Source organism: Streptomyces sp. 7N604 (assembly GCF_052245475.1).
Classification (GTDB): Bacteria; Actinomycetota; Actinomycetes; order Streptomycetales; family Streptomycetaceae; genus Streptomyces.
Window position 1 is genome coordinate 169,420 of record NZ_JBQQBX010000007.1, and the last position, 112,759, is coordinate 282,178.

99 protein-coding genes, 7 pseudogenes and 2 riboswitches (2 of these 108 running past the window's edge) are annotated in these 112,759 nt (G+C 71.9%); of the genes and pseudogenes, 71 read left to right on the forward strand and 35 right to left on the reverse strand.

Going from position 1 to position 112,759, the window contains the following annotated elements:
- On the reverse strand, window positions 1-573 hold the 5' portion of the coding sequence (locus ACTWP8_RS10080) for a LacI family DNA-binding transcriptional regulator (RefSeq protein WP_443321877.1). 471 nt of this gene lie to the left of the window's left edge; the window shows 573 of its 1,044 coding nt (coding positions 1-573); the start codon lies at window positions 571-573; its stop codon lies off the left edge, out of view.
- Between the two features lie 315 nt (window positions 574-888).
- Between ACTWP8_RS10080 and ACTWP8_RS10085 the strand changes: the two genes are divergently transcribed.
- The 14 genes from ACTWP8_RS10085 to ACTWP8_RS10150 all read left to right on the forward strand — a co-directional run bounded on the left by ACTWP8_RS10085 (window position 889) and on the right by ACTWP8_RS10150 (window position 15,945).
- The gene (locus tag ACTWP8_RS10085) at window positions 889-2,148 is read left to right on the forward strand and encodes an MFS transporter (protein WP_443321793.1); all 1,260 of its coding nucleotides are present in this window, start codon (window positions 889-891) and stop codon (window positions 2,146-2,148) included.
- Window positions 2,149-2,157: 9 nt separating this feature from the next.
- Window positions 2,158-3,519, forward strand: coding sequence for a Pup--protein ligase (gene pafA, locus ACTWP8_RS10090; protein WP_443317471.1), 1,362 nt, complete (start codon window positions 2,158-2,160; stop codon window positions 3,517-3,519).
- 134 nt (window positions 3,520-3,653) lie between these two features.
- Window positions 3,654-4,637, forward strand: a complete 984-nt coding sequence (locus ACTWP8_RS10095; protein ID WP_443321794.1) for an FKBP-type peptidyl-prolyl cis-trans isomerase — start codon at window positions 3,654-3,656, stop codon at window positions 4,635-4,637.
- Window positions 4,638-4,703: 66 nt separating this feature from the next.
- Entirely contained in the window at window positions 4,704-5,075 is a 372-nt protein-coding gene (locus ACTWP8_RS10100; protein WP_443321795.1) for an FKBP-type peptidyl-prolyl cis-trans isomerase, read from the forward strand.
- A 157-nt stretch (window positions 5,076-5,232) separates the two neighbouring features.
- Window positions 5,233-6,210 (forward strand): helix-turn-helix transcriptional regulator, encoded by a 978-nt coding sequence (locus ACTWP8_RS10105; protein ID WP_443321796.1) that lies wholly within the window; start codon window positions 5,233-5,235, stop codon window positions 6,208-6,210.
- A 16-nt stretch (window positions 6,211-6,226) separates the two neighbouring features.
- Entirely contained in the window at window positions 6,227-7,177 is a 951-nt protein-coding gene (locus tag ACTWP8_RS10110) for a helix-turn-helix transcriptional regulator (protein WP_443321797.1), read from the forward strand.
- Window positions 7,178-7,194: 17 nt separating this feature from the next.
- Window positions 7,195-7,419 (forward strand): hypothetical protein, encoded by a 225-nt coding sequence (locus ACTWP8_RS10115; protein WP_443317476.1) that lies wholly within the window; start codon window positions 7,195-7,197, stop codon window positions 7,417-7,419.
- 10 nt (window positions 7,420-7,429) lie between these two features.
- On the forward strand, window positions 7,430-7,642 hold the full coding sequence (locus ACTWP8_RS10120; RefSeq protein WP_443321798.1) for a hypothetical protein: 213 nt from the start codon (window positions 7,430-7,432) through the stop codon (window positions 7,640-7,642).
- Between the two features lie 245 nt (window positions 7,643-7,887).
- Window positions 7,888-8,181: a Sec-independent protein translocase subunit TatA gene (gene tatA / locus ACTWP8_RS10125; protein ID WP_443317478.1), complete on the forward strand. Its 294-nt coding sequence runs from the start codon at window positions 7,888-7,890 to the stop codon at window positions 8,179-8,181.
- A 56-nt stretch (window positions 8,182-8,237) separates the two neighbouring features.
- A complete protein-coding gene (gene tatC / locus ACTWP8_RS10130) occupies window positions 8,238-9,191 on the forward strand; it encodes a twin-arginine translocase subunit TatC (protein ID WP_443321799.1) in 954 nt (317 codons plus the stop codon).
- 88 nt (window positions 9,192-9,279) lie between these two features.
- Window positions 9,280-12,111, forward strand: a complete 2,832-nt coding sequence (locus tag ACTWP8_RS10135; RefSeq protein ID WP_443321800.1) for a DEAD/DEAH box helicase — start codon at window positions 9,280-9,282, stop codon at window positions 12,109-12,111.
- A gap of 150 nt (window positions 12,112-12,261) precedes the next feature.
- Window positions 12,262-13,038: a GntR family transcriptional regulator gene (locus tag ACTWP8_RS10140; RefSeq protein WP_443321801.1), complete on the forward strand. Its 777-nt coding sequence runs from the start codon at window positions 12,262-12,264 to the stop codon at window positions 13,036-13,038.
- A 217-nt stretch (window positions 13,039-13,255) separates the two neighbouring features.
- Window positions 13,256-15,616, forward strand: a complete 2,361-nt coding sequence (locus ACTWP8_RS10145; protein WP_443321802.1) for a collagenase — start codon at window positions 13,256-13,258, stop codon at window positions 15,614-15,616.
- An 83-nt stretch (window positions 15,617-15,699) separates the two neighbouring features.
- Window positions 15,700-15,945, forward strand: coding sequence for a hypothetical protein (locus ACTWP8_RS10150; protein WP_443321803.1), 246 nt, complete (start codon window positions 15,700-15,702; stop codon window positions 15,943-15,945).
- Window positions 15,946-15,960: 15 nt separating this feature from the next.
- Here ACTWP8_RS10150 and ACTWP8_RS10155 read toward each other — a convergent pair whose 3' ends face one another.
- The gene (locus ACTWP8_RS10155) at window positions 15,961-16,743 is read right to left on the reverse strand and encodes a class I SAM-dependent methyltransferase (protein ID WP_443321804.1); all 783 of its coding nucleotides are present in this window, start codon (window positions 16,741-16,743) and stop codon (window positions 15,961-15,963) included.
- 325 nt (window positions 16,744-17,068) lie between these two features.
- Between ACTWP8_RS10155 and ACTWP8_RS10160 the strand changes: the two genes are divergently transcribed.
- The 7 genes from ACTWP8_RS10160 (at window position 17,069) to ACTWP8_RS10190 (ending at window position 23,850) form a co-directional block, all read left to right on the forward strand.
- Window positions 17,069-18,241 (forward strand): sensor histidine kinase, encoded by a 1,173-nt coding sequence (locus ACTWP8_RS10160; protein ID WP_443321878.1) that lies wholly within the window; start codon window positions 17,069-17,071, stop codon window positions 18,239-18,241.
- The gene (locus ACTWP8_RS10165; RefSeq protein ID WP_443321805.1) at window positions 18,238-18,897 is read left to right on the forward strand and encodes a response regulator; all 660 of its coding nucleotides are present in this window, start codon (window positions 18,238-18,240) and stop codon (window positions 18,895-18,897) included. The genes ACTWP8_RS10160 and ACTWP8_RS10165 overlap by 4 nt, the downstream gene beginning before the upstream one ends.
- A gap of 144 nt (window positions 18,898-19,041) precedes the next feature.
- Window positions 19,042-19,947 (forward strand): LysR family transcriptional regulator, encoded by a 906-nt coding sequence (locus ACTWP8_RS10170; protein WP_443321879.1) that lies wholly within the window; start codon window positions 19,042-19,044, stop codon window positions 19,945-19,947.
- A gap of 152 nt (window positions 19,948-20,099) precedes the next feature.
- Window positions 20,100-21,269, forward strand: coding sequence for a CaiB/BaiF CoA transferase family protein (locus ACTWP8_RS10175; protein ID WP_443321880.1), 1,170 nt, complete (start codon window positions 20,100-20,102; stop codon window positions 21,267-21,269).
- A gap of 43 nt (window positions 21,270-21,312) precedes the next feature.
- Window positions 21,313-22,083: a crotonase/enoyl-CoA hydratase family protein gene (locus ACTWP8_RS10180; RefSeq protein ID WP_443321806.1), complete on the forward strand. Its 771-nt coding sequence runs from the start codon at window positions 21,313-21,315 to the stop codon at window positions 22,081-22,083.
- 39 nt (window positions 22,084-22,122) lie between these two features.
- Entirely contained in the window at window positions 22,123-22,860 is a 738-nt protein-coding gene (locus ACTWP8_RS10185) for an acetoacetate decarboxylase (protein WP_443321807.1), read from the forward strand.
- 33 nt (window positions 22,861-22,893) lie between these two features.
- Window positions 22,894-23,850, forward strand: coding sequence for a 3-hydroxyacyl-CoA dehydrogenase NAD-binding domain-containing protein (locus ACTWP8_RS10190; RefSeq protein WP_443321808.1), 957 nt, complete (start codon window positions 22,894-22,896; stop codon window positions 23,848-23,850).
- A 21-nt stretch (window positions 23,851-23,871) separates the two neighbouring features.
- Here ACTWP8_RS10190 and ACTWP8_RS10195 read toward each other — a convergent pair whose 3' ends face one another.
- From ACTWP8_RS10195 to ACTWP8_RS10225, 7 genes are all read right to left on the reverse strand, one after another.
- Entirely contained in the window at window positions 23,872-25,119 is a 1,248-nt protein-coding gene (locus ACTWP8_RS10195; protein WP_443321809.1) for a PucR family transcriptional regulator, read from the reverse strand.
- 26 nt (window positions 25,120-25,145) lie between these two features.
- Window positions 25,146-26,561 (reverse strand): phytoene desaturase family protein, encoded by a 1,416-nt coding sequence (locus ACTWP8_RS10200; protein ID WP_443321810.1) that lies wholly within the window; start codon window positions 26,559-26,561, stop codon window positions 25,146-25,148.
- The gene (locus ACTWP8_RS10205) at window positions 26,554-28,323 is read right to left on the reverse strand and encodes a DUF3556 domain-containing protein (protein WP_443321811.1); all 1,770 of its coding nucleotides are present in this window, start codon (window positions 28,321-28,323) and stop codon (window positions 26,554-26,556) included. Before ACTWP8_RS10205 ends, ACTWP8_RS10200 begins: the two co-directional genes overlap by 8 nt.
- A gap of 46 nt (window positions 28,324-28,369) precedes the next feature.
- Complete coding sequence (locus ACTWP8_RS10210) at window positions 28,370-29,893, reverse strand: class I adenylate-forming enzyme family protein (protein WP_443321812.1); 1,524 nt, start codon at window positions 29,891-29,893, stop codon at window positions 28,370-28,372.
- Window positions 29,894-30,079: 186 nt separating this feature from the next.
- Window positions 30,080-31,015, reverse strand: a complete 936-nt coding sequence (gene tgmB / locus ACTWP8_RS10215; protein ID WP_443321881.1) for an ATP-grasp ribosomal peptide maturase — start codon at window positions 31,013-31,015, stop codon at window positions 30,080-30,082.
- Between the two features lie 7 nt (window positions 31,016-31,022).
- Window positions 31,023-31,214: a putative ATP-grasp-modified RiPP gene (tgmA, locus tag ACTWP8_RS10220; protein ID WP_443321813.1), complete on the reverse strand. Its 192-nt coding sequence runs from the start codon at window positions 31,212-31,214 to the stop codon at window positions 31,023-31,025.
- 401 nt (window positions 31,215-31,615) lie between these two features.
- Entirely contained in the window at window positions 31,616-32,413 is a 798-nt protein-coding gene (locus ACTWP8_RS10225) for a M23 family metallopeptidase (RefSeq protein ID WP_443321814.1), read from the reverse strand.
- 3 nt (window positions 32,414-32,416) lie between these two features.
- A riboswitch (cyclic di-AMP (ydaO/yuaA leader) is annotated at window positions 32,417-32,544 on the reverse strand.
- A gap of 911 nt (window positions 32,545-33,455) precedes the next feature.
- Between ACTWP8_RS10225 and ACTWP8_RS10230 the strand changes: the two genes are divergently transcribed.
- From ACTWP8_RS10230 to ACTWP8_RS10240, 3 genes are all read left to right on the forward strand, one after another.
- Window positions 33,456-33,812, forward strand: a complete 357-nt coding sequence (locus ACTWP8_RS10230; RefSeq protein WP_443321815.1) for a hypothetical protein — start codon at window positions 33,456-33,458, stop codon at window positions 33,810-33,812.
- A complete protein-coding gene (locus ACTWP8_RS10235; RefSeq protein WP_443321816.1) occupies window positions 33,809-35,890 on the forward strand; it encodes a bifunctional polysaccharide deacetylase/glycosyltransferase family 2 protein in 2,082 nt (693 codons plus the stop codon). The genes ACTWP8_RS10230 and ACTWP8_RS10235 overlap by 4 nt, the downstream gene beginning before the upstream one ends.
- A 130-nt stretch (window positions 35,891-36,020) precedes the next feature.
- Entirely contained in the window at window positions 36,021-37,325 is a 1,305-nt protein-coding gene (locus tag ACTWP8_RS10240) for an LCP family protein (RefSeq protein WP_443321817.1), read from the forward strand.
- A gap of 107 nt (window positions 37,326-37,432) precedes the next feature.
- Here the strand turns inward: ACTWP8_RS10240 and ACTWP8_RS10245 are convergent, their stop codons facing one another.
- Window positions 37,433-38,404 (reverse strand): AraC family transcriptional regulator N-terminal domain-containing protein, encoded by a 972-nt coding sequence (locus ACTWP8_RS10245; protein ID WP_443321818.1) that lies wholly within the window; start codon window positions 38,402-38,404, stop codon window positions 37,433-37,435.
- 89 nt (window positions 38,405-38,493) lie between these two features.
- On the opposite strand from ACTWP8_RS10245, the gene ACTWP8_RS10250 reads away from it, so the two are divergent.
- Complete coding sequence (locus ACTWP8_RS10250) at window positions 38,494-39,501, forward strand: aldo/keto reductase (protein WP_443321819.1); 1,008 nt, start codon at window positions 38,494-38,496, stop codon at window positions 39,499-39,501.
- Between the two features lie 142 nt (window positions 39,502-39,643).
- On the opposite strand, the gene ACTWP8_RS10255 is transcribed toward ACTWP8_RS10250, so the two are convergent.
- Entirely contained in the window at window positions 39,644-40,498 is an 855-nt protein-coding gene (locus ACTWP8_RS10255) for a siderophore-interacting protein (RefSeq protein WP_443321820.1), read from the reverse strand.
- Between the two features lie 55 nt (window positions 40,499-40,553).
- On the reverse strand, window positions 40,554-41,483 hold the full coding sequence (locus ACTWP8_RS10260; RefSeq protein WP_443321821.1) for a 5'-3' exonuclease: 930 nt from the start codon (window positions 41,481-41,483) through the stop codon (window positions 40,554-40,556).
- 69 nt (window positions 41,484-41,552) lie between these two features.
- Between ACTWP8_RS10260 and ACTWP8_RS10265 the strand changes: the two genes are divergently transcribed.
- Window positions 41,553-41,714: a hypothetical protein gene (locus ACTWP8_RS10265; protein ID WP_443321822.1), complete on the forward strand. Its 162-nt coding sequence runs from the start codon at window positions 41,553-41,555 to the stop codon at window positions 41,712-41,714.
- Window positions 41,715-41,779: 65 nt separating this feature from the next.
- Here ACTWP8_RS10265 and metE read toward each other — a convergent pair whose 3' ends face one another.
- Window positions 41,780-44,059, reverse strand: coding sequence for a 5-methyltetrahydropteroyltriglutamate--homocysteine S-methyltransferase (gene metE / locus ACTWP8_RS10270; protein WP_443321882.1), 2,280 nt, complete (start codon window positions 44,057-44,059; stop codon window positions 41,780-41,782).
- A gap of 227 nt (window positions 44,060-44,286) precedes the next feature.
- A riboswitch (cobalamin riboswitch) is annotated at window positions 44,287-44,506 on the reverse strand.
- Window positions 44,507-44,592: 86 nt separating this feature from the next.
- On the opposite strand from metE, the gene ACTWP8_RS10275 reads away from it, so the two are divergent.
- Window positions 44,593-45,312 (forward strand): helical backbone metal receptor, encoded by a 720-nt coding sequence (locus ACTWP8_RS10275; RefSeq protein WP_443321823.1) that lies wholly within the window; start codon window positions 44,593-44,595, stop codon window positions 45,310-45,312.
- Here the strand turns inward: ACTWP8_RS10275 and ACTWP8_RS10280 are convergent.
- The 5 genes and pseudogenes from ACTWP8_RS10280 to ACTWP8_RS10300 form a co-directional block, all read right to left on the reverse strand.
- Window positions 45,278-45,646, reverse strand: a pseudogene (locus tag ACTWP8_RS10280) (C4-dicarboxylate ABC transporter); the annotation flags it as partial. The gene ACTWP8_RS10275 and the pseudogene ACTWP8_RS10280 sit on opposite strands and share 35 nt — an antisense overlap.
- A gap of 305 nt (window positions 45,647-45,951) precedes the next feature.
- Window positions 45,952-47,856: a glycoside hydrolase family 5 protein gene (locus ACTWP8_RS10285; protein ID WP_443321824.1), complete on the reverse strand. Its 1,905-nt coding sequence runs from the start codon at window positions 47,854-47,856 to the stop codon at window positions 45,952-45,954.
- Window positions 47,857-48,072: 216 nt separating this feature from the next.
- On the reverse strand, window positions 48,073-48,780 hold the full coding sequence (locus tag ACTWP8_RS10290) for a gamma-glutamyl-gamma-aminobutyrate hydrolase family protein (RefSeq protein WP_443321825.1): 708 nt from the start codon (window positions 48,778-48,780) through the stop codon (window positions 48,073-48,075).
- Between the two features lie 40 nt (window positions 48,781-48,820).
- Window positions 48,821-50,260 carry an amino acid permease gene (locus ACTWP8_RS10295; RefSeq protein WP_443321883.1) on the reverse strand — a complete coding sequence of 480 codons (1,440 nt, stop codon included), beginning with the start codon at window positions 50,258-50,260 and terminating at the stop codon, window positions 48,821-48,823.
- Window positions 50,261-50,523: 263 nt separating this feature from the next.
- Window positions 50,524-51,276 carry a FadR/GntR family transcriptional regulator gene (locus ACTWP8_RS10300; RefSeq protein WP_443321826.1) on the reverse strand — a complete coding sequence of 251 codons (753 nt, stop codon included), beginning with the start codon at window positions 51,274-51,276 and terminating at the stop codon, window positions 50,524-50,526.
- A 73-nt stretch (window positions 51,277-51,349) separates the two neighbouring features.
- On the opposite strand from ACTWP8_RS10300, the gene ACTWP8_RS10305 reads away from it, so the two are divergent.
- The 4 genes from ACTWP8_RS10305 (at window position 51,350) to ACTWP8_RS10320 (ending at window position 56,135) form a co-directional block, all read left to right on the forward strand.
- Window positions 51,350-52,717 (forward strand): glutamine synthetase family protein, encoded by a 1,368-nt coding sequence (locus ACTWP8_RS10305; protein WP_443321827.1) that lies wholly within the window; start codon window positions 51,350-51,352, stop codon window positions 52,715-52,717.
- Window positions 52,718-52,840: 123 nt separating this feature from the next.
- A complete protein-coding gene (locus ACTWP8_RS10310; protein ID WP_443321828.1) occupies window positions 52,841-54,211 on the forward strand; it encodes an aldehyde dehydrogenase family protein in 1,371 nt (456 codons plus the stop codon).
- Window positions 54,208-55,017 carry a 3-oxoacyl-ACP reductase gene (locus ACTWP8_RS10315; RefSeq protein ID WP_443321829.1) on the forward strand — a complete coding sequence of 270 codons (810 nt, stop codon included), beginning with the start codon at window positions 54,208-54,210 and terminating at the stop codon, window positions 55,015-55,017. Before ACTWP8_RS10310 ends, ACTWP8_RS10315 begins: the two co-directional genes overlap by 4 nt.
- A gap of 107 nt (window positions 55,018-55,124) precedes the next feature.
- Window positions 55,125-56,135 carry a DUF2510 domain-containing protein gene (locus ACTWP8_RS10320; protein WP_443321884.1) on the forward strand — a complete coding sequence of 337 codons (1,011 nt, stop codon included), beginning with the start codon at window positions 55,125-55,127 and terminating at the stop codon, window positions 56,133-56,135.
- Window positions 56,136-56,210: 75 nt separating this feature from the next.
- On the opposite strand, the gene ACTWP8_RS10325 is transcribed toward ACTWP8_RS10320, so the two are convergent.
- Window positions 56,211-57,431 carry an amino acid deaminase/aldolase gene (locus ACTWP8_RS10325; protein ID WP_443321830.1) on the reverse strand — a complete coding sequence of 407 codons (1,221 nt, stop codon included), beginning with the start codon at window positions 57,429-57,431 and terminating at the stop codon, window positions 56,211-56,213.
- Between the two features lie 1,277 nt (window positions 57,432-58,708).
- Between ACTWP8_RS10325 and ACTWP8_RS10330 the strand changes: the two genes are divergently transcribed.
- From ACTWP8_RS10330 to ACTWP8_RS10345, 4 genes are all read left to right on the forward strand, one after another.
- The gene (locus ACTWP8_RS10330; RefSeq protein WP_443321831.1) at window positions 58,709-59,629 is read left to right on the forward strand and encodes a hypothetical protein; all 921 of its coding nucleotides are present in this window, start codon (window positions 58,709-58,711) and stop codon (window positions 59,627-59,629) included.
- Window positions 59,626-61,023: a type VII secretion-associated serine protease mycosin gene (mycP, locus tag ACTWP8_RS10335; RefSeq protein WP_443321832.1), complete on the forward strand. Its 1,398-nt coding sequence runs from the start codon at window positions 59,626-59,628 to the stop codon at window positions 61,021-61,023. The genes ACTWP8_RS10330 and mycP overlap by 4 nt, the downstream gene beginning before the upstream one ends.
- 83 nt (window positions 61,024-61,106) lie before the next feature.
- Window positions 61,107-61,853 (forward strand): SseB family protein, encoded by a 747-nt coding sequence (locus tag ACTWP8_RS10340; RefSeq protein WP_443321833.1) that lies wholly within the window; start codon window positions 61,107-61,109, stop codon window positions 61,851-61,853.
- 57 nt (window positions 61,854-61,910) lie between these two features.
- Window positions 61,911-62,723, forward strand: a complete 813-nt coding sequence (locus tag ACTWP8_RS10345) for an MIP family channel protein (protein WP_443321834.1) — start codon at window positions 61,911-61,913, stop codon at window positions 62,721-62,723.
- 88 nt (window positions 62,724-62,811) lie between these two features.
- On the opposite strand, the gene ACTWP8_RS10350 is transcribed toward ACTWP8_RS10345, so the two are convergent.
- On the reverse strand, window positions 62,812-63,195 hold the full coding sequence (locus ACTWP8_RS10350) for a DUF1844 domain-containing protein (protein WP_443319224.1): 384 nt from the start codon (window positions 63,193-63,195) through the stop codon (window positions 62,812-62,814).
- 388 nt (window positions 63,196-63,583) lie between these two features.
- On the opposite strand from ACTWP8_RS10350, the gene infC reads away from it, so the two are divergent.
- The 13 genes from infC to ACTWP8_RS10415 all read left to right on the forward strand — a co-directional run bounded on the left by infC (window position 63,584) and on the right by ACTWP8_RS10415 (window position 78,863).
- The gene (infC, locus tag ACTWP8_RS10355; RefSeq protein WP_443319251.1) at window positions 63,584-64,228 is read left to right on the forward strand and encodes a translation initiation factor IF-3; all 645 of its coding nucleotides are present in this window, start codon (window positions 63,584-63,586) and stop codon (window positions 64,226-64,228) included.
- 120 nt (window positions 64,229-64,348) lie between these two features.
- Window positions 64,349-64,543, forward strand: coding sequence for a 50S ribosomal protein L35 (gene rpmI, locus ACTWP8_RS10360; protein ID WP_443319223.1), 195 nt, complete (start codon window positions 64,349-64,351; stop codon window positions 64,541-64,543).
- 100 nt (window positions 64,544-64,643) lie between these two features.
- Window positions 64,644-65,027, forward strand: a complete 384-nt coding sequence (gene rplT, locus ACTWP8_RS10365) for a 50S ribosomal protein L20 (RefSeq protein ID WP_065002829.1) — start codon at window positions 64,644-64,646, stop codon at window positions 65,025-65,027.
- Window positions 65,028-65,226: 199 nt separating this feature from the next.
- Entirely contained in the window at window positions 65,227-66,081 is an 855-nt protein-coding gene (locus ACTWP8_RS10370; RefSeq protein WP_443321835.1) for a TrmH family RNA methyltransferase, read from the forward strand.
- Between the two features lie 39 nt (window positions 66,082-66,120).
- Window positions 66,121-67,254 (forward strand): sensor histidine kinase, encoded by a 1,134-nt coding sequence (locus ACTWP8_RS10375; protein ID WP_443321836.1) that lies wholly within the window; start codon window positions 66,121-66,123, stop codon window positions 67,252-67,254.
- A 120-nt stretch (window positions 67,255-67,374) separates the two neighbouring features.
- On the forward strand, window positions 67,375-68,520 hold the full coding sequence (gene pheS, locus ACTWP8_RS10380) for a phenylalanine--tRNA ligase subunit alpha (RefSeq protein WP_443321837.1): 1,146 nt from the start codon (window positions 67,375-67,377) through the stop codon (window positions 68,518-68,520).
- Window positions 68,520-71,072, forward strand: coding sequence for a phenylalanine--tRNA ligase subunit beta (locus ACTWP8_RS10385; RefSeq protein ID WP_443321838.1), 2,553 nt, complete (start codon window positions 68,520-68,522; stop codon window positions 71,070-71,072). Before pheS ends, ACTWP8_RS10385 begins: the two co-directional genes overlap by 1 nt.
- A gap of 388 nt (window positions 71,073-71,460) precedes the next feature.
- Window positions 71,461-72,858, forward strand: a complete 1,398-nt coding sequence (locus ACTWP8_RS10390; RefSeq protein WP_443321839.1) for a PP2C family protein-serine/threonine phosphatase — start codon at window positions 71,461-71,463, stop codon at window positions 72,856-72,858.
- 305 nt (window positions 72,859-73,163) lie between these two features.
- Window positions 73,164-75,383, forward strand: a complete 2,220-nt coding sequence (locus ACTWP8_RS10395; RefSeq protein ID WP_443321840.1) for a hypothetical protein — start codon at window positions 73,164-73,166, stop codon at window positions 75,381-75,383.
- Between the two features lie 29 nt (window positions 75,384-75,412).
- Window positions 75,413-75,970: a hypothetical protein gene (locus ACTWP8_RS10400; protein WP_443321841.1), complete on the forward strand. Its 558-nt coding sequence runs from the start codon at window positions 75,413-75,415 to the stop codon at window positions 75,968-75,970.
- A 142-nt stretch (window positions 75,971-76,112) separates the two neighbouring features.
- Window positions 76,113-76,847, forward strand: coding sequence for a hypothetical protein (locus ACTWP8_RS10405; RefSeq protein ID WP_443321842.1), 735 nt, complete (start codon window positions 76,113-76,115; stop codon window positions 76,845-76,847).
- 85 nt (window positions 76,848-76,932) lie between these two features.
- On the forward strand, window positions 76,933-78,270 hold the full coding sequence (locus ACTWP8_RS10410; RefSeq protein ID WP_443321843.1) for a transcriptional regulator: 1,338 nt from the start codon (window positions 76,933-76,935) through the stop codon (window positions 78,268-78,270).
- A 62-nt stretch (window positions 78,271-78,332) separates the two neighbouring features.
- The gene (locus ACTWP8_RS10415; protein WP_443321844.1) at window positions 78,333-78,863 is read left to right on the forward strand and encodes an NUDIX domain-containing protein; all 531 of its coding nucleotides are present in this window, start codon (window positions 78,333-78,335) and stop codon (window positions 78,861-78,863) included.
- Window positions 78,864-79,118: 255 nt separating this feature from the next.
- Here the strand turns inward: ACTWP8_RS10415 and ACTWP8_RS10420 are convergent, their stop codons facing one another.
- Window positions 79,119-79,979: a 3-hydroxybutyryl-CoA dehydrogenase gene (locus ACTWP8_RS10420; protein WP_443319212.1), complete on the reverse strand. Its 861-nt coding sequence runs from the start codon at window positions 79,977-79,979 to the stop codon at window positions 79,119-79,121.
- Window positions 79,980-80,108: 129 nt separating this feature from the next.
- On the opposite strand from ACTWP8_RS10420, the gene ACTWP8_RS10425 reads away from it, so the two are divergent.
- Complete coding sequence (locus ACTWP8_RS10425) at window positions 80,109-81,380, forward strand: glycoside hydrolase family 10 protein (protein ID WP_443321845.1); 1,272 nt, start codon at window positions 80,109-80,111, stop codon at window positions 81,378-81,380.
- A 20-nt stretch (window positions 81,381-81,400) separates the two neighbouring features.
- Here the strand turns inward: ACTWP8_RS10425 and ACTWP8_RS10430 are convergent, their stop codons facing one another.
- Together ACTWP8_RS10430 and ACTWP8_RS10435 are read right to left on the reverse strand one after the other, a co-directional pair.
- On the reverse strand, window positions 81,401-81,607 hold the full coding sequence (locus tag ACTWP8_RS10430; RefSeq protein ID WP_443319210.1) for a DUF1918 domain-containing protein: 207 nt from the start codon (window positions 81,605-81,607) through the stop codon (window positions 81,401-81,403).
- Window positions 81,608-81,809: 202 nt separating this feature from the next.
- Window positions 81,810-82,835 (reverse strand): DMT family transporter, encoded by a 1,026-nt coding sequence (locus ACTWP8_RS10435; RefSeq protein WP_443321846.1) that lies wholly within the window; start codon window positions 82,833-82,835, stop codon window positions 81,810-81,812.
- On the opposite strand from ACTWP8_RS10435, the gene ACTWP8_RS10440 reads away from it, so the two are divergent.
- The gene (locus ACTWP8_RS10440; protein ID WP_443321847.1) at window positions 82,834-84,288 is read left to right on the forward strand and encodes an aminotransferase-like domain-containing protein; all 1,455 of its coding nucleotides are present in this window, start codon (window positions 82,834-82,836) and stop codon (window positions 84,286-84,288) included. The two genes, ACTWP8_RS10435 and ACTWP8_RS10440, sit on opposite strands and share 2 nt — an antisense overlap.
- 72 nt (window positions 84,289-84,360) lie before the next feature.
- Here the strand turns inward: ACTWP8_RS10440 and ACTWP8_RS10445 are convergent, their stop codons facing one another.
- The 3 genes from ACTWP8_RS10445 to ACTWP8_RS10455 all read right to left on the reverse strand — a co-directional run bounded on the left by ACTWP8_RS10445 (window position 84,361) and on the right by ACTWP8_RS10455 (window position 86,633).
- Window positions 84,361-85,260, reverse strand: a complete 900-nt coding sequence (locus ACTWP8_RS10445; RefSeq protein WP_443321848.1) for an SRPBCC family protein — start codon at window positions 85,258-85,260, stop codon at window positions 84,361-84,363.
- On the reverse strand, window positions 85,257-85,601 hold the full coding sequence (locus tag ACTWP8_RS10450) for an ArsR/SmtB family transcription factor (RefSeq protein ID WP_443321849.1): 345 nt from the start codon (window positions 85,599-85,601) through the stop codon (window positions 85,257-85,259). The genes ACTWP8_RS10445 and ACTWP8_RS10450 overlap by 4 nt, the downstream gene beginning before the upstream one ends.
- A gap of 72 nt (window positions 85,602-85,673) precedes the next feature.
- On the reverse strand, window positions 85,674-86,633 hold the full coding sequence (locus ACTWP8_RS10455) for a GlxA family transcriptional regulator (RefSeq protein ID WP_443321850.1): 960 nt from the start codon (window positions 86,631-86,633) through the stop codon (window positions 85,674-85,676).
- A 102-nt stretch (window positions 86,634-86,735) separates the two neighbouring features.
- On the opposite strand from ACTWP8_RS10455, the gene ACTWP8_RS10460 reads away from it, so the two are divergent.
- Both ACTWP8_RS10460 and ACTWP8_RS10465 read left to right on the forward strand, forming a co-directional pair.
- On the forward strand, window positions 86,736-87,035 hold the full coding sequence (locus tag ACTWP8_RS10460; RefSeq protein WP_443321851.1) for a putative quinol monooxygenase: 300 nt from the start codon (window positions 86,736-86,738) through the stop codon (window positions 87,033-87,035).
- Between the two features lie 273 nt (window positions 87,036-87,308).
- A complete protein-coding gene (locus ACTWP8_RS10465) occupies window positions 87,309-87,617 on the forward strand; it encodes a DUF4326 domain-containing protein (protein WP_443321852.1) in 309 nt (102 codons plus the stop codon).
- Window positions 87,618-87,700: 83 nt separating this feature from the next.
- On the opposite strand, the pseudogene ACTWP8_RS10470 reads toward ACTWP8_RS10465, so the two are convergent.
- Window positions 87,701-87,796 (reverse strand): annotated as a pseudogene (locus ACTWP8_RS10470) (carboxymuconolactone decarboxylase family protein); the annotation flags it as partial.
- A gap of 53 nt (window positions 87,797-87,849) precedes the next feature.
- Window positions 87,850-88,023 (reverse strand): annotated as a pseudogene (locus tag ACTWP8_RS10475) (hypothetical protein); the annotation flags it as partial.
- A gap of 48 nt (window positions 88,024-88,071) precedes the next feature.
- Here ACTWP8_RS10475 and argC point away from each other — a divergent pair.
- The 5 genes from argC to ACTWP8_RS10500 are packed head-to-tail and all read left to right on the forward strand — an operon-like array spanning window position 88,072 to window position 92,921.
- Window positions 88,072-89,100 carry an N-acetyl-gamma-glutamyl-phosphate reductase gene (gene argC / locus ACTWP8_RS10480; protein ID WP_443321853.1) on the forward strand — a complete coding sequence of 343 codons (1,029 nt, stop codon included), beginning with the start codon at window positions 88,072-88,074 and terminating at the stop codon, window positions 89,098-89,100.
- Window positions 89,097-90,248 (forward strand): bifunctional glutamate N-acetyltransferase/amino-acid acetyltransferase ArgJ, encoded by a 1,152-nt coding sequence (gene argJ / locus ACTWP8_RS10485; RefSeq protein WP_443321854.1) that lies wholly within the window; start codon window positions 89,097-89,099, stop codon window positions 90,246-90,248. Before argC ends, argJ begins: the two co-directional genes overlap by 4 nt.
- A complete protein-coding gene (gene argB, locus ACTWP8_RS10490; protein ID WP_443321855.1) occupies window positions 90,245-91,159 on the forward strand; it encodes an acetylglutamate kinase in 915 nt (304 codons plus the stop codon). The genes argJ and argB overlap by 4 nt, the downstream gene beginning before the upstream one ends.
- A complete protein-coding gene (locus tag ACTWP8_RS10495; RefSeq protein ID WP_443321856.1) occupies window positions 91,156-92,349 on the forward strand; it encodes an acetylornithine transaminase in 1,194 nt (397 codons plus the stop codon). The genes argB and ACTWP8_RS10495 overlap by 4 nt, the downstream gene beginning before the upstream one ends.
- A 5-nt stretch (window positions 92,350-92,354) precedes the next feature.
- A complete protein-coding gene (locus ACTWP8_RS10500; protein WP_443318150.1) occupies window positions 92,355-92,921 on the forward strand; it encodes an arginine repressor in 567 nt (188 codons plus the stop codon).
- Window positions 92,922-92,978: 57 nt separating this feature from the next.
- Here ACTWP8_RS10500 and ACTWP8_RS10505 read toward each other — a convergent pair whose 3' ends face one another.
- The 4 genes from ACTWP8_RS10505 to ACTWP8_RS10520 all read right to left on the reverse strand — a co-directional run bounded on the left by ACTWP8_RS10505 (window position 92,979) and on the right by ACTWP8_RS10520 (window position 97,434).
- The gene (locus ACTWP8_RS10505; protein ID WP_443321885.1) at window positions 92,979-93,719 is read right to left on the reverse strand and encodes an FAD:protein FMN transferase; all 741 of its coding nucleotides are present in this window, start codon (window positions 93,717-93,719) and stop codon (window positions 92,979-92,981) included.
- A gap of 31 nt (window positions 93,720-93,750) precedes the next feature.
- Window positions 93,751-94,335, reverse strand: coding sequence for an FMN-binding protein (locus ACTWP8_RS10510; protein WP_443321857.1), 585 nt, complete (start codon window positions 94,333-94,335; stop codon window positions 93,751-93,753).
- 4 nt (window positions 94,336-94,339) lie between these two features.
- On the reverse strand, window positions 94,340-95,725 hold the full coding sequence (locus ACTWP8_RS10515) for a ferredoxin reductase family protein (RefSeq protein WP_443321858.1): 1,386 nt from the start codon (window positions 95,723-95,725) through the stop codon (window positions 94,340-94,342).
- A 302-nt stretch (window positions 95,726-96,027) separates the two neighbouring features.
- Window positions 96,028-97,434 carry a hypothetical protein gene (locus ACTWP8_RS10520; RefSeq protein ID WP_443321859.1) on the reverse strand — a complete coding sequence of 469 codons (1,407 nt, stop codon included), beginning with the start codon at window positions 97,432-97,434 and terminating at the stop codon, window positions 96,028-96,030.
- A gap of 158 nt (window positions 97,435-97,592) precedes the next feature.
- Here ACTWP8_RS10520 and ACTWP8_RS10525 point away from each other — a divergent pair, with 158 nt between their 5' ends.
- The 5 genes and pseudogenes from ACTWP8_RS10525 to ACTWP8_RS10545 form a co-directional block, all read left to right on the forward strand.
- On the forward strand, window positions 97,593-98,786 hold the full coding sequence (locus ACTWP8_RS10525) for an argininosuccinate synthase (RefSeq protein WP_443321860.1): 1,194 nt from the start codon (window positions 97,593-97,595) through the stop codon (window positions 98,784-98,786).
- Window positions 98,787-98,909: 123 nt separating this feature from the next.
- Window positions 98,910-100,340, forward strand: a complete 1,431-nt coding sequence (gene argH, locus ACTWP8_RS10530) for an argininosuccinate lyase (RefSeq protein ID WP_443321861.1) — start codon at window positions 98,910-98,912, stop codon at window positions 100,338-100,340.
- 23 nt (window positions 100,341-100,363) lie between these two features.
- Window positions 100,364-101,338 carry an aldo/keto reductase gene (locus tag ACTWP8_RS10535; protein ID WP_443321862.1) on the forward strand — a complete coding sequence of 325 codons (975 nt, stop codon included), beginning with the start codon at window positions 100,364-100,366 and terminating at the stop codon, window positions 101,336-101,338.
- Between the two features lie 11 nt (window positions 101,339-101,349).
- A pseudogene (locus tag ACTWP8_RS10540) lies at window positions 101,350-101,463 on the forward strand (TetR family transcriptional regulator); the annotation flags it as partial.
- Window positions 101,464-101,511: 48 nt separating this feature from the next.
- Window positions 101,512-102,067, forward strand: a pseudogene (locus ACTWP8_RS10545) (hypothetical protein); the annotation flags it as partial.
- Here ACTWP8_RS10545 and ACTWP8_RS10550 read toward each other — a convergent pair.
- Window positions 102,006-102,677, reverse strand: a complete 672-nt coding sequence (locus ACTWP8_RS10550; RefSeq protein ID WP_443318126.1) for a lysophospholipid acyltransferase family protein — start codon at window positions 102,675-102,677, stop codon at window positions 102,006-102,008. The pseudogene ACTWP8_RS10545 and the gene ACTWP8_RS10550 sit on opposite strands and share 62 nt — an antisense overlap.
- Window positions 102,678-102,980: 303 nt before the next feature.
- On the opposite strand from ACTWP8_RS10550, the gene ACTWP8_RS10555 reads away from it, so the two are divergent.
- The 3 genes from ACTWP8_RS10555 (at window position 102,981) to ACTWP8_RS10565 (ending at window position 105,546) form a co-directional block, all read left to right on the forward strand.
- Window positions 102,981-104,126, forward strand: coding sequence for a glycerophosphodiester phosphodiesterase (locus ACTWP8_RS10555; RefSeq protein ID WP_443321863.1), 1,146 nt, complete (start codon window positions 102,981-102,983; stop codon window positions 104,124-104,126).
- Window positions 104,127-104,314: 188 nt separating this feature from the next.
- Window positions 104,315-104,899: a sigma-70 family RNA polymerase sigma factor gene (locus ACTWP8_RS10560; RefSeq protein ID WP_443321864.1), complete on the forward strand. Its 585-nt coding sequence runs from the start codon at window positions 104,315-104,317 to the stop codon at window positions 104,897-104,899.
- A gap of 143 nt (window positions 104,900-105,042) precedes the next feature.
- Window positions 105,043-105,546, forward strand: a complete 504-nt coding sequence (locus ACTWP8_RS10565; protein ID WP_443318124.1) for a GNAT family N-acetyltransferase — start codon at window positions 105,043-105,045, stop codon at window positions 105,544-105,546.
- Between the two features lie 37 nt (window positions 105,547-105,583).
- On the opposite strand, the gene ACTWP8_RS10570 is transcribed toward ACTWP8_RS10565, so the two are convergent.
- Together ACTWP8_RS10570 and ACTWP8_RS10575 are read right to left on the reverse strand one after the other, a co-directional pair.
- On the reverse strand, window positions 105,584-106,024 hold the full coding sequence (locus ACTWP8_RS10570; RefSeq protein ID WP_443321886.1) for a hypothetical protein: 441 nt from the start codon (window positions 106,022-106,024) through the stop codon (window positions 105,584-105,586).
- A 19-nt stretch (window positions 106,025-106,043) separates the two neighbouring features.
- A complete protein-coding gene (locus ACTWP8_RS10575; protein WP_443321865.1) occupies window positions 106,044-106,412 on the reverse strand; it encodes a hypothetical protein in 369 nt (122 codons plus the stop codon).
- Window positions 106,413-106,524: 112 nt separating this feature from the next.
- Between ACTWP8_RS10575 and ACTWP8_RS10580 the strand changes: the two genes are divergently transcribed.
- From ACTWP8_RS10580 to cobT, 6 genes and pseudogenes are all read left to right on the forward strand, one after another.
- Window positions 106,525-107,172, forward strand: coding sequence for an HAD family hydrolase (locus ACTWP8_RS10580; protein WP_443321866.1), 648 nt, complete (start codon window positions 106,525-106,527; stop codon window positions 107,170-107,172).
- A 58-nt stretch (window positions 107,173-107,230) separates the two neighbouring features.
- Window positions 107,231-107,419, forward strand: a pseudogene (locus ACTWP8_RS10585) (ATP-binding cassette domain-containing protein); the annotation flags it as partial.
- A pseudogene (locus tag ACTWP8_RS10590) lies at window positions 107,410-107,550 on the forward strand (MetQ/NlpA family ABC transporter substrate-binding protein); the annotation flags it as partial. The pseudogenes ACTWP8_RS10585 and ACTWP8_RS10590, both read left to right, overlap by 10 nt.
- A gap of 220 nt (window positions 107,551-107,770) precedes the next feature.
- Complete coding sequence (locus ACTWP8_RS10595) at window positions 107,771-108,409, forward strand: GNAT family N-acetyltransferase (protein ID WP_443321867.1); 639 nt, start codon at window positions 107,771-107,773, stop codon at window positions 108,407-108,409.
- Window positions 108,410-108,549: 140 nt separating this feature from the next.
- The gene (cbiE, locus tag ACTWP8_RS10600; protein ID WP_443321868.1) at window positions 108,550-109,809 is read left to right on the forward strand and encodes a precorrin-6y C5,15-methyltransferase (decarboxylating) subunit CbiE; all 1,260 of its coding nucleotides are present in this window, start codon (window positions 108,550-108,552) and stop codon (window positions 109,807-109,809) included.
- A gap of 316 nt (window positions 109,810-110,125) precedes the next feature.
- On the forward strand, window positions 110,126-112,759 hold the 5' portion of the coding sequence (gene cobT / locus ACTWP8_RS10605) for a nicotinate-nucleotide--dimethylbenzimidazole phosphoribosyltransferase (RefSeq protein WP_443321869.1). 1,065 nt of this gene lie beyond the right edge of the window; 2,634 of the gene's 3,699 nt are visible here — the first part of the coding sequence; it begins with the start codon at window positions 110,126-110,128; its stop codon lies off the right edge, out of view.

A 112,759-nucleotide genomic window follows, 5' to 3' on the forward strand; every position in this document is an offset into this window, starting at 1 on the left:
GTGGCCGAGCGCCAGCAGGTGCTCCGCGACCCGGCGCATCCCGCCGGCGATGTCGAGGTTGACGGTGGCCGCGGCCGCCGCGTCGGCGGGGTCGCTGTCCAGCATCACCAGCGGCAGTCCGCCGCCCCGCATGGCGGCGAGCGCGTCCGCGGCCATTGAGGAGGCGATGACGCCGTCCAGCGCGGCGCGGGCCGAGCCGAAGGGGTCCCGCGCGGGGCCGACGCCCTCGGGGGACGGATAGAGGACCACGCCGAAGCCGTTCTCGGCGGCCACTTGGGCGGCGCCCGTGTAGACCCGGGCGAAGAACTCGTTCGTCAGGGCCGGGACCACCAGCAGGGCTGTCCGCGTCCGGCCGAGCCGCAGATTGCGCGCGGCGAGGTTGGGCCGGTACCCGAGCCGGTCCGCGGCCGCCCGTACAGCCCCGGCCGTACGCTCCGACACCCGGCCGCGCCACTTCTCGCCGAGCACGAGGGACACCGTGGCCTGCGACACCCCGGCGGCCCGCGCCACATCCCGGCTCGTCGCCCGCGCGCCCGCCGGACTGGCGGGAGGGGCCTGGCCGGCGGGGGAGATGCGCGGCTGCTCCGCGCCGGCAGCCGGGACGGGCCCGGGCGCCGCGCCGCCCGCGGAGTCCTGCCCGGGCCGTGCGGCCGCGGGGTGCGGAGCCTCTCCTCCCGCTTCCCGGGCGGCTGCCGCGTCCGGTGAGCCGGTGGCCGGCCTTCCCCGGGCCCCGGGGGCCTGGGCGCTCGTCACGTGTGCCTCCGCCGTTGGTGAGCGTGGCCCGCCGCCGTAATGCGGTGGACTCGCAGTGACCGCCATGATACGTATAACGGAGCTCGTTATACGTAAAACCTGGTCCGCCAGGGAATCCGGGGAAAGGGGCAGCCGATGGCCTCCGGCTATGCGGAACTGCTGCGGGCGCGGCATGCGGCGCGGCTGCTGGCCGGGACCCTCGTCGGGCGGCTGCCGAACGCGACCGGCCATATCGCCATCGTGCTCTTCACCCGCGCCGAGGGCGGCAGTTACACGCTGGCCGGCGCGCTGGCGGCCGTCTACGGGCTGGCGACCGCCGTGGGGCAGCCGCTGCTGGGCCGGGCCGTGGACCTCCGCGGCCAGCCGCGCGTCATGCTCCCCGCCGCCCTGCTGTCCGCGTTCGGCATGGCGCTGTTCGCCGCCGTCGGCCTCGACCCGCTGCCCGCCGCGTACGCCGCGGTGCTGGCCGCGGGCTTCTTCACCCCGCCGCTCGAAGGCGGTCTGCGGGCCCTGTGGCCGGGCGTCCTCAAGCGCGAGGACCGCGTGCACACCGCGTACGCGCTCGACGCCGTGGCGCAGGAGGTGATGTTCACGGTCGGGCCGCTGCTCGTCACCCTGCTGGTCGCCGTCTGGTCCGAGGCCGCCGCGCTGCTGGTGATCAACGCGGTGGGCGTCCTGGGCGCGCTGTCCGTGGTCGTCTCGCCGCCGTCCAGGGCCTGGCGCTCCGAGCCGCGCGAGGCCCACTGGCTGGGCGCGCTCCGCTCGCCCGGCCTGCTCGCCCTGCTCGGCGCGTTCTTCTTCGTCGGTCTCGCGCTCGGCTCGATCACCGTCGCCGCGCTCGCGTACTCCGACGACCACGGCAGCGACGCGGTGTACGGCATGCTGATGGCCGCGCTCGGCTTCGGTGCGCTGGCCGGTGGCGTGGTGTACGGGGCGCGGCAGTGGCGCGGTGCTCCCGAGCGGCGGCTGCGGGTGCTCGTCGGTCTGCTCGCCCTCGGCTATCTGCCGCTCTCGCTGACCCCGGGGACCGGCGCCATGACGGCCCTGGCCGCGCTGTCCGGAGTGTTCTTGGCACCCGCCCTCGCCTGCGCGTTCGTCGTCGTCGACCGGCAGGCGCCGCGCGGCACCGTGACCGAGGCGTTCTCCTGGCTGGTGACGACCTTCACGGTCGGAGCCTCCGTCGGAACGGCCGCCGCGGGCCCCGCCGTCGAGCACAGCGGCACCGGCGCGGGCTTCGCCGTCGCGGGCGCCGGAGGGCTCGCCGGGCTGCTCGTCCTGCTCGCCACCCAGCGGGTCCTCGCAGCTCCCAGGCGTACAAGGGATGCTGAAGTGCAGGCAGAAAATGATCGAAACGCTGCTCCCGAACCCGGTTTCAGAGCAGGCCATCAGGCGTAATGTTCAGGCATGGACCGCCGCATTTTCGGGTTGGAGAACGAGTACGGCGTCACGTGCACGTTCAGGGGACAGCGTCGTCTGTCCCCTGACGAAGTGGCCCGCTACCTCTTCCGCCGAGTCGTTTCCTGGGGCCGCAGCAGCAATGTCTTTCTGCGCAACGGCGCCCGCCTCTACCTCGACGTTGGCTCGCACCCGGAATACGCAACGCCAGAGTGCGACAACGTGATCGAGCTGGTCACCCACGACAAGGCGGGTGAGCGCATCCTCGAAGGCCTGCTCGTCGACGCCGAACGCCGCCTGCACGAGGAGGGGATCGCGGGCGACGTCTACCTCTTCAAGAACAACACCGACTCGGCGGGCAATTCGTACGGCTGCCACGAGAACTACCTCGTGGCGCGACACGGCGAGTTCTCCCGGCTCGCGGACATCCTCATCCCGTTCCTGGTCACCCGGCAGCTGCTGTGCGGCGCGGGCAAGGTGCTGCAGACCCCGCGCGGCGCCGTCTACTGCGTCAGCCAGCGCGCCGAGCACATCTGGGAGGGCGTCAGCTCCGCGACCACCCGCTCCCGGCCGATCATCAACACCCGCGACGAGCCGCACGCCGACGCCGAGCGCTACCGCAGGCTCCACGTCATCGTGGGCGACTCCAACATGTCCGAGACGACCATGCTGCTCAAGGTCGGGGCCACCGACCTCGTCCTGCGCATGATCGAGGCGGGCACCGTCATGCGGGACCTCACGCTGGAGAACCCCATCCGGGCGATCCGCGAGGTCAGCCACGACATAACGGGCCAGCGGAAGGTCCGCCTCGCCAGCGGGCGCGAGGCCTCCGCCCTCGAGGTGCAGCAGGAGTACTACGAGAAGGCCGTCGACTTCTGCGAGCGGCGCGGCATCGTCAGCGGCACGGTCGAGCGGGTCCTCGAGCTCTGGGGCCGCACGCTCGACGCCATCCGCACCCAGGAGCTGGACCGGATCGACACCGAGATCGACTGGGTGATGAAGTACAAGCTGCTCGAGCGCTACCGCGCCAAGAACAACATCACCATGTCCCACCCGCGGGTCGCCCAGATAGATCTCGCGTACCACGACATCCACCGCCGCCGCGGCCTGTACTACCTGCTGGAGAAGCGCGGCCAAGCGGCAAGGGTGTGCAACGACTTGAAGATTTTCGAGGGCAAGTCGGTGCCGCCGCAGACCACCCGGGCGCGGCTGCGCGGCGACTTCATCCGGCGTGCCCAGGAGCAGCGCCGCGACTTCACCGTCGACTGGGTGCACCTCAAGCTCAACGACCAGGCACAGCGCACCGTGCTGTGCAAGGACCCGTTCCGGTCGGTGGACGACCGCGTGGAGAAACTGATCGCCGGTATGTGAGGCGCATCACACTTGATGGCTGCGTGCCGGGTCCGCAAGGCCCGGCACGCAGCCATTCGGCTACCCGTGGCCATGCGGCGGCAGGTCGTACAGTGGCGGGACTGCCCGATGATCCCCCTAGCCGAGTTGGACTCATGAAGCACACGAGGAACATCCGCCGCGTTGCTGCGGCGCTGGCCGTACCCGCCCTGCTGTTCACCGCCGCCTGTGGGTCCGACGACGGTGGGTCGTCGGACAGCGCCGGAGTCGTGACGGTGGAAGGAAAGGCGGGGTCCAAGCCCGAGATCTCCGTGCCGAAGGGCGCCAAGGCGCCTGACAAGGTCGTGGTGGAGACCGTCAACGAGGGCTCGGGCGAGGAGGTGAAGAAGGGCGACCTGGTGCGCCTGGACTTCGCCGGCGAGACCATGAAGGGCGGGCAGAACCTCGGCAGCACCTGGGTCAAGCAGCCCGGGGCCGACCCGAAGGCGCCCCGCACGCAGGTGGTCCAGGAGATCGGCCAGCAGAGCCAGTCGCTGCCGGCCTCGGTGCTTAACGCCCTCGTGGGCAAGAAGGCGGGAAGCCGGGTCGAGGTCGAGGGCACCGCGAAGGCCCTCATCGGCCAGCAGCTGAACCCGCAGTCGGGGATCAAGCCCAAGGACGGCCTGGTGTGGGTCGTCGACATCGCGGCCGTCAAGAAGGTGGACAAGAAGGCCGAGGCCGAGGGCGAGCAGGCGGCCACGGAGGCCGGGCTGCCCACGGTGAAGGCCGAGTCGCAGAAGGCCGCCACCATCACCATCCCCAAGGGCCAGAAGGCCCCCAAGGGCCTCGAGCAGCAGGTTCTGATCAAGGGCAAGGGCCCGAAGGTGAAGGCCGGTGACGGCCTGGTCGTCCAGTACACCGGCGTGAAGTGGGAGGACGGCAAGAAGTTCGACTCCTCCTGGGACCACGGCGGCGCCACCGCCTTCCAGATCGGCACCGGCTCGGTCGTCAAGGGCTGGGACCAGGCGCTGGTCGGCAAGAACGTCGGGGACCGGGTGCTGATGGTCATCCCGCCGAAGCTCGGCTACGGCAGCAGCCCGCAGAGCGAGCTCGCGAAGAACACCCTGGTCTTCTCGGTCGACATCGTCGGCACGGTGTGATCGACATGCTCGCCGTCTGCAAGACTGGCACCGATTCCGACAAGTTCCGCCTCTAGGAGCACCGCAGTGAGCATCGACAAGCCCGAGATCGACTTCCCGGGCGGCGAGCCCCCGGCCGACCTCGAGATCAAGGACATCTGGGAGGGCGAAGGGCCGGTCGCCAAGGCCGGGGACACCGTCTCCGTCCACTATGTCGGCGTGGCCTTCAGCTCCGGCGAGGAGTTCGACGCCAGCTGGAACCGCGGTACCCCGCTCCGCTTCCAGCTGGGTATCGGCCAGGTCATCCCCGGCTGGGACCAGGGCGTGCAGGGGATGAAGGTCGGCGGCCGCCGCCAGCTGACCATCCCGCCGCACCTCGCGTACGGCGACCGGGGCGCCGGCGGCCGTATCAAGCCGGGCGAGACGCTGATCTTCGTCTGCGACCTCGTCTCGGTCTGACCCTGCCCGGCGTCCCGAACACACCCGGGCCCCAGGCAACAATTCCGGCCAACTGCACGAGTGCCCATGCCCATCGCTGCATGGGCACTCGGCTTTTGCCGCCGGTCCCGGGACCGGTACGGTCATCGGTGCGGAAGCACAACGAGAAAGGGCGTCGATGGCCATTGCCAAGGCCGAGCGGCTGATGAATCTCGCGCTGTGCCTGCTTGGGACCAGGCGGCCGCTCAGCAAGCGCGAGCTGCGCGGCTCGATCGAGGCCTACGTCGAGGCGTTCGGACCCGCGACCGCTGCGGCCAGGAGCGACGACGCCTTCAACCGCATGTTCGAGCGCGACAAGGACGACCTGCGCGAGCTCGGCCTCGTCATCGAGACCGTCGAGGGCCTCGACGGAGACACCGGCTACCTCGCCCGCCGCGACAGCAACCGCCTCCCGCCCGTCGCCCTCGACGCCGAAGAGGCCGCCGCGCTCGGCCTCGCCGCCAAGGTCTGGCAGCAGGCCAGGCTCGCCGGAGCCGCCAGCGGCGCCCTGCAGAAGCTGCGCGCCGCCGGCATGCCGCTCGCCGAGGACGCGTACGAGGGCCACAGCGCCCTCGAGCCCCGCATCCCGGTCCACGAGAGCTCCTTCGAACCGCTGATGCTCGCCTGCCGCGACCGCCGCCCCGTCACCTTCGCCTACCGCAAGGCCACCGCCGCCCGCCCCGAGACCCGGCACGTGGAGCCGTGGACCCTGGAGTGCTGGCGCGGCCACTGGTACCTGGCGGGCTGGGACCGCGACCGCCTCGCGGAGCGCGTATTCCGGCTCTCCCGGATCACCGGCCGGGTCCGCTCCCGGGCCGCCGCCTTCACCGCCCCGGTGCCCGATCACGTCACGGTCCGCGAGACCGTCGAGAGCTGGGCCGGCGAGACCGCCACCCGTACCGCCCGCATCCGGCTGCGCGCGGGATCCGGCTATCCGCTGCGGGCCAGGGCCCTGTCGACCCGGTCCGCCGGGGACGGCTGGGATGAGCTGGAGATCCCGTACGGGCACGGACTCGACGCCTGGCTGGTGGAGTTCGGGCCCGACGTGGTCGTACTGGAACCCGGCGAGCTGCGGGCCGATGTGGTGGACCGGCTGCGCGCCGTGGCCAAGGGCTGAGAGGATCCGGGATCCCATGGCGACGAACGCGATCGACCAGACCCGCCGGATGCTCTCCCTGGTGACGTACCTGCGCGAGCGCCCCGGCGCGCGCGTCGGCGACGTCGCCCGCGCCTTCGGCATCACCGAGGACGAGCTCATCGCCGACCTCGATGTCCTGCCCATGTGCGGTACGAGCTTCCGCGGCGGCGACCTGCTGGACATCGACACCGACGGCGACCGCATCTGGTGGCACAACCCCGACGACGTCGCCGAGCCGCTCCGGCTCGCCGCCGACGAGGCCACCGCCCTCCTGGTCGCCGCCCGCGCCGTCGCCACCCTCCCCGGGCTCCGCGAGGGCGACCGGCAGGCCCTGCTGCGCGCCACCGCCAAGCTGGAGGCGGCGGCAGGCGAGGCCGCCGGCGCCAGCTCCCGGCTCTCGGTCACCTTTGAATCCGAGGGCGGCGTCTTCGCCGACGTCGACCGGGCCATCTCCGAGCGGCGGCGGCTGTGGCTGCGCTACTACTCGCCCGCGCGCGACGAGCTCACCGAGCGCGAGGTCGACCCGATCCGGCTGTTCGCTGTCGGTCACACCTATATGGAGGCCTGGTGCCGGCTCTCGGAGGCGCGCCGGACCTTCCGGCTCGACCGGGTCGCCGAGATCAAGCTGCTCGACCAGCCCGCCGACCCGCCCCCGATCGAGCTGCGCGACCTGTCCGAGGGGCTGGTCCAGCCGGCCGCGGAGGACCCCGAGGTCGTCGTCGAGACCGGTCCCGCAGGCCGCTGGGTCGCCGAGTACTACCCGCACGACAGCGCCGAGGAACTGCCCGACGGCGGCCTGCGGATCACCCTCCGCACCCCCGACCCCGCCTCGCTGCGCCGCCTCGCGCTGCGGCTCGGCCGGGACGGCCGCATCGTCTCCCCGCGGGACCTCGCGGACAGCGCACGGCAGGCGGCCTGCGACGCCCTCGCGGGCTACGGCGAGTGAAGGGACTGAAGCGACGCATGGTGCCCACCGCGGTAATCTTCAAAGCCGCCTGCCCGGACTGCCGGGGCCGGTTCGAGCTGGCCTCCGACGCCATCCGGCTGGCCATCGGCGCCAGCAGTCGCACCACGTTCTACACCTTCACCTGTCCCGACTGCGGGGCCGCGGTGCGCAAGCCCGCGGGCGACCGGATTGTGGAGCTGCTCACGGACGGCGGCGTCCGTACGCTCCGCCTTCACCACTAGGCTCACCCTCATGCTCTGGCCCATGCTCGCCATCGCCCTCGGCTTCTGCGGAATCGCCGTGCTCGCAAGTCTCGCGATCCGGGTCTTCGTCGAAGTGCGGCGCCTGGCACGGCAGGTGGCGGACAGTTCGCTGCGCATCACGCGTGCCGCCGAGGACCTGGAGCGGGCGGCGGTCCCGCTCGCGTCTGCGGCGTCGAACGCCGGGGAATCCGTCGGGAACTGACGCCTGGCGAGCCGGGCGAATGGGGGGCGGGGCCTGATGCGACCCTCCAGCCGTGCCGATCCGGACGGTACGCTGCGGTGAAGCGGCTCAAGGAGCGAGGCGTGGGCCGCAACCGGTCGTCCGCACGGGGATTGCCCAGCGTTCACCCCTGCGGGTTACGATCGCTGCCAGCACGGGCAGTCGGGCGCAAATCCGGCTGTTCGGGCGGCCCACCCCATGTCGCCTCGGTGAGAAGGTAAACGCTTATGTTCGGAAAGCTCGGCCCCACCGAGATCATTCTCATCCTCGTCGTCATCATCCTGCTCTTCGGCGCCAAGAAGCTTCCGGACATGGCCCGCTCCCTGGGCAAGTCGGCCCGCATCCTCAAGAGCGAGGCCAAGGCGATGAAGTCGGAGGGCAACCAGTCGGCCTCCGCTCCCGCAGACCCCCCGGCGGACCAGACGGCTCCGCCCGCGCCCCGTACGATCCAGGCGGCTCCCGGCGACGTGAGCAGCTCGCGCCCGGTGACCGAGCCCACCGACCGTACGACGCAGCGCTGACCCGAGCCGATCAGGGCGGGCCGGGGCCGGCCCGCCGCACGAGATGAGGACGTGGGTTGCTCAAGTCTGCCCGCAAGAAGGAGAAGGACCCCGAGGGGCGGATGCCTCTCGTGGAGCACCTGCGCGAGCTGCGCAACCGGCTGGTGAAGTCGCTTCTCGCCATCGTCGTGGCCGCTGTCGTCGCCGCGTTCTTCTACGAGGCGATCATCAACTTCATCACCAAACCGGTGCTGGAGTCGGTGGGTTGCGAACTGTCATTCGCCGAGCTGGCCGAAGCGCACAAGGGTACGACCTGCGCCCGCATCGTCATGATGGATCTGCTCGGGCCCTTCACGCTGGCGCTGAAGGTATCGCTCATGGCGGGTGTGATCTTCGCCTCGCCGGTCTGGCTGTACCAGCTGTGGGCCTTCCTCGCGCCCGGCCTGCACCGCCATGAGAAGAAGTACGCGCTGAGCTTCGTCGCGGCGGGCTTCCCGCTCTTCCTCATCGGCGGCTACTTCGCGTACCGGGTGCTGCCGACGACCGCGAAGGTCCTCATCGAGTTCACCCCCGTCGGGGTCGACAACCTGCTTCCCCTGGACAAGTTGCTCGACCTCGTCACGCGCATGGTCATCGTCTTCGGCCTCTCCTTCGAGCTGCCGCTGCTGCTGGTGCTGCTCAACTTCGGCGGGGTCATCACGGGGAAGCGCATGCTCGGCTGGTGGCGCGCCATGGTGATGGGCATCACCGTCTTCTCGGCGGTCATCACGCCCAGCACCGACCCGCTGACGATGATCGCGCTCGCCGCCCCCATCGTCGTCCTCTACTTCGCGGCGGTCGGGATCTCACTCCTCAATGACCTCCGCGCGGCACGCATCGCTGCCGCGGGTCCCGCCGACGACGAGGCCTCCGAGCTGGACCTCACCCCCGAGGAGCTCGGCGAGATCGAGCCCGTGGCGGCGCCGCCCGCGCTGCCCGAGGCGGGCTCGGGGCAGGACGGCCGGCGCGAGGGGCTCGACGACGTCACCTGAGGGGCGGGTCCGCGACCGGCCCGGGTCGGTCAGGGGCTCTTAATGATCGAGACCGCTGTCAGAGGCGGCCGGTAGGCTCGTAAGCACGATGACCGAGGACATGTCCCCAGCTGAGCGCTACGCCGCCGCTCGGATCCGCGCCGCCGAGCAGGACACGGCGCTCGCGCCGTTCCGCGAGATGTACGACTTCGATCTCGACCCCTTCCAGATCGAGGCGTGCCAGGCCCTGGAGGCCGGAAAAGGTGTGCTGGTCGCCGCGCCCACCGGCTCCGGCAAGACGATCGTCGGCGAGTTCGCCGTCCACTTGGCGCTCGCCCAGAACCGCAAGTGCTTCTACACCACGCCGATCAAGGCCCTGTCCAACCAGAAGTACAACGACCTGGTCAAGCGCTACGGGCCGCGCAAGGTCGGCCTGCTGACCGGCGACAACAGCGTCAACTCCGAGGCCCCGGTGATCGTCATGACCACCGAGGTGCTGCGGAACATGCTCTACGCCGGATCCCAGGCCCTGACCGGCCTCGGCTATGTGGTCATGGACGAGGTCCACTACCTCTCCGACCGCTTCCGCGGGGCCGTCTGGGAGGAGGTCATCATCCACCTCCCGGAGTCGGTCACCCTGGTCTCCCTGTCGGCCACGGTCTCCAACGCCGAGGAGTTCGGTGACTGGCTGGACACGGTCCGTGGCGACACCGAGGTGATCGTCTCCGAGCACCGCCCGGTCCCGCTGTGGCAGCACGTGCTCGCCGGCCGCCGGATGTACGACCTGTTCGAGGAGAAGGACGCCAAGGACGGGACCCCGGGCGGCGGCAGGCGCGAGGTCAACCCCGATCTCGTACGGCTCGCGCGGATGGAGAACAGCCGGCCCGCGGGCGGGCGGGACCGCCGCCGCGGCAGGAACAATCTGCGGGAGGCGGACCGCGAGCGCGAGCGCCGCCAGCGCAGCAGGATCTGGACGCCCAGCCGGGTCGAGGTGATCGACCGGCTCGACGCCGAGGGCCTGCTGCCCGCGATCACCTTCATCTTCAGCCGGGCGGGCTGCGAGGCGGCCGTACAGCAGTGCCTGCATGCGGGCCTGCGGCTGAACGGCACCGAGGAGCGGGCGAAGGTCCGGGCCCTGGTCGAGGAGCGCACGGCCGCTATTCCGGACGAAGACCTCCATGTGCTGGGCTACTTCGAGTGGCTCGAGGGCCTGGAGCGGGGCATCGCCGCGCACCACGCCGGCATGCTGCCGACGTTCAAGGAGATCGTCGAGGAGCTGTTCGTCCGGGGCCTGGTCAAGGCCGTCTTCGCCACCGAGACCCTGGCCCTGGGCATCAACATGCCCGCCCGCTCCGTGGTGTTGGAGAAGCTGGTCAAGTGGAACGGCGAGCAGCACGCCGACATCACGCCGGGCGAGTACACCCAGCTCACCGGGCGGGCCGGGCGGCGCGGCATCGACGTCGAGGGCCATGCGGTGGTGCTCTGGCAGCGCGCCATGGACCCGATCGCGCTGGGCGGCCTGGCCGGCACCCGCACGTACCCGCTCCGCTCCTCCTTCAAGCCGTCGTACAACATGGCGGTCAACCTGGTCTCGCAGTTCGGCCGGCACCGCTCCCGCGAGCTCCTGGAGACCTCCTTCGCGCAGTTCCAGGCCGACCGGTCGGTGGTCGGGATCTCCCGGCAGGTGCAGAAGAACGAGGAGGGCATGTCGGGCTACCGCGAGGCCATGACCTGCCACCTCGGGGACTTCGAGGAGTACGCGCGGCTGCGCCGCAAGCTCAAGGACCGCGAGACCGAACTCGCCAAGCAGGGCGCGGCGCAGCGGCGCGCGGCCGCCGCCGTCGCCCTGGAGAAGCTCAAGCCGGGCGATGTCATCCATGTCCCCACGGGCAAGTACGCGGGCCTGGCGCTGGTGCTCGACCCCGGGCTGCCCGCGGGCCGCGCCAACGGCCACCGCGGCTTCGAGTATCACGACGGCCCGCGGCCGCTCGTCCTCACCGCCGAGCGGCAGGTCAAGCGGCTCGCCGCCATCGACTTCCCGGTGCCCGTGGAGCCGCTCGAGCGGATGCGGGTCCCCAGGTCCTTCAATCCGCGCAGCCCGCAGTCCCGCCGCGACCTCGCCTCCGCGCTGCGCACCAAGGCCGGGCACATCGCGCCCGAGCGGCACCGCAAGCAGCGCTCGGCCGCGGCCGACGACCAGGAGATCTCGCGGCTGCGCTCCGAGATACGGGCGCACCCCTGCCACGGGTGCGACGAGCGCGAGGACCACGCCCGCTGGGCCGAGCGCCACCAGCGCCTGCAGCGCGACACCCGGCAGCTGGAACGGCGTATCGAGGGCCGTACGAACACCATCGCCCGCACCTTCGACCGGGTCTACGCGCTGCTCTCCGACCTCGGCTACCTGCACGGCGACGAGGTCACCGAGGACGGGCGGCGGCTGGCCAGGCTCTACGGCGAGCTGGACCTGCTCGCCTCCGAGTGCCTGCGCGAGGGCGTCTGGGACGGGCTGAAGCCGGCCGAGCTGGCGGCGTGCGCGTCCGCGCTGGTCTACGAGGCCAGAGCCGCGGACGACGCGCTGCCGCCGAAGCTGCCGACCGGCAACGCCAAGCAGGCGCTCGGCGAAATGGTGCGGATCTGGGGCCGGTTGGACGCCAAGGAGGAGGAGCACCGCATCAGCGAGTCCGAGGGCGTGGGCCAGCGCGAGCCCGACCTCGGCTTCGCCTGGGCGGCTTACCGCTGGGCGTCCGGGCACGGGCTCGACGCGGTGCTGACCGAGGCCGACATGCCCGCTGGCGATTTCGTGCGCTGGTCCAAGCAGGTCATCGACGTCCTCGGGCAGGTAGCGGAGGCCGCCCCGGAGGGCAGCCCGGTGCGCCGGAACGCGCGGCGGGCGGTCGACGGGCTGCTGCGCGGCGTGGTCGCCTACTCCTCGGTGGGCTGAGGCCGACCCCTTCCGGCCCTCAGCCCACGGATACTTGACGGCAGGTCACGACCTGTCCGGACAGTTCCGTCGTCATCGCACCTCACCGCACCTCACCGCACCCCACCGCCCTGACCGCCCTCACGCCCTCGACGCCCGAGGAGAAGCGCCATGGTCGCCGAGCACGGATCCCACCTGAAGCTGCCCGCTGTGCCGGAGCGGCGCAACATCCGCGATCACGTGGCCCACGCTCTGCGGGCAGCTCTCATCGCGGGTGAACTCCGCCCCGGCGTCGTCTACTCCGCTCCGGCGCTGGCCGGGCAGTTCGGCGTCTCCCCGACCCCCGTCAGGGAGGCCATGCTCGACCTGGCCAAGGAGGGCCTGGTCGAGCCGGTTCGCAACAAGGGCTTCCGGATCACCGCGGTCTCGGAGCGCGACCTCGACGAGTACACCGAGATCCGCCGTCTCATAGAGGTGCCGCTGGTGGGGCGTATCACCCGCACAGCCGACCGCGGGGAGCTGGAGGCGTTACGTGCGATCGCCGCGCGGATCGTGGCCGCTGCCCGCGCGGGGGATCTCATCGGCTATCTGGAGCACGACCGCCGCTTTCACCTCTCGCTGCTGTCCCTGGCAGGGAACCAGCGGCTGGTGGAGGTGGTCGGCGATCTGCGCAAGCGCTCCCGGCTCTACGGCCTGAACAGCCTTGCGGAGAAGGGCGTTCTGGTCGCCTCGGCGGAGGAGCACGAGCAGCTCCTGGACCTGATGCTGGCGGGGGACGCGGAGGGCGCGGAGGACTGCATGCGCGACCATCTCGGTCATGTCCGTACGCTGTGGGCCGACCGGCAGGTCGCCGCCGACGGTGCGAGCGAGGCCTCCGTCGGCCAGGCCGACGAAGCCGGACATGACGGCCATGCCCTCGGTAACTCTGAAGAGACACACGTCGATTGACGCTCCGTCTCGGAGCAGCAGAGGGAAGGCATTTCGGGACTCTGGCCGGATTCTTCCTTTATCCGCGTCAGTACAATGTCACACCCTACCTCTCGACCGGCGGCTACCGCCGCTTCACCTCTCGAGAGGACTCCTCTCCATGTCCAGGCTCGGACGTCCCCACCGTCGAGCAATTCTGGCGGTCGCACCGTTAGTGGCCTTGTTAGTGGCGGCCTTCATGGCCGGCCTCACCGCTGTGCCGGCACCTGCCCAGGCAGCGGAAGGAACGGACCACGGCAACGCCCGCGATGCCGACTCCCGCGACTCCCGCGACTCCCGAAGCTCCCGCGACTCCCGAAGCTCCCGCGACTCCCGAAACTCCCGCGAAGAGCACGTCGATCGGCGTGCCAAGGCACCCGCGGTCTCACCGTCCTCCGCGCCCGTCCCGCGTACATCTCAGGGCGCGCTGCTCACCGCGTCGCCTCAGGGCGTTGCCGCGAGGGTCGCGCAGCATCCCACGCACGCCGGCCCCGCGGAAGGACACCGCGACCCGTCCGCCGCCCAGGTGCCCTGCACCCGCGCCGACGTAGGCAAACTGTCTCCACATCAGCTTGTCGACTTTCTCTCCGCACCCGAGATCACGGTCGAAAGCTGCCTCCGCGAACTGGTGTGGACCTACGACGCCGATCTGGCCCGGGTGCTGACCCCGGAGCACGCACAGGCCGTACTCGCCCGCATCACCGCCGTAGCGCCGGAGAACGACGGCAGCAACTCCGCCCATCTGTACGAGCTGTGGTGGTTCCTGCACGCCGCCGTCTACCACGACTGGTATCAGGACGAGATCGATCTCGGGGGCGCGCCCTTCCATACCGCAGTCAGCCGCGCGGCCGACGCCTTCACGGCCAACCCGCACGCCTTCGACGACTCGGCGCTCGCCGGCGGCACCATGCACGAGTTCCTGGTGGTGCTGGACACGGGCGGCGTCCGCGAACGCCACCTGGCACTGCTCGGGAAGCTGCTGCACACCGTCGACGGCAGCACCGACCAGTGGAAGAGCGAAGTCCATCGCAACAATGCCCTGGACGCGCTCGCCATCAATTTCCGCGGGCTGACCACCAGCGACGGCGGCTTCGAAGCAGCCGTCGTGGCCGACGCCGGCTACCGGGCCGCGCTCCGGGCGTTCTCCGACTTCACCCACCTGGCCGGCGAACACATCTGGCTGATCCGGGACGGCCTCGGCGAGTACGGCCGGCTGAGCACCCTCGAACCGCTGAAGCAGACGGTCGTCAACGATCTGCGACAGCTGTTCCCCGTCGCCGCCGAGCGCTACGGCAGGCTCTCCGCGCCATGGCTCTCCCTGGCCTCATGGCTGGAATTTCACCACCTGTGCGCACCCTTGCGTGCCTGCCGCTCGGACGTCGAGGCCGAGGTCTTCCCGCGACGCTACGGCTACGAGAACGGCGGCATCGAGGTGCGCACCTCGCTCGACAACGCCACCGTGGAGCAGCTGTACTACGCCTCGGCCCAGGTCAGGGCACAGTTCTTCCGCATCCTCGGCACCCGGGAGCCACTGGCCCAGGACCCCAACACCAAGCTGAACATACGGCTCTACGCCTCCCGCGCCGACTACGAGAAGTTCCACCCCTACCTGTACGACATGGGGACGGACAACGGCGGCGTCTACATCGAGGACGGCGCGACCTTCTACACGTACCAGCGTCGCGTCCCGGAGGACTCCCGGCTCAGCCTCGAAGAGCTCTTCCGGCACGAGTACGTCCACTACCTCAACGGCCGCTGGGCGGTGCCCGGTTTCTTCGGCGAAGGACCGTGGTACGAAGGCGACCGCACCACCGCCTTCGACGAGGGGATGGCCGAGTACCTGGCCGGGTCGACCCGTGACGACGGCGTGAGACTGCGCAAGGACCTGATCGGCTCCATCATCCGGGACACGCAGAACGGCGGGCCGAGGATGACCGTCCGCGATCTGCTGCACGCCGCATACGCGAAGGACGGCTTCCGTTTCTACAGCTACGGGGGTTCGTTCTTCGCGATGCTCGGCCGCGACCGGCCAGAGCTGCTCGCCGAGATGTATGGTCACCTGCGCTCGGACGACGTGGCCGGCTTCGACGCCTTCCGCAATCGCCTCGGCGGCGACGCTCAGCTCCAAGTGGCGTACGACCGCTACCTGGACGAGCGGATCGCCGACCATGACGACCTGTTCGTGCCCGACACCGAGTACACCCCGCTGCGGCAGCTGTATGCCTCCCGGCCCAAGGAGGTCGAGAACAGCCTCCAGGACGCGACCGGGATGCAGCCGGCCTGCAAGCAGAGCGCGACCACGGACATCCCCCGCTTCACCTGCACCGGCCGGATCACCGCCCGGCTCGACGACGGCGACTCGCCGGGACAGGTGAGCAAGGCCATGGCCGCCGCGGTCGACCTGTCCATCCTCGAGCGGGCCGAACCGGCCATGAACAACCTCGCCGACATGGTCTGCGACTACGCCAAGCCGACGGTCGGGCCGGACGGGACCGCGGCGACGGCCGACTACACCTGCAGCGGGCCGTTGCGTCCCCAGTCCCCAGTCCCTAGCTCCTAGCCCCTAGTCCTTGGTCCCTACCGCACCGGCAGTGGCTGCTTCTCCCGGGAGAGGCAGCCGCTGTGGTCCGGGCGGCGTGCGGCGTGACGCCTGGTACGCGCGCCAGCCGCCGTACGTTCGGCCTCACGGAGAGCGTGATCCTCATCCGCCGCGCCGCCCCCGACCGTGACCCGTCCGGCCTGGCCGACGCCACCGCCGACGCCGCCCTGCGGCTGGCGGGCACGGCGGAGCGGTCGCTGCCGAAGCTGCGCCGCGAGGGTCAGGGGCTCGTGGCGGCGCGGAGCCAGGCGTTCCTTCCGGATCCGGCTGGGCTCGCGGGTCCGGCCTGATCCGGGGGAGGGGCCCTAGCCGTCCTTGCCGTGCGTGACGCGGATCTTGGACTGGCCGTGCGGCAGTTTCTCCCAGTCGTCCATGAAGCGGGCCGTCAGACCGTATTTCGCGGCCAGCGCGAGAAGGGTCTCGGTGCGGTAGTAGAAGTCCTCCCTCAGGACCTGGTGCTCCTTGCCCTCGGTGCGGTCGAAGGTGAAGTCGAACCAGCCGCCCGGTGCCAGCACGCGGCCGATGTTGGCCAGACACTCCTCGATCACCGGCAGCGGGGAGTGCGAGAAGACGCTGTGCGCGTGTACCACGTCGAAGCGGGACTCCGGCAGGAACCGCAGGGTGAGGTCGCGTACCGGTGTCAGGGCGGGCAGTCGGTCCTGGAGTCCCTGACGCACCAGCGTGTCCTGCGCGGCCGCGAGTATGTCGGGCGAGATGTCGACGCCGTAGTAGTGCCCCGGTTGCAGGTACTCGATGAACCGCCAGCCCGCGCGCAGGTTGCCACAGCCGATCTCCAGCATCCGGTGCTCGGGGCGCAGCCCATGGCCGAGCAGATACTCGAACTGCATCGCCCCCAGCGCCAGCCAGCTCTCGCGGGTGCGGCTGCCGACCGCGGCGTCCGGGTCGGCGCGCGTGTCGGAGCGCATGACCGCGCGGTAGTAGGCGATGTGATCCGGCGAGCGGTAGCGCAGCCACATGTCCCGGGTGGCGCGGCTCAGATAGCCCGGCACGCGCTCGGGGTGGCGCAGCGCATAGGCGACGCGGTGTCCGAGGGAGGCGCGGTTGACTTCGATGTTCCTTGCGGGCATTGCGGGATTTCCTCCGTAGGGCGCGGACGGCCGTCTTCTGGCTCTCCATGCAGCTTCGGTGCCCGACGGGCGTCTTCGTTCGGCCGGGCGGCTACGGTGCGGGGACCCTACGGGCTACGCCCGAAGTCAGCCGATCGGATGATGCGCCGGGCCGGCCGCCCCCTTAGGACTGGTGTGGGAAGGCCGGGCGAGGTGATGGGGAATCAGTGGTGCGGCACGGTATGCGGGTGCGACGGCGGTCGGGCGTCCTGTGACGGCGACCGGAAGCACATCCGCGGCGGACGGCGGGCAGGCGGACCCTGACGCGCGGTGGCTGACCGCGGTCATGGACGCGGCGTTCGTCCTGCTGCTGGGCGGCTCGCTCGTCCGCTTTCTGACCCGTGACGCGGGGGACAACCGCACCGGGTGGATCCTGGCCCTGTTCCTCGTCTTCGGGGTGCTCTACCTGCTCGGACGGTTCTGGGCGCCCGCGCCGCGGCGCGGCGGGCGCCCCACCACGCGGTACCTGCTCTGGCTGGGCGCGGTCCTCGCCGTCTGGGTCGTGCTGCTCGCCCTCGTGCCGAGCGCCACGTGGTGCGCGATGCCGCTGCTGTTCACGGGCCTGCACAACCTGCCGGTGCGTACCGCGGTGCCACTGGCGGCCGGGCTCACCGCTCTCGTGGTCGCCTCCGAAGTGCGAGTGTCCACCGGCGTGTTCAACCCGAACCTGGTGATCGCCCCGGTGGCCATCGGAGCGGTCGCCACGGCCGTCCTGGTCCACAGCCGGCGCCAGACGGCCCGCCAGCGTCTCCTGATCGACGACTTGTTCCGGGCCCGCCGTGAGCTGGCCGCCGCCGAGCGGCAGGCGGGCATCCTGGCGGAGCGCCAACGACTGTCGGCGGAGATCCATGACACCCTGGCGCAGAGCCTGTCCAGCCAGCAGATGCTGCTGCAGGCCGCGGAGCGCCTCTGGCACACCTCGCCGGAAGCCGCCCGCGGGCATGTGCGCGACGCGGCCGAGATCGCGGCACGCGGTCTCGCCGAGGCCCGCCGGTTCGTCCGTGACCTGGCCCCGCCCGACCTCGCCGAAAGCACCCTCGTCCCCGCCCTGCGTGCGCTCGCCGAGCGGGAGGACCGTCCGGGGCTGGCCGTGGCCTTCCGGCTGGACGGCACCCCCGGCGCCCTGCCCGAGCGGGTCGAGACGGCGCTGCTGCGCGTGGCCCAGGGGGCTTTGGCCAATGTACGCGAACACGCCGACGCGACACGGGCCGCACTCACTCTGACCTGCGTGGACGATCGGATCGCCGTGGACATCGCCGACGACGGCCGCGGTTTCGACGTGCGCCGCGCACCTCGCCCCGGACCAGGGCGTACGCGGGGACACGGTCTGCCGGCCATGCGTCTGCGGGCACGGCAGGCGGGCGGAACGCTCACCGTCGAGTCCGCACCGGGCGAGGGCACCACCGTCACGGTGTCCGTCCCCCTCGCCCCGGACAGCGCAGGAAAGGACACGCCGTGAGACCTGCCGAACCCGCCCCCGCCGTCCGGCTGCTGCTCTGCGACGACCACGCCGTGGTGCGCGCCGGACTGCGCGCGCTGCTGTCCAGCACCGACGGAATCGAGGTGGTCGGCGAGGCGGGCAGCGGGGAGGAAGCGCTGGCCATGGCCGCGCGCCTCCGTCCGGACGTGGTGCTGATGGACCTGCAACTCGGCACCGGCATGGACGGGGTCACGGCCACCCGCCACCTGACCGCCACCGGATTCCCACCGGACCTGCCCGCCCCGCGTGTGCTGGTCCTCACCATGTTCGACACCGACGCCGACATCGCTCGCGCCGTCGAGGCGGGCGCCACCGGCTACCTGCTCAAGGCCGAGCGGCCGGCGGAGCTGTTCGCGGCGATCCGGGACGCCGCGGCCGGGCGCACCACGCTCTCGGCATCGGTCGCCGACCACGTGGTGTCGCGGATGCGCAGCCCGGGCCCCTCCCTCTCCGAACGCGAGCGCGACATCCTCGGGCAGCTGGCCCGCGGCATCGGCAACCGGGAGATCGCCCGTGCCCTGTTCATCAGCGAGGCCACCGTCAAGACCCATCTGGGCCGTATCTACCGGAAGTTGGGCGTGGACACCCGGGCGGGCGCCGTGGCGATGGCCACGCGACACCGCATACTGCCGTGACCCAGCAATCCGCACCCGGTTGCGGGCGCTCCTCGCGGCGCGGGGCCCCGCAGGCGACCCGAAGCACTGCCGTACGGCAGACCGGGCGGCAAACCGTACGGCAGACCGGGCGGTAGGTCCGGTAGGTAGGGTGACCGCGTGGAGATGTTGCACCTGCGGTACTTCGTTGCTGTTGCCGAAGAGCTCAACTTCTCGCAGGCGGCGCGCAAGCTCCACATGGCGGCCTCCCCCTTGAGCCAGCGGATCAAGGATCTCGAACGCGAGCTGGGCCACGAGCTGTTCGAGCGGACCACGCACCGCGTAGCGCTGACACCGGCTGGTACGGCGCTGCTGCCGCTGGCGCGCGATGTTCTCGAGCGCGTCAACGCGATCCCCTGGAGGCTGCGCGAGGCCGTCCGGCCCCGGCGCAACACGGAGTTCATCGGCATGCCGGCCGGGGTGCACCCGTATCTGCGGGACCGGGTCCGTCTGCTCGAGAGCGCCGGCCGTGAGGCGTTCGAGCTCAAGCGCTGGCCCGGTACGTCGGCGGACCTGGTCACCGCCGTGCACGACGGAAGGCTGGCGCTCACGCTGGCGCGGCTGCCGGTCTCGGATCCGGCGCTCGAGATCATCGAGGTCATGAGGGAGCGCCTGGGCGCCGCCGTCCCGGCCGACCGGTTCTCCGGCCGGGAGTCGGTCACGCTGGATGATCTGGTCAACCTGTCCTATGTGGCCACACCCAATGACGCCACCCCGGCATATTTCGACGAAATCGATGCCCGGCTGAATTCCGCCGGAGTCAGGAAGAGAATTCGGACCAACACGGCCGACTATTCCGGCGTCTCCGAACTGATCTCCGGTGGCATCGCCTTCTCGATGACGATGCTTTCCCCGGAGAGCCCGATGCACCTCTACCGGTTGGACAACGTCGTCGTCCTGCCCGTCGCGGACTTCCAACCCGCCCTCGTCACCGGCCTGTTGTACCGCAAGGACCGGGCCCGTGGCGGAGCGGACCTCGAAGGTCTCGTCACGCAGGCCCGGGAGATATTCGGCGAAGCGATTTCCGTCTGAATCAGTCCCGTTCGGCACTTCCCCGAATGACAGCAATGGCATGACCGCTGTGGTCATGCCATTGTTCGTTACATGATCATTCCCTGTTCTACTACTCGCGACTAGCTTCAATGATGAACAAACGCAGGAAGAGCCGCGAGAGCAGGGAGAAGATGATGGACCGTACCGCCGAGGCAACCACAGGGCCGTTGGACGGCGTCCGGGTGATCGACCTGTCGACGGTGGTGATGGGCCCCTACGCCGCGCAGATCCTGGGCGACCTCGGCGCGGACGTGATCAAGATCGAGTCGCCGTCGGACACCGTACGGCTGGGCCCCTACCGCAACACCCGTGGAATGACGCCGCTCAACCTCAACGTCAACCGCAACAAGCGCAGCGTGGCCCTGAATCTGAAGGATGAGACCGAGCGCGGGCGGGCACTGGAGCTGATCGACACCGCTGACGCGCTGATCACCAATATGCGTCCCGGCGCGCTGGCCCGCCTCGGACTCGGCTATCCCGAGGTCGCCGCGCGTAACCCCGGTCTGGTCTACGCCCACGCGCAGGGCTTCCGAAGCGACTCCGACCGGGCCGGGAACGCCGCGTACGACGAGACGGTGCAGGCCGCATCCGGCCTGGTGGACGTCGCGAACCGGGCGATCGGCAGGCCGGTCTTCCTGCCGACGATCCTCGGCGACAAGGTCTCCGCGCTGACCATCGTCTACTCGGTTCTCGCCGCGCTGCTGCACCGGGACAGGACGGGCACCGGCCAGCACGTCGAGATCCCGATGACCGACACGCTCATCGCCTTCAACCTCGTCGAGCACCTGTCCGGCCATGTCTTCGAACCCCCCGTGGGGTCCACCGGGTTCCCGCTGTCGATGGCCAAGGGTCACCGAGCCGTGCCCACCAGGGACGGTCTCGCCTGCGTCATCCCCTACGGCCCGCAGAACTTCCGCGACTTCTTCGCCGCCGCGGGCCGCCCCGACCTCGCCGAGGATCCGCGCGTCAACGGCGAGGCGATCGCCGACGCCGACGTCGACGGGCTCATGGATCTCGTCGAGGAGTGCTCGCCGTCCCTGACCACCGAGGAGTGGGAGCGGGTCTGCGCCGAGCACAGCATCCCGATGGCGTCGGTGCTGGAACTGGACCGGGCCGGCGAGGACCCGTACGTCCGGGAAGGGCACTTGCTCGACGTGGTCGAGCACCCGACGGAGGGCGCGATCCATACGGTCGGCATCCCGCTGCGCTTCTCCGCCACCCCCGGCTCGATACGGCGGCTCGCCCCGCTGCCCGGCCAGCACACCGAAGAGGTCTTCGACGAACTCGCCACCCAGCGCTGATCCAAGAACCGACCGCAGAACGACGGAAGAGCGAAGGACCCTCATGAACCACGCCGCGGAGGTGCGGACCGAGACGTTCGGTACGTCCCTGCTCATCACCATCGACCGGCCCGCAGCGCGCAACGCGGTCAACGCGGCCGTCGCCACCGGCCTGGCCGCCGCCCTGGACGAGTTGGAGACGGACCCGGCCCTGCGTGCCGGTGTCCTGACCGGCGCCCAGGGCACCTTCAGCGCCGGAATGGACCTCAAGGCCGCACTGGCCGGGGAATCGCCGGAGATCCCGGGACGCGGGTTCGGCGGGCTGGCCCAGGCCGAGACCACCAAGCCGCTGGTCGCCGCGGTCGAGGGCTGGGCGATGGGAGGCGGCTTCGAACTGGCCCTGAGCTGCGACCTCATCGTGGCCGCGGAGAACGCCGCGTTCGGCCTGCCGGAGGCCAAGCGCGGTCTGATCGCGGCCGGCGGCGGGGTGATCCGGCTGCCCAAACGGATCCCGCACCACCTCGCCATGGAGCTGCTGCTGACCGGCGAGCCGATCTCCGGTGAGCGTGCCGGGCGGCTCGGCATCGCCAACCGGGTCGTGCCCGCAGGCGAAGCCACCGCGGCGGCACTGCAGTTGGCCGAGCAGCTCGCGGCGAACGCCCCCCTCGCGCTCGCCGCCGTCAAGAAGATCGTCCGCGTCGCGGACGGAGCACCCGAGTCCCAGGCGTTCGCCGCGCAGGCGCGCGAGATGGCCGCGCTGACGGCCTCCGCCGACGTGCGGGAGGGCATGACCGCCTTCGCCGAGCGCCGTACCCCGGTCTGGCAGGGCAAGTAGGCCCCAGGAAGGCCCAGGTGGGCCAAGGAAGAAGAGATCATGAAGCTACGAGACGTGCCCCGGCACTTCGCGACCCCGCTGGTGAACCCGGCGTACCCGCCTGTCGTGCCGCAGTTCACCAACCGTGAGTACCTCAACATCGTCTACCGCACCGACGCCGACGCCCTGCGGACGGTGGTGCCCGAGCCGCTGGAGATCGACGAACCGCTGGTGCGCTTCGAGGTCATGCGGATGGGCGACGTCACCGGATACGGGCCCTATACCGAGGCCGGCCAGGCGATCGAGGTCCGCTACGAGGGCGAGCGGGGCGAGTACCTCCACGCCATGTATCTGGACAACTTCCCGGCCACCGCCTCCGGCCGCGAAGCCAGTGCGTACCCCAAGACCGTCGGTTCACCCGCCCTGTACGCGGACCACGGCGCGCTCGTCGGCGTCCTCGACTACGGCAGCCTTCGCGTGGCGACCGCGACGATGGGCTACAAGCACTACGCCATGGACGCCGAAGAGGCGGCGGCGCAGATCGCAGTGCCGACGTACATGCTCAAGCTGGTCCCCGGGTTCGACGGCGCGCCGCAGGTGGCGCAGCTGGTGCGGAGCGAGATCACCGATGTCGTGGTCAAGGAGGCCTGGACCGGCCCGGCGCGGCTCCAGCTGTTCGCGCACGTGCTCGCCCCCATGGCCGACCTGCCGGTGCGCGAGGTCGTCTCCGCGAGCCATGTCCTCACCGACCTCACGCTGTCCCCGGTCAAGCCCGTGCACGACTACCTCACGCGCTGAAGCCACACACAAGACGCAGAAAGAAGTCCTCTCATGAGTGAGTCGTTCACCACCGCGGCCGTGGTCGGCGCCGGGACCATCGGGCTGTCATGGACCGCGCTCTTCGCCGCGCACGGTATGGACGTCCGGGTCACCGACCCGCGCCCGGACCTCGCCGAGGCGGTCGGCACGGCACTGGCCGAGTCGGCACCGCAGCTGGCGTGGCAGGGCCTGGATGTCCGGGACATGGCCGACCGGGTGCACCTGGCCTCCGACGTCACCGAGGCCGTACGAAACGCCGACATCGTCCAGGAGAACGGTCCGGAGAACCTCGGATTCAAACGGGAGCTGTTCGCCACGCTGGTGCGCGAGGCCCCTGCCCACGCACTTCTGCTGAGTTCGTCCTCGGCGATCCCCGCCACGGCGTTCACCACTGAACTCCAGTACGCCGGCCGCATCCTGATCGGCCACCCGTTCAACCCGCCGCACCTGGTGCCGCTGGTGGAAGTGGTGCCCGGCGAGCGCACGGACGAGGAATCCGTGGCCCGGGCCGTGGACTTCTACCGCTCCGTCGGCCGGATCCCGGTCGTGGAACGCAAGGAGATTCCCGGCTTCGTCGGCAACCGCCTGCAGAACGCGCTGAGCCGCGAGGCCATCTACCTGGTCGAGCAGGGCGTGGTCTCCCCGGCCGAGCTGGACACCGTCGTGGTGAACTCGCTCGGGCTGCGCTGGTCGACGGTGGGACCGTTCCTCGGCGCCCATCTGGGCGGAGGCCCCGGCGGCTACCGGCACATGGCCGAGCACATCGGCGCGTCGATGAAGGGCATGTGGGACTCGCTCGGGCAGCCCGAGCAGGGCCCCGAGCAGACCGAACGGCTGATCGCAGCCGTGGAGAGCGCGTACGGGTCCCGCTCCTACGCCGAACTCACCCAGGAGCGCGACCGCAAGCAGCTCGCCGTGCTGTCCGCTGTGGACCACACGTCCAAGGACGGCGAGGAGCCCCCGTCGTAACCGGCGCCTTTCGTCGAAGGCTCACCCGGGAGCCCGGCGCAGGACCGTGGCGCCGTGCCAGCGGCAGACGGACAGGGCGAGTTGGAGCTCGAAGGCGTTGTCCTCCACAAGGACCCCGTATTTCTCGACGGCCTGCTGGACGCGGTAGTGGACCGTGTTGCGATGCACCGTGAGCTGTTCGGCCGTCGCCGTATAGCTGCGGTTGGTGGCGAGGAAGACCCGCAGAGTCTCGCGCAGGGACTGCCGCCAGGGATCGTCCACCGCCAGGCCACCGAGGGTGTCGGCGACGAAGTCGGCCAGCTCGGCGGGCTCGTCGGCCAGCAGGGCGACGGGCGCCACCTGAGCGAAGGAGACCGCCCGGGGTGCGGCGTCGCCCGCTGCCAGCGCGAGGGCCTTCGCCCGCGAAGCGCCGCGGATGCTGCGGCGGAAGCCGTCAAGTCCGGGGCGGGCGTTACCGATGGCGACCCGCACCGGCAGCTTCGCGCGGTTCACTTCCGCCGCCACCCCGTCGGGGTCCGCTGTCGTGCCGGCCTTCACCGGGAACCAGATGCGCACGTCCGTCTCGTCGGTGGGTACGAGCAGAGGCACGCCCTGCGCGTGGAAAGTCCGGTGCAGCAGGGAGCTCAGGCGCTCGAGGATCCCCATGGCCTCGACGGCGCCGACCGACCGGTTGGCCCATCCCTCCACGGCGAGGTGGGTCCCGGCCATGCGGTAGCCCAGGGCGGTCTCGGCCTGGGCAACGTTGGGGGAGGGGCCGTGCAGAAGCTGGGTGACCCAGTGCTGGCGCAGCGCGCCGCGGCTGCTCACCCAGCGCTCGCGTTCCTCCTCATAGGCGCGGGCGACCTGTTCGGAGACCTGGTCGACGTACGCCGCGGAGAGGCCGATCAGCGCGATGACCGTGTCCGTGGCGTCCCGGCCCAGCAGCCGCCTGGTCTCGTCGAGGGCCATCTCCATGAACTGCGCCTGGCCCAGACGGTAGGCGCGCAGCAGAGCCGACAGGGGGACGTCGCGCTGCGCGAGGCGGCGGGCGTAGGAGATGGCGGACGGCGGCGCGTCCACGCTGCGCGGGTCGATGCCGTTGCTCAGAATGTGCAGGCCCGTGACCATGTTCTCGGTGATGCTCGCGTGGAGCAGGCTGTGCAGCCGCTCGTCGTGGTGGAGTACCGCGATCTCCTTCTCGGTGTCCACGACGAGCTTCGCGACGAACTCGTCGCGGTGGGGCAGGAGGGTCTGCGCCACCCGGGCTATCGGGTCCTGGGGAGTGCTCACCTCTGCGCTCCTCTCCTGCACGAGTCTCACCGGCTGAGAGACCGTAGCGCGGACCGCGCGGCGTTGTAACCGCACAGCCCGTGGGCTCCGGGACCGGGCGGGGTGGCCGCCGAGCACAGGTAGACGCCGGGGATGCCGGTGCTGTATGGGTCGAGGGCCGGCCGTGGGGGCAGCGCCGCCTGGAGCGCCGTCTTGGCTCCCGTGACGATGTCGCCTCCGACGTAGTTCGGGTTGTACCGGGGGAACGCCGTGGTCGAGCGGATGAACCGGCCGACGATCCTGTCCCGGAAGCCCGGCGCGAACCGTTCGATCTGGTCGAGCACGGCGTCCGTGGCGTCCCCGCGGTAGCCGTGTGGGACATGGGCGTACGCGTAGACCGGGTGGACGTCACCGGCCGAGCGCCCGGGGTCGGCCAGGTACTGCTGGCAGACCAGGACGAACGGGCGCTCCGGCATCCGGCCCCGGCTGATCTGCGCCTCCGTGTCGACGACCTCCTCCAGGGTGCCGCCGAGGTGCACGGTGCCGGCCAGGCGGCAGGCGTCGTTGGTCCACGGCACCCCGCCCTCGACGGCCAGATCCACCTTGTACGCCCCGGGGCCGTGCCGCCAGCGCGCGTAGGCCCGCCGGACGCGCCCGGGCAGCCGGTCCCCGGCGATGGAGACGACGGCACCCGGGGCGAGGTCGAGCATGACGATCCGGGCCGGGGGCAGTTCGTCGAGGGAGCGCACCCGCACCCCCGTCTCAACGCTGCCGCCGAGCTCCTTGAGCTTCGCGGCCAGCGCGTCGGTGATCGCCCGGGAGCCGCCGCGGGCCACCGCCCAGCCGTACCGGTGCCCGGCCGCGACGAGCATGAGCCCGATGGCCGGGCTCATGGGGCGGGTCAGCGGATGGAAGGCGTGCGCCGCCACCCCCGCGAACAGCGCGCGGGCCTCGTCGGTCCGCCAGCGGCGGGCGACCAGGGTGGCCGGCGGGATCGACCGCAGGCCGAACCGGGCGAGCCGGAACGGGTGGCGGGGCACGTGCGCCAGGGGCCGCATGACGTCCTCGGCCAGCGCGTCGTAGCCGGAGGCCAGCGGGCCGAACAGGCGGCGCCAGGCCGGGCCGTCCGAACCGAGCCGGGCCTCGGTCTCCTCGATCGAGCGGACCATCACGCCGGCGGCGCCGGAGTCCAGCGGATGCGCCAGGTCGACCTCGGGGAACAGCCACTCCAGGCCGTACCTGTCCAGGCCCAGGGAGTCCAGGAACGGCGATCCGACCGCCATGGGGTGCACTGCAGAGCAGTGGTCGTGCAGCACCCCGGGCACGGTCAACTCGCTGGTCCTGGTGCCGCCGCCGATCTCCTCGGCCGCTTCCAGGACGGTGACCGCCACCCCCTGCTCGGCCAGGGCGACGGCGGAGGCCAGCCCGTTGGGACCGGCCCCCACCACGATCGCGTCACTCATGCGCTGCCGCCACCTGCGCGCCCGCGGGCCGTGGGTCGCCGTCGACGGCACGGACGGGGATCGTCGCATCGCCGTCGGCCAGCCAGGGCTGCCGGGCGACCATCTCCTTGACGTCCACAAGTCCCTCCTCGATCAGGCCGGTTGCGGCATCCATGATGCGGTAGTGCTGGTGCCGGCGCTGAATGGGCTGCGATTCCAGGACGATGACGCGCAGCTCGCCCTCCTGGAAACCGCAGCGTTCCTGGACGGCCTCCAGCAGCTGCTCGTTGTGGAGGTGGCCCTCGCCGAAGTTCCAGCCCAGCACTCCGCCCGCCACATACTCGCCGTCGCGCAGGTCGTACGCCTCCGTGTCGTCCAGGGCGCGGGGGAGCAGGCCGTTGAGCGCCCGGCCGTGGGTGTGCATCGAACGCCAGGCCATGCCCTTGTGCAGCATCAGATCGGCGAGGTCCTCGCCGTAGAGCGTGACGAGCTGGTCCTTGGCCATGCCGGCGGCCTTGGTGATGTGCGCGTTGAGCTTCTGCTCGGTCCCCTTGCGGAAGCACCAGGTGCTGGTCGGCCAGTTCCCGGCGTAGTAGCGCATCGACGGCAGGAACGACACCAGGTGCGGCTTGACGTTGCCCAGTGCCGGAATGGCGACGGCGCACACCAGCAACAGGGCGGCCAGGAGCGGGGACTCCAGCGAGGACACCCCGACTTCGGCGTAGTGGCCGAAGAGGAACACCGCCGAGAAGACGAAGAAGACATTCCACTCCAGCGGGACGCCCATGGGGAAGGTCGACAGGATGTGGAGATGGAAGACGACCATGATCGTCAGCGCGGCGGTCGTGGTGATGCCGCCGTGGGAGAACAGGAGCACCAGGGGCACCGTGTACTCGATGACCGTGCCCGTGTGGGCGGCGAAGGCCGACAGCTTGGAGGGGCGCAGGTCGTCCGGGAAGTCGCGGTAGAGCTTGCGCTTGATCCACTTGGCCCGCTGCAGAGGGCTGTTGCTGATCATGATGGCCACGACGAAGGGGAAGTGGCGGTTGAGCTTGGAGGTCGCCGCGCCCCACCACAGGGCCAGCATCACCAGCTTGAGCCCGACGATCATGTCGATGAACGGGAAGAAGAACACCAGCAGCGTCAGCCCGTAGTGCTCACCTCGGGCGGCGAGGAAGACGGTCTTGTCACGCAGCCCGAGCAGCGCCAGGGAGACGACCAGCGGAACCAGACGGACCGGTTCGATCAGACCCACGGCGTTCTCCCGGGGCACGGGCCCTGCGGTCCCCGGGGAGCAGAGCAGCCACACGGCCGAGGCGATGACGGCCGCGTACAGCGCCACGTCGACCGCCGTACGGCGCGTGCCCCGGGTGAGAGGCACCCTGCCGGGCCACGGGGGGAGCCGGACGGTGCCGGGCCGCAGCCAGTGCAGAAAGGCGCAGACCGGCGGCACGAAGCGCAGGGTCAGTGGTCCGGATCCGCAGCCGAGGCCGAGCACCTCGTACAGCAGTGTCCAGATCACGACCTTCTGGTAGACGATCGGTTCGGTCCACCAGGACGCGACGTCACCGACCGATCCGAGCCCTGGTGTCGCCGCGGTGACGGCCAGGCCGCCCAGCACATAACCCAGGATCTTGAGGACGTAGAGGACGTACACCGCCCCCGGAGTGCCGAAGCCGTTCTCGGCCCAGTGCTGGGCCAGCGGGCGGATCCGCTGCAGATACGGCCGCGAGCGCCATTCCTTGAGGTCGAAGTCGGCCAGATGAGGCGTGATGAATCCCATGACGAACCTTCATTTCTCGCCCGAGGGCTGGAAGAAGAGGAGCGGCTCAGGCGGCCGGGGACGCGGACGAGGTCAGCACCGCCCGGAGAGCGGGCTTGTCGATCTTTCCCACGGGGTTCTTGGGCAGGGTCTCTCGTACGATGACGCGGTCGGGGAGCTTGAAGCGCGACAGCGAGCCGCGGCAGTGCCCGAGGAGGTCCTCCGTGGTGACGGCCGCATCCGGACGCAGTGCGACGAAGGCCACGGGCACCTCTCCGAGCACCTCGTGCGCGTCCCCGACCACCGCGGCCTCGAACACCCCCGGGTGGCCGTAGAGCACCGACTCGATCTCCTTGGGGTAGATGTTCTCCCCACCGCGGATGATCAGGTCCTTGATGCGGTCGACGAGCACCAGATAGCCGTCCTCGTCGAATCGGCCGACGTCGCCGGTGTGGAGCCAGCCGTCGACGACCGTACGGGCGGTCTCCTCGGGCTTGTTGAGGTAGCCGCGCATCACGTTGGGGCCGCGGAGAACGACTTCACCGATGGACCCCTGGGGCAGCAGCCGGCCCGAGGAATCCATGATGGCGACCTCCTGGCCCGGCATGGGCAGACCCACCGTTCCGGGTTTGCGCGGGCCGTCGATGGGATTCGCCGTTGACGCGCAGGTGGCCTCCGACAGGCCGTAGCCCTCCACGACCGGGATCCCGTAGCGGCTCTCGAACCGTTCGATGAGCTCGGCCGGCATCGGCGCGGCCCCGCACGCCGCGGAACGGACGGAAGAGGTGTCGGGCCGCTCCGACTCGGGAAGCGCTGCCAGCATCGCGTAGATCGCGGGTACGGCCGAGAAGCGGGTCGGCCGTACCGCCTCGATGGTCCGGAAGAACGTATCGGCCTTGAAGCGGCCGGAGATGGTGACCCTGCCGCCCGCGAGCAGCGGCGACAGCACGCTGACGACGATGCCGTTGACGTGGAAGAGGGGGAGGACGAGCAGACTGTGGTCGTCTTCGCCCAGTTGCGACACCTCGATCATCATCCTCGACATCGCCGAGAGATTGGCGTGGGAGAGCATGACGCCCTTGGGCTTTCCGGTCGTGCCGCTCGTGTAGATCAGCAGGGCCAGCGCCTCGCGTTCGTAGGCTGCCGCATCCGGCCGGGCGTCGGCCTCGTCGGCCTCGCCCGCCTCGGCCGCGGGATGGAGGGGGCCTCCGGCTTCTGCGGCCCTGCGAAGATCGGCCGCATCGACCGTATCCGCGGTCAGAGCCGGGCAGCCGTCCTGGACGATGACGAGCTTGGCGGCGGCGTCGGCGAGCTGATACTCGGCCTCGGCGGCGGTCAGCGCTGGATTCACCGGGGTCACCGCCGCCCCCAGCCGCCACGCCGCGAAGAGCGTCACCACCAATTCGACGCGATTGGACAGCATCACCGCCACGACATCGCCGCTCCCGATCCCGCGCTCCCGCAAACACGCCGCGGTCGACTTGACCCACGCCAGGAAGCCGGCATTGCTCAGGCGCACCGAATCGTCGGCGACGCTCGGGGCATCGGGGCTCTGCCCTGCACGTACATCGGGCAGCTCCGCAAAGTGCATGTCATCCTCCACCACAGTCCGTTTGCCGCGCTGTGATGAGAGACGGTACGAACGCGCGGCGTCGCGGGCCCATGGGCGCGGGCGACGACTCCGGCGACACCGGTTGTGCGCGGAGCACAGCCGCGGCGCGCGACCGCAGCGGCGAAGCGAGCGTCGGCGGTGATGCTGGGAAGCGTCCCCATGGCGTCACCCCGCTGTGCGCAGGGCCAGCCAGGCCGCGACGGCTCCGGCGATGGGCTGGCCCGTCTCCAGTTGGACGAAGCCGAACTGCCCGCCCTGGTTGCACTCGAGGAACCACCAGGTGCCGTCGCCGTCCTCGGCGAAATCGAAGGCACCGTAGGCGAGCTGAGCCAGAGACATGTAGGCCCGGACGGCCTGCGCGATGCGGGACGGTACCTCGGCGGGGGCCCAGGAACCGCCCTTGTCGGTGAAACGCCCGTCCACCTGGTCGGGGTCGGATGCCTTTCGGGCGGCGAACAGCTCGTCCCCGACACAGGTCAGCCGGATGTCCGCACGCTTGGGTACGCGCTGCTGAAGGAGAGTGGGGCCGGCCCCGACTTCCGCGAAGTCCGCATCCGGCTCGATACGGGTGGTGGGCAGGGCCATCGGCGGGTCGCTGGGGTGCGCTCCCGAAACCGACTTCACCACGAGGTCCCGGTGCTCCATGGCGAACTCGCGTGCCACCTGCGGAAAGGTGGTGATCAATGTGGGGGGTACGGCGAAGCCGCTGCGGTGGGCGACGCGCAGCTGCCACGGTTTGCAGCGGGCCTGCACGGCCGCGACGGGGTGGTTCATCCAGCGCACGCCCGTGCAGTACAGCGTTCCGTACAGGGCCTGTGTGGACTCGGCCGTGAGCCATGCGGACTGCTCGAGGGCGTGAGCTCCGGGCTCGCCGGGTCTTCGTATCCATATCGAGCGCAGTCCGCTCATGCTGACCACACGGCCACCATCGGCCGAAAGGTATCCGTGGAAGTCGCCCTTGACGTATTCGGCGGACAGGGCGGCCTGGCCGGGGAGGTCGGCGGGGTCCAGGCGTACGACCGGGACGCCCGCGTCGTGCAGGGCGGACACCACCATGTCCGCGGTCACGTCCTCCGCGCAGGTGAGTACGAGCACCGTCATGGTCCCGTCAGTCATCGAAGTGCGTTTTGGAACCGGCGGTGGAGGCGGTGGTGCCGGTCGCCAGCAGCAGGGCGCGGTCGCTGATGGCCGGGCGTCCGTCGGGCAGGACGTTCAACTGCCGTGTGGATTCATAGGTATAAGGAGTCGTGACGGGTGGGTGGACGGCCGGGCGGGCGTAGTTCAGCGCGAAAGGTCTCATCGTGTCTCCTCGGGCTTGCCGGGAGGGGGGTGGCGGGTTCTGGATTTGCCCATCGGGCGCAGGTATCCAGCAGGTTGGGGCAGGTGGGAATGCAGCCCGGTCGGTACCAGGCCATTCGGAACATCGGCAACGATCGGTGGGGTGCCGAGCGCGCAGCACCGACAACGTCTCTCCGATTGCAACGCCGACCGCGCTGAAATCCGGTCGGCCTCGCCCGGCACGCCGCCGGGGAGGTATGGCCCGCCACCGGCTCCGTGCTCGTACGTATGACGGGGTGACCCTGTCTACGGCTGAGATCGCACAGGTCCGGGCTGCATTCCTTCACCATCTGCGCACAGAGAACGGGCGTAGCCGACCATCGCACCGAGCCTGTGGCGGAATCTTCGATCCGGGGTGAGGTGTCAGGTCTCCACGCCGCGGTCCCGCAGCCAGTCCAGAGGGTCGACGGCGGATCCGTAATCGGGGGTAGTGCGCACCTCGAAGTGCAGGTGGGGCCCGGTGACATTGCCGGTGGCCCCGGAAAGTGCGATGCGGTCGCCCGTGCCTACCGTGGCGCCTGGTGACACATCGATCTGTGACAGATGCGCGTACTGCGTGTACTCGCCGTCGTCGTGCTTGATGACGACCTCGTAGCCGAAGGCGTTGTCCCAGCCCGCCGAGACCACGGTGCCGCCGGTGGCGGCTCTCACGGTGGTGCCGGTCGGCACGGCGAAGTCCTGGCCGGTGTGGCCGTTGGACCAGATGTCGCCGCTGTCCTGGAAGCCGGCGGTCAGGATGCCGCCGCTGACCGGGAGGACGGCGCTCGGGGCCGTCTCCTCCGTGCTCGAGCTGTACGAGGCTTGGGTGCCCGTCGTGGTGCCGGTGCTGTTGTCGCCGGTGCTCGTGCCGGTATCGCCTGCGCCGTCGAGCGACAGTTTCTGCCCGATCGAGAGCAGGTCCGGGTCGTCGCCTATGACGGACCTGTTGTCCTCGTAGAGCTTCTGCCAGCCGCCCTCGATGCCCTGTTCCTCCGCGATCGTTGACAGGGTGTCGCCGGAGGAGACGGTGTAGGTGTCGCTGTCACCGTCCAGAGCGCTGGCGGTGCCGGCTCCGATGACCGGAAGAGCGAGGGTCGCACCGGTGGCGCTGACGCGGCTGACGAGGCGGCGAGTGGTGTGACGGGGGCGTGGGGCGCGGTGTCGTCCAACTGCAGACGTCAAGGTGGCTCCGTACTCCGAACGCCTGCGAGGTGAGCTGTCGGGTTCGGGCTGGAGAATTGCCCGGCCGTGTGCTGCTACGGCTTCACCCCTAGCCGCCCGGCACGCAAGGCCCGATACGGCGAAAGTGGGTCCCCCACTCCTGCCCTGCGGTGTAGTGACGTGCTGCCGCGCGGCCAGGGGCAGGACTCGGCGGTCCGGCCACGCGGTGTTCGTTGTCGAACGCCGAGCACGCTAGAGGAACCATGTGTTCGAACACAAGGCCTTCACAAGCGGATCCGAGTCAACTGACTTTCTTTACCTGGGAGTTCGGGATGGGTAATCACGATATCCGCGCAAAGGAGGATGCCGGTGCACGCGCTTGCGAGCCAGGACACCACGACGTGGCGGGCGGTCCCTAAGCCGACACAGGGGACATGAGTGGCCGGTTTGGGTCCATCGCCTTCTTGGGTGATCAGCCCAACACTTCGGGACGAACTGCTCCACGATGCTCCTGTGCCCAGGAATCCACCCCATAACTGCGCGGCGTCGCGGCGGAACGGCTTGCTCGCGCGCGGCCGGTCAACTTTCTGCTGTCTGTGCAGGTGGCCCTTAAGCCGCGTATCAGAAGTGCTGGAGGTCATAGCCATTGGGTAACTCTGCATGTCCCGTGGCGGCTATTGGGCGTGGTGGCCGGGAGCGCCCGGAGAGTGGTGATCACCGCAAGGGAGGCCGCTGGAATCCCACGCGATCGTCAGCTGATCACCCGTCAAATACGTTTCTGCATCCGCCAGGAGAGGCTCCGCGGGCGGACGAAGAGCGCCCGGTGCGCTTCGAGCGGTTCGGATGGGTATATCGCCTTGTACCCCATGAAGGGTGGAGGGCGGAAAAGCGGGGGCATAGGCGGGCGCTTAAGATCTTTCCGACACGCGCCCGTTCGGAGAACTGGCTACACTCGCGCCGCATGAGTAAGGCAAGCAGAAGCCGCATACGGCGGGATAATCGAAATCGCCAGATATTCGTCGACGCTTCCAGTCGGCGCAGGAACGTCCTGTGGTACGCGGCCATGGCTGTCGGAGCCGCTTGCACCGGCTATCTGCTGCTGCTGGTCGCCGCGCTCTCCGGGGTGCTGCAACAGCACGTAGAGAAGAAGCCGCCCAGGACCGTCGAGCCGTCCACCACGGACAGCGACCGTCCTGGGTCCGAGCCCTCGGCAGACCTCACGGCCCCTGCCCGCGTCGTGGCCACAGTCTCCTCCGTCCCGACCTCCACTGCACGCCCGGCGGCCGAGCCGGCCGACGCCTCGCCGCCCCCCACAGCCACCACGGCGGCTCCGGCAACAACCAGTCTCCCCGGCCATGGAAGGACCAGGGCAGCCCTGGTCAGAGCCAACCCGTCCCCGCGTGGAGGCACTGTCAGGTGAGTCCTCGGCACGCGCAGCACCGTGACCCGCGTGGGCACTGGCTCCTGCTGATCCTGGTCCTCTCCGCGGTCGCCGCCGCCCTGCTCTTCGAAGGCTGGACCACCCACGCGGTCGCCGAAGCGCAGACGAAGCGCGACTGCACCGAACCCGTACCGAAGGCCGCGGACACCGGCGACCCGGTGGTGCGCATCACCGGGGACAAGGTGGAGACGGCAGCCATGCCCGCACGTACCGTTGCCCTCACCTACGACAGCGGACCCGACCCCGTGTGGACCCCGCGCCTGCTCGACCTGCTGCGCAAGCACCATGCCCACGCCACCTTCTTCCTCTCCGGCGCCCAGGCCGCCCGGGAACCGGACCTGGTGCGGCGGATCCGCGCCGAGGGCCACGAGATCGGCTCGTTCACCTACAACAAGACCGACTTGGGCTCGGTATCGGCCTTCCGTAACCGGCTGGAGCTGTCGCTCACGCAGACGGCGCTGGCGGGCAGCGCAGGAGTCAGCACCTCGCTGCTGCGGCTGCCGAACACCACCCAGGCGGACACGATGTGCGGCGGCGAGTGGAGGGCGGCGCGGCGCGCCGCCGCAGACGGCTACCTGCTGGTCGCCGCCGACGGTCCGTACCGGAAGCCGTCGCAGGGCCTGATCCGGCAGTACACCCAGACCGACGCCGCGTACAGAGAGACGAAAAAGCTGCTGGGCGACCGGAACGTCAAGGAGTTCACCACCGTGACGGCCGGGCTCGGAATGCCCTCGGCCAACGCGCCGGTGTCCGCCATCGACCGCGGGCAGGGCAGAGGCCTGATCTGGGTCCAGACCCTCGGGCACGCCTTCGTGAGCGCCATGACCTGGGTGCTCGGGATAACGGGCGGGCTGGCGCTCCTGCGGCTGGTGATGCTCGTCGTCCTCGCCCGTACCCATGTCCGTCGTCTCCAACGCTTCCGCCCCGGCTCGCCCTGGCTGCGGGAGGTCAACGAGCCGGTGACGGTCCTCGTACCCGCGTACAACGAAGAGGCGGGGATCGAGGGCACCGTCCGTTCGCTCCTCGCCTCCACACACCCGTATCTGCAGATCATCGTGATCGACGACGGGTCGACGGACCGGACGGCGGACATCGCCACATGGATCAACGATCCCCGCGTCCAGGTGATCCGTCAGCCCAACGCGGGCAAGGCCGCCGCGCTCAACACCGGCCTGGCCTATGCGAGATACGACATCGTGGTCATGGTCGACGCCGACACCGTCTTCGAGCCGGACGCCATGTACCGGCTCATCCAGCCGCTCGCTCACCCGGCCATCGGCGCGGTCAGCGGCAATACCAAGGTCGCCAACCGGCGCCGCATGCTGGGCAGATGGCAGCACCTGGAATACGTCTTCGGGTTCAATCTCGACCGCCGGATGTTCGAGGTGCTGGAGTGCATGCCGACGGTCCCCGGTGCCATCGGCGCGTTCCGCCGGGACGCGTTGCTCGGCGTCGGCGGTGTCAGCGAGGACACCCTCGCCGAGGACACCGACCTCACGATGGCCCTGTGGCGGGCGGGCTGGCGGGTGGTCTACGAGGAGTCCGCCATCGCCTGGACCGAGGTTCCCACAAAGCTGGGTCAGCTGTGGCGGCAGCGCTACCGCTGGTGCTACGGCACGCTCCAGTCCATGTGGAAGCACCGCCGTGCCCTTGGCGAGGTGGGCCCGGCCGGGCGCTTCGCCCGCCGCGGGCTGACGTATCTCACTCTCTTCCAGGTCCTGCTGCCGCTGCTCGCGCCGGTCGTCGATGTCTTCGCGCTGTACGGGGCGCTCTTCCTCGACCCCGTGCAATCGGTCGGGGTGTGGCTCGTCTTCCTCGTCGTCCAGATGGCCGGCGCGGGATACGCGCTGCGGCTGGACCGCGAGCGGTTGAGAACGCTGTGGGCGATGCCGTTCCAACTCCTCGTCTACCGGCAGCTGATGTATCTGGTGATCATCCAGTCCGTGGTCAGCGCCCTGCTCGGCACCCGGCTGAAGTGGCACCGCATGCAGCGCTCCGGCTCGGCCGCCGAGCTGATCCGCGGACCGGTCGCGTACAAGAGCCTGTCGTCGAAGTGAGCAAGGGGCGCGGTCCGTTGCGACCCGCCCAAGGAGCCTGACACCGTGCCAGGCCCACAACTCAGGACTTTCGGACCAGATCTCCGGATCCTTGGGGTGGACCGCCGGTAACCATGCAGACTCCTCCCCTATGAGAGATTGGCCGGACGGTTTGACCGACAGAAACCGGCGCGGCGGTGATGCGGAGCCGACGCGCGCCATGGGGTACGACCTGCGGCAGGGCGCACACCTGCCACGGCAGCGCTCGGCACCGCCGCCGCTGCTGACACCCGAGTCGTCCCCGGGGTGGCCGGCCGCGGGCCATGCGCCGAGCGGCCAGGTCCACCCCGGCATCCCGCACCAGGTCGGCACCGGCGGTCCGTGGGGCAACGACGACGCCTACGACTCCTACGACTCCTACGGCCCGGGGGCCGAAGGCCCGGAGGCGGAGGACGACCACGGCGGCCGCAGACGGGGCCGCCGGATCATGCGGACGCTGATCGTCCTGGTCCTGGTGATCCTCGTCACGTCCATCGGCACGTACGTCTGGGCCGACTTCAAGCTCGACCGCGAGGTCGACCTCGCCAAGGTCGGGGACCGTAGCCCGAGTGGCGAGGGCACCAACTACCTCATCGTGGGCTCCGACAGTCGCGAGGGCCTCTCCAACCAGGACAAGAACGACCTGCACACCGGCTCGGCCGAGGGCCGCCGCACCGACTCGATGATCGTGCTGCACACCGGCGACAACGGCACCACAATGATGAGCCTGCCGCGCGACTCGTGGGTGACCATCCCGGCGTTCACCCGCCCCGAGACCGGCAAGCACTACGCCGCGGCCAAGAACAAGCTGAACGCGGCGTTCTCGATGGGCGGACCCGAGCTCCTCGTGCGGACCGTCGAAGCCAACACCGGCCTGAAGATCAACCACTATGCGGAGATCGGCTTCGCGGGCTTCGTGAACATCGTCGACTCGGTCGGCGGTGTCGACCTATGCCTCGACAAGGACATCAAGGACGAGAAATCGGGCGCCGATCTGAGGAAGGGCTGCCAGACTCTCAGCGGCGCCGACGCGCTCGCGTTCGTCCGCCAGCGCCACCAGGAGGCCGAGGGCGATCTGGGCCGGACCAGGAACCAGCAGAAGTTCCTGTCCGCGCTCGCCGACCAGGCCGCCACCCCGGGCACCGTCCTCAACCCGTCCAAGCTCTACCCGGCCATGGGCGCGGGGCTGGAGACGCTCATCGTGGACAGGGACATGAGCCTGTCGAAACTCACGTCGATGCTCCAGGCGATGAAGGCCGTCACGGGCGGCGACGGCAAGCAGATCAACGTCCCCGTGGCCGACCAGGGCTTCCAGACGTCCAAGGGCAGTGCCGTGAGGTGGGACACGACGCAGGCGAAGAAGCTCTTCGACGAGCTGAAGAACGACCAGCCGGTGAGCCTCGGGGAGAAGAAGTGACCAGCCGCCTGTAACGGACGGACAGAACGAGGCCGTCCCCTCCGCTACGGAGGGGACGGCCAGGCCGTGTCTGGCTGCATCGCCACCTCGTCCCCCTGTGGCGTCCCCTATGGCCGAGGGGAGATCTGCCCTACTGGCCCCCGTTGTTCCCCCATCGCCAGGCCGATGTGGGACGCCCTCGGACGTCCGGCCGAGTTCACTGCTCCCCGGGCGTTCGCCAGCCGGCCGCGCAGGCGGGCCGCGTCCTGGGCGGGCGGCAGGCCGTAGGCGCGCCGGTACTCGCGGTTGAACTGTGTCGCGCTCGCGTATCCGACGGCTTCCGCGACCAGCGCCGCCGTGGTGTTTCCTGCGACCAACCGCCGCCGTGCCTCCTGCAGCCGCAGGTGTTTCTGGAACCGCAGCGGGCTCATGCCGGTGGCGGCCTTGAAGTGCCGGTGCAGGGTGGCGGTGCTCATATGCGCCACGGCTGCGATCTCCTCGATGGTGAGGGGTTCGGTGTAGTGCTCGCTGATCCACGCGGCTGCCTGGCGTACCCGGGCCGCGCCGGAGTCGGCCAGTGCGAAGTGACGCAGGTGCGGCCCGAGGGGGCTGCCGAGCAGCCGGTAGAGGATTTCGCTTTCGGTGCGGGCGGCCAGTGGGCGGATGTCGTCCGGGGCGTCGAGCAGCCGCACCCACCGGGTGACCGCGTCGACGAGTTCCGGCGTCATCGACGCTGTGATCTGCCCGCCTGGACCAGGGGGCGTACGCGGGTCGGTTCCGTCCAGTTCCAGCAGCAGGTCGGCGAGCGCCCGGCCGCGGAGTCGCAGCACCGCCGAGCGGTACGGCACCCGCTCGAACACGGCGGTGACCGGCAGCACGAGTGAGTTGAGGAACATGTCGCCGCGCCCGGTCACCCAGCTTTGGTCGCCCGCGATGGTGCGTTTGGCGCCGTCGGCGATGAAGCAGATCATCGGCTCGTACAGCAGGTCGAGGGGGGCGACCGGCTCGTCGAGCGCTACCAGCGTGAGGCGTGGGACCGCGCTGTCGGACCACAGGCCGTCGCTGTGCCGGGCGACGGCGGCCGCGAGCTGGTCCAGCATGGAGGAGCTCCCTTGCTGAGAGGATTAGGCAATCCTATGCGATCTCCGCCCCATGACCTCCCGGCAGGCGCACTTCTAGCGTTGACGGCATGACACAGCACAACAAGAACGCGCAGAAGCGCAAGCTCGGTACGCAGGGCCTGGAGGTCGGAGCGATCGGCCTCGGCACGATGGGCATGACCATGGCGTACGGCGCCGCCGACGAAGCCGGCGGCATCGCCACCATCCGCCGGGCCTACGAACTGGGCGTGACCCTCTTCGACACCGCCGAGATGTACGGCATGGGCACCGGCAGCAATGAGCAACTGCTCGGCCGCGCCGTGAAGGACTTCCGCGACGAGATCGTGATCGCCACCAAGTTCGGCTTCGACCTGAGCGATCCGCAGAACGTCGGGGTCGCGCTGGACAGCCGGCCGGAGCACATCCGCGAAGTCACCGAGAACAGCCTGCGCCACCTCGGCACCGACCACATCGACGTCCTGTACCAGCACCGCGTCGACCCGGACGTGCCGATCGAGGACGTGGCCGGCACGGTCGGCGAGCTGATCGCCGAGGGCAAGGTGCGCTACTTCGGGCTCAGCGAGGCCGGCCCCGACATCATCCGGCGCGCCCACGCCGTCCATCCGGTGTCCGTGCTGCAGACCGAGTACTCGGTGTTCGAGCGCGCCGTGGAGGCCGAGGTGCTGCCGCTGGTGCGTGGGCTGGGCATCGGTTTCGTGCCGTACTCGCCGCTGGGCCGCGGATTCCTCACCAGTACGGTGAAACCCGCCGCCGAATACCCTGCGGACGACATGCGCAGCTGGGACGACCGCTGGCAGCCCGGCAACTACGAAAGGAACCTGGCCGCCATCCGCGAGCTGACCGCGCTCGCCGACGCCAGGGGCATCACGGTCACGCAGCTGGCGCTGGCCTGGCTGCTGGCCCAGGGCGACGACATCGTGCCGATCCCGGGAACCCGTAACCCGCAGCGCCTCGCCGAGAACGTCGCGGCGGCGGACATCACGCTCACGCCGGAGAACCTCGCCCGCGTGCAGGAGATCCTGCCGCACGGCGCGGCCGGATCCCGCTACCCCGACGCAATGATGCCGTCCTGGTGACGCCGCTCCCCTCGGGGCGAACGTGAGCGCGTCCGCTGACCAGTCGCTTCCAGGGGAGTTGCACCCGGCTCCTGGCCCGGAGCCGGGTGCCCTCGTCGCCCTCGCACTCCGCTGCTCTCCAGGGCACCCCGGACCCCGGCCCTCAGGATGCGGAGGCGGGGGTTCCCTCCTGTTCCGCCTCCACCTGCTGGTTCCACTCGCGCTTGGATGCCTGCCAGCCGTCCTCGTCGTGCCCCCGCCGCCAGTAGCCGGAGATCGACAGCCGCTCGCGCGGCACTTCCCGCTCGACCCGCAGCAGGCGGCGGATCTCCTTCACGAACCCGGCCTCGCCGTGCACGAACGCCTGCACCTCGCCCTTCGGGAAGTCCAGCGCCCGTACGGCCGCCACCAGCGCCTCGCCCACCGGCGCGCCGCCCCGGAACAGCCAGACGACCTCCGCGCCCGGCGGAACGGCCAGCTCCTGCTGCTCCTCCGGCCCGGCCACCTCCACGAAGGCGCGGACCTGCGAGCCCGCGGGAATGCGCTCCAGCGCGGCGGCGATGGCGGGCAGGGCGCTCTCGTCGCCCGCGAGGAGGTGCCAGTCGGCGGCCGGGTCCGGCGCGTAGCCCCCGCCGGGGCCCGAGAAGAAGATCTCCTCGCCGGGCTTCACGCTCGCCGCCCACGGTCCCGCCACGCCCTCGTCGCCGTGGACCACGAAGTCAAGGGCCAGCTCGCGCGCCTCCGGGTCCCAGCTGCGCACCGTGTACGTCCGCATCCGGGGCCACTGGTCGCGCGGCAGGTCGCGGCGGACCGCCTCGATGTCGAACGGCTCGGGGTACGCCACGCTCTCGATCGGGAAGAGCAGCTTGACGTAGTGGTCGGTGTACTCGCCCGCGCCGAATCCGGTCAGGCCCTCGCCGCCCAGCACCACGCGCACCATGTGTGGCGTGAGCTGCTGCGTACGCACCACACGGGCGCGGTTGAGCTTCGGTGCCTTACGTGCCGGACGATCTGCCACGGTGGCCTCCCCTGCCTCACACCATCGTTGGTTAGGTAGACCTAACCTAACAGGATCAATGCTGGAGCGCGGTGAGAAGCCGCTGCAGTGAGCCGCCGAGCCCCCAGCGCTCGGCCAGCGCCAGCACGGCGTCGGGGTCGCGCGGCGTGCGCGGCAGCGCGGGGTCGAAGTCCGGAAGCGGTACGTCCGAGGCGACCCGCACGACCTTGGGCGCGACCGCGATGTAGTCCCGCGCCTCGTCAAGGCGCTTGCGCTGCGCCGGGCTGATCTTGGCCATCGGGTTGCCGAGCGCGGCCATGATCCCCGCCAGATCGCCGAACTCGGCGAGGAGCTTGGCGGCGGTCTTCTCGCCGATGCCCGGGACGCCGGGCAGTCCGTCGCTCGGGTCGCCGCGCAGCAGCGCCAGGTCCGCATACCCCGGCCCGTCCACGCCGTACTTCGCGCGCAGCCACGCCTCGTCGACGGGCTGGAGCGTCCCGACGCCCTTCACCGGGTAGAGCACGCGCACCCCGCGCGCGTCGTCCACCAGCTGGAAGAGGTCACGGTCCCCGGTGACGATGTCGACGGGTCCGGTGGCATGGCCGGTCAGCGTGCCGATCACGTCGTCCGCCTCGTACGCGGGCACGCCCACGCGCGTGATGCCCACCGCGTCCAGCACCGCCTCGATCACCGGCACCTGCGGGGAGAGCGTGTCGGGGACCTCCTCGATGTCGGAGCCCTCCGGCACCTCCTCCGCGACCCGGTGCGCCTTGTAGCTGGGGATCAGCTCGACGCGCCAGTGCGGGCGCCAGTCGGCGTCCATGCAGGCCACGAGGTCGTCGGGGCGGTGGTCCTGGACGAGCCGGGCGATGAAGTCCAGCAGTCCGCGCACCGCGTTGACCGGCGAGCCGTCCGGTGCCCTGACCGAGTCCGGCACGCCGAAGTACGCGCGGAAGTAGAGGGAGGCGGAGTCGAGGAGCATCAGGCGTCGGGTCACACTCCGCATGATGCCGTACCGGACTGACATGGCCCGTGGAGTGAACCTTCCATTTGTGAAGTGGATCAACTTCGGTTTGTGCTCCCAGGTCACGGGAGCGGTCCGCCGGCGGGGAGGCGGGCCCCCTGGCTGGGGGTCGCGATCCAGAACGCCGGCCAGGGCAACGAGAAGGAGTCCGCGCGTCGCTGGATGGACGCCCACCCGGACGTGGTGGCCCGGATGGCGCCCGTCACCGGCTGAGTCCGCCTTGACGCCTGGGGGCCCGGGAACGACGACGTCGTTCCCGGGCCCCCAGACATGTGAGGTCAGATGGCAGCCCGAACCTCGCGGGCCGCGGCCGTCATGTTCTCCAGCGCCGCGTCCGCCTCCTCGGGGAAGCGGGTCTTCAGCCCGCAGTCAGGGTTGACCCACAACCGCTCGGGTCGCACCGCCCGGAGCGCCTGCCGCAGCAGATCCGCGATCTCCCCTGCGGACGGGACGCGCGGCGAGTGGATGTCGTACACACCCGGGCCCACCTCGCGCGGGTAGCCCGCCTCCGCCAGCTCGCCCGCGATGCCCATCCGGGACCTCGCCGCCTCCAGGCTGATCACGTCCGCGTCCAGGGCCTCGATGGCGGGCAGGATCTCGCCGAACTCCGCGTAGCACATATGCGTGTGCACCTGCGTGTCGGCCCGGACCCCGCCCGTGGTGAGCCGGAACGCCTCGGTGGCCCACGCCAGATACCCGGCCCGCGCGGCCCGCCGCAGCGGCAGCAGCTCGCGCAGCGCGGGCTCGTCGACCTGCACCACCGCCGTGCCCGCCGCCTCCAGATCGGCGACCTCGTCGCGCAGGGCGAGGGCCACCTGCCGGGCGGTCTCGGCGAGCGGCTGGTCATCGCGTACGAAGGACCAGGCGAGCATGGTGACAGGACCTGTGAGCATGCCCTTGACCGGACGCTCCGTCAGGGACTGGGCGAAGCGCGTCCACTCCAGGGACATGGGCGCGGGCCGCGACACGTCCCCGGCGAGGATCGGCGGCCTGACATAGCGGGTGCCGTACGACTGGACCCAGCCGTGCCGGGTCGCCAGGAAGCCGTTCAGCTGCTCGGCGAAGAACTGCACCATGTCGTTGCGCTCGGGCTCGCCGTGCACCAGCACGTCCAGACCCGCCTTCTCCTGGAAGGCGATCACGTCCCGGATCTCCCGCTCGATCCGCTCCCGGTACTCGTCCTCGGTGAGGCGGCCGGTCCGCAGGCCCGCGCGGGCGGCCCGGAGTTCGGCGGTCTGCGGGAAGGAGCCGATCGTGGTCGTCGGCAGCGGCGGCAGGCCGAGTCGGGCGCGCTGGGCGGCGGCCCGTACCTCGTACGGCTGCGGGCGCCGGGTGTCGGCAGCCGTCACCGCCGCGCAGCGCTCCCGTACGGCCGCGTCGCGGGTGAGGGCGGAACCGGCACGCGAGGCGCGCGCGGCACGGGCAGCGGCGAGCTGCGGGGCCACCGCGTCCCGGCCGTCGTTCAGGGCGCGGGCGAGGACCGCGACCTCAGCCGTCTTCTGCCGCGCGAAGGACAGCCAGCGGGCGACCTGAGGGTCCAACTCCCGCTCGGCTGCCGCGTCCAGCGGCACATGCAGCAGCGAGCAGGAAGGCGCGGGGTCCACCCGCCCGGCCAGGCCCAGCAGGGTCGCGAGGGTGCCGAGCGCCTGCTCCAGATCGGCGGCCCAGACGTTGCGGCCGTCGACCACGCCCGCGATCAGGCGGCGGTCCTGCAGACCTCCTATGGCGGCGAGCGCGTCCACATTCGCCGCGGCCGGTCCGGTGAAGTCCAGGGCGAACCCCTCGACCGGGGAGTCCGCGAGCACCGGCAGCGCCTCGCCGAGCCCGTCGAAATACGAGGCGACGAGCAGCTTCGGCCGCGCGGGCACGGCGCCCAGGTCGCGGTAGGCCCGCGCGGTCGCGCTCAGCACCGCGCCCGGCTGGTCCTGGACGAGGACGGGCTCGTCCAGCTGCACCCACTCGGCCCCGGCCTCCCGCAGATCCGCGAGCAGCGACGCGTACACCGGCAGGAGCCGGTCCAGCAGCGTCAGCGGCTGGAAGCCGGGTGCGGCATCCGGGGCGGGCTTGGAGAGCAGCAGGAAGCTGACCGGCCCGAGGAGCACTGGGCGGGCGGTGAACCCCGCGTCACGGCCTTCGGCGAATTCCCCGACCTGCTTGCGTGAGTCCGGGGCGAAGACGCTGTCCTGGCTCAACTCCGGTACAAGGTAGTGGTAGTTGGTGTCGAACCATTTGGTCATCTCCAGCGGCTGCACATCCGCCGTGCCACGGGCCATGGCGAAGTAGGTGTCCAGCTCGCCGAGTCCGGCCGCGCGGTGCCGGGCCGGGACGGCGCCGACGGCCCATGCGGCGTCGAGGACGTGGTCGTAGAGCGAGAAGTCGCCGGTGGGGATCTCGTCGATGCCCGCGTCGCGCAGCTCGCGCCGGACACCGGCGCGCAACGCGGCCGCCGTGCGCAGCAGTTCCTCCTGGGTGATGCGTCCTGCCCAGTAGCCTTCGACGGCCTTCTTGAGCTCCCGGTCGGGGCCCTGCCGGGGGTAGCCGTGCAGAGTCGCCCGCACGCGTGCGGTGTGCGGGGCCTGCGCGGTCCGCGGCGATGTCGCGGTCTGCGCTGTCTGTGCCGTCTGCGCGGTCTGTGAGTCGGTCACGGAACTCTCCTTCGCGAGTTCGTCAGCGACCTCGGGAAGGCGGAGCACGTCGAAGACGGGGACGCTCGTACGTACGCCGTACGCCGTACGCCCCTGCCGCCGCCGACCCGCCCTCGAGGTCCCGGTTGGCCGCACCCCACGGCGGGGCACGGGCAGTGGCAGGTCTTCGGACTCGCGGGCGCGCCTGATGACCTTGCCAGGCACCTACTGGCCGTCGCTTCCCGGACGCCGGGCGTCCAGTGCGTAAGACGGCGGTCGTTCCCGCTCACCGCTGCGGGGCAGTTCCGGATTCCCACCGGATTCCCTCTTGCGACGCTCCCGCCTGGGAGGCGGGGCGAACCAGCTGCACGGCCAGCCTAACGCCTGTGCGCAGATGATCAATGTGCCTGTGGACAACAGGACTCCGCGCCCCCAAGGATTCCGCGCCCCGTGCGTAGGGTGATCGCATGCGCGTCGTATCGCTCGTTCCCTCCCTCACCGAGGCCGTGGCCGTCACCGCGCCCGGGCTGCTGGTCGGCGCCACCGCGTGGTGCAGCCACCCGGCGGGCCTCGACGTCGTACGGGTCAAGGGCACCAAGAACCCCGACGTGCCCGCGATCATCGGGCTCGCTCCCGACCTGGTGATCGCGAACGAGGAGGAGAACCGCGAGCCCGACCTGGCCGCGCTGCGCGACGCGGGGCTCGAGGTCCTCGTCACCGAAGTGCGCACGCTGGAGCAGGCGTTCGCCGAGCTGGTGCGGGTGCTGGTGCGCGGCTGCGGGCTGGCCCGGCCGCGATGGCTGGACGAGGCGGAGGCCGCCTGGCAGGACGTGCGGCCGCCCGGGGACCGGCTGACGGCCGTCGTGCCGGTCTGGCGGCGGCCGTGGATGGTCCTCGGCCGCGACACCTTCGCGGGCGACCTGCTCGCGCGACTCGGCGTCGACAACATCTACGCCGGGCACGCCGACCGCTATCCGAAGATCCGGCTCGACGAACTCAACGCGGCGGGCGCAGACCTCGCCGTGCTGCCCGACGAGCCGTACGCCTTCGGGACCGGCGACGGCCCCGAGGCTTTCCCCGGCCTGCCGTACGCGCTCGTCAGCGGCCGCCATCTCACCTGGTACGGGCCGTCGTTGGCACAGGCCCCGGCCGTCATCGGCGCGGCGCTGCGAGCAGCCGGCCGCTGAGCGTGGCACGCAACGTGCGGAATCCGGCGACGGCCCAGGCCGCCACGAGCAGCGCGAAGAGCGCCGCGGCCGACCAGCCGTACGCGTCGAGGCCTGTGTGCCGGGCCAGGGCCTCGGCGCCCGTGACACAGGTGCCGACCGGGAACGTGAACGCCCACCACGTCATCGAGAACGGCATCCCGCGCCGCACTGCCCGTACGGTCAGCGCGGTGGCGAAGACGAGCCAGAGGAGGGCGAACCCCAGCACCGGCACGCCGTAGAGCACCGCGAACGCGCCCAGCGCCTCGGCGTAGGGCGCCCGGACCGCGCCGCCGCGCGCCGCGTCCGCGAGCTGACCGGGGCGGGGCGGGCAGGCCGGGGGAGCCGGGTGAACCGACCCGCAGACCGGCTCCGGCAGTGGCCACGATAGCGGTGCCCATGACGGTCGCGTACCAGTTGGGCCCGAGTTCGCGCACCGAGACCCGCGCCCGGCGCTCGGGGGCGGGTGCCGGCCCAGCGCCGGACAGGGGACGGGGGCGGGACTGCGCGAGGGTGGCCATGCGAGTACCCTCGCGGGCGCCCGGCCCGCGACCTGCTGTCCCTCACGCGCCGGGCGCGCTGACGGCCGTACGGCTCCCCCGGTCCCCCCTACCCCGCCGCTCACTCAAGCTTTCTGCAGAGCAGCGCATCCGGTGTCTTCGACGACCCCACGCGCCCGGTGTACGCGACCCCGGCCGCGTACTCGTCGTCCGCGCACTGGCCCTTATGGCGGCCGTACGCGAAGTCGCCGCCCTTGGCTGCCGCCGGCCGGTCGTCGCCCCGGTCGAACCACACCGTCCGGCCGTTCGTGCCCAGCGCCGTGCCCGCCTCCGCGCACAGGGCGGCGGAGACGGCGGCTCCGCGCACGCTGTAGCCGATGAGGAAGTGGCGGGCCGGGCACTGGAGTTTGGTGTACCCCGAGGCCCAGTCGCCGCCGCCCGGTTCGACGTACCGTTCGTCGCGGACGACCTCGTGTCCGCCGCCCGCGGGCCAGAGGCCGCGGGCGCCTGCGTCCGTGCACAGCCCCCGGTTTCCGGTGTGGCTGAGCCCGGCGAGCCGCTGCCCGTCCGGGCACGCCGCCTTGCGCGCCCCGGAGTCCCAGTCCGGCAGCGCGCGCATCCGCAGCGACTGGACGAAGTCCCCGTGGTCGGGGCTCAGCATGGACCAGCGGTCGACCGGTTCGACCTCGCCGGTCTTTCCCCGGGAGTTGATCAGCCGGAGCCAGGCGGGGGCGCGCCAGTCGTCACCGTCGAACAGGCCCATGCGCTCACCCGCCGCGTTCCAGTGCAGCAGGGCCCAGCCGTTGCCCTTGCGGTTCTCGTGCCAGCCGACGAGCGGCCAGTACGCGAAGTCGGCGTCGGTCTCGACGAGATAGTCGACGAAGTTGCGGAACCAGGCCCGCTGCTTCTCGCCGGTCTCCTCCCGCCCGCCGGCCCCGAACTCGCTGATCCACACGGGGGCGGTGAAGTGCCGGTCCCGCACGGACGTGACGTAGAAGGCCTGCCGGTGCAGCACGTCGTACAGCTCGGCGCGGCTGAAGTCCCGGTAGCGGGGGTCGGAGGTCTCTCCGGCGCCGGTGGCGCCGCTGTGGTTCGGTCCCGTGTAGTCGTAGAAGTGGGCCGAATACACGAGCTTGCCGGATGTGACCAGGGTGTGCGAGAGCCGCTGGACGGGCTCGAGGGTGGGGCGTCCGTGGGCGAGTCCGTCGACGGGGATGCCGGTCCAGTTGATGCCTTCGACGATGACGAGGAGGTCGGGGTTGCCCTCCTGGAGGATGCGGTCGCCGAGCCGCTGGGAGGCGGCGAACCAGTCGTGCCGGTCGCCCAGGCCCCAGTTGGGGTCGTCCCCTACGGAGCGGCGCACCTCGTTGTAGAGGTCGGCGCCGGCCACGCGCGCGTTGTGCCGGTAGCGGCGCACCATGAACAGCCAGTCGCTCTCCCAGGTCGCGTCGCTCTGGCTCGAGTTCCAGCGCTCGTTGCCGTCCACGCCGCAGCACCAGCGCGAGGTGTTGGTGTGGTTGTTCAGGATCACCGCGAGGCCCGCGTCCGTCAGCGCCTTGACTGCGGCGTCGTAGACCTGGAGGGGGGTCTTGCCCCGGAGCTCGGGGTTGGCCGCCACCGCGGCGTCGGGGACCGGCCGCCGGTCGTGCACCATCTCGTTGGAGAAGGGCAGCCGGACGCTGTTCAGTCCCAGCTCGCGGAATCCGGCCACGATCTCACCGACCCGGGCCCGGTCCAGGCCGAGCGGCATACGGTCGGACTTCTCGCCCGCGTGGTTGTGGGCCGGGTCGTCGGGGCTGCCGGAGCCGGTCCACGTGCCGCTCGCGCCGTGCCAGTTCCCGGACTTGAGCTTGAACCGGTGGCCGTCGGCGTCGACGATGTAGCGCCCTCTGGTGCTCAGCGGGGGCGTCCAGGCCTCAGCGGGCCGTACGGCGAGGAACCTCCGGAGGGACTGTCGGAGGGAGTGGCGGAGGAGCTTCCGGAGGGCCGGGCGGCGTGCGCGGCAGGCGGCTCGGCCCCGGCGCACGGAACGGCCGCAGCCCCCACCAGAAGGCCCAGTACGGCGGCGGCCAGCGCCGGCCTGATGACGGACTTTGTCACGGCCACCCGTTTCCCTCGCACCGGGGAGGGTCAGGGCCCCGGTGAGTTGGCATGTCTGCGCCTGGCATGTCTGCGCCATGATGGGGTGCCCGGGCGAGGATGAACAGGGGCAACCGGACGGGGGTTTGACCTCAACCGGAACTCACAGCGACTGAGCCGCCGCCACCAGCGCCTCCATCAGCCGCAGGTCCTCGCCCGCCTCCGGATGCCACTGCACGGCCAGGACGAAGCCGCTTCCGTCGCTGAGTTCCACCGCCTCCAGCGTGCCGTCCTCCGCGTGCGCGGAGGCCAGCAGCCCGCGCCCGAGCCGCTCGACCGCCTGGTGGTGGTACGTCGGCACGGTCATCGCCTCCGGCAGCACCTCGCTGAGCCGCGTCCCGGGCACCGGCTTGACCTCGTGGTGCTCGAACACCCCGGGCGGTCCGCAGTGCCCGTCGTGCCCGACCGACTCCGGCAGGTGCTGCATGAGCGTTCCGCCAAGGACGACGTTGAGCAACTGCATCCCGCGGCAGATCCCGAGCAGCGGCGTGCCGGTCGCGAGCGCCGCCTCGATCAGGGCGAGTTCCCAGGCGTCCCGCTCCCGGTAGGCAGGCCCGGTCTGCGGGTGCGGCTCGGCCCCGTACCGTACGGGCTCCACGTCCGGGCCGCCCGAGATGACAAGCCCGTCGACCAGCGCCACCGCCGCCCTGGCCTGCTCCGGGTCGTCCGGTGGCAGCAGCGTGGCCAGGCCGCCCGCGTGCTGTACGAGGCGGTGGTACCCGGCGGGCAGCACAGCCGCCGGCAGATCCCAGACCCCCCAGCGCACCGAGGGCTCCAGGTACGTACTCAGGCCGATCACGGGTTTGGCCACGCTGCTTCCCCTGTCCAACGGTCGTCCGTCCGGTCGCCCCTCAGAATTCCAGTTCGTGCTCGATGGCGGCCAGTTCTTCGGGTGTGCCCTGGACTTTCGGGCCGGTGAACCACTTGCGGGCCGACACCAGCCACCAGGTGCCGGCGAAGCCGAGGACGATGACGACGGCGAGCGGGGTGTAGTTGAAGGTGGCCGCCGTGACCGGGCTGGTCGTCGGCAGCATGAAGAGCACGGAGATGACCACCGTCCACGCGACGGCGATGACGCCGACGGGCCTGCTCCAGCGGCCGAGGTGCCACGGGCCGCGCTGGAACCGCTCGCCCTGCAGCAGGCGGAGGAACGTGGGCAGGACGTAAGCGATGTACAGGCCGATCACGGCGATCGAGGTGACGGCCGCGTACGCCGTGGCGTTCCACAGGTACGGCAGGCCCAGCAGGAAGGCGCCCCCGGCGGCCAGCCAGACCGCGTTGGTCGGGGTCTTGGTCCGCTTGTTGATGCGGTGCCACACCCGCGAGCCCGGCAGGGCGCCGTCCCGGGAGAAGGCGTAGATCATCCGTGAGTTGGCCGTGACCGACGACATGCCGCAGAAGAACTGGGCGCCGATCGCGATGAGCAGGAGCAGCTTGCCGCCGGTGACGCCGAGCGCGTCGATGAAGATCTGCGCCGGCGGGACGCCGGTCGCGCTGCTCAGCGCGCCGTCGTAGTCCTGGATGGCGAAGGTGATGCCGACCAGCAGGATCCAGCCGGCGACCAGGGAGACGAGGATCGACATCACGATGCCCCGCGGGCCGGCCTTGGCCGCGTCGTGCGTCTCCTCGGTCATGTGCGCCGAGGCGTCGTAGCCCGTGAAGGTGTACTGCGCGAGCAGCAGGCCCAGCAGCCCGACGTAGAGGCCGGAGTGCCAGCCGGTGTTGTTGACGAAGTGCGTGAAGACGAAGGAGGCGGACTGGTGCTCCGACGGCACGACGACCAGTGTGCCCACGATGACCAGCACGCCCACGACGTGCCACCACACGCTGACGTTGCCGAGGAGGGAGATCAGCTTCACGCCGAAGGTGTTCAGCAGGCCGTGCGCCACCAGCACCAGACCGAACAGCATGATCGTGTGCTCCGGGGTGGCGGCGAAGCCGAACTGCAGATCCAGCAGCGCGTTCATGAAGAACGCCGCCCCGAAGTCGATGCCCGCGGTCACCGCCACCTGACCGAGGAAGTTGAACCAGCCGGTGAACCACGACCACGCCGGGCCGTGTCTGGGGGCCAGCTTCGCCGCCCAGTAGTACAGGCCGCCCGCTGTCGGGTAGCTGGAGCAGACCTCGGCCATGGCCAGGCCCACGAACAGCGTCATGACGCCGACCAGCGGCCAGCCCCAGGTGATCAGGGCCGGCCCTCCGGTGTTCATCCCGAAGCCGTACAGCGTCAGGCAGCCGGAGAGGACCGAGATGATGGTGAACGAGATGGCGAAGTTGGAGAACGCCGACATCGAACGGGCGAGTTCCTGGGCGTACCCGAGCTCGTGCAGACGTTGTTCGTCGCCTGACGGCCGATGTTCCTGCTCCGGCTCCGTCACGTGTTTGTCGAGGGACACAGACGCCTCCTCAGGCTGGGGCCTGCCTGGAATTAAAGGTTTGAGGCGATACCATTGCCCCGGGGCGGGGCCGTACGCAAGGGGCATGCGTTAAACACCGGTTACGAAACGGCCTCGGCCGCCGGGGCGGTTGCTCGGGAACGGACCCGTCCGCACGCTCACGTCAGGAAGCCGCGCAGCAGCGCCGCCGTACCCGCGCAGTGCTCCCGCATCACCTCGCGCGCCGCGTCCGCGTCCCCCTCGAGCACCGCCCCGACCAGCGCGGTGTGCTGCTGCTGCGAGTGCTCCAGATTGCGCACCAGCAGCGGTATGCAGTTCAGCAGGTCGTTGACGGTGGCGCGGACGGCCGCGTACTGGGCGGCGAGCGAGGGCGATCCCGACAGCTCGGCCAGGGTGAGGTGGAGCAGCGTGTCCAGCCGCCGGTAGTCGGCGAGCGGTGCCTCGTGCGTCGCGTCCAGCGCGGCCCGCAGCCGGTCCGCCTGCTCCTCCGGCAGCCCGTGCGCCGCGCACAGACCGGCCGCGCCCACCTCCAGGACCTCCCGGAACCGCAGGGTGTCCTCGAGGTCGACTTTCTCGATCCGCCGCCGCAGCTCGTCCTCGGCCCCGCCGCCCCTGGTCTCGCCGCCCGGCCGCTGGAGGACGAATGTCCCCCCGTACCGGCCGCGCCTGCTCTCCACCAGGCCCTCGTCCTGGAGCACCCGCAGCACCTCGCGCAGCGTCACCCGGCTCACCCCCAGCCGTTCCGCCAGTTCGCGCTCCGCCGGCAGCCGCTCGCCGTACGGGACCAGGCCGAGCCGCAGCACCTGGAGTATCTGCTCCAGCGCCTCCTCGAACCCGTTGCCCGCACGCACCGGCCGCAGCACCGGCGCCAGCCGGTCCGCCGCGGAGCGCACCTCCTGCATGTCGCCCATCGAAGCCCTTCCCAATCAATGGTCTACAGGACTACCTTATGGCCTCCCGGCTGCACCGACAGGAGGCATTCCCGTGGCAGACCGCACACCCCCGCTCTCCGTCGACGAGCTCCGGCGACTCGTCGGCGCCGGGGAGATCGACACCGTCGTCCTCGCCTTCACCGACATGCAGGGAAGGCTCCAGGGCAAGCGGTTCGCCGCCCGCTTCTTCCTGGACGACGTCCTGGACCATGGCACCGAAGGCTGCAACTACCTCCTCGCCGTGGACGCCGACATGAACACCGTCGACGGCTACGCCATGTCCTCCTGGGAGCGCGGCTACGGCGACTTCGCCATGCATGGCGACACCGCCACCCTGCGCCGCACCCCCTGGAACCCCGGTACCGCCCTCCTCACCGCCGACCTGGCCTGGCACGACGGCGCCCCGGTCGCCGCTTCGCCCCGCCAGGTCCTGCGCCGCCAGCTCGACCGCCTTGCCGAGCACGGCTGGACCGCGTACGCGGGCACGGAGCTGGAGTTCATGGTCTTCAAGGACACCTACGAGGACGCCTGGGCGCGCGGCTACCGCGGCATGAACCCGGCCAACCTCTACAACGTCGACTACTCCGTCCTCGGCACCGGCCGCGTCGAGCCCCTGCTGCGCCGCATCCGCAACGAGATGGGCGCCGCGGGCATGATCGTGGAATCCGCGAAGGGGGAGTGCAACCTCGGCCAGCATGAGATCGCCTTCCGCTACGCCGATGCCCTCACCACCTGCGACCAGCACTCCGTCTACAAGACCGGCGCCAAGGAGATCGCCGCCCAGGAGGGCATGGCGCTCACCTTCATGGCCAAGTACGACGAGCGCGAGGGCAACTCCTGCCATATCCACCTCTCGCTGCGCGACGAGTTCGGCGAGCCCGTGCTCGCCGACGACCAGGGCCCGTACGGCATGTCGAAGATCATGCGGCACTTCCTCGCCGGACAGCTCGCCGCCATGCGCGACTTCACCCTCCTCTACGCGCCGAACATCAACTCCTACAAGCGGTTCCGGCCCGGCTCCTTCGCCCCGACCGCCGTCGCGTGGGGACCCGACAACCGCACCTGCGCTCTGCGCGTCATCGGCCACGGGCACTCCCACCGCCTGGAGAACCGCCTCCCGGGCGGCGATGTCAACCCGTATCTGGCGGTGGCGGCCATGGTCGCGGCGGGTCTGTACGGCATCGAGCAGGAGCTGGAGCTCCCTGAGGCGTGTACCGGCAACGCCTACAAGGGCGACGCCGAGCACGTGCCCGCGACGCTCCGCGAGGCCGCCGAGCTGTGGGCCGCGAGCCCGATCGCCCGGGTCACCTTCGGCGACGAGGTGGTGGAGCACTACCTCAACATGGCCCGCATCGAGCAGGAGGCGTACGACACCGCCGTCACGGACTGGGAGCGCTTCCGCTCCTTCGAGCGGATGTAGCCGGTTGTGTGCATTCGTTCCGCGGGCGGAACGGGTGGGCACAACCGGCCACCGGCGTGCAGCCGCGTACGAAACGGGAACCCCAGGGTGCCGTGGGCGGCGGAGCGAACCACAGGAGAGACCTTGCACGAGCTTCACGTCATCGACCCGGCGACCGAGGAGCCGGTCGCCACCATCCCGGCCGCGACCCCGCGGGACGTCGACGCCGCAGTCACCCGCGCCGCGCAGGCCCAGCGCGGCTGGGCGGCCCTGCCCCCCGGCGACCGGGCCCGCCAGCTGCGCCGGTTCGCGTACGCCGTCGACGACCACCTCGAGGAGCTGGCCCGGCTGGAGGTCCGCGAGGCGGGCCACCCCATCGGCAACGCCCGCTGGGAAGCGGGCAACGCCCGCGACCTGCTCGACTACGCGGCCGGGGGAGTCGAGCGCCTGAATGGCAGTCAGATCCCGGTGGCGGGCGGCCTGAACGTCACCTTCCACGAACCCCTCGGCGTCGTCGCCGTCATCGCCCCGTGGAACTTCCCCATGCCGATCGCCGCATGGGGCACGGCCCCGGCCCTCGCCGCCGGAAACGCGGTGATCCTCAAGCCAGCCGAGACCACCCCGCTCACCGCCCTGCGGCTGGCCGAACTCGCCCTGGAGGCCGGGATTCCCGAGGGCCTGTTCCAGGTCCTCCCCGGCGAGGGCCCCGTCGCGGGCAACGCTCTCGTCGAGCACCCGGGCGTCGCCAAGGTCGTCTTCACCGGCTCCACCGCCGTCGGTAAGCAGATCATGGCCAAGTGCGCGGCGAGCGTGAAGCGGGTGACCCTCGAACTCGGCGGCAAGAGCCCCAACATCGTCTTCGCGGACGCCGACGTCGAGCAGGCCGCGGCCGCCGCCCCCGGTTCCTTCCTCGACAACACGGGACAGGACTGCTGCGCCCGCACCCGCATCCTCGTCCAGCGCAGTGTCCACGACCGGTTCATGGAGCTGCTGGAACCCGCGGTGAAGGCCTTCACGGTCGGCGATCCGGCCGACCCCGCCACGCAGATGGGCCCGCTCATCTCCGCGGCTCAGCTGGAGCGCGTACGGTCCTACGTCCCCGAGAGCGCCCCTGCCGCGATCCGCGGCGAAGCCCCGGCGGGCAAGGGCTTCTGGTACCCGGCCACCGTCCTCGCCCCCGACTCGCCCGACGCCCCCGTGGCCGTCGAGGAGATCTTCGGCCCGGTCGCGGTGGTCCTCCCCTTCGAGGACGAGGCCGACGCCGTACGACTCGCCAACGCCACCCCGTACGGCCTGTCCGGCTCCCTCTGGACCCGCGACGTGGGCCGGGCCATCCGCGTATCGCGGGCCGTGGCCGCCGGCAACCTGTCGGTCAACTCGCACAGCAGCGTGCGCTACTGGACCCCCTTCGGTGGATTCGGCGAGTCCGGGCTCGGCCGTGAGCTGGGCCCCGGGGCGCTCACCGCCTTCACCGAGACCAAGAACGTGTTCATCAGCACCGAGGAGAGCAAGTGACCGAGCAGACCCGTCCCTTGCCAGCAGGGGGAACCCCAGTGTGCCGCCGCCTGGTCGGCCGCACCGCCGTGATCACCGGCGCGGGCAGCGGCATCGGCCTGGCCACCGCCCGTCGCTTCGCCTCCGAGGGCGCGAGCGTCGTATGCGCCGACATCGACGAGACCGCGGGCAAGGCGGCCGCCACCGAGACCGGCGGGCTCTTCGTCCCAGTCGACGTCACCGACTCCGAGCAGGTCGAGGCGCTGTTCAAGACCGCGTACGACACGTACGGCTCGGTCGACATCGCCTTCAACAACGCCGGCATCTCACCGCCCGACGACGACTCGATCCTCGAGACGGGACTGGACGCGTGGAAGCGGGTGCAGGAGGTCAACCTCACCTCCGTCTACCTGTGCTGCAAGCACGTCATCCCCTACATGCAGCGCCAGGGCAAGGGCTCCATCGTCAACACCGCCTCCTTCGTGGCGAGGATGGGCGCCGCGACCTCCCAGATCAGCTACACCGCATCCAAGGGCGGGGTGCTGGCCATGTCGCGCGAGCTGGGCGTGCAGTTCGCCCGCGAGGGCATCCGGGTCAACGCCCTTTGCCCTGGCCCGGTCAACACCCCGCTCCTCAAGGAGCTGTTCGCGAAGGACCCGGAGCGGGCGGCGCGCCGCCTGGTGCACGTGCCCACGGGCCGGTTCGCCGAGCCCGAGGAGATCGCCGCGGCGGTGGCCTTCCTCGCCAGCGACGACTCGTCCTTCGTCAACGCGGCCGAGTTCCTCGTGGACGGCGGCATCGCGGGCGCGTACGTGACCCCGCTCTAGGCCCCCGGAGAGCCGAGGTGTCCGCGTCCCGGTGTGGAAGGGGCGCGTCCGCATTGCCGGACCCGGTGTACGGAGTAGAGGGCTCCCCTTAAGGTGACCGCGTGAGCATGACGACCCCGCCCGGCTGGTACACAGACCCCGGGCATACAGGCCAGGGCCCCACCCTGGAGCGGTGGTGGGACGGTTCCACGTGGACCGACTACACCCGCGAACCACAAGGTGCGGTGGCATCCCAGATACCGCCGCAGCACGAGGGCTTCGGCCCGCCGCAGCCGGCCGGCCCCCTGCTGTCGCCCGACCCCGCCCTGCGGGGATACACCCCGTTCCCACCCGTGGGCGGTTCGCGCGGCAAGCCGTACGTGATCGGAGGCGCTGCCGCGGTCCTCGTCGCCGCACTCGTCGGCGGCATCGTCCTGCTGAGCGGTGACGGTGACGGCGACGGCGGCGGCGCGGACCAGGCCGGGGCGAATCCGACCGCAAGTGCCCGGACCCCGGGCCCCGGCGACGGCGGCGTGAACGGCGGCGGGGGAGGGAACTCCGTCCCCGACCCGGGCCCCAGCGGGGCTACGGATGCCGCGCCCGACGTCGTCAACGGCATCTCGCTGCCCGTTCTCGACGGCTGGGAGGCGGGCCGCGTCGGATCGGGCGGCGCGGCCATCACCATCGGCCCGTACCCGTGCCCCGGCCTGCCGGACACGACGTGCGTGCGCGGCGGCGTCTTCAGCAGACCGGCCGCGGGCTACGACGCGAAGTCCGCCGAAGGCGTCGCCAAAGAGGACATCTCCAAGAACGCCCAGGCCTCCTATGGCAAGGACCCGAAGACCGGCAAGGAGATGTACGGCGGGGTCACGTCGAGCAGGGAGATGAAGTCCGTGGCCGTCACCGTCGCGGGCCGGAAGGGCTACCTGGTCCGCTGGAAGGTCGTCACGAAGAAGGGCGACGATGGCTACGTCCAGTCCCTCGTCTTCCCCTCGCCGAACGACGAACAGCGGCTCGTCCTGGTCCGCTTCGGCTTCGACGCGACCAAGGAAGCTCCGCCGCTCACCGACATGGACAGGATCACGCAGGGCATCAAGGCGCTGGCGCCGGGCAGCGGCGGCACGGGCGGCGCGGCCTGAGGCTTGAGACTCGAGCGAGCCGGCTCGGAGCAGCAGGACGCCACTCGTTCCCGCGGGCCGGCAGGGCCGAAGCGCTCAGAGGAAGGTGTGGCCCTCGCCCCGGTACGTCGGCGCCGTGCCGACGATCCGGTCGCCCCCGACGAGCTGCAACTCGTCGAAGCGCTCGCACAGCTCACCCGCCTTCGCGTGCCGGAACCACACCTTGTCGCCGATGAGCAGGTCGTCCGCGGCCGTGCCCAGCAGCGGCGTCTGCACCTCGCCCGCGCCCTCCTGCGGGTCGTAGCGCAGCCCCTCCGGGAGGTACGGCTGCGGGAGCCGGTCCGCACCGGCGGCGCCCGACGCCGGATAGCCGCCGCCCAGCACCGTGACCACCCCGACGCCCGGCCGCCGGACCACGGGCTGGGCGAACAGCGCGGCCGGGCGGCCCCTGAACGACGTGTAGTTGTCGAAGAGCCGCGGCACGAACAGCCCGGACCCCGCGGCGATCTCGGTCACCGCGTCCTCCGCCGCGGTGTGCTGCACGCTGCCGGTGCCGCCGCCGTTGACGAACTCCAGGTCCGGCACCACGGCCCGTACGGCACGCACCGCCTCCGCGCGCCGCGCCGCGAGCTCCTTCTTCGCCGCCGCCTGTATCAGCCGGATCGTGCGGGAGCGCAGCGGCCGCCCGGCGACCGCGTCGCCGACGCCCGCCACATGCCCCTCGTACGCCATGATGCCGACCACCCGGAAACCCGGGCGGCGCGCGATCGACCGGGCGAGATCGGCGAGTTGGGCGGGCGTGCGCAGCGGGGAGCGGCGCGCGCCGATGCGCACCCGGCCGCCCAGCAGCTGCAGCGAGGTGTCCAGCTCCAGGCAGACCCGGACCTCCTCGGCGCCTCCGTTGGCGCGACGCGCGGCGTCGATGAGGTCCAGCTGCGCCGCGTCGTCCACGACGACGGAGACCGCGCCCGCCAGCTTCGGATCACCGGTCAGCTCGGCGAACCGCTCGCGGTCCGCGGACGGGTACGCCAGCAGCACGTCGCCGAACCCCGAGCGGGCCAGCCACAGCGACTCCGCCAGCGTGAACGACATGATCCCCGCGAAGCCGTCGCGCTCCAGGACCCGCTCGAGCAGCGCACGGCAGCGCACCGACTTGCTCGCGACCCGGACCGGCTTGCCCCGCGCGCGCCGTACGAGATCGTCGGCGTTGGCGTCGAACGCGGCCAGGTCGACGAGGGCGAGCGGCGCGTCGAGGTGTGCGGTCGCCCGGTCGTAGCGGGCGCGGTCGGCCGCGGGGCCTGCAGCGGGGGCTGGCATGAGCACACCTTGCCAGAATGCTGTTACCGCTGGGTAGAGGCCGGGTCGGGGCAAACCAGCCATGTGTCCGAGCGGGTTGCCGCCCGGCCCTCACCAGCCCGTAGAGTGACGCGAACGCCACGACTCGCCCGGGTCGTCGGCGGGATTGTCCACATACCAACCGGCCTGCCCCGAAAGGCGATCGGCGGCACGGCGAGCACAGGCGAGGGGGGCGGATGAGCGCCGAATCGCCGCGCGCGGCCTCGCCCCGCTCCTCCGACCTGCCTCCGGGCCCGGGCAACGCGCCGGCGCCGCCGGGCGCGGCAGGAGGCTCCGCGCCGGGCGCGGCGCCTGGATCTGTGCCGGGCGCGGCGCCGACGTCCGAACCGTGGGGCGCGGGCCCCGGTTCGGTGGAGGCGGCGCCTGCGTCCACGTCGTCCGCGGCCGCGTCCGCTCCATCAGGCGCCGCGCCAACGGCCGCTCGGGCGGGCTCAGCGCATGTATCCGTGCCGCCGCCTCCGGCGCACCCCCCGATGCCCCGGCAGCAGCCGGCGGCCGTGGGCCGCCCCACCCCGCCCCGACCCGCTACGGCGCCCGGCGCCGATGGCGGTACGCAGACCCGGGCGTGGTACCAGGCGGCCCCTCCCGCGTCGCCGCCCCCGGCCCGCGCCCCCGGGCGACCTGACGGGATGCCACCCCAACCCGCTGCCGCACCCGCCGTGCCGGACGCCCCCGCCGGACCTCCGCCGGGCGCCTCCGACATCCCGGGCGCCCGCCGTGGCCAGGCCAATCCGCCGGATTCGCCGGGCCCTTCACCGGCGCCGGGCGCTTCGCCCGCGCCGGAACGATCGCCCGCGACCTCCCGCCCCGGCAGCCCGCCGCAGCCCCGGCGCCCCTGGGGACCGAGCGAGGCCCCCGCTCCGGCCGATTCGTCGGCGCCGCCGCGGCCCGTCCGCCAGGAGGGCTCCGACGTCCCGGGCTCGGACGCGGGCGCTCACGCGGGCCCTGACGCCGGCCCTGACGCGGTCGACAGCGCCGACGTTGCCCCCAGCCCGCCGGTACGCACCCCGGCCGCGGAGCCCGACCGCGCGGATCAGGCTCAGCCGGCCCCGTCCTCACCGAACTCGCCGTCCTCCTCGACGGGCTCGACCTCTGCGACTGCGGGCTCGGCGGGCCGTCCGGAGACCGCACCGCAGGACCGGCTCGCCTGGGGTCCGCCCGCGGCTCCTGCCGCGGGCCCCGAGGCGACAGCGCGTCCGGCTCACTCCGAGGGCCCGGGCGTCTGGGGCACGGGCGAGGTGCCGACCGCCTCAGGCGCTGCCTCCGAAGCCCCCGCCCGGGGCCAGGGCGGCGCGCCCTGGTACGGGGGCACAACCGGTCAACTGCCCCCGCCCTGGGGCGTCCCGCAGGCGGGCCCGCAGCTGTGGGGGCACCCGTACCCCGCGAATCCGGCCGCGCGCCTGCGTCCTCCGGTCCGCGCGGCCGCCATCGCGGCGTGCCTCGTGCTCGGGCTCGGGCTCCTCGGCGGGGCGGCCGCCGGGAGCTGGCTCGCCGGGGGCGGAGAGGGCCAACCCGCAGCGGGCGAGGCGTTCCACGAGGCCGGGGACCTGTGGCACAGCCTTCCCGTGGATCGGATCTTCCCGCGCACCGTGCGCGGCGAGGGCGCGGGCCCCGGCGGCGCCGACCGCATCTGGACGCGTGTCGCGGTCGCCCCGGACAGCACCTGCAAGGGCGCCTTCGACCCGCTGCTCGCCAAGGCGCTGTCGCCCGCGGGCTGCAAGAGGCTGCTGCGCGCCACGTACGTCGATGCGACCTCGAGCAGCGTGACCACCGTCGGGCTCGTGATCACCAAGGCGGACGCCGGGAGGATGCGCGCGCTGCGCCACCGCTTCACCTCCGAGGACCTCGGCGAACGCAGAGACCTGATGCCCAGGCCGTACGCGGCGAAGGGCACCGCAGCGGCCGGCTTCGGCGACGCGCAGCGTGCGAGTTGGGTGGTGCGCGTGCTGACGGACGTCCCGGCCGTCGTCTACGCCGTCACCGGCTTTGCCGATGCCCGCAGGGTTCCCGATCCGCAGCCCGCGCAGGCGGCGGCGGCCGCCGCCGCGACCTCGGCCCCGGGCCAGGCGGGCCTGGGCCACGATGCCCGCGGACTCGCGGACCGCATCGAGCGCGGCTTCCGCAAGGCCGCCGCCGCGGCAACGGAGGCCCCCTCATGACCCCGCCCGAGCCCACCGTGCCCGAGCCCACCGTGCCCGAGCCCCGCACTCCGGACGCACCCGCTCGGCTCCGTAGCCCTTCGGCCCCCCACGACGCCGCCCCACCCGAGGATGTGCCCGCCACCCCCGCCATCCCCGGTGGGACCCCCGCCATCCCCGGCACCCCCGCCATCCCCGGCACCCCGGAACCCCCCGCGGGCCGCCCGCGCCGCGCCGCCCGCGCCGGAGCGAAGTCCACCGCCGTCGCCGCCGCGGCCGCGCTGCTCGCGCTGGGGCCCGCCGCGCCCGCGCAGGGCGATGTCATACGGGCCCAGGAGTGGGCGCTCGAGGCGCTCCGCGCCCAGGACGCCTGGCAGACGACGAAGGGCGACGGTGTGACCGTCGCCGTGCTGGACACCGGGGTCGACGACCGGCACCCGGACCTCGAGGGCCACGTGCTCGCCACCAAGGACCTGGTCGGGTTCGGGGCGAGCCGCGGCGACCGCTCGTGGGCCCGGCACGGCACGGCCATGGCCGGGATCATCGCGGGCCACGGGCACGGCCCGGGCCGCGAGGACGGCGTACTCGGCGTCGCCCCCGAAGCCAGGATCCTGCCGGTCCGGGTGATCCTCGAGGACAGCGACCCGGCCCGGAAGAAGGCCCGCGGTTCCCGCGCCGGGGCGCTCGCCCAGGGGATCCGCTGGGCCGCCGACCACGGCGCCGACGTGATCAACCTCTCGCTCGGCGACGACAGCAAGTCGGCACACCCCGAGGCCCAGGAAGACGCGGCCGTCCAGTACGCCCTGCGCAAGGGCGCCGTCGTGGTCGCCTCCGCGGGCAACGGGGGCGAGGACGGCGACCGCGTCTCGTACCCGGCCGCCTATCCCGGCGTGATCGCCGTGACCGCCGTCGACCGCTACGGCTCGCGCGCGCCCTTCTCCACGCGCCGCTGGTACGCCACCGTCTGCGCCCCCGGCGTCGACGTGGTGATCGCCGACCCCGACCGCCGCTACTACGAGGGGTGGGGCACCAGCGCGGCCGCCGCCTTCGTCTCGGGCGCCGTCGCGCTCGTCCGCTCGGCCCACCCCGAACTGAGCCCCGCCCAGGTCAAGGAGCTGCTCGCCGACACCGCGCGGAACTCCCCGGAGGGCGGGCGCAGCGACGACCGCGGCGCGGGCCTGGTGGACCCGGCGGCGGCGATCAAGGCCGGAGCGAAGCTGAAGCCGCGCGCGCAGCAGCCGGTCCCGGCGCAGTACGGGCAGCGCTACTTCGGGCCCGGACCCGACCGGACGCGTCAGGAGGAAGACGGCGTCGGCTGGCCGGCCGCCGTGGCCGGGACGGCTGGGGCGGCACTTCTGGTCGCGGCTTTCGCGCTCTGGCATGCCGCCAGGCGTCCGCAACCCCCGGTCCTCTGACGGCAGGCGGCGCGCAGCCCGGGCCGCCCGGTGGCCGCCCGGCCGGGCGAATCCGCTCGCAGCCCGGCGGATACCCTCGACGCGTGGCGCTCAAGAACATCCCGGACCCCGGGTTCTCCGACGACGACGGCTCCGCCGACCCCCGCCTGGCCGCAGCGCTCGCCGCGTACGCCGATGACCGCGCCGCCGAGCCGCAGGTGCTGTCGGCTCTGCCCGGCGCCCGGCTTCTCGTGCCGGTGGTTGCCGTCCTCGGAGAGGCGGAGACCGGTTCGGACGGCCTGCGCCGCGAGAAGACGAGCGACATGGCCGTTCCGACGCTGAAGGGCCCGGGGGGCCGCCGGGCGCTGCCCGCCTTCACCTCCACCGAGACGCTGGCCCGCTGGGATCCGGAGGCCCGGCCCGTGGCCGTACCGCTGCACCAGGCGCTGCAGGCGGCCGCCCATGAGCGGGCCGACACGGTCGTCCTCGACCTCGCGGGCCCCGTGCCCTACCAGCTGACAGGCCCCGCCCTGCTCGCCGTCGCCGAGGGCCGGCAGTCCACGGATCCGCTGGCCGACCCGGCCGTCGCAGAGGCGGTACGGACTGTGGTGGCGCACGAGTCCGCCGTGCTGCGGGCCCACCTCACGCCGGGCGGTGAGGCCGACGGCACCCTGGCCCTGGCGCTCGCGCCCGGCGCCCCGGCTCGGGAGGTGGCGCAGCGGGTGGCCACGGCGCTGGCCGCCGACGAGGTGCTGCGGGCACGGCTGGTGCGCGGCCTCGACATGGCGCTGGTGCCCCCGGAGACCGCGATCCGCGGCGAACCGCTCTTCGTCCGAGCCCAGCGGGCGTGATGTCCGCATTCGCCCCACAATGCAAAGAAACTGAGTGATCTTTGCGAGGTGGGCGAGATGGAGACGACGGCACCCACGGTGGGCCTCCCGGGCGGGGTCGATACGCGCACGGTCGTATCCGAGTTCCTCGGGACCCTGCTGCTCGTGTTCTTCGGGGTCGGCTCCGCCGTCCTGGGTGCCGAGTACATCGGCACCGTCGGCATCGGACTGGCCTTCGGTTTCGCGCTGCTCGCCCTCGCCTACGCCCTCGGCCCCATCTCGGGCTGCCACCTCAACCCCGCGGTCACGCTGGGCATGCTGATGGCCAAGCGCCTCAGCGTCCGCAGGGCGGTGGAGTACTGGATCGCGCAGCTGCTCGGCGCCATCGTGGGCGCCGCCCTGCTGCTGATGGTGGCCAAGCAGGTGCCGGGGCTCGAGGTCACCGGCGCCTTCGGCACCAACGGCTACGGCTACCGCTCCGCCCTGGGGATCAACATCTTCGGCGCGTTCGTCGCCGAGATCCTGCTGACCTTCCTGCTCGTCTACGTCTATCTGGCGGTGACGCGCAACCTCGTGCTCATCGGCTTCGCCGCCCTGCCGGTCGGTCTGACGCTCGGTCTGGTGCAGCTGGTCGGCATTCCGCTCACGGGTACTTCGGTCAACCCGGTCCGCAGCCTGGGCCCCGCGATCTTCGCGGGCTCGGCGCCCATGGCGCAGGTGTGGCTGTTCCTGATCGCACCGCTGGTCGGCGGAGTGCTCGCCGCGCTCGTACACGCCGTCACGCACGGCGGTGAGACGCTCGGCATCACCCGGCCGGCCGCGGGCGCCCCGCCGGAGGAGGACGCGGAGGCCGGGGCAGCGCCCCCGCCCCCGGAGGCGGGCCGCCCGTAGCGACCAACCAGATCAACCGGATCAACCGGATCACCCAGATCAACCGGAACGACCGGCAAGACCGAGCGACCGGAAACGACCGGGATGGTCAGCCGTACACCGGCCCCGTGAACTTCTCGCCCGGGCCCTCTCCCGGCTCGTCCGGCACCGCGGACGCCTCGCGGAAGGCCAGCTGCAGCGACTTCAGCCCGTCCCGCAGCGGCGACGCGTGATACGAACCGACCTCCGTCGCGCTCGCCGTGACCAGACCGGCCAGCGCTGTGATCAGCTTCCGCGCCTCGTCCAGGTCCTTGTGCTGCTCGCCCTCCTCGGCGAGCCCCAGGTTGACCGCGGCGGCACTCATCAGGTGTACGGCCACGGTCGTGATCACCTCGACCGCGGGCACGTCCGCGATGTCGCGGGTCATCGTGTCGAAGTCGGGGGCCTGCCCCTCGGGCTGGGGAGTCGGCTGCTGCGGGGTGGCGTCGCTCATGCTCAGGACTTCTTTCACTGGACGGCAGCCCCCACCCTATGGCCCCGCGCCCCCAGCGCACGTGGGTGGTGGGGCCTCCGGACGCTGGTATGCTTGACAAACGACCGGCCGGACACGCCAGTGCCCGGCCCGCAAGTGGAGGCTCCGATCTCCCACCTGGCCGGCCCTCGGGCCGGCGGGTCACCGGTCAGGCGGTGCCCATCGTCCCGTAAGGGCGATGGAAGCCGCTCGACGCGCCCCGCGGAACAGCGCGGCGGTGCTCCCGGTTGTGAGGAGCTCCGCCTGTGACCGTTCGGGGCGTTTTTCGCGTCCTGCGGGCGGGGTCGACGACAGACAACGTAACGCGGCTGTCCGCCAGGCATTCGCGTGGTGCAACCGAGGAGGCCCCATCAGCGCCGAGCCCCGCATCAACGACCGGATCCGAGTCCCCGAGGTGCGACTTGTCGGTCCCAGTGGCGAGCAGGTCGGCATCGTGCCGCTTGCCAAGGCACTGGAGCTTGCGCAGGAGTACGACCTCGACCTGGTCGAGGTCGCGGCGAACGCCCGTCCGCCCGTGTGCAAGCTCATGGACTACGGGAAGTTCAAGTACGAGTCGGCCATGAAGGCCCGTGAGGCGCGCAAGAACCAGGCGCACACGGTCATCAAGGAGATGAAGCTCCGGCCGAAGATCGACCCGCACGACTACGACACCAAGAAGGGTCACGTAGTCCGGTTCCTCAAGCAGGGCGACAAGGTCAAGATCACCATCATGTTCCGCGGCCGCGAGCAGAGCCGTCCCGAGCTGGGATACCGGCTGCTGCAGAGGCTCGCGGAGGACGTCCAGGAGCTCGGCTTCGTGGAGTCGAACCCGAAGCAGGACGGCCGAAACATGATCATGGTTCTCGGTCCGCACAAGAAGAAGACCGAGGCGATGGCCGAAGCCCGCGAGGCGGCCGCCGCCCGCAAGGCGGAGCGCCAGGGCGTTGCCCACATGGACCAGTCTCCGGGGCACCACTCCACGGAGCAGCCCGCCGAGGAGCCTTCCGAGGCGTGATCCTGGGTTCTCCGGGATCGCCGGGGTCACCGCCCCGGATACCAACCGAAACAACTGACGCTCCCGTATGCCGGTTTCCCCGGCGCGCGGGAGCGCCACCGACGAGGAGAGAACGGCGCTATGCCGAAGAACAAGACGCACAGCGGTGCCAGGAAGCGCTTCAAGGTCACCGGCTCCGGCAAGGTCCTGCGCGAGCGCGCCGGCAAGCGCCACCTGCTCGAGCGCAAGTCGTCCCGTCTGACGCGTCGCCTCACCGGCAACGCCGAGATGGCCCCGGCCGACGCCAAGAAGATCAAGAAGCTTCTCGGCAAGTGACGTCGAGCGCCCCGGCCCACCCCGGGGCGGCCGTCTGAGACCGGGACCCATTCGATCCGGGCCGTGTGAGGCACCGCGGCCCCGTACAAGGAGTTAACAAGTGGCACGCGTCAAGCGGGCAGTCAACGCCCACAAGAAGCGCCGGGCGATCCTCGAGCAGGCCAGCGGCTACCGCGGGCAGCGCTCTCGCCTGTACCGCAAGGCGAAGGAACAGGTCACCCACTCCCTCGTCTACAACTACAACGACCGCAAGAAGCGCAAGGGCGACTTCCGTCAGCTGTGGATCCAGCGGATCAACGCCGCTGCCCGCGCCAACGGCATCACCTACAACCGCTTCATCCAGGGTCTGAAGGCCGCCAACGTCGAGGTGGACCGCAAGATCCTGGCCGAGCTCGCGGTCAACGACGCGACCGCGTTCGCGGCGCTGGTCGAGGTGGCGCAGAAGGCGCTGCCGAGCGACGTCAACGCGCCGAAGGCCGCCTGAGCGCAGCCGAGAGCGTGACCGGACCCGCAGGCCCCCTCCCGGGCCTGCGGGTCCGGTCGTGTCAGCGGCCCGGCCGCTGACAGCAGCCGCTGACGCGACCGGAGGGCCGGACCGCTCCTGGCGGCGGTCAGCCCGCCCGTGACACCGGCCGCATGATGGCCGTAATCCTCGAACCGACCCCGGAAGTGAGTGCACCAGCATGGCGGCCCCCGAGCTCATCTCCCCGCGGTCCCAGCGCGTGGCCGCGGCCCGGCGGCTGGCCCGGCGCAACTTCCGCGGCAAGGAACGCCGGTTCCTCGCCGAGGGGCCGCAGGCGGTGCGGGAGGCGGTCGGGCACCGCAGCGGCGGTGAGCCCACCCTGATCGAGCTCTTCGCCACCGTCGAGGCCGCCGAGCGGTACGAGGGCATCGTCGCCGAGGCCCGTGCCGAGGGCGCCCGGGTGCACCTCGCGGCCGACTCCGTGATCGACGAGCTCTCGCAGACCGTCACCCCTCAGGGCCTGGTCGGCGTCTGCCGCTTCCTCGACCGGCCCTTCGACGAGATCCTCCAGGCCCGGCCGAAGCTGGTCGCCGTCCTCGCCCATGTCCGCGACCCCGGCAACGCCGGGACCGTGCTGCGCTGCGCGGACGCCGCGGGCGCCGACGCCATCGTCCTCACCGACGCCTCCGTCGACGTCTACAACCCCAAGTCCGTACGGGCCTCCGTAGGCAGCCTCTTCCACCTCCCGGTCGCCGTCGGCGTACCTGTCGAGCAGGTGGTGGCGGGCCTGAAGGGCGCGGGTGTACGGATCGTGGCCGCCGACGGCTCCGGCCTGCGCGATCTGGACACCGAGCTCGACGAGGGCGTCCTCGGCCGCCCCACCGCCTGGATCTTCGGCAACGAGGCGTGGGGCCTGCCGGAGGAGACCCGCGCCCTCGCCGACGAGGTGGTGCGTGTTCCTCTTCACGGAAAGGCCGAGAGCCTGAACCTCGCGACGGCCGCGGCCGTATGCCTCTACGCGTCGGCTCGCGCGCAGCGTGCTTCCGGAGGGTGCCGTTCCGTCACCCAGAGCTAGTAATGTTGCCGCCCGGGGCCCTAGCGGGGGGTGGGGGGTATGGACGTGGGAACTTCGGACCAGTGCACGGAGGATGGCAGTGCGCTGGACACCCGCGCCGTCCCGGAGCGGGGCCTCGCCGGTCACGGCCTGCATCCGGACGAGCTGCCCGACGGCCTCGTCGTCGCGGACGAGACCGGCCGGGTCGTCTGCTTCAACGCCGCGGCCGCCCGGATCACCGCCCGCCGCGCCGAGGAGATGATCGGCCTGTCCGTGGAGCGGGCACTGCCGCTCGAGGATCTCGAAGGCCGCCGCTGGTGGACCGTCACCGACCCGTACGGCGGCCTCGCCATCCGCGCCGGGCAGCCGGAGCGCAATCTGCTGCTGCCAGGGGGCCGCGAGGTGCTGGTCTCCGCCCGCTATGTGCGCAGGCGGCCCACCGGACCCCTGCACCGGCTGGTGGTCTCGCTGCGCGGCACCGAGGCGCGCCGCCGCACCGAGCGCAGCCACGCCGAGCTGATCGCCACCGTCGCCCACGAGCTGCGCTCCCCGCTCACCTCCGTCAAGGGCTTCACCGCGACCCTGCTCGCCAAGTGGGAGCGGTTCACGGACGACCAGAAGAAGCTGATGCTGGAGACCGTCGACGCCGACGCCAACCGCGTCACCCGGCTCATCGCCGAGCTGCTCGACATCTCCCGGATCGACTCCGGCCGCCTGGAGATCCGCCGCCAGCCCGTCGACATGGTGGCGGCCGTGAGGCGCCATGTGACGGGGCTGACCAGCACGGGCCACAACCCCGAGCGCTTCTTCATCCACGTGCCGGACCCGCTGCCCGATCTGTGGGCCGACCCCGACAAGATCGACCAGGTGCTCGGGAACCTGCTGGAAAACGCGGTGCGCCACGGCGAGGGAAAGGTCACCATTGAGGTGACACCCACGCCCACCCGTACGGACACGGAAGGAACGGCCGTCACCGTGAGAGACGAGGGCCCCGGCATCCCCGAGGAGTCGATGGACCGCGTCTTCACCCGCTTCTGGCGGGGCAGCAAGCGCGGCGGCACCGGCCTGGGGCTGTACATCGTCAAGGGCATCGTGGAGGCGCACGGCGGCACGATCGAGGTCGGCCGGGCCCCCGGTGGCGGCGCCCAGTTCCGATTTACGTTGCCCGTGGGCGCCCCGGCCTTCCTGGCCTGAGCGCCCGCGGGCTCAGGAGGCCCCTCGCGCCCCGTAGACTCGACCTTTGGCACCTTTGGCAGCCTCGGCCGCCCTGCCACCGAGCGCGGGCCGCGCCAGCTATCGGAAACACGGGAAGAGATGTCGGCACCCAATAAGTCGTACGACCCTGTCGAGGTCGAGGCACTGAAACCGGAAGAGATCGCCCGCATGCGGGACGAGGCGCTCGCCGCCATCGCCGCAGCCCGCGACCTCGAAGCCCTGCGCGAGGTGAAGGTCGCCCACGCCGGCGACCGCTCGCCGCTCGCCCTCGCCAACCGCGAGATCGGCGCGCTGCCCCCGCACGCCAAGGCCGACGCGGGCAAGCGCGTCGGCGGCGCCCGCGCGGAGGTCGGCCGCGCCCTCAAGGCGCGTCAGGAGGAGCTGGAGGAAGAGCGCGACGCGCGCGTGCTGGTCGAGGAGGCGGTGGACGTCACGCTGCCGTACGACCGCACGCCGGCCGGCGCCCGGCACCCGCTGACGACGCTGATGGAGCGCATCGAGGACGTCTTCGTCGCGATGGGCTACGAGGTCGCCGAGGGGCCCGAGGCCGAGGCCGAGTGGTTCAACTTCGACGCGCTGAACTTCCCGCCGGACCACCCGGCTCGCGCCATGCAGGACACCTTCTTCGTCCAGGGCCCTACTGGTGCCGATAGCGGCTCCGCCGCGGGTGACGCCGGCTCGGGCGTCGTGCTGCGCACCCACACCTCCCCGGTGCAGATCCGCGCGATGCTCGACCGCGAGCCGCCCGTCTACGTGATCTGCCCCGGGCGGGTGTTCCGTACGGACGAGCTGGACGCCACCCACACGCCGGTCTTCCACCAGGTCGAGCTGCTCGCCGTCGACGAGGGCCTGACCATGGCCGACCTCAAGGGCACGCTCGACCACATGGTCCAGGCGCTCTTCGGCGAGGGCATGAGCACCCGGCTGCGGCCGAACTACTTCCCCTTCACCGAGCCGTCCGCCGAGATGGACATGCAGTGCTACGTCTGCCGCGGCGCCTCGGTCGGCGACCCGGACCGCCCCTGCCGCACGTGCAGCAGCGAGGGCTGGATCGAGCTGGGCGGCTGCGGCATGGTCAACCCGCGCGTGCTGATCGCCTGCGGCGTCGACCCGGAGAAGTACAGCGGATTCGCCTTCGGGTTCGGCATCGAGCGGATGCTGATGTTCCGCCACAACGTCGAGGACATGCGAGACATGGTCGAGGGTGACGTGCGCTTCACCCGGCCTTTCGGGATGGAGATCTGATGCGGGTCCCGCTTTCCTGGCTGCGGGAGTACGTCGACCTGCCGGCCGGTGAGACCGGTCGTGACGTACAGGCCAAGCTCATTGCCGCAGGGCTCGAGGTCGAGACGGTCGAGCAGCTCGGCGCCGGCCTCAAAGGCCCCCTGGTGGTCGGCAAGGTCCTCGCCATCGAGGAGCTGACGGAGTTCAAGAAGCCGATCCGCTGGTGCCAGGTGGACGTCGGCACCGCCAACGGGACCGGCGAGCCGCAGAACCTCATCTGCGGCGCCCGGAACTTCGCGGTCGGCGACAAGGTCGTCGTCGTCCTCCCCGGCGCCGTGCTGCCCGGTGACTTCCACATCACGGCGCGCAAGACGTACGGCAAGACCTCCGAGGGCATGATCTGCTCCGAGCGCGAGCTCGGCATGGGCGACGACCACGACGGCATCATCGTGCTCCCGCCCGAGCACGAGGTCGGCACCGACGCCATCGAGCTGCTGGAGCTGAACGACGAGGTCCTCGACATCGCCGTCACCCCCGACCGCGGCTACTGCCTGTCCATGCGCGGGGTCGCGCGCGAGGCCGCCATCGCGTACGGGCTGCCGCTGCGCGACCCGGCGCTGCTGGACGTGCCCGCGCCCAACTCGTACGGCTACCGCGTCAAGGTCGAGGACCCGCAGGGCTGCGACCGCTTCATCGCCCGTACGGTCACGGGGCTCGACCCCGAGGCGCGCTCCCCGATCTGGCTGCAGCGGCGGCTGCAGAAGGCCGGGATGCGGCCGGTCTCGCTCGCCGTCGACATCACCAACTACGTGATGCTCGAGCTCGGGCAGCCGCTGCACGCGTACGACCGGTCCCGGATCGACGGGCCGATCGGCGTGCGCCGCGCTATCCAGGGCGAGAAGTTCACCACCCTCGACGGCGCCCACCGGGCCCTCGACTCAGAGGACCTGGTGATCACCGACAACTCCGGCCCCATCGGGCTCGCGGGCGTCATGGGCGGCGCGAACACCGAGATCGCGGAGCCGGTGACCGGCCCCGGGACCGGCGCGGTGACATCGGCCGCTGACGCGGCGGGCAAGGGAACCACCGAGGTGGTCATCGAGGCCGCGCACTTCGACCCGGTCGCGATCGCCCGCACCTCCCGCCGCCACAAGCTCTCCTCCGAGGCGTCCAGGCGTTTCGAGCGCGGCGTCGACCCGGAGGCCGCGTCCGCGGCGGCGCAGCGGACCGTGGACCTGCTGGTGCTGCTCGCGGGCGGCACCGCCGAGGCCGGGGTCACCGAGGTCGTCACCCCGGCCGGGCCGCGCACGGTCGGTATCCGTGCCGACCACCCGGACCGCGTCGCGGGCGTTGCGTACGGCCGCGAGACCGTCGTCCGCCGCCTCCAGCAGGTCGGCTGCGACGTCTACGGGCAGGACGAGCTGATCGTCACGGTGCCCAGCTGGCGGCCCGACCTCCGCGACCCCAACGACCTCGCCGAGGAGGTCATCCGGCTCGAGGGCTACGAGAACCTGCCGTCGACCCTGCCCCGGCCGCCCGCCGGCCGCGGCCTGACCGAGCGCCAGCGGCTGCACCGCAGGGCCGGGCGCGCGCTGGCCGGAGCCGGCTACGTCGAGGCGCTGAACTACCCGTTCATCAGCGAGGGGGTCTTCGACCAGCTCGGCCTCGACCCGGAGGACACCTGCCGCCGCGTGGTCAAGCTCGTCAACCCGCTGTCGGACGAGGAGCCCGCGCTGCGCACCGCGCTGCTGCCCGGCCTGCTCGGCGCGCTGCGCCGCAATCACGGGCGCGGCACGCACGACCTCGCGCTCTTCGAGACCGGGATCGTCTTCCTCGCCGGTGAGGAACCGGGGAGGGCGGCGATCCTGCCGGTCGACCGGCGCCCCACGGACGAGCGGATCGCCGAGCTGGACGCGGCGCTGCCCGCCCAGCCGCGGCACGTGGCCGTCGTCCTCGCGGGCGCCCGCGAGCAGGCGGGCTGGTGGGGCGGGGGCCGCCCGGCCGATTGGGCTGACGCGGTCGAGGCGGCCCGTACGGTCGCCCGCGAGGCCGGCGCGGAACTGATCGTGCGCCAGGGCCAGTACGGGCCCTGGCACCCGGGCCGATGCGCCGGGCTCCACGTGGTCATCGACGGCGAGGAGGAGCTCCTCGGCTTCGCCGGGGAGCTGCACCCGCGCGTGGTCAAGACGCTGGGCCTGCCGGAGCGCACGTGCGCGATGGAGCTCGACCTGGACCGCCTGGAGCGGGCCGTCACCGGTCCTGTGGAGGCGCCGCGCGTCTCCACCTTCCCGGTGGCCACCCAGGACGTCGCGCTCGTCGTGGACGCCTCCGTGCCGACTGCCGACGTGGAGGCCGCGCTGTGCGCGGGTGCGGGCGAACTGCTCGAGTCGCTGCGGCTGTTCGACGTCTTCACCGGCGAGCAGATCGGCGAGGGCAAGAAGTCGCTGGCCTACGCGCTGCGCTTCCGGGCGCCCGACCGCACGCTCACGGCGGAGGAGGCCTCCGCGGCGCGCGACGCGGCGGTGGCGGCGGCCGCGGAGCGAGCGGGCGCCACCCTCCGCGGGTCGTCGTAACGGCCCACACACCGCGCCGAGGATTTGAAGGGGCGCCCCCGGTTGCCGGGGGCGCCCCTTCGAGGCTTCCGGCCGCCGGCCGCCGGGCCGCGCCCCGCGCCCCGCGCCCGTGCGCCGCGGGCGCGCCGGGCGCGCGGCCCGTGCGGATGCGGGGACCGCTCCGCACGGGCCGGCGACGGGCGACACGTCCGCCCTCGGTGGATGGTGGTACAGGTTCGGGCCTGCGCGCCCTTTGGGTCGGGATCACACGATCGTGTGAGATCTCGACGGACGGTGGTCATCCGGGTGCTGACGGTCGCCAGAATCGATCCGGCCGCAAGGCCGCCGCGCGTCGTGACCGTGGACCCCGCCGACCCGGCTGGGCGCCTGACAGGGGGAGGCCGTCGGCATGATCCGTACCAGGGCGTGCCGAGGCGCGCGTTCCGGCCTATCGCGTGCCGGTCGGTGGTTCGTGTTCGCTCTCCCCGGCCTCTGGGTGCTGGCCGTCGTCGCCTGGGAGCTGGCCCACCCCGCCGGTACCCAGCTCGTCCAGCTCCTCGCCGCGGCGCCCGCCATCGCCTGTGCGGGCAGCGGCCGCCGCCAGTGCGTGCTCTTCGGCGGGGTCTGCGCCCTCTTCGCGCTCCTACCGCTCAGCGCCGTCGAGGTGCAACAGGACCTCGTCACCCGCCTCGGCACCTGCTGTGCGATCGTCGCCGTCGTCGGGGCCGGATATCTCACGACCGGCCGGAGGCTGCGCCTGCTCCGCGAGCTGGAGCGGGCCCGGGAGGTCGCGGCCGCGACGCAGCGGGTGCTGCTCCGCCCGCTGCCGCAGAAGCTCGACGGCCTGGCCCTCGCCGCCGGGCACCTCTCCGCGACCCGCGGAGCCTCGGTGGGCGGCGACCTCTACGAGGCGCTGGCCACCCGGTACGGCGTACGGGTCGTGATCGGGGACGTGCGCGGTCACGGCCTCGCCGCGATCGGCGCCGTTGCCGCGCTCCTCGGCAGCTTCCGTGAGGCGGCGCACGACGAGCCGGAACTCGCCGGCGTACTGCGCCGGTTGGAGCGGGCCATGCACCGCCATCTGCGGGAGCGCTCGGACGAGGAGTACCCGGCGGCGGGCGGCGCGGGTTCGCCACCGGCGGAGCCCGGCGCAGAGCCGGACAGCCCGCTGGCGGAGGAGTTCGCGACGGTGCTCGTGCTCGAGGTACGCGAGTGCGGGAACACGGTCGCCCTCAACTGCGGTCATCCGTGGCCGTATCTGCTGACCGGCGAAGCGGCGGGCGGAGTGCGGGCCGTGCAGGTCGCGGACGCCGAGCCGCTGCCGCCGCTCGGGCCCTTCCCGCTGCCCGCGGACCTCCGCGTGGTGGACTGCGCACCCCTGAGACCCGGTCAGGCCTTCTGTCTGCACACGGACGGGGTCGAGGAGGCGCGCGACGCCGTGGGGGAGTTCTTCCCGCTGCCGCGCGAACTGGCGGCGGCCGCGCAGGCGGGCGACAGCTCCTGCGACGGCTCGGGCGCGGGCACCGACAGCACCGGTAGCGGGTGCTGCACCGGCAGCAGTGACACCGTCAGCACCGGGAGCAGCGCTGTCGGCCCCTGCCCCGGCCCCGTCCCGGGCACCGGCCCCGGCATCGTGCCCCGGACGGTGGTCGAGGGGGTGCACGCCGCGCTGCTGCGGCACACCGGCGGACGGCTCGAGGACGACACGGCGCTGGTCGTGCTGCGCAACGACCGGCACCGGGTGCCCGTACCGCCGGCCGCCGCGCCCGCCTGCCGCGCCCGGACCCTCCACTCCGCCGCCGACTGACCGCCCCCGCCGCGCCGCCGTCGTCCGGGGGCACGGGATGGGAACCGCCACGCCTGCCGTACAGGCCACCCGGACAGGCGTACGTGGCGTGAAGGTCCCGCCTCGCTGTGTTGGGCTGAGGACGCCGGCCGGCGGGTCAGCCCGCGCGCTTCTCAGCTCCCTCGGTTCACACCCCACGACGGCGGTGAGCGCGGCCATCACCATGCGCGGCCTGCCAGATCCCGGACCACTGGTTCCTGTGACGTACCGCGCCCCTGTGACGGGCCGTGGGTCCAAGGAGCCCGAGCATAAGGAGCAAGAACCGCATGGCAGTCATCACGGACCCCACGGCGCTCGACGGACAGGCCCAACCGTCCCAGGTGTTCGAACTCGAGGATCTGCTCGAGCGGAAGGAGATGGAGGAGCTCGAGGAGGCCGCATCCGCCGAGCCGGAAGGCGGTGAACAGGCCGTCCAGCTCCAGACGAGAGTGGCGCAGCTGGAGGCGCACGCCGCGCTCAGGGCCGCGGCGCAACCCTTGCGGCGCCTGGTGCGCGGCCGCTACCGCAGCGCCGGCGCCGGGATCCAGCTGGAGCTCCGGGTCGACGTGGACGGCTTCCGGCCGACCATGCGGGTGAGCGGCGACTTCTTCCAGAGCAGCGGAGCCACCGCCAGCTATGCCGGGTCCTTCGTCGTCGAGGCCCCGACGATCTCCTCCGCGCTCGGAGTGGTGAAGGTGGAAGGGCAGGGGAGGTTCAGCTTCCCGGTCGGCTCGCGGCACGTACGGGTGACCATTCCCCGCGGGACCGGCTTCCCGCCCCGGCCGGGTGTCGCCACCGTGCAGTTCTCGGCGGGGGGCGCGGCGCCCAGCGCGACGTATCTCTGTTCCTTCGTCTCACCGCACTTCCGCAGCGTCCAGCTCGAGCAGGACTCCGTAGCCGGGGCCGTCCCGTTCATCTCCTACGACACCGGCTCCCTGCCCCAGCCGCCGTCGAGCCCCGTGCGCACGCTCACCGTGCCGAAGGCCTATGAGGAGGCGGGCATCGAGATGCAGGTGGCGGGGGCTCCCAACGTCATTTCCGCGGGTGCCGCAGGGCCCGACGCCAAGTGGGACGACTCCGAGCTGCACAACGCGATGGTCAACCACTTCAGCCTCTGGAGGGACGCGCCGCTGTGGCAGGTGTGGCTGCTGGTGGCCAGCTCCTATGTGCAGGAGGGCGTCCGGGGGATCATGTTCGACGCGGGCGGAGCCTTCCAGCGGCAGGGCTGTGCGGTCTTCCATGACGCGATCAAGGGCATGGACCCGGCCAGTCAGCGGGCACAGCTGCGCACCTATGTCCATGAGCTCGGCCACGCCTTCAACCTGCTGCACTCCTGGCAGAAGAACTTCGCCGATCCCCCTCAACCCCTGGGCTCCAACGGGGGTTTCGGCGACCTGTCGTGGATGAACTACGCGTGGCGGTTCCAGCCGCCGCCCCCGGCGCCGGGCGGAGAGCCCGCCTACTGGGCCGCCTTCCCGTTCCAGTTCACCGACAGCGAGCTGGTCCACCTCAGGCACGGCTTCTACCGCGATGTGGCCATGGGAGGAAACCCCTTCGGGGTCGGTGCGGCCGAGATCGACGCCGACCTCTTCGGCGATCCCGTCGTGAACAACTCCGGCCTGGCCCTGGAGCTGCGCTCGCCGGGTGCCTTCCGGTTCGGGGAGCCCGTCGTCGTCGAACTCAAGCTGTCCACCACCGATCTGAACGGACGGGACACGCACGGGCGGCTCGACCCGAAGGACGGCTTCGTCACCATCGCCATCTGCGCCCCCTCGGGCGAGATCAAGACCTACCGGCCGCCGTTGACCCGCTGCGTCGACGACGGCGCACAGGTCCGGCTCGACAGTGAGCGCCCGGCGATCTACGAGAGCTCGTACATCGGCTACGGCAAGGACGGCCTGTACTTCCAGCAGCCCGGCCGCTACCAGCTGCGAGCCCAGTACGTCGCATCGGACGGCTCCAGGGTGCTCTCCCAGGTCCACCACATCACCGTCCGCTCGCCCCATACCGAAGAGGACGAGCAGGTGGCCGAGCTGATGATGGGCGACGACCAGGGCATGCTCTTCTCCCTCCTCGGCTCGCACAGCGAGAAGCTGGCATCGGGGGACCAGGCGCTGAACGAAGTGCTCGACCGGTACGCGGGCCACCCCCTCGCCGTCTACCCGCGTCTGGTCAGGGGCGCCAACGCCTCCCGGGACTTCAAGTACCTGGGCAGGGACAAGACCCTGGGCATGAAGCCCGCCGATCCCCGCGAGAGCATCCAGCAGCTGAACGCGGTCGTGGACGCCTCGCTGCAGGACCGGGGCGTCGACAACATCACCCTGGGCTGGGTGATGAAGCGCCGCGCCCGTATGGAGGCCAAGGCGGGCGACACCGAGCGGGCCCGGCAGACGGCGGACGACATGGTCTCCATCTTCCGGCGCAGGACACAGAACCCCTCGGTCCTGCGGAACATTGAGGCCCAGGCGCAGCAGATCAAGGAGACGGTGGCCCGTGAGAGCCGGTAGCGGCCCGGCCACGGCCCGGCAGTAGTCGCATGCCGGCCCGTCCTGCTGTCGGGAGCGGCGGCCCCGCGGCCGCCGCTCTCGACCTCGTACTGCGCGCACCCGAGGGGCCGCATGCCCTGGGTACCGCCCTCCCCGTCGAGGTGGAGCTGCGCAACGTCGGCGACAGGGAGGTGTGGGTCGTCGGCGTGCTCGACGGTTCGGAGGAAGGCGTGCGCTTCCCCTACTACCGCCCGACGATCACGCGCGGCGGCATCGTGGTGCAGCCGCGCCTGCAGAAGGAGGACCCTCACGTCGGCCCGCTGCGCCCGGAGGACTTCCGGCGGCTCGCCCCGGGCGAGGGCTTCGACCCGACCGTGCCCGCGGGCGGGGCCCACTACCTGCCCCTGGCCACCTTCGCCTCCTTCCGCCCCACCCAGCCGGGCCGTTATCGGTACGGGCTCACGCTCGCCACCGGCAGCGAGAGTCCCCAGCAGTGGCTCGGAGGCTTCGGGCAGAGGGAGAGCGAGCGGGAGAGGCTTCTGGATCTGGTGGGCCGGGTCCCCCGGGGAACCGTGACGGCACGGCCCGTCGAGATCGAGTTCGCCTGAGCCCGGAACACCGGCTCCGGCTGCGCTCCTGCTCGGCTGCGCCCCCAACGCCGCCATGCCCCCCCGCCGCGCCCAGCATCGCCGTGCCGCCACGCGTTTCCGGAGTGCCGCACACCCGATGTCCCTCCCGATTGATAGACCTATGAGTGATTTCGACCGGATCGAGGAGAGGGCAGGCATGGTCAAAGCGACGACCGGACACGGCAGTTCCCTCACCGCCGACGGCTTCCGGCAGGCGGTTCCCGGAGCCGAGCTGCTCGCCGTCATCGGGCCGGCAGGACCCGCCCGTACGGCCCTGCTGACGGCCCTCGCGCGGCGCCCGTGGCTGCGCGGCGGGGGCACCCATCGCCCGCGCGCCCGGATCGCCGTCGTACGCGACCACGGGCCGGGAGCCCCGGATCCGCACGCCCGTGTCGAGGACCTCCTGGCGGCGGCCCGCGGTGTGCGCCGGCCCGGGAGCCACGGGCAGGAGCCGCCCCAGGACGACGGCCGCCGGGACGCGGTCGGCGGGGCGCTGGCCGCGGCGGGCCTGGCGCTGGCCGAGGGAGCAGGACGCGGCCGTGCGCCCGGCGTGCTGCAGCGGCGCGCCCGCTACGAAGACCTCTCCCGCGCCGACCAGTTGCTGTTCGCCCTCGCGCTCGCCCTGGCCGACGAGCCCGCCTCCGTGCTCGTCGACGCGGCCGACGACGGGCTCGACGCCACCGCCCGGCACCGTGTCTGGTCCCGGCTGCGGCGGATCGCCGAGTCCGGGACCACCGTCGTCGCCGCCTGCGATTCGGCCGAGGCGGCCGGAATCCAGGCGCATCGCACGGTGCTTCTGCCGTCCGGCAGTGGCGCGGGGGGCGCGGTCGGCGCGGACCAGCCCATGCGCGGCTGAAAACCCGTACAGGGGTGTGAAGTTCACACCCCGTGTGCGTTCCGCTCCACTACCCTGACCCCACCGAGCGCACCGGGAGGGCAGCATGGAGCCCAACACCTTGCTCGACGCCGTACTTGACGAAGCAGGCATCTCCCATGCGGGGCTGGCCGCCCACATCAACGAGGCGGGCCGCGCCCGGGGCATGAAGCTGCGCTACGAGCACACCGCCGTCGCCCGCTGGCTGAAGGGGCAGCGGCCCCGCGGCAGGGTGCCCGACCTGATATGCGAGGTCCTCGGTGAGCGGCTGCACCGGGCGCTGACCCTCGACGACATCGGCCTCGGCACCCCCGGCACCGGCCCCATGCCGACCACGCCGCTGTCCGGCTTCGTCGAGCGGGCCACCGCCCTGTGGCGGTCCGACGAGCAGCAGCGCCCGCACATCGTGGCGGCGCCCGCGCTCACCGGCACCCCGGCCGTCATCCCCGTGTGGGAGTGGGAGAACCCGCCCGAGGACTCCGACGTCTCCCGGGACGGCCAGACCCGCGTCAGCATGGCGGACATCGAGATGCTGCGGGCCGCTCGCGCCCATTACGAGCAGATGTACCGGAAGGCGGGCGGCATCGCGACCCGGGCCCGCATCGTCCGCTTCCTCAACTCCGAGACGGCGCCGCTGCTCCGCGGCAGCTACCCCGACGCCACGGGCCGCCAGCTGCACCGGGCGACCGGCGGTCTGGTGGCCGTCGCGGGCATCTGTGCGTACGACTCGGACGCACACGGCCTGGCGCAGCGCTACTTTCACCAGGCACTGCGGCTGGCCAAGGCGAGCGGCGACCGCGGGCTCGGCGCGTATGTGATCGCGCTGCTCGTCAACCAGTCCCTGTTCATGCGCGAATACCGCCAGGCGGTGGCCTTCGCCGAGTCGGCGCTGCGCGCAGCGGGGCCGCACATCACCCCGGCCCTGGCCGCCGACCTGTACGCGATGCAGGCCAAGGCGTACGCCCGGCTCGGCGACGGGACGAGCGCGCTGTCCTGCATCCGGCGCGCCGAGGCGGCGGCCGAGCGCATCCGCCGCGGCCAGGAGCCCGCGGAGACGGGCTATGTGCAGCCGGGTCTGGTCAACGTCCAGGTGGCGGAGGCGCTGCTGAGCCTCGGCGACCTGGGGGCGGCCCGCGAACACGCGGCGGCGGCCGTCGGCTCCCCGGCGCACGACCGGGGCCGGGTGCACCGGCTGGCCATGCTCACCCATGTCGAACTGCGCCAGGGCGACGCGGACCGGGCCGTGGCCACCGCGGTGGAGATGACGGAAACGGCCCGCGGCATGGAGTCCCAGCGGCTCAGGGACCGCCTGCGCGCCGTGCGGGAACATCTCGTCGCGAGCAAGTGCGCGGCAACTGCCGAAGCCGCCGAACTGATCGACGGGGCGCTGCGCGTCCCGCTGTGACCCTTTTCCCTGTTCCAGGACGTAGCGATGTCGCCATCTACCCGGCGGAGGGTGGCCTGCGCGTGCGATGGAAGAACCTCAGGGAGCAGACCGTGTACGAGAACCGCTGGTTCCGGGTCAACCTCGCGGATGTCGAACTCCCCGACGGCCGGCACCTCGACCACTTCGTGATCCGGCTCCGGCCCGTCGCCGTGGCCACCGCGGTCAACGACGCCAACGAGGTGCTCCTGCTCTGGCGGCACCGCTTCATCACCGACACCTGGGGCTGGGAGCTCGCGGCCGGCGTCGTCGAGGACGGCGAGGACGTGGCGGCCGCCGCGGCGCGCGAGATGGAGGAGGAGACCGGATGGCGCCCCGGCGCGCTGCGGCATCTGCTGTCCGTCGAGCCATCCAACGGGCTGACCGACGCCCGGCACCACATCTACTGGGCGGACGAGGCCTCGTACGTCGGCCATCCCGAGGACGACTTCGAGTCGGACCGGCGGCAGTGGGTGCCGCTGAAGCTGGTGCCCGACATGATCGCGCGCGGCGAGGTCCCGGCCGCGAACATGGCGGCGGCGCTGCTGCTCCTGCACCACATCCGGCTCGGCTAGCAGGGGCCACCGTGGTCGTCCGCGGCGGACGCCGGCCGCGCACCCCGTGTGAACGCCGCACCCCAACTCCCTTGGCGCACACGCTGCCAGGCCGCGCCGCTGAGCGGTTGAATCACCACCGCGAGTGAGAAGGGAGCCCTCTCGGGAACAGGGGTCCCGGGCCCTCTTCCCCCGGGCCCGGAGCCCACCGCCCCGTTCGCCCGGTCATGGCGAGCGGGGCGGCTGTCGGCTCCCGGCCCGCCGCAGGCGCCGCGGCTACTCGTACGGGTAGAAGCCCGAGCCGGTCTTGCGGCCCAGACGCCCCGCGTCGACCATCCGCAGCAGCAGCGGCGGAGCGGCGTACAGCGGCTCCTTGAACTCCTCGTACATCGACTGGGCCACCGAAGCCACCGTGTCCAGGCCGATCAGGTCGGAGAGCTTCAGCGGGCCCATCGGGTGGGCGCAGCCCAGCTCCATGCCGTTGTCGATGTCCTCGCGGCTCGCGATGCCCGACTCGAACATCCGGATCGCGGAGAGCAGATACGGGATGAGGAGCGCGTTGACGACGAACCCCGAGCGGTCCTGGGCGCGGATCGCGTGCTTGCCGAGGACGTCGGTGACGAGCTTCTCGGCCCGCATGATCGTCTCGTCGGCGGTGGTCAGCGCCGGGATCAGCTCGACCAGCCGCTGCACGGGCGCAGGGTTGAAGAAGTGGATGCCGATGACCTGGTCGGGCCGGGAGGTGGCCACGGCCAGCTTGACCAGCGGGATGGAGGAGGTGTTGGAGGCCAGTATGGCGTCCTGCCGGGTGACGACCTGGTCGAGGATCTGGAAGATCTCGGTCTTGACCTGCTCGTTCTCGACGACGGCCTCGATGACCACGTCCCGGTCGGCGAACTCGCCCAGGTCGGTGGTGAAGCTCAGCCGCGCCAGCGTCGCGTCCCGCTCCTCCTCGGTGATCTTGCCGCGCTCCGCGGCCTTGCCGAGGGAGTTCGTCAGGCGGGTGCGGCCGATCTCCAGGGCCTCGCCGGTGGTCTCGGCGACCATGACCTCCAGGCCGGAGCGGGCGCAGACCTCCGCGATGCCCGCGCCCATCTGGCCGCAGCCCACCACTCCGACGCGTTCGATGTCGGTCACATCGTGCCTTTCGCTGATCTTCGTCTTCTTCAGACCAGACGTTACTCCGCGCGGTTCTGTCCCGAAGCCGCCGGGGCGGGCATGCTGAGGCCGTAGGGCGGGACCTACCCGGTACCGAGGGGGCGAGTCATGAGGCGTATCTCACGAAGAGGGTTCGCCGTGGGAGCGGCAGCGTCGGCCGGGGCGCTGTCCGGGCTGCCGGCGGCGGGCGACGCGAACACGTACGCCCCGGCGCAGGCCACGGACGAGGTGCTGGGCGTCATCCGCCGCCCGGAGCGGCAGTTCCGCGGTATGTGGCTGGCGACCGTCGCCAACCGCGACTGGCCCTCGCGGGCCGGGCTCCCCGCGGACCGGCAGCAGGCCGAGCTGATCGGATTCCTCGACACGGCCGTGCAGCGGCGGCTGAACGCCGTGATCTTCCAGGTACGGCCGACGGCGGACGCGCTGTGGCCCTCGCCGTACGAGCCCTGGTCGCAGTACCTCACGGGCGAGCAGGGCAAGGACCCGGGCTGGGACCCGCTCGGCTTCGCGGTGCGCGAGGCCCACCGGCGCGGCCTGGAACTGCACGCCTGGTTCAACCCGTACAGGATCGCGAACCACACCGACCCCTCGCGGCTGGTCCCCGCGCACCCCGCGCGCGAGCACCCGGAGTGGGTGGTCCCGTACGGCGGCAAGCTGTACTACAACCCCGGGCTGCCCGAGGTCCGGCACTTCGTCCAGGACGCGATGCTGGACGCGGTGCGGCGGTACGCCATCGACGCGGTGCACTGGGACGACTACTTCTACCCGTATCCGGTCGCCGGCCAGGTCTTCGACGACGACGCGGCCTGGGAGCGGTACGGCTCCTGCTTCGCCGACCGGGCCGCGTGGCGCCGCGACAACACCGACCGCCTCGTGTGCGAGACCGCGGCCCGGATCAAGAAGATCAAGCCGCGGATGCGCTTCGGCATAAGCCCCTTCGGCGTCTGGCGCAACCGCGCCACCGACCCGGAGGGGTCCGACACCCAGGCCGGGGTGCAGACCTACGACGACCTGTACGCCGACACCCGCGGCTGGGTCCGCCAGCGCTGGATCGACTACGTCGTGCCGCAGGTGTACTGGAACATCGGCTTCGCCGTCGCCGACTACGCGAAGCTCGTGCCCTGGTGGTCCCAGGTCGTCGACGGCACCGGAGTGGATCTCTTCATCGGCGAGGCGCTCTACAAGGCGGGCGACCCGGCGCAGCCCGCCGCCTGGCAGGACCCGGCCGAGCTGTCCCGCCATCTGACCTTCGACAAGAACTGGCCGCAGGTGCGCGGCAACGCCTTCTTCTCGGCAAAGGAAGTGGCCGCCGACCGCATCGGGGCGATGGCCCGTGTGGTCGCCGACCACTATCCGACGCCGGTGCGCCCGCCGCGCTGAGCGCGCGGGGGCGTCACCGGTCAGTGACCGGGGCTGGTCTGACCCGGGTGCCGTACGACCGCGTCGGGGCCCGGGGAGACCACGCACTCCTTGCCGTCGTCCTCGAAGCGGACCCGGTACGGCGGTTCGCCGTGGTCCCCCATGACTTCGACGATCTTGGCTTTCCTGTCGTGGTGCCCGACGGTCCTGCCGTGCACGAGCAGCGTGTCGCCTTCTTTGGCTTCCATCTGCGGTGACCTCCCGCTCGGGGGTGCTGCGCCTCTTATCCCAGAGTGCCCGTGTTCGTAAGTCTATTGCGAGAGCCCTTACGTGCACCCCGTCGCGGAGCCGTTCAGGTGCCAAGCGGCCCTGAGGAAGCAGGCGCAACGCCCCACGCCGCCTGGCACGGCACCTCGCTCAGTTGCCGGAGTCGTCCGAGTAGGCCCTCCCCTAGCCTTCGGCAGGGGGGACCCCAGAGGACGATCCGCCGCCTTGCGATGTACCGCACCAGACGACGCGGGACGTCACGCCTGCTTCCTCAGGGCCGCTTGCCCGCTGTGTGACGGCGATGCAGACGAGGACGGCGAGAGCGGTGAGCGGGGCCGCGGGGGTGAGGTGTTCGCCGAGCAGCAGCACGGACCAGACGAGGGTCAGCAGGGGCTGGGCGAGCTGGAGCTGGCTGGCCCGGGCGACGCCGATGGCGGCCATGCCGCGGTACCAGACCAGCAGTCCCAGGAACTGGGAGCCCGCGGCGAGCCAGAGCAGCCCGGCGACCGCGTGGCCGGTCAGCCGTACGGGCTCGGCGAGGAGCGCGAGCGCGGCGCCGGGGACGGCGAGCGGCAGGCAGGCGATGAGCGCCCAGCCGATGACCTGCCAACCGGGCAGGTGCCGGGCCAGCCGCCCGCCCTCGGTGTAGCCGGCCGCGCAGATCAGCAGGGCGGCGAAGAGGTAGAGGTCACCGGCCGTCGGTGCGCCGCCGCTCTGCAGCAGGGCGAAGGCGATGACGGCCGCGGCGCCGGCGAGGGCCGCGAGCCAGAAGGTCCCGGACGGCCGGGCGCCCGTGCGTACGGCCGAGAACGCGGCTGTGGTCAGCGGGAGCAGGCCCACGACCACGGCGGCGTGGGAGGTCGAGGAGGTCTGCAGGGCCAGGGTGGTCAGCAGGGGGAAGCCGACGACGACTCCGGCGGCGACGACGATCAGGCCTGCCCAGTGGCGGCGGTGGGGGACCGGGACGCGTAGGGCGAGCAGGCAGCTTCCCGCGATGAGGGCGGCGAGCACCATACGGACGGTGGTCACGGTCCACGGGCCGAGCCCCTCCAGGGCCCATGCGGTCGCCGGGAAGGTGAGGGAGAAGGCGGCCACGCCGAGGGCCGCGAGGACGGATCCGCCGGGTCCGTCCGATGCCCTGGCCGGGCGGCCGGTTCCGCTTGCGACCGCTATCGTCGCCGGGGCAGTAGCGCTATCCTGTGCTCTCATGCAAGAGCGTAGCAGTGTGGCTGAGCTGGCGGAACGCCTGCGGAAGGACCTGAACCGCTACTCGACAGGCGAGAAGCTGCCGTCGAGCCGGGCGCTGGTGGAGCGCTACCGGGTGAGTCCGGTGACGGTGACGCGGGCACTGGCCGTACTTGCGGGGGAGGGGCTTGTCGTGACCCGGCCGGGTGCCGGTGCCTTCCGCGCCCAGCCGCGCAGCCGGGTGCCCGAACCGGGCGACACCTCCTGGCAGGAGCTGTCGCTGAGCGCCGAATCGGCAGCGGCGTCCGGCGAACCGATCCCGCGCACCGTCGACGCCTCCGGGGTGCTCGCGACGCTCGCCGCGCCGCCGCCCGGCGTCATCGAGTTCAACGGCGGCTATCTGCACCCCGCGCTCCAGCCCGAACGTGCGCTGGCCGCGGCCCTGGCCCGCGCCGGGCGCCGTCCAGGCGCGTGGGGCCGCCCGCCGATGGAGGGCCTGGCGGAGCTGCGCGCGTGGTTCGCGCGGGAGATCGGCGGGCCAGGCGGTCCGGTGGGAGCCTCCGAGGTGCTGATCACCGCGGGCGGCCAGAGCGCCCTCACCACGGCCCTTCGCGCGCTCGCCCCGCCCGGCGCCGCCGTCCTCGTCGAGTCGCCCACCTACCCGGGGATGCTCGCGGTCGCACGCGCGTCGGGGCTGCGCCCGGTGCCGGTCCCGGTGGACGCCGAGGGCGTACGGACCGAGCTGCTGGCCGCCGCCTTCAGGGCCACCGGAGCCCGGGTGTTCGTATGCCAGCCGCTGTTCCAGAACCCGACCGGGGCCGTGCTGGTGCCGCGGCGCCGGAGCGAGGTCCTGCGGGTGGCGCGCGAGGCCGGTGCGTTCGTGGTGGAGGACGACTTCGCGCGCGGACTCGTGCACGAGGGCGCGGGGGAGCTGCCGCCGCCGCTCGCCGCGGAGGACCCCGACGGCGTCGTCGTCCACGTACGGTCGCTGACCAAGGTCACCTCGCCCAGCCTGCGGGTCGGCGCGCTGGCCGCCCGCGGTCCGGTGCTCAGCAGGCTGCGGGCGATCCAGGTCGTCGACAGCTTCTTCGTCCCGCGCCCGCTCCAGGAGGCGGCCCTCGAACTCGTCGGCGCGCCCGCCTGGCCCCGCCACCTGCGCACCGTCGCGGCCGAACTGCGCGCCCGCCGCGAGGCGATGGCGAGCGCGCTGGGCCGGGAACTGCCGGAACTGGGGCTCGGCCACGTCCCGTCGGGCGGCTACCACCTGTGGCTGCGGCTGCCGGAGGGCACACAGGAGGACGCGGTGGTCACCGCCGCCCTCCGCGCGGGCGTCGCGGTCGCCCCCGGCAGCCCGTACTTCGCGGCCGAACCGCCCGCGCCCCACCTGCGGTTGAGCTTCGCCGGTGTGGCGGGAGCGGGCGAGATCGCGGAGGGCGTACGGCGCCTGCGGACCGCCTGCGGCGAGGCCATGGCGTAACACCGGTGCCCCGGGCACGCTCGGCACCGCCCCGCCCGGCGGCCACCTGCCTTCGGCTCGCAGCGCTACGGATCAGGCCCGCGGCAGCGCGCGCAGCTGCTCGGCGAGCTGGGCGATGCGGGACTTCCACGCCTTCAGGGCGGTATGGCGTTCCGCCGTCAGGTCGTTGGGGCCGGTCTGGGTCAGGACGAGCCGGGCGCCGTGGCCCGTTCCGGTGCTCAGCTCCCAGCGGACGCGGCCGCCGGTACGGCCGCCGGACTCCCACTCGTATTCGAGCAGCGCCGGTGCCTTGACCGACGTGACCGCTCCGGGGTGCACCTTCTTACTGGTGAAGGCCTGCGGCACGGCGTCGCCGGCCTCGGGCTCCGCGGCGCCCTCGCCGGTCAGCTGCGCCCACACCTGCTCGGCGGGCTGGGTCAGCTGGCGCTCGAAGCGGACGAGCCAGCCGTCGGCCGTGTCCGAGAAGGTTCCGCTGTCCAGGCCGAACTTCTCGACGTACGAGTCGTGCAGCTCGGCTGCCGGATAGCCGGGCTCGAAGGGCCGCTCGGCGACCACCGCCTCCAGGGCGTCGAGGCAGACCTGCCAGCCACTGGCGTAACTGGCCGCGCCGTACCGGTCGTCGAAGATGTGGGTGAAGACGAGCAGAGTGCCCGCCGCGCCCTCGGGCCGCAGCTCGAAGCGCACCAGATCGTCGCTCTCCCGGGTCATCCCGGGGGGAGCGTGCTGGCTGAAGGCGAAGAGGCGGGGCGGGTCGAGCTCGGTGACGATCGCGTCCATGGTCGTGCCCGCGCCGTCGTCGAAGTGGATCTTCCCGCCGATGCGCAGCTCCAGCTCGGTGGCCCGGAACGGGTACCACTGGCTGAGGTGCTCGGGCTCGGTGATGGCCCGCCAGACCTTCTCCGGCGGGTGGGCCAGCCGCCGCTCGATGCGCAGGACGGGGCGGCCGTCCACGGTAGTCAGCGTCTCGTTCATGACTGATCCTTCGGGTCGCGGTCGGTACCGGGGTCCTCCGGCATGGCGTCGAGGTGTCGTTCGAGTACGTCGAGCCGCTCCTCCCAGAGTCGCCGGTACGGCGCGAGCCACGCGTCGACCTCGGCCAGGGGATCGGGGCGCAGCTCGTACCACCGCCGCTGGGCGTCCCGGCGGACTCGCACGAGTCCGGCCTCGCGCAGCACGCGCAGATGCTTGGAGGTGCCGGGCTGGCTCAGGCCGAGGCGGTCGGTGAGTTCACCGACCAGGCGGGGGCGCTCCAGCAGCAGATCCAGGATCTGCCGGCGGGTCGGCTCTGCCAGCACGTCGAAAGGTATGGACACACCTCGAACATACTGAGAGAGCTATATAACTTCAAGGGAATGTAGCGCAGCCTGCGGCACAGGGCCCGAGTGTCAGCGTCTGCGCAGGGCGCCAGCGGTCGCACCGGTGCGTTCGCGGAGCAGGATCCGGAGGGTGTTGGCGTGCTCGTAGCCGACCTTGCGGGCGATGACCTCCAGCGGCAGGTCCGTGGTCCGCAGCAGATGTGAGGCCCGCTCGACCCGGAGGTCCTGGACGAAGCGGACGGGCGAGGTGCCGAGCGTGCGGCGCACGGCGCGCTGGAGGGTGCGCTCGCTGACGCCGAGGGCGCGCGCCGCGTCCGTCATGGCGATCGGCTCGTCCAGGTGCAGCCGCGCCCAGCGCTCGAAGGCGGCGACGGTCGGATCGCTCTGCGCGAGGGCGGCGGAGATGGTGTACGACGCCTGGGAGGGGCGTTCGTCGATCACCAGGTACCTGGCGACGAGATCGGCGAGTGCCGGGCTGGTCATCCGGACGACCGCGAGGGCGAGGTCGACGTGCCCGAAGGCGGCGCCCGCCGTCGTCACGCCGTCGGACGGGACCACCATGCGGGTCTCGTCCACCGTCACCGCCGGGTAGCGCTTGCGGAAGACCGGGGCCAGCCACCAACTCGTCGTGGCCCGGCGCCCGTCGAGCACTCCCGACTCGGCGAGCAGGAAGGTCCCCGTACAGGCCGAGGCGACCGGCGTGCGGCGTGCGCGCGTCTCGGCGACGAGGCGGCGGGCGGCCGCGGAGCCGGGCCCCGAGACATGCGCGATCAGCGCGTCCGGCCGCCGCTCGGCCAGCGCCGGAACGAGCAGCAGGTCCGCCCCCTCGGCCTCGGCGACGGGCGCGGTCGTGACCACGTGCCCGGCGCCCGTACGGACGCGGCGGCGGAAGCCGACTGTCGTGACCCGCCAGGCGGGTGGCGGCTGCGGGAGTTCGCCGCGCATGGCGTTCGCCCCATCCAGCACGTCGAGGAGCGCGGCGAGTCCCGAGTCGAAGACACCGTCGTACGCGAGCACGGCTATATCCATGACGGAAACGATATCGGATGAGTCGTTTACGACACTGGGTGCCCGGTGCCCTGCCCCTTAGATTCCCTGGTGTTCACCGAAAACCACCCTGTGGAGTGCCCCATGACGAATCTCGGTCTGCTCGCCCGGATCGAAGCCAAGCCCGAGTACGCCGACAAGGTCGAGACCCTGCTGCGCGATGCGCTGCAGCTCGCCAGGGAGGAGGACCACACCGTCACCTGGTTCGCGTTCCGGGAGAACGCCACCACCTTCGGTGTCTTCGACACCTTCGAGGACGAGCAGGGCCGCTCCGGCCACCTGCGGGGCAGGATCGCCGCCGCGCTGATGGAGGCGGCGGAGACCATGCTCGGCTCGGCACCGGACATCCGCCCCGTGGAGCTCCTGGCGGTCAAGCTTCCCTGATCCGGTCCGCCCGCGGACGCGGGCGCGTCCGGCGTGACGGGAACGCTATGAGAGCTGTCGCTAGCGACGCTCCCCGAGATCGCCGGACGCGCCCGGGTTCGCTGTATCGGCAAGCACAGGCAACCGCTCGGGACGCGGAGTCGGCTCCCGACCGCGCCGATCTGCGGCGGCGAGGGTGGTCGGGGCGGCCGACGGGAAGCTGTACGCGCACGGGACCACCACCTGCGCCCCTTCTCCCTGCCGGGCGCGGCCTGAAAGGCGAGGATGGGGAGCATGGGCCGGACGACCGTCGTCAATCTCAAGGGCCACCGGGACGATCCGGACTACGCGGACGTGGTCTATGTGGGCCGTCCGATGCACCGCGGCGGATGGGATCTCAAGGGCTCACCGCTCGCCAGCCCCTTCCGCCCCGGGCCTGACGGCACGAGGGAGGAGGTCGTCGAGAAGTACCGCGCGTACCTCCTCGGCCGCCCCGACCTCCTCGCGCTGCTGCCGGAGCTGCGCGGCCACAGGCTCGGCTGCTGGTGCGTCCCCGAGCCGTGCCACGCCCAGGTCATCGCGGAACTCGCCGACGCCGGCTGACCACGGTGCGGGCGCACGCGCCGGCGACGCGGGCGGCGTCTGAGGGCGCGCGCTGCCGCGATGTCCGCGGACGGCCGGGGCTGTTACTGCGCCCCGAGGGGGAGGCCGCGCTCGCCGAAGACCTTCTTGGCGACGAAGGTCGCGTTGAGCGCCTTGGGCACGCCGCAGTAGACGGCGGAGTCCGGCAACCAGCGCCGCTACCGGGCGGCTGGCCGACCCCCTCGATCAGTCCCGCCTTCTCGTAGTAACGCAGAGTGTCGGGTGACGGCCCCGTGTGTTCGGAGACCTGGGCGATGGTGAGCGTGTCCGCCACGGGCTGCGGGAGGGAGTTCCCGTGCGTCATGAAATGACCGTAAAAACTTGGAGCGCGCTCCAAGTCAAGCGCCGACCGGGGTCTGCATTGCATAAAGCTGCTGCATTCCGTATAGTCATGCCATCGATGAGGAGGATTTCGATGGCAGTGCGAGCGGCAGTGGCGGGAGCGAGCGGATACGCGGGCGGGGAACTGCTCCGTCTGCTGCTCGCGCACCCCGAGGTCGAAGTCGGTGCCCTGACGGGGAACTCGAACGCGGGTCAGCGGCTCGGCGCCCTCCAGCCGCACCTGCTGCCGCTCGCCGACCGCGTGCTCCAGCCGACCACCCCCGCGGCCCTCGCCGGCCACGACGTGGTCTTCCTCGCCCTGCCGCACGGGCAGTCCGCCGCCGTCGCTGACGAGCTCGGCGAGGACGTCCTGATCGTCGACTGCGGCGCCGACTTCCGGCTCCGGTCCGCGGCGGCCTGGGAGAAGTTCTACGGCTCCGCGCACGCGGGCACCTGGCCCTACGGCCTGCCCGAGCTGCCCGGGGCCCGCGACGCGCTGCAGGGGTCCAAGCGCATCGCGGTCCCCGGCTGCTACCCGACCGCCGTCTCCCTCGCGCTCTTCCCGGCGTACGCGGCCGGGCTCGCCGAGCCGGAGGCCGTGATCGTCGCCGCCTCCGGCACCTCGGGCGCGGGCAAGTCGCCCAAGCCGCACCTGCTGGGCAGCGAGGTCATGGGCTCCATGAGCCCGTACGGCGTCGGCGGCGGCCACCGCCACACCCCCGAGATGGTCCAGAACCTTTCGGCCGCGGCGGGCGAAGAGGTCACCGTCTCCTTCACCCCCACCCTCGCGCCCATGCCCCGCGGCATCCTCGCCACCTGCCATGTGAAGGCCAGGCCGAGGACGACTCCGCTCCAGGTCCGGGAGGCGTACGAGAAGGCGCTCGCCACCGAGCCGTTCACCCACCTGCTGCCGGAGGGCCAGTGGCCGTCCACCGCGGCCGTGTACGGATCGAACGCCGCACTGATCCAGGTCGCCTACGACGAGGCCGCCGGCCGCATCGTCGCGATCAGCGCCATCGACAACCTGACCAAGGGCACCGCGGGCGGCGCGGTGCAGAGCATGAACGTCGCCCTCGGACTGCCCGAGGAGACGGGACTTTCCACGATCGGAGTCGCGCCTTGAGCGTCACGGCAGCAAAGGGATTCACGGCGGCGGGCATCGCCGCCGGGATCAAAGAGAACGGCAACCCCGACCTGGCGCTCGTCGTCAACACCGGGCCGCGCCGCGCCGCCGCGGGCGTCTTCACCTCCAACCGCGTCAAGGCCGCCCCCGTCCTCTGGTCCGAGCAGGTCCTCAAGGGCGGCCGGGTCTCCGCCGTGATCCTCAACTCCGGTGGCGCCAACGCCTGTACGGGACCGCTCGGCTTCCAGGACACCCACGCGACCGCCGAGAAGGTCGCGGGCGTGCTCGGTGAGAGCGCGGCCGAGGTCGCCGTCGCCTCCACCGGCCTGATCGGCATCCGGCTGCCCATGGACAAGCTGCTGCCCGGCGTGGAGAAGGCCGCGGCCGAACTCTCCGCACACGGCGGCGAGAAGGCCGCCATCGCCATCAAGACCACGGACTCCGTCCACAAGACGGCCGTCGCCGAGGGCGAAGGCTGGACCGTCGGCGGCATGACCAAGGGCGCGGGCATGCTCGCCCCCGGTCTGGCCACCATGCTCGTCGTCCTCACCACCGACGCCGACCTCGAGGCGCCGGAGCTGGACAAGGCGCTGCGCGCCGCGACCCGTACGACCTTCGACCGGGTCGACTCCGACGGCTGCATGTCCACCAACGACACCGTGCTGCTGCTCGCCTCCGGGGCCTCCGGAGTCACGCCCGGCTACGACGCGTTCGCCGGCGCGGTCACCCAGGTCTGCGAAGACCTGGCCCGTCAGCTCATCGGCGACGCCGAGGGAGCCTCCAAGGACATCCGCATCGAGGTCGTGGGCGCGGCGAGCGAGGACGACGCCGTCGAGGTGGGCCGCTCCATCGCCCGCAACAACCTCCTCAAGTGCGCCATCCACGGAGAGGACCCCAACTGGGGCCGGGTGCTGTCCGCGATCGGCACCACTTCAGCCGCCTTCGAACCGGACAGGCTGAACGTCGCCATCAACGACGTCTGGGTCTGCAGGAACGGGTCGTTCGGCGAGGACCGCGATCTGGTCGACATGCGCTACCGCGAGGTCCGTATCACCGCCGACCTGGCCGCGGGCTCCGACTCCGCGGTCATCTGGACCAACGACCTCACCGCCGACTACGTCCACGAGAACAGCGCCTACTCCTCATGAGCACTCGTAAGCACACCGCCCTGCCCAAGGCGCAGACCCTCATCGAGGCACTGCCCTGGCTGACCCGCCACCACGGCAAGACCGTCGTCATCAAGTTCGGTGGCAACGCCATGGTCGACGAGGAGCTGAAGGCCGCCTTCGCCCAGGACGTGGTCTTTCTGCGGCACGCCGGACTCAAGCCGGTCGTCGTGCACGGCGGCGGCCCGCAGATCAGCGCGCACCTCGACAAGCTGGGCCTGGTCTCGGAGTTCAAGGCCGGCCTTCGCGTGACCACGCCCGAGGCGATGGACGTCGTACGGATGGTGCTCGCCGGGCAGGTGCAGCGCGAGCTCGTCGGGCTGCTCAACCAGCACGGCCCGCTCGCGGTCGGCATGACCGGCGAGGACGCGCACACCATGACCGCGACCAAGCGCTACGCCCGGATCGACGGCGAGACCGTGGACATCGGCCGGGTCGGCGAGATCACCGAGATCGACGCGGGCGCCATTCAGGCGCTGCTGGACGACGGCCGGATCCCCGTCGTCTCCTCCATCGCCCGCAGCGCCGACGACGGCCACGTCTACAACATCAACGCGGACACGGCCGCTGCCGCGCTCGCCGCCGCGCTGGGCGCTGAGACGCTGATGGTCCTCACCGACGTCGAGGGCCTGTACGAGGACTGGCCGAACAGCGACGACGTGATCAGCAGACTCACCGCGAGCGAGCTGGAGAAGCTGCTGCCCGACCTCGCCAGCGGCATGGTCCCCAAGATGGAGGGCTGCCTGTACGCCGTACGCAACGGCGTACACACCGCGCGCGTCATCGACGGCCGGGTCCAGCACTCGATCCTGCTGGAGATCTTCACCGACGAGGGCATCGGCACGATGGTCGTGCCCGACGCGCCCGATACGTCCGAGGAGGGGCACGCATGACCAACCAGGAGCTGACCCAGCGCTGGCAGGGCGCCCTGATGGACAACTACGGCACGCCGCGGCTGCCCCTCGTCCGCGGCGAGGGCGCCAAGGTCTGGGACGCCGAGGGCACCGAGTACACCGACTTCGTCAGCGGCATCGCCGTCAACTCCCTCGGCCACGCCCACCCGGCCGTCGTCCAGGCCGTGTCCGACCAGATCGCGACGCTCGGGCACGTCTCCAACCTCTTCGTCGCCGAACCGCCCGTCGCCCTCGCCGAGCGGCTGCTCCAGCTCCTCGGCCGCCCGGGGAGGGTCTACTTCTCCAACTCGGGTGCGGAGGCGGTCGAAGCGGCCTTCAAGATCGGGCGGCGCACCGGCCGTACCCACATCGTCGCCGCCCTCGGCGGCTTCCACGGCCGCACCATGGGCGCCCTCGCCCTCACCGGACAGCCCGCGAAGCAGGACCCCTTCCTGCCGCTGCCCGGCGAGGTCACCCATGTGCCGTACGGGGACGCGGACGCGCTCCGGGCGGCCGTCACCACGGACACCGCCCTCGTCATCCTCGAACCCGTCCAGGGCGAGAACGGCGTCGTAGTCCCGCCCAAGGGCTACTTGGCCGCCGCCCGCGAGATCACCCGCGCCACGGGCACGCTGCTCGTCCTCGACGAGGTCCAGACCGGCATCGGCCGTACGGGCCACTGGTTCGAGCACCAGGCCCAGGGCGTCGAGCCCGATGTGGTCACCCTGGCCAAGGGCCTCGGCGGCGGCCTGCCGATCGGCGCCACCATCGCCTTCGGGGCGGCCGCCGACCTCCTGACGCCGGGTCAGCACGGCTCCACGTTCGGCGGGAACCCGGTCGCGTGCGCCGCCGCGCTCGCTGTCCTCGACACCATCCAGACCGAGGGAATCCTCGACCAGGTCAAGCGCATCGGCGAGCGGCTGCGCTCCGGAATCGAGGCGCTCGGGCACCCGCTCGTCGGCCATGTCCGCGGCGCGGGCCTCCTGCTGGGTATGGTGCTCACCGAGTCCGTTGCGCCCGGGGTGCAGCGGGCGGCGCAGGACGCCGGTCTCCTGGTGAACGCTCTTCAGCCCGACGTGGTGCGGCTCGCCCCGCCCCTGATCGTCGGTGACGACGAGGTGGACGCGTTCCTCGGGGCGCTCCCGGCCGTTCTCGACGCCGCGTACGGGGACCGACGATCCGGAGAATGACGACGATGACCGAGGCGCAGGACAGCGAGCGCGGCAGAGCCGACAACGGAGGGCCCGAGCACGGCGGGCAGGCCGTACCGCAGACCCGTACCGCGCGCCACCGCCGGATCGTCGACATCCTCAACCGGCAGCCGGTGCGGTCGCAGAGCCAGCTCGCCAAGCTGCTCGCCGACGACGGGCTCTCCGTCACCCAGGCCACCCTCTCCCGCGACCTGGACGAGCTCGGCGCAGTGAAGATCCGTAACACCGGCGGCGAGCTGATCTACGCGGTGCCGAGCGAGGGCGGCGACCGTACGCCGAAGGCCCCGCTCGGCGAGTCGGCCAAGGAGGAGCGGATGCGCCGCCTCTCCGGCGAACTCCTCATCTCCGCCGAGGCCTCGGCCAACCTGGTGGTGCTGCGCACCCCGCCCGGCGCGGCCCAGTTCCTCGCCTCGGCCATCGACCAGGCGGAGCTGCACGACATCCTCGGCACCATCGCGGGGGACGACACGCTGCTCCTCATCAGCCGCGCCTCGGACGGGGGCCAGGCGCTGGCGGACCATCTGCTGCGACTGGCGCAGAAGGCGCGCTGAACTGCCCGGTACGCCCCGGGCGTACGGCGGCCCGTACGCGGCCCGCGCAGCCGCGAGTCACCCCACCTCGGCGAACTGCAGGAAGCCCGCCGTGCACCAGGTGCTGCCGTCGAGGCCGACCGCGACCGCCTCCACGCCGGGGAGCTCCTCCAGCCAGTCGCGCGCGGCCGAGCCCCGGGCGAAGGCCGCCGTGGCCCAGGCGTCCGCAGCGGTCAGGCCGCGGGCCAGCACGGTGACGGAGGCGAGCGGGTGCCGGGGCGGGGCGCCGGTCCGCGGGTCCAGCACGTGGCAGCCGCGCTCCGCGGTGCCCGAGGTGGCCACGGCCAGCTCCCCGGCCCCTTCGACCACGGCCACGAGCTCGCCCGGCTGCAGCGGATCGCTGATGCCGATGCGCCACGGCCGGCCTTCCTCCCGGTGGCCGCTCAGCTGGATGTCCCCGCCGCCGTTGATGCAGCTGTCGCCGACACCGCGGACGGCCAGCAGCCGCGAAGCGCGCTCCACCGCCCACCCCTTGACCAGCCCGGTGGGGTCGAGCCCACCCGCGTACCGGGTGCTGAACCAGCCGTCGCTGCGCGCCTGCGCGGCCTCGCACAGGGCCAGCACCTCCGAGACCAGCGGATCGCACTCCGCCGCGGTCAGCTCGCCGCGGGCCAGCCGGCTCAGCTCGCTCTCCGGCTTGTAGAGCGAGAACAGCCGGTCCACCTCGTGCAGCCAGTGCACGGCCTCGTCCACTGCCGCGGCCGTGCTCGCCCGCGCGGCCGCCTCGCCGCGGATGTCGAACGAGAACACCGTGCCCATCGCGTGTTCGACGCGGCGCAGCCGCCGCCGCTCAGACACCGGCCTTGTCCAGTGCGCTCTGCAGGGAGCTGATATAGCCCTCACTGGTGTACGAAGCTCCGGACACCGCGTCGATCGCGCTGCTCTGGGCCGCCACCGCCGCCTTGTTGAGCTGGGGGACCGCGGAGGACGTGATCTCCTTGGAGCGCGGCGCCGACGACGGGGCCTGGACCGCGGAGGCCTCCGTGATCCGGTCTCCGGAGAGGGTGATCCGGACCTGCACAGGGCCGTAGTCGGTCTCCGCGGTGTCACCGGTGACGGTGCGGGACGCGGCGGCCTCAGGCGGATTGGCGGGCTGCTCCGGCGCCTCCGGCTGCCCGGATTTCTGCGGTGGCTCGGCCGGTGGCTGGGGCTCCTGCTGCCCGCCGGGGTTCCCGCCGCCCAGTTGCTCCGACTGCCCCTGGCCGCCGGCCGGGGGAGCGGAGGCCGGCGGCGCCGCGGGCAGCCCGCCCACCGGAGCCCCGGCCTGTGTCGAACTGCCGGGCAGCCCCGGCGCCTTGAGCGCCAGCAGCAGCACGACGCCGGAGACCGTGGCGGCGGTGCTCAGCAGCACGCGCCGCATCGGATGCTTCTTCATGGGCTCACCATTCGAAGGACTCGTGGTGGATACGGGGGGCCGGGACGCCCGCCTCCCGCAGGGCGGCGAAGGACTCCTCGGCAAGACCCGGCGGTCCGCACAGGTACGCGTCGTGCTTGGCGATGTCGGGGAGGACCCGGAGCAGGTTCTCCGCGCTGATCTCGGGACGGCCGCCGTCCGGTCCGTTCACCGCGTACAGCAGCTTGGCGCCGCGGGCGTCCGCGATGGCCTTCAACTCGTCCCACAGCGCCAGGTCCTCGTGCCGCCGCGCCCGGTAGAGCAGGGTCAGGTCCCCGGGCCGGGCGGGGATCGTCTCGAAGAGCGCACGCAGCGGGGTGATCCCGGCCCCGCCCGCGATGAGCAGCACCTTGGTACCGCGGCCGCGCTGCCTGCGGGCGGCGGTGAGCGCGCCGTACGGGCCCTCCGCCCAGACCCGGGTGCCGGGCTCCAGCCTGGCCAGTGCCGTGCTGTGGTCGCCCGCGGCCTTCACGGTGATCCGGAGCCGGTCGTCGCGGGGTGTGGCGGAGAGCGAGTACGGATTGGCCGTCCAGCGCAGCTTCTTGGCGAGGAACCGCCAGCGGAAGAACTGCCCGGCCTCCGCGCCCAGCTTGTCGAGCCGCCGCCCGGTCATGATCACGGAGACGACGCCGGGCGCCTCGTCGACCGTCGACTCCACGCGCAGGCGGTGCCGGAGGTTGAGGCGTACGGGCGTGAGCACCCGGTACCAGATCACCAGCCCGGTCGCCGTGCCGTACAGCGCGTACCAGACGGTGCGGGCGGCCGGGTCGGTGGCGAACTCGGCGCCGGTGGAGAGCTGGTGCCAGAAGGCGAGGAAGACCGCCGCGTAGGTCAGCAGATGCAGGTAATACCAAGTCTCGTAGCGGATCCGGCGGCGTACGAGGCCGGCCGAGATACCGGCGACGAGCAGCAGCAGGCCCGTGCCGATGGCCGCCTCGATCATGTCGGGATAGTCGAGGACGACGCTGAAGGCCTGCTCGACGAAGGCGGTGCCCGCCTGTGTCGCGTAGCCGCCCACGATCAGCCCGATGTGGGCGAGCACGAGACAGACGGTGTAGCGGCCCGCCATCGCGTGCCAGCGCGTCACCCGGTCGGAACCCACCCGGCGTTCGAGGGCGGGGACCCGGGCCATCAGCGCGACCACGACGGCGGTGGAGTAGCCGGACAGCAGGCCGGTGATCCGGCCCGCGCCGGTGAGCCAGTCGGCGGTGGCCGAGACCGCCGTGGTGTTCTGCCACCACAGCCCGAGCACCGCGACCGCACCGCCCCACAGGCATGCGAGCAGGGGTTTCTCGGGGGAGCGGCGCGGCCGCATGCGACGCTCGGCCTGACGCTTGGCGGCCCTGCCTTGGTACGGAATGGTCGTCGTCAACGGTCTCGCCTCCCATGGCGCCCTGCGCGACCTGTGTTGACGAGTGATACGGAGAGGGCGGGGCGGCGACTCAATGGCCGGGAGGATTCGCCGCGAGGTTCACGACGATCGCCCCCGCGCCCGGCCCGTTGGCCTCGCCGAAGTGGCTCCGGGTTCCGGCCGTTCTCGCGGAGATGGGCGGTCGTCTCGGAGCCGCTTGCCGCAGAAGTCCAGGCAGGCGACGGTCAGTTCGCCGTGTACGGTCGGCGTGCCGGAGCGGCAGTGGATGTTCGGCTCCGCTGCGCCGTAAGAGCGAGGGTGTTTCAGCGGCCGATCCGCAGCAGCCAGCGGAGCAGCGCCGCTGTTCCGGCGCCGACGTCCGGCTCGTGATGATCGATCAGCGCCACCAACTCTGCGCGTTCCCCGGCCGGGATCGTGCTGGTCGGACCGGGTGCCCAACGCGAGGCGGCCGTACGGGCCCTGGCCCGCAGCCGCGGGTCCTCGTCCGCCGACATGCGCACGGCCGCCCGCAGCCCTGCGGCGCCGCCGTGGGCGCACAGGACGCGGAATGCCGCGGCCCGGACGTGCCGGGGGCGGTCCGTGCTGAGCCGTTCGCCGAGCCACTCCTCCGGCACCAGCCGCGCGGACGGTACGAGCGCGGCGGCGGCCTCCCGGGCCACGGCCGGCGCGGTGTCCTCCAGCAGCGGCCGCAGCCGTCCGGCGCCCGCCGCGTCCAGCGTGCACAGCGCGGCCAGACCCGCCGCGGCACGCGCGCGTACCGCAGGACGCGAATGAGCGAGGAGCGGCCACAGCAGCCCGGCGTCCGCGCGCGTGCCGCACTCGGCCAGACCCGCGGCGGCGCCCGGCCGGAGCTCGACCGCTCCCGGGTCCGCGCACAGGGCGCGGTAGAGCGGGACCGGATCGGTGCCGTGCTGCCGCAGCACCCAGCGCGCGCAGGCCCGTACGAGCGCGGAGCGGTCGGCGAGGAACAACTCCGCCTCGGCGGCTCGCCCGGCCCGCCTGAGCGCGGTGACGCCCGCGGACCGCACACGCGGCTGACGCCCACCGAGCAGCAGGCCCAGCACCTCGTCGCACGCACCGTCGGCCGCCCCCGCGAGCGCCGCCTCCGCGCAAAGGTCCTGAACGACCACATCGGTGTCGGTCGCGGCAGTGCGGGCCAGCCTGGCGGGGGAGAGCAGCCGCTGCCCGACGGCGATGCGGTAGGCCAGCCGGCGCACGCTCCGGTCCCCGCTGCCGAGCAGTATCTTGAGCGTCTCGTACGGGCCGCTCCTGAGGGTCTCCTCGAGCAGCTCGCGGGCGAAGCCGCCCCGGCTGCGGCGCGCCACGCGCAGCACCACCGCGGCGAGCAGCGGCATCGCCTGCGGCTCGGCGGCGGGCAGCAGGTCGCGGAGGAGGGCGCGGGCGCGGTCGCGGACCGGGGCGGCCCAGTCGGAGCAGCGGATCACGACCAGGGGCAGCAGGTCGGGCGCGTCGGCGGCCCACCGCAGGGCGGCCTCGCGTATCCGACCGTCGGGGTGGCAGAGGGCTACAGCGAGTTCCGTGTCGCTCGGGGGCTTGAAGCGCCCGTACCGCCCGTATCCCGCGAGGTCGCGCACACCGATGTCGAGGGCCGTCCACGCCCGGGCGTCCGCCGTGCCGAGCGCCGCCGCCAGCATCCCGTGCACCAGTCCGGTGGCCTCCTCCCCGGCGCCCCCGACCTCCCAGCCCATCCGTGCCGCCCCCGTCCTGTCCTCGACGGGCCTGATCGTACCTGTGCGGCCGCGGCCGGCTCCCGGCAATTTTCCGGGCTCCGAGCAGGCGCGTTGACGAAACATACGGAGGAGTGCATACTTATTCCATTCAGTGAATGCACCGTAAGGAGAGACCCGTGACCGAGCGCGTCGTACTCGCCTACTCAGGCGGCCTGGACACCTCCGTCGCCATCGGCTGGATCGCCGAGGAGACGGGCGCCGAGGTCATCGCCGTTGCCGTGGACGTCGGCCAGGGCGGCGAGGACCTGGACGTCATCCGCAAGCGCGCGCTCGCCTGCGGTGCGGTCGAGGCGGAGGTCGCGGACGCCAAGGACGAGTTCGCCGATGAGTACTGCCTCCCGGCGATCAAGGCGAACGCGCTGTACATGGACCGCTACCCGCTGGTCTCGGCGCTCTCCCGGCCCACCATCGTCAAGCACCTCGTCGCCGCCGCCAAGAAGCACGGCGCGACCACCGTCGCCCACGGCTGCACCGGCAAGGGCAACGACCAGGTGCGGTTCGAGGCGGGCATCTCCTCCCTCGCCCCCGGCCTGAAGTGCATCGCCCCGGTCCGGGACTACGCGATGACCCGGGACAAGGCGATCGCCTTCTGCGAGGAGAAGGGCCTGCCGATCGCGACGACCAAGAAGTCCCCGTACTCCATCGACCAGAACGTCTTCGGGCGGGCCGTCGAGACCGGCTTCCTCGAGGACATCTGGAACGGACCCGTAGAGGACGTCTACGAGTACACGGAGAACCCGGCGACCCCGCGCGAGGCCGACGAGGTGATCATCACCTTCAAGCAGGGCGTCCCGGTCGCCATCGACGGCAAGCCCGTCACCGTGCTCCAGGCGATCCAGCAGCTCAACGAGCGGGCCGGCGCCCAGGGCATCGGCCGGATCGACATGGTCGAGGACCGGCTGGTCGGCATCAAGTCCCGGGAGATCTACGAGGCGCCCGGCGCGATCGCGCTGATCACCGCGCACCAGGAGCTGGAGAACGTCACCGTCGAGCGCGAGCTGGCCCGCTACAAGCGGCAGGTCGAGCAGCGGTGGAGCGAGCTCGTCTACGACGGCCTGTGGTTCTCCCCGCTCAAGCGGGCCCTCGACGGCTTCGTCAACGAGGCCAGCGAGCACGTCTCGGGCGACATCCGGATGACGCTGCACGGCGGCCGGGCGGTCGTCACGGGCCGGCGGTCGCAGGAGTCGCTGTACGACTTCAACCTGGCGACGTACGACACGGGTGACACCTTCGACCAGTCGCTGTCGAAGGGCTTCATCGAGATCTTCGGCATGTCGTCGAAGATCGCGGCCAAGCGGGATCTGGCCTGATTCGATAGGCACAGGCACAGGCACAACAGCCGCCTCCTCGCCGTGACAAGGCGGGGAGGCGGTCGGCTGGGGGCCTGGGGGCGTCCCCCAGAAACGCGGCACCACCCTTGAGGAGCGTAAGCAGTGAGCAACGGCAACAGTGGCGATGTCCGGCTGTGGGGCGGCCGGTTCGCCGACGGACCGGCCGAGGCCCTGGCCAAGCTGTCGGCGTCCGTCCACTTCGACTGGCGGCTCGCGCCGTACGACATCGCCGGTTCCCGTGCCCACGCGCGCGTGCTCCACAAGGCCGGGCTGCTGACCGCCGACGAGCTGGAGCGGATGCTCACCGGTCTCGACCGGCTCGAAGCCGACGTCGCCAACGGCAGCTTCACCGGCACGATCGCCGACGAGGACGTGCACACCGCCCTGGAGCGCGGGCTGCTGGAACGGCTCGGCCCCGACCTCGGAGGCAAGCTGCGGGCCGGCCGGTCCCGCAACGACCAGATCGCGACGCTCTTCCGGATGTACCTGCGGGACCACGCCCGCATCATCGGCGGCCTGATCGCCGACCTCCAGGGGGCGCTCATCGGCCTCGCCGAGGCGCACCCGGACGTCGCCATGCCGGGCCGTACGCACCTCCAGCACGCCCAGCCCGTCCTCTTCGCCCACCACGTCCTCGCCCACGTACAGGCGCTGTCGCGGGACGCGGAGCGGCTGCGCCAGTGGGACGAGCGCACGGCGGTCTCGCCATACGGCTCGGGCGCGCTCGCGGGCTCCTCGCTCGGCCTCGACCCGGAGGCGGTCGCCGCCGACCTCGGCTTCGAGCGCGGCTCCTCGGGCAACTCCATCGACGGCACGGCCTCCCGTGACTTCGTCGCCGAATTCGCCTTCATCACCGCGATGATCGGAATCGACGTCTCCCGGATCGCCGAGGAGGTCATCATCTGGAACACGAAGGAGTTCTCCTTCGTGACCCTCCACGATGCGTTCTCGACCGGCTCTTCGATCATGCCGCAGAAGAAGAACCCGGACATCGCGGAGCTGGCGCGCGGCAAGTCCGGGCGCCTGATCGGCAATCTGACGGGCCTGCTGGCGACGCTGAAGGCGCTCCCGCTCGCGTACAACCGCGACCTGCAGGAGGACAAGGAGCCGGTCTTCGACTCCTGCGACACGCTGGAAGTGCTCCTGCCCGCGTTCACCGGGATGATGGCGACCCTCACGGTCAACCGCGAGCGCATGGAGGAGCTGGCCCCGGCCGGGTTCTCGCTGGCGACCGACATCGCGGAGTGGCTGGTCAGGCAGGGTGTGCCGTTCCGCGTGGCGCACGAGGTCGCGGGCGAGTGCGTCAAGGAGTGCGAGGCGCACGGCATCGAGCTGGATCAGCTGACGGACGATCAGTTCGTCAAGATCTCGCCGCATCTGACGCCGGAGGTCCGTACGGTCCTGAACGTGCCGGGCGCGCTCGCCTCGCGCAGCGGACGCGGCGGCACTGCACCGTCCGCGGTGGCCGTCCAGCTCGCCGAGGTCAAGGCCGACCTGGCGGAGCAGAAGGCCTGGGCGACGGCCAAGGGCTGAGGAAAGCTGAGGGGTTTGGGATCATGGCCTTCGCCCGGCTCGCGGAAGCCGCCACGCCGACCGCCCGCATCGGGCTCGGCCTGGCCGCCGTCGGCCGGCCCGGGTACATCAACCTCGGCCGGGGCCGTGATCTGCCCGCCGACCGCACGGTCGACGCGATGCGCGAGCGCGCGCACGAGCTGCTGGATTCGGCGTACGAGCGCGGAGTGCGGTACGTCGACGTGGCGCGCTCGTACGGGCGGTCGGAGGAGTTTCTCGCGGACTGGCTGCGGCGGCGCCCGGACGCGCGGGACGTCGTGGTGGGCAGCAAGTGGGGCTACACGTACACCGCGGACTGGCGCACCGACGCCGAGGTGCACGAGGTCAAGGACCACGGTGTGGCGACCTACGACCGGCAGCTCGCCGAGACCCGGCTGCTGCTGGGGAAGCGGCTCGACCTGTACCAGATCCACTCCGTCACGCCGGACAGCCCCGCCCTCACCGACCGGGCGCTCCACGACCGCCTGGCCCGGCTCGCCGGCGAGGGCGTGACGATCGGGCTGTCGACGAGCGGGCCAGGGCAGGGGGATGCCATCCGCGCGGCGCTCGACGTCACGGTGGGCGGTGAGCCGCTGTTCAGGACCGTTCAGGCCACGTACAACGTGCTGGAGACCTCGGCCGGGCAGGCGTTGGCCGAGGCCCGTCAGGCGGGCCTCGCGGTGATCGTCAAGGAGGCCGTGGCCAACGGCCGTCTGGCGACAGCCGCGGAGGCTCCTCCGGAGGTGACCGCGATCGCCGAGGAGACGGGTACGGCGTGCGACACGGTCGCCCTCGCCGCCGTGCTCCACGAGCCGTGGGCCACGGTAGTCCTTTCCGGCGCGGCCACGGTCGGCCAGCTCGCGTCCAACATCGCGGCCGCGGACGTGGAACTGGACGAGCGGCAGCTCGCGCGTCTCGCCGGACTTGCGGAGGCCCCCGGCGCCTACTGGCGCCACCGCTCGTCCCTGCCATGGGCTTGAGCCGCCCACTCGTCGCCAAGGCCGCCGGGATCAGCCGGGCCACTCTGCACCGGCGCTTCCCCGGTCGGGACGCGCTCGTGCGCGCCCTCGGCGTGCTCGGCACCCAGCAGGTCGAGGAGGGCCTCCCCTTGTTCACCCGGCGCCAACTCACGCTCTGAGCGCCCCTGCTGGACATGTCGCAGTTCCTGCAACTCGTGCAGGGGCGCGAGCCGCTGGAGGCCGGGCTCGCCGAGCTGCCCGCCGCCGTCGGCGCCGTGGCGACCGGGCTCGTGGCCGGAATCGGCGCCAGGCGCTACTCCGTACGGGCGGTGGTCGCGGGCGGTCTTGCGGCCGCCGGCCTCGCGCTCGCCGCGCTGACCCCGCTGCACGCGGGCACCGGCTACCCGCTGCTCGGTGCGGTGCTGCTGGTCGTCGGCGCCGGCGCGGGCTTCTCGTTCACGTGGGCGCGGCGCTGGGCATCGCGCTCCTCGGCGCGGCCGTCACCGCCGTCTACCGCGGCTTCACGGCCCGGCGGATCGCCTCCGGCGTGGAGCGGTTGTGCTGCTCGTCACGGCCGCGGCAGCGTGGTTCCTGCTGCGCGGTCAGAAGCTGGAGGACACACGGGGAGCCAGGAGATTCGTTCCGCCGCGGCGGCCGGCGACGACGCGGCCGCCGCGGCGGAACGCATCTACGCCGCCTTCGCCTTGGTGGCGTACATGTCCACGTACTCCTGGCCCGACAGCCGCATGACCTCGCTCATCACCTCGTCGGTCACCGCCCGCAGCACGTACCGGTCGCGGTCCATGCCCTCGTACCGGGAGAAGTCCAGCGGCTTGCCGAAGCGGATGGTGACGGGGTGGATGTGCGGGCGGCCGCGGCCGCCCGGCTGCACCTTGTCGGTGCCGATCATCGCGAACGGCACCACCGGCGCGCCGGTCATCAGGGCCAGCCGCGACACGCCCGTACGGCCGCGGTAGAGGCGGCCGTCGGGGGAGCGGGTGCCCTCGGGGTAGATACCGAAGACCTTGCCCTCCTCGAGCACACGGCGGCCGGTCATCAGCGCCGCGACACCGCCGTGCCCGCCGTCCCGGTCGACCGGGATCATGCCGCCGATGTTGCTGAAGAACCAGGCCATCGCCCGGCCCTTGATGCCCTTGCCCGTCACGTACTCGTCCTTGCCGATGAAGAGCACCTGCCGCTTCACCACCAGGGACAGGAACATCGAGTCGATGAACGTGACGTGGTTGCCGGCCAGGATCACCGGGCCGGTCTCCGCGATGTGCTCGGCGCCCTCGACCTTCGGCCGGAACAGGACGCGCATGAGCAGTCCCAGCAATGCCTTGAGCAGGATGCGCAACAAAGGGCCCTCCGGTCGTCATGGTCGGCTTCAGTCACACACCGCGGGAGGCTGTCCACCGCACGAGTGTGCAGGTGAGGACGATACTCGCGGCTCCTTCAGGATCGCACGTCGGGTTCACGCCTCTGATACTCAACGTTGACGTGTGTTTCCACCGCGTTCGGGCCGTTGTCTCCCACACGCAAGGCGCGGACGCCTACGATCAGGCGTTGTTTGTCAGGTGCGGGACACAATTCCGGGACACCGGGACAATCACACATTCGCAGTGCACCCGGCACAGCATGGGATGAGAAGCGAGGAGTGCTCATGGAGCAGGAGCAGCAGCCGAGACGGCGGGCCCTTCTGGGCGCGGCGGCCGCACTCGGCGCGGGAGCGGCGGTGTTCGGCGGGTCCGGTGCGGCGGCGGCCGCCGAGCCCACGGGGAGCGGTGACCGCGGCCGCCTGCCGGTACCGACCGTCATCGCCCACAGGGGCGCCAGCGGCTACCGCCCGGAGCACACCCTCGGCTCGTACCAGCTCGCACTCGACATGGGTGCGCACGTCATCGAGCAGGACCTCGTACCGACGAAGGACGGGCACCTGGTCTGTCGTCACGAGAACGACATCACCGGCACCACCGATGTCGCCGCGCACCCCGAGTTCGCGGACCGCAGGACGACGAAGACGGTCGACGGCGAGCAGCTCACCGGCTGGTTCACCGAGGACTTCACGCTCGCCGAGCTCAAGACGCTGCGCGCCAAGGAGCGCATCCCGGCCGTCCGCCAGGAGAACACCCTCTACGACGGGCGCTGGCAGGTGCCCTCCTTCGAGGAGGTGCTGCAGTGGGCCGACGAGAAGGGGCGCAAGCGCGGCCGGCCGGTCTGGCTGCACGTCGAGACCAAGCACCCCTCGTACTTCCGCAAGCTGGGTCTCGGCCTGGAGGAGCGTCTGGCCAGGCTGCTGCGCGCGTACGGGCGTGACAGAAACGATTCGCCGAACTTCCTCCAGTCCTTCGAGCCGAGCAGCATCGAGCGGCTCGCGGGGCTCGTCGACTGCCCCAAGGTCGTCCTGCTGTGGACGGCGGACTACCGCCCCTGGGACTTCGAGGAGTCCGGCGACCCGCGCACGACCGCGGACCTCATCACGCCGGAGGGGCTGAAGTGGATCGCGGGCTTCGCGCAGGGCATCGGCCCGGTCCTCGACCTGGTCATCCCGCCGGGGCCGGACGGCAAGCTGGGCGAGCCGACGACGCTCGTACGGGATGCGCACAAGGCGGGCCTGATCCTGCACCCGTACACGATGCGCAACGAGAACCAGTTCCTGCCCGCCGAGTTCCGCCGCGGCACGGACCCGACTGCGTACGGGGACGCCTTCGGCGCGTTCAAGGTCTACTTCGAGACGGGCATCGACGGCATCTTCTCCGACAACGCCGACACGGCGCTGCTCGCGCGGGCGGACTTCGTCGGGGAGTAGGGCGCGCCGCGGCAGGCAGCGGGCCCGCCTTCTCCCTGTTCAATCTGCCGCTTTTCTCCCCGCAACGTGGGGAGAAAAGCGGCAGATTGGCGTGAAGGCGGCGGAGCCCCTTGGGCGTGGCGCCACACGGATGGGTGAGTTCGGTGCGGCCGGGCAACCGGGGGCCTGTGGCCGGTGTCACGGTCGGTATGGGACCGACCGAGTTGCTCAGCGCGCTGCGCCCGCTCCTCGCCGCCGAGGCCGAAGCCGAGGCGTACGGCACGGGCGTCGACCCCGCCGACCTCGAACAGGGCGTCTGGCTCCGCCTGTTGGAGCACACCCGCGACGCCGGGCCGCCGCCCGCCCCCGCGGCCTGGCTCCGCGCCGCCGTCCGCACCGAGGTGCGCAGCGCCCGCCGCCGGGCGCGCCGCGAGGTCCCGTACGACGGCCGCCGCGCCCCCGCGGCCGCCCCGGATGCGCTCCGCCACGCAAACCCCCGTACCCTCCCCGCCGCCGACCGCATCAGCGACCCTGGGACGGCCGTGGAGGACCGCGTCCTCGACGCCGAGGCCCGGCGGACGCTGCGCGCCGCCGTCGCGCGGCTCCCCGGCCGCTGCCCGCGCCTGCTCCGCGCGATGCTGTCGCCGAGGGACCCCACGTACCGCGAAGTCGCAGGCGAGTTGGGAATCTCACAAGGCAGTTTGGGGCCCGTACGTTCCCGATGCCTTGGATGTTTGCGCAGAATGCTGCTGGCGGAGGTTGCGGCTTCGGACTTCAGGGGAAGGGAGCGTTAGCCGACCGGCGCCACGGAGGCGGCGTGCACCTCCCAGCGGTAGCTGGGGGAGCACCCCACGACGGCTCCGGTCAGGGCCCACAGCCCGGGCATCCCAACACCCTCAATGCGCCCGGGCGGACCGACTAGGGGAGGCATGCGCACATGGGCACGAGCGTGACCATCTCTGACGCTACCGAGCAGGACGCCGAGCAGATCCTGAAGCTGCAGTACCTGTGCTACCAGAGCGAGGCGGAACTCTACGGCGACTACACACTCGAGCCGCTCACCCAGACGCTGGACGACCTCCGCGCCGAGCTGAGCCAGGGCCGTGTGCTCGTGGCCCGGCTCGGCGAGGAGGTCGTCGGCTCGGTGCGCGGCACCGTCGACGAGGACGGCACCGCCAGCCTCGCCAAGCTGATCGTGCATCCCCGGATGCAGCGGCACGGCCTCGGCGGGCGGCTGCTCGGGGCGATCGAGGCGCGGCTCGCGGAGGACCTGGCGGCCAAGCGGTACCGGCTGTTCACCGGCCACCGCAGCCAGGGCAACCTCCGGCTCTACCGCAAGTACGGGTACGCGCCCGTCGGCACCGAGGAGGTCTCCCGCCGGCTCAGCCTGATCACGCTGGAGAAGGACCGGGCGGCCACGGCATTCGTGGCCAGCGCCTGAACCGAACGCGCCAGAGGGCCCGTCGGGCGATGTGCGGTTACGCCCGGCGGGCCTTGCGCAGCCAGAGCAGGCCGGTCACCGGCAGCACCATGGGCAGGAACAGATAGCCCATGCCGTAGTCGGACCAGACGGTCGCGTCCGGGAAGGCGGACGGTTCGACGAGCGTCCAGGTGCCCACGGTCAGGACGCCGACGAGCTCGGCGGCGCAGCAGCCCATGGCCAGCCGGCGCGCGGTCTCGCCGCCGCGCACCAGCGAGACGAGGATGAACGCGTAGACGACCGCGGCGACCGCCGACAGCACGTACGCGAGCGGCGCCTCCTCGAACTTCATGATCATCTGGGCGATCGAGCGGGACGCCGCGCCAACGGTGAACACCCCGTACAGCAGGACCAGCAGTCGCCCCGGGCCCTGGCCGAGCCGTCCCGCGGCGCCCGGTCCTGACCGGCCGTCCGCGCCGGTCGATGCCGTCTCGGCCACGGCGGACTCATGCAGCGATTCAGGCACCGGAGCCTCCCCAGATGTCGAACAGCCGGACCTCGAGCACGGCCAGCACCACCGCTCCTGCCGCCACGGTCGCCGAACCCCAGCGCGTCCGCTCCGCCAGCGACATGAAGCCCGCGGCGGGCACGGCCGCTGCCGCGCCCAGCAGATACGCGACGAAGATGCCGGTGCCGTCGCCCGGCTTCTCGCCGCGCGCCAGCAGGACCACGCCCACGACCAGTTGCACGACGACGAGGACCGTCACCACGGCCATGCCGATGAAGTGCCAGTCCTTGGTCGGCTGGTCCCGGTATGCGGCGAAACCGCACCACGCGGCCAGCGCCAGCGCGGCCGCGCCGACGGCAACCGTCAGCGCGTCGATCACCGTGACCTCGCCGCGGAGGCCGAAGAGCGGTTGAACAGCATGGGAAGACTCTAATGCGCCCGATTGATCCCGCTGTACGCGCCCCCGGAGCCACCCCGTAGGCTCGCGGACCATGAAGATCTCCGCCGACGCGCTGCTGTTCGACATGGACGGAACCCTGATCTCCTCCATGGAGTCGGTGGTCCGCTGCTGGACGCGGTGGGCGCAGGAGTACGGGATAGCGGCCGAGGACTTCGCCCGCGTGCCGCTGCACGGGCGCCCCGCTGTGGAGATCATCGCCGAACTGCTGCCCGCCGAGCGGATCCAGGGGGCCCTCGCCCGTATCGAGCAGCTCGAGGTCGAGGACGTGTCCGGCGGCGTCGTCATCCTGCCCGGCACCAAGGAGCTGCTCGCCTCGCTGCCCGACGGCAGTTGGGCCGTGGTCACCTCCGCCACGCGCCGCCTGGCCGAGGCGCGGCTGCACGAGGTCGCCATCCACCCGCCGCTGCTCGTCGCCGCGGACGACATCACCCGCGGCAAGCCCGACCCGGAGCCCTTCCTGCTCGCGGCCGTGAAGCTCGGTGCCGAGCCCGCTCGTTGCGCCGTGTTCGAGGACGCTCCCGCGGGGCTGGCGTCGGGCCGGGCCGCCGGGATGAGGACCGTGGCACTGGCCACGACCCATGAGCTTGCGGAGCTGGCCGCGGACGTGGTCGTCGCCGACCTGTCGGCCGTATCCGCGCAGGCCACGGACGACGGAGTGGCGATCACGGCGGGCGGCTGAGCCGCCCGTCCCAGTACCTGATCAGGTCTGCCCGATACGCGGACGCAGGTGATCGGGCAGCGGAGCGGGCACGTCCACCCTGATCCGGTGCGTGAACCTGCTGGAGCGGCCCAGCTCCGGCACGGTCACCGTCGACGGCCAGGACCTCACCGCCCTCGCCGGCCGGGGCCGGCGTGCGAGCGCCGCCCTGCGCGAGGCGCGGACCCGTATCGGCATGGTCTTCCGGCACTTCAACCTGCTGTCCTCGCCGCAGGGGCCCTCACCCTCGGGCTCTCCGCCTGCGGCTCGGACTCCGGCTCCGGTTCCGGCTCCGCCAAGGCCAACGCCGACGCCCCGCTCGTCGTCGCCGCGAGCCCGGTTCCGCACGCCGAGATTCTTACGTAGGAGCAAGACAAGGGTCCGGTGCTGCGGGTCGCCGCCGGGTGACCGCACCCCCGCATACCGCGGAAGCGATGGGCTCCCCTTGCAGGTGCGGAGCCCGTCGCACCCGCCTGCGCACAGCGACCGGGGTGTGACCCGGAGCTGACCCGGTGCTGCCGTTGCGCAGCCCCATGCTGCATCCTGGGGTACTCCATCACCCCCTGTTACGGAGTGGCGCATGACATCCACCTTCCCGGACATCTCCATCAGCACGGACCGGCTGGTGCTGCGCCCGTTCGAGGAAGGGGACGTACCCGAGCTCGCGGACATGATGAACGACGAACTCGTCACGGCCTGGACGTCCGTACCCCAGCCGTACACCCTCGACGACGCCCGCGCCTGGGTCACCCGGCTCGCGCCCGCCGAGCGCGCCGAGGGCCGCGGCATCGTCTTCGCCATCACCGAGCTCCTCACCCAGCGGCTGGTCGGCACCGTGCATCTGCAGAACACGGACTGGCGCTGCCGCTCCACCGAGGTCGGCTACGTCACCGCACCCTGGGCCCGCGGCGAGGGATACGCCTCCGAGTCGGTGCACGCCCTGGCACAGTGGCTCTTCCGGGACCAGAAGTTCGAGCGCATCGAGCTGCGCACCGCGGCCGACAACACCGCGTCCCAGCAGGTCGCGCAGAAGATCGGCGGCATCAGCGAAGGCGTGCTCCGCAACGCGTGGATAGCCCGCACCCAAACGGAGGATGGCAGCTGGACCGACATCCGCACCGACCTGATCGTCTGGAGCCTGCTGCCGGAGGACCTCGAGGACCTCTCCGAGCCGGTGGCCGACGGCGGCGGCAACGCCGCGTACCCCGACTGGGGCTGACCGACCCCGACCTGGGATTACCGGTCCGTACCAGCCGGGGTACTGTGCTCATCCGGGGCAAACCCGTACCCCCGATGTGCCACCCGTGCCCGCCCACCCCGCGGGCCCCGACCTGCGACTTGCCCAGGAGACTGACGACGATGGCCGACCGGGTCACGGTGATCGGCTGGGACGGCTCGCCCCTGACCGGCGCAGCCCGCTCCGCGCTCGGCGCGGCCACCCTCGTGGCCGGCGCCGGCCACCACCTGGCGCTCCCCGAAGTTCCGCCCGCCGCCGAGCGCATCAGGCTCGGCAGCGTGGACCTCGCCGCCCGCCGGATCGCGGGGCACCGCGGCACCGCGGTCGTCCTCGCCGACGGTGACCCCGGATTCTTCGGCGTCGTACGGGCTCTGCGCGCGCCCGAGCACGGACTCGAGGTCGAGGTGGTGCCCGCTGTCTCCTCCGTCGCCACCGCCTTCGCCCGGGCCGGCATGCCCTGGGACGACGCCCAGATCGTCGTCGCGCACAGCCGCGATCTGCGCCGCGCGGTGAACGTCTGCCGGGCACACCCCAAAGTCGCCGTCCTCACCTCGCCCGGCGCCGGACCCGCCGAACTCGCCCTGCTCCTCGGCCCGGTGCACCGCACCTTCGTCATCTGCGAGGAACTGGGCACCGCCCGCGAGCAGGTGACCGTCCTGACCTCCGACAAGGTCGCCGACCACACCTGGCGCGACCCCAACGTCGTCATCTCCATCGGCGGTTTCCAGACTGCCTCCGTGCCCGGCGTCGCCGTCCAGGGCGGCAGCTGGATCGCGGGACGGGACCCCGGGCAGCCCCCCACGGTCCGCGGCTGGGCGCTCCCCGCACACGACTACGGCTTCGGCCCCGGGGCGCACGACGGACCGGGCGAGGGCGAGTCGCCCCAGCTCAGAGCCGCCCAACTCGCCCGGCTCGGCCCCCGCGTGGGCGACCTCGTCTGGGACATCGGCGCGGGCAGCGGCGCGGCCGCCGTCGAGGCCGCGCGGTTCGGCGCGGCCGTCATCGCCGTCGACAAGGACCCCGACGCGTGCGGGCGCACCGCGGCCGTCGCCCGCCACTACGGCGTCCAGCTCCAGCTCGTGCACGGAACCGCGCCGCACATTCTCGAAGACCTGCCCGAACCCGACGTCGTACGGGTGGGTGGCGGGGGAGCCCCCGTCGTGGCCGCCTGCGCCGCCCGCCGCCCGGAGCGGATCGTCGCCCACGCCCCGACGCGCGACGCCGCGGAAGCCATCGGCAGGGCACTCTCCGACGGTGGCTACGCCGTCGAATGTGCCTTGATCCAGTCTGTGGAGTTGGACACGTCGGTGGCCTCGGCATGGGCGGAGCACAACCGTGCAGTGGCGTTTCTGCTGTGCGGTCACCGCCTTTCCAGGCCCTGAGAAGCCGCCGGGGGCCCGCCCGGTGGGCCGGTTGCAGACTGGCTGGGAACCGGCGTTCCGGCATGCGGCCCGTGACGTGCGGACAGCCTCCGGGCGGTAGGCTGGCGGACTGTTGTACCGCCGCACGGCGTTCGATGCTTCGTTCGCCAATGTCCTGAAATCTCCCCCGTATTGAGGGTGAGTGGTACGGCGGTCGGGGGACGCGCGACGTGCCGCGCGGCGTACACGCTCGTTGTTCCTACGGGGCGGTCGCTGCGCCGCGGCCGGGCGGCCGGAAGCGGTTGGAAGGAGCACTACCGATGGGCGAGGGGTACGCATGACTGACACCGGCCAGGTCCCGGGCGAGGGGCTGCCGGAGAACGCAGGCGGACAGCAGGAGACGCCGCGGTACGCGGCTCCCGCCACCCCCGCAGGCCCCGGCCTGCCGGAGCAGCCGGGCGGCATCCCGGCGCCGGGTGCGTACGCCTTCCACGACCCGGCGACGAACGGGCGTGAGGAGGACGACCTGCTGCTGATGCCGGGGGCGCAAGGGGCCTGGAGCGAACAGCCCCAGGGCACGGCGCCCTCTCAGGCGCACGCGCAGCCCCATGGCGGGGTGCCGCCTCGGGCCCAGGACCAGCAGCAGGGCGCGGTGCCGCCCCAGGCGCAGGCCCAGCCGCAGATTCCGGCTCAGGCCGCCGGATATCCGCAGCAGCCCGGGCAGGAGCAGGAGCCGTATTTCGCCCCGCAGCCGCACGCATACGTGCCGCCGCAGGCTCAGCAGCCCGCGGACTCCGGGGCATACGAGCCGGGGATGCATCACGCTCAGGCCGGGACGCATGAGACCGGAGGCCGCGACACCGGGTCCGTCGACTACGGCGCGGTGCGGATGCCCCAGGGTTCCGCGCCCCAGCCCCCCGCCCAGCAGCCGATGGCGTCGCCGTCGCACCCGTCGCCCGTCTCCTCGACACCGCCTGCCGGGACGCCGACGCCCGCGCGGCGGCCGCTTCACCTCGGGCCTCCGGTACCGGAGGCGTCCGGCGGGGTCGTGCGCTCGCTCGCCGACCGCGGTCCGGCGGGTGTGCGCGCGCAGGCGGGGTCGCCGGCCGCCCCCCTGGCCGGACCGGTGACCGCCGGGCCCGAGTACCTCGACGTGCCTCAGGAGGTGGCGCCCGCCGTCGCCGTGTCCGTAGCGGCGTACGCGGAGCAGGCCGCGGGGGTGCTGCCCGGCCCGCAGCTGGGCGAGATTCCGCCGCTGGTTGCGCACTGGAATCCGCAGCCGCCGCATGACGGATCGGCTGTCCGGGCGGAGAATCCTGCGGGAGCGGCCGCACCGGCTGGTGTTGCGGAGTCCGCAGAAACGGTGGGCCGGGCCAACGGAGACGGCACCCCGGCGGAGCCGTCTCAGGTGCAGGCGGAGGCGCAGGTCCAGGAGCAACCGGGCGGCCCGGTACCGGCCCAGGAGCCGGCGCAGGTCCAGGAGCCCGTACCGGCGCCCGGGCCCGAGCAGGCGCCCGGGGCCTCGCTGCCGGATGAGCCGCCGGCACCCGTCGGGGCCGGTGGCCCCCGCGAGACCGAGGCTGTAAGGACGCCGGGTGACCGTCCGGGCGTGCCGGATGTGCCGGAAGCCGTCGGCGGGCAGCCGGAACCGACTGATGCGCAGCACGAACCGGCCAGTGCGGAACTGCCGTTGAGCCCTGCTGTACCGCCACAGCAGTCGGCCGCTCCGGCCGACACCGGCTCCGCGCCCGAAGAAGTGGCTCCGGAGGCCCAGCAGCCCGCGGGTGCAAGCGACGTAGCAGCCGATGCCGGCGCCGATGGCGACGGCAGCGGCGCGGACCAAGTGCCGGCGCAGGCGGCGGAGTCGGCCACAGCGCAGGCGCCGGAAAAGACGGCTGCCGCCCGACCGGGAGCCTCCGCCGGGGACTCGGCGCCCGAAGCCGGGACACCGGCCACGTGGCCCGAGCCCCAGCCGCAGCCCGAGGCCGAGCGGGAGGCCGAACAGAGAGCTGAGCAGGTCGCCGAGCAGTTCGCCCCGGCTGAGGCAGACGAGGGAACGGCCGCGCACCGCTCTGAGCAGGAGCAGGCTCCGGCCGAGCCCGGCAAGGTCCTGGCCGACGAACTCGTCGCGCCCAGGTCCGTACCGCCGCAGGCCGATGCCGAGCCGGCCCCGGAGCCCGCGGCCGTCGATGCGACCGAGCCCGAGCCCGAGGCGCAGCCCGCGCCCACGGCCGCCTCCGATGACGAGGCGGCGGCCGACAGCGACGACGCGGCCGCGGACCGCGCCGACGGCACCCTCCGCGCCCCCGCAGAGGGGTACGGAGACGCCGAACGCGAAGCCGTACTCCGCGTCATGCGCGAACGCCGTGACATCCGCAACGGCTTCCGCTCGGACCCGGTCCCGCACGACGTACTGCTGCGGGTCCTCGAGGCCGCCCACACCGCGCCCAGCGTCGGCCACTCCCAGCCCTGGGACTTCGTCGTCATCCGCTCCGCCGAGACCCGGCGCACGATGCACGAACTGGCCACGCGCCAGCGCGAGGCGTACGCCAAGTCCCTCCCCAAGGGCAGGGCGAAGCAGTTCAAGGAACTGAAGATCGAGGCCATCCTCGACACGCCGGTGAACATCGTCGTCACCGCCGACCCCACCCGCGGCGGCCGCCACACCCTCGGCCGTCACACGCAACCGCAGATGGCGCCGTACTCCTCCGCGCTCGCCGTCGAGAACCTCTGGCTCGCGGCACGGGCCGAGGGCCTGGGCGTCGGCTGGGTCAGCTTCTTCGACGAGCGCGAGATGGTCCGGGCCCTCGGCCTGCCCGAGCATCTGGAGGTCGTGGCCTACCTGTGCGTCGGGTACGTCGACGAGTTCCCGGACGAGCCCGAGCTGATGCAGGCGGGCTGGTCCAAGCGGCGCCCGCTGTCCTGGGTGGTCCACGAGGAGACGTACGGCCGCCGGGCGCTCCCCGGCGAG

What these genes read in the sequence shown, in the direction of transcription:
- ACTWP8_RS10085 (WP_443321793.1), top strand. Translation starts at nt 889, where the DNA reads ATGGCCTCCGGCTATGCGGAACTGCTGCGGGCGCGGCATGCGGCGCGG.
- pafA (WP_443317471.1), top strand. Translation starts at nt 2,158, where the DNA reads ATGGACCGCCGCATTTTCGGGTTGGAGAACGAGTACGGCGTCACGTGC.
- ACTWP8_RS10095 (WP_443321794.1), top strand. Translation starts at nt 3,654, where the DNA reads ATGAAGCACACGAGGAACATCCGCCGCGTTGCTGCGGCGCTGGCCGTA.
- ACTWP8_RS10105 (WP_443321796.1), top strand. Translation starts at nt 5,233, where the DNA reads ATGGCCATTGCCAAGGCCGAGCGGCTGATGAATCTCGCGCTGTGCCTG.
- ACTWP8_RS10110 (WP_443321797.1), top strand. Translation starts at nt 6,227, where the DNA reads ATGGCGACGAACGCGATCGACCAGACCCGCCGGATGCTCTCCCTGGTG.
- ACTWP8_RS10115 (WP_443317476.1), top strand. Translation starts at nt 7,195, where the DNA reads ATGGTGCCCACCGCGGTAATCTTCAAAGCCGCCTGCCCGGACTGCCGG.
- ACTWP8_RS10120 (WP_443321798.1), top strand. Translation starts at nt 7,430, where the DNA reads ATGCTCTGGCCCATGCTCGCCATCGCCCTCGGCTTCTGCGGAATCGCC.
- tatA (WP_443317478.1), top strand. Translation starts at nt 7,888, where the DNA reads ATGTTCGGAAAGCTCGGCCCCACCGAGATCATTCTCATCCTCGTCGTC.
- ACTWP8_RS10135 (WP_443321800.1), top strand. Translation starts at nt 9,280, where the DNA reads ATGACCGAGGACATGTCCCCAGCTGAGCGCTACGCCGCCGCTCGGATC.
- ACTWP8_RS10140 (WP_443321801.1), top strand. Translation starts at nt 12,262, where the DNA reads ATGGTCGCCGAGCACGGATCCCACCTGAAGCTGCCCGCTGTGCCGGAG.
- ACTWP8_RS10145 (WP_443321802.1), top strand. Translation starts at nt 13,256, where the DNA reads ATGGCCGGCCTCACCGCTGTGCCGGCACCTGCCCAGGCAGCGGAAGGA.
- ACTWP8_RS10155 (WP_443321804.1), bottom strand. Translation starts at nt 16,743, where the DNA reads ATGCCCGCAAGGAACATCGAAGTCAACCGCGCCTCCCTCGGACACCGC.
- ACTWP8_RS10160 (WP_443321878.1), top strand. Translation starts at nt 17,069, where the DNA reads ATGGACGCGGCGTTCGTCCTGCTGCTGGGCGGCTCGCTCGTCCGCTTT.
- ACTWP8_RS10170 (WP_443321879.1), top strand. Translation starts at nt 19,042, where the DNA reads ATGTTGCACCTGCGGTACTTCGTTGCTGTTGCCGAAGAGCTCAACTTC.
- ACTWP8_RS10175 (WP_443321880.1), top strand. Translation starts at nt 20,100, where the DNA reads ATGATGGACCGTACCGCCGAGGCAACCACAGGGCCGTTGGACGGCGTC.
- ACTWP8_RS10180 (WP_443321806.1), top strand. Translation starts at nt 21,313, where the DNA reads ATGAACCACGCCGCGGAGGTGCGGACCGAGACGTTCGGTACGTCCCTG.
- ACTWP8_RS10185 (WP_443321807.1), top strand. Translation starts at nt 22,123, where the DNA reads ATGAAGCTACGAGACGTGCCCCGGCACTTCGCGACCCCGCTGGTGAAC.
- ACTWP8_RS10190 (WP_443321808.1), top strand. Translation starts at nt 22,894, where the DNA reads ATGAGTGAGTCGTTCACCACCGCGGCCGTGGTCGGCGCCGGGACCATC.
- ACTWP8_RS10200 (WP_443321810.1), bottom strand. Translation starts at nt 26,561, where the DNA reads ATGAGTGACGCGATCGTGGTGGGGGCCGGTCCCAACGGGCTGGCCTCC.
- ACTWP8_RS10205 (WP_443321811.1), bottom strand. Translation starts at nt 28,323, where the DNA reads ATGGGATTCATCACGCCTCATCTGGCCGACTTCGACCTCAAGGAATGG.
- ACTWP8_RS10210 (WP_443321812.1), bottom strand. Translation starts at nt 29,893, where the DNA reads ATGCACTTTGCGGAGCTGCCCGATGTACGTGCAGGGCAGAGCCCCGAT.
- tgmB (WP_443321881.1), bottom strand. Translation starts at nt 31,015, where the DNA reads ATGACGGTGCTCGTACTCACCTGCGCGGAGGACGTGACCGCGGACATG.
- tgmA (WP_443321813.1), bottom strand. Translation starts at nt 31,214, where the DNA reads ATGAGACCTTTCGCGCTGAACTACGCCCGCCCGGCCGTCCACCCACCC.
- ACTWP8_RS10230 (WP_443321815.1), top strand. Translation starts at nt 33,456, where the DNA reads ATGGCTGTCGGAGCCGCTTGCACCGGCTATCTGCTGCTGCTGGTCGCC.
- ACTWP8_RS10240 (WP_443321817.1), top strand. Translation starts at nt 36,021, where the DNA reads ATGAGAGATTGGCCGGACGGTTTGACCGACAGAAACCGGCGCGGCGGT.
- ACTWP8_RS10245 (WP_443321818.1), bottom strand. Translation starts at nt 38,404, where the DNA reads ATGCTGGACCAGCTCGCGGCCGCCGTCGCCCGGCACAGCGACGGCCTG.
- ACTWP8_RS10250 (WP_443321819.1), top strand. Translation starts at nt 38,494, where the DNA reads ATGACACAGCACAACAAGAACGCGCAGAAGCGCAAGCTCGGTACGCAG.
- ACTWP8_RS10260 (WP_443321821.1), bottom strand. Translation starts at nt 41,483, where the DNA reads ATGCGGAGTGTGACCCGACGCCTGATGCTCCTCGACTCCGCCTCCCTC.
- ACTWP8_RS10275 (WP_443321823.1), top strand. Translation starts at nt 44,593, where the DNA reads ATGCGCGTCGTATCGCTCGTTCCCTCCCTCACCGAGGCCGTGGCCGTC.
- ACTWP8_RS10295 (WP_443321883.1), bottom strand. Translation starts at nt 50,260, where the DNA reads ATGTCGGCGTTCTCCAACTTCGCCATCTCGTTCACCATCATCTCGGTC.
- ACTWP8_RS10300 (WP_443321826.1), bottom strand. Translation starts at nt 51,276, where the DNA reads ATGGGCGACATGCAGGAGGTGCGCTCCGCGGCGGACCGGCTGGCGCCG.
- ACTWP8_RS10320 (WP_443321884.1), top strand. Translation starts at nt 55,125, where the DNA reads ATGACGACCCCGCCCGGCTGGTACACAGACCCCGGGCATACAGGCCAG.
- ACTWP8_RS10325 (WP_443321830.1), bottom strand. Translation starts at nt 57,431, where the DNA reads ATGCCAGCCCCCGCTGCAGGCCCCGCGGCCGACCGCGCCCGCTACGAC.
- mycP (WP_443321832.1), top strand. Translation starts at nt 59,626, where the DNA reads ATGACCCCGCCCGAGCCCACCGTGCCCGAGCCCACCGTGCCCGAGCCC.
- ACTWP8_RS10345 (WP_443321834.1), top strand. Translation starts at nt 61,911, where the DNA reads ATGGAGACGACGGCACCCACGGTGGGCCTCCCGGGCGGGGTCGATACG.
- ACTWP8_RS10350 (WP_443319224.1), bottom strand. Translation starts at nt 63,195, where the DNA reads ATGAGCGACGCCACCCCGCAGCAGCCGACTCCCCAGCCCGAGGGGCAG.
- rpmI (WP_443319223.1), top strand. Translation starts at nt 64,349, where the DNA reads ATGCCGAAGAACAAGACGCACAGCGGTGCCAGGAAGCGCTTCAAGGTC.
- ACTWP8_RS10370 (WP_443321835.1), top strand. Translation starts at nt 65,227, where the DNA reads ATGGCGGCCCCCGAGCTCATCTCCCCGCGGTCCCAGCGCGTGGCCGCG.
- ACTWP8_RS10375 (WP_443321836.1), top strand. Translation starts at nt 66,121, where the DNA reads ATGGACGTGGGAACTTCGGACCAGTGCACGGAGGATGGCAGTGCGCTG.
- pheS (WP_443321837.1), top strand. Translation starts at nt 67,375, where the DNA reads ATGTCGGCACCCAATAAGTCGTACGACCCTGTCGAGGTCGAGGCACTG.
- ACTWP8_RS10385 (WP_443321838.1), top strand. Translation starts at nt 68,520, where the DNA reads ATGCGGGTCCCGCTTTCCTGGCTGCGGGAGTACGTCGACCTGCCGGCC.
- ACTWP8_RS10390 (WP_443321839.1), top strand. Translation starts at nt 71,461, where the DNA reads ATGATCCGTACCAGGGCGTGCCGAGGCGCGCGTTCCGGCCTATCGCGT.
- ACTWP8_RS10395 (WP_443321840.1), top strand. Translation starts at nt 73,164, where the DNA reads ATGGCAGTCATCACGGACCCCACGGCGCTCGACGGACAGGCCCAACCG.
- ACTWP8_RS10400 (WP_443321841.1), top strand. Translation starts at nt 75,413, where the DNA reads ATGCCGGCCCGTCCTGCTGTCGGGAGCGGCGGCCCCGCGGCCGCCGCT.
- ACTWP8_RS10405 (WP_443321842.1), top strand. Translation starts at nt 76,113, where the DNA reads ATGAGTGATTTCGACCGGATCGAGGAGAGGGCAGGCATGGTCAAAGCG.
- ACTWP8_RS10410 (WP_443321843.1), top strand. Translation starts at nt 76,933, where the DNA reads ATGGAGCCCAACACCTTGCTCGACGCCGTACTTGACGAAGCAGGCATC.
- ACTWP8_RS10425 (WP_443321845.1), top strand. Translation starts at nt 80,109, where the DNA reads ATGAGGCGTATCTCACGAAGAGGGTTCGCCGTGGGAGCGGCAGCGTCG.
- ACTWP8_RS10430 (WP_443319210.1), bottom strand. Translation starts at nt 81,607, where the DNA reads ATGGAAGCCAAAGAAGGCGACACGCTGCTCGTGCACGGCAGGACCGTC.
- ACTWP8_RS10440 (WP_443321847.1), top strand. Translation starts at nt 82,834, where the DNA reads ATGCAAGAGCGTAGCAGTGTGGCTGAGCTGGCGGAACGCCTGCGGAAG.
- ACTWP8_RS10435 (WP_443321846.1), bottom strand. Translation starts at nt 82,835, where the DNA reads ATGAGAGCACAGGATAGCGCTACTGCCCCGGCGACGATAGCGGTCGCA.
- ACTWP8_RS10445 (WP_443321848.1), bottom strand. Translation starts at nt 85,260, where the DNA reads ATGAACGAGACGCTGACTACCGTGGACGGCCGCCCCGTCCTGCGCATC.
- ACTWP8_RS10455 (WP_443321850.1), bottom strand. Translation starts at nt 86,633, where the DNA reads ATGGATATAGCCGTGCTCGCGTACGACGGTGTCTTCGACTCGGGACTC.
- ACTWP8_RS10460 (WP_443321851.1), top strand. Translation starts at nt 86,736, where the DNA reads ATGACGAATCTCGGTCTGCTCGCCCGGATCGAAGCCAAGCCCGAGTAC.
- ACTWP8_RS10465 (WP_443321852.1), top strand. Translation starts at nt 87,309, where the DNA reads ATGGGCCGGACGACCGTCGTCAATCTCAAGGGCCACCGGGACGATCCG.
- argC (WP_443321853.1), top strand. Translation starts at nt 88,072, where the DNA reads ATGGCAGTGCGAGCGGCAGTGGCGGGAGCGAGCGGATACGCGGGCGGG.
- argB (WP_443321855.1), top strand. Translation starts at nt 90,245, where the DNA reads ATGAGCACTCGTAAGCACACCGCCCTGCCCAAGGCGCAGACCCTCATC.
- ACTWP8_RS10495 (WP_443321856.1), top strand. Translation starts at nt 91,156, where the DNA reads ATGACCAACCAGGAGCTGACCCAGCGCTGGCAGGGCGCCCTGATGGAC.
- ACTWP8_RS10500 (WP_443318150.1), top strand. Translation starts at nt 92,355, where the DNA reads ATGACCGAGGCGCAGGACAGCGAGCGCGGCAGAGCCGACAACGGAGGG.
- ACTWP8_RS10505 (WP_443321885.1), bottom strand. Translation starts at nt 93,719, where the DNA reads ATGGGCACGGTGTTCTCGTTCGACATCCGCGGCGAGGCGGCCGCGCGG.
- ACTWP8_RS10510 (WP_443321857.1), bottom strand. Translation starts at nt 94,335, where the DNA reads ATGAAGAAGCATCCGATGCGGCGCGTGCTGCTGAGCACCGCCGCCACG.
- ACTWP8_RS10520 (WP_443321859.1), bottom strand. Translation starts at nt 97,434, where the DNA reads ATGGGCTGGGAGGTCGGGGGCGCCGGGGAGGAGGCCACCGGACTGGTG.
- ACTWP8_RS10535 (WP_443321862.1), top strand. Translation starts at nt 100,364, where the DNA reads ATGGCCTTCGCCCGGCTCGCGGAAGCCGCCACGCCGACCGCCCGCATC.
- ACTWP8_RS10555 (WP_443321863.1), top strand. Translation starts at nt 102,981, where the DNA reads ATGGAGCAGGAGCAGCAGCCGAGACGGCGGGCCCTTCTGGGCGCGGCG.
- ACTWP8_RS10560 (WP_443321864.1), top strand. Translation starts at nt 104,315, where the DNA reads ATGGGACCGACCGAGTTGCTCAGCGCGCTGCGCCCGCTCCTCGCCGCC.
- ACTWP8_RS10565 (WP_443318124.1), top strand. Translation starts at nt 105,043, where the DNA reads ATGGGCACGAGCGTGACCATCTCTGACGCTACCGAGCAGGACGCCGAG.
- ACTWP8_RS10580 (WP_443321866.1), top strand. Translation starts at nt 106,525, where the DNA reads ATGAAGATCTCCGCCGACGCGCTGCTGTTCGACATGGACGGAACCCTG.
- ACTWP8_RS10595 (WP_443321867.1), top strand. Translation starts at nt 107,771, where the DNA reads ATGACATCCACCTTCCCGGACATCTCCATCAGCACGGACCGGCTGGTG.
- cbiE (WP_443321868.1), top strand. Translation starts at nt 108,550, where the DNA reads ATGGCCGACCGGGTCACGGTGATCGGCTGGGACGGCTCGCCCCTGACC.